The following is a 104,254-nucleotide window of genomic DNA, read 5'->3' as shown; positions in this document are numbered from 1 at the left end:
GGAAAATCGACGTAATCATCCACGAGTTCTTCAATGTTCCCCTCATGCGTATCCGACATGAACATTCGATGCTGCTTCCAGAAGGCATCATTTAGTATTTTGGATACGTTCATTTTTTTCTGAGATCAGTATTATAGGTCACACCCCGGAAAGATACGAACTGGAAAAGGTTCGACTTCGGGATGAATGGTTTCGATTTGCGCGTAAGTCGCTCATAATCAATGCCTAGCTCTCATAAACGTTATTTTTGTGCCGGGCAATGCTTTTCGGAGTGGTTGCACACCTTTTTCAGTTCGTAAGTTTTTGTGCCCCTGGCAGGATTCAGTTCGTAAGTTCTGTGCGTCAGGCCCGAGTCCAGTTCGTAAGTTTCGCGTTTCGAACATGACATGCCCACCCATAAGTATGAACAAGCGTTCACGTCTTTTTACTTGACGCCCCCGGAGCCAAGCGCCTTGGCTTGCGAACATGAAGGTAATTGAGTTTCCAGATTGGGATGCCGCATTGGGGCGTTCCGGGATCGGTGAGCGTGAGGAGGAATCCTTCCGCATTACGCTACGCTGGTATTTGAGTTATTGCGGCGAACAGGGCTGTCAGGCGACGGTGCCCAGTGCCCGTGCGTTTGTGGATCAGGCAAGACGTAATCACCCCAAGGTCCCGTCCTTTGCAGTGGAGCAGTGGAAGCAGGCGCTGAACTGGTTTTTCAAGCATGGTCGCGCTGCATCTGACATGGGTGCGGAGGCTGAGATTGAGATCACGGCATCGGTCAAGACGATGCGTTTGGGTCATGGGACACCGGAGTGGCGCTTGAAGATGCTGACGGTGCTGCGGCGCAGGCAGATGAGTTACCGGACGGAGACCACTTACATTGGCTGGGTGTTGCGCTTTGCGAGGTTCTGCGGGACCAATGACCTGGAATCGCTGGAGACTTCGTCCATCAACAAGTATCTGGACTTTCTGGCCCGGGACAAGCGGGTCTCGGCTGGCACGCAGCGGCAGGCGCTCAATGCCCTGGTGTTTCTGTATCGGGAAGTTTATCGGCGGGAGTTGGGTGATCTGGACGAATACAAGAAGGCTTATCAGAAGAAGCGGGTCCCGGTTGTGTTATCGCAAAGTGAATTGAATCAAGTCTTCGACTCCCTGCGGATGCCGTATCAACTAATGGCCCGGTTGCAGTATGCGGCGGGACTGCGCGTCTCCGAGCTCATGAGCCTTCGGGTGAAGGACCTCGACTTTGCCAACAGCCTACTGGTGGTGCGCGGCGGCAAGGGCGACAAGGACCGGGTGGCCCAGTTGCCGGGCTTACTGCATGTGGCCTTGCGTGAGCAGGTCGAGATCTCGAAGCGGCTATACGAGGAGGACCGAAAGAACAATGTGGAGGGGGTGTGGCTGCCGGAGAGCCTGGCACGCAAATACTCAAAGGCGGGACAATCGTGGCCCTGGCAGTGGCTCTGGCCCATGAACAACTTATCAATAGACCCGAGAGATCCGAAGGTAACGAGAAGGCATCATATCCTGGAGCGGGTGTATCAACGCAATCTGCATCGGGGTGTGGAGAAGGCAGGCATTACCAAACGGGTCACCTCGCATGTGCTGCGGCATTCCTACGCCACCCATCTGCTGGAACAGGGAACACATATCCGGACGGTGCAGCAGCTGTTGGGACATAATAACCTGGAAACGACTCAGATCTACCTGCATGTCTCGCCACAATGCGACGCCCGGCAGGTAAAGAGTCCGATTGAGGGCATGTCCAACGAACAAACCAAAGCGGCCTAGCCATCAGGCACGCTACCGCCATTGGTGCCTCTCGGAAAAGTCGCCAGGAAAACAGAAAGGGGATGTGTCAGAACAGCGCAAACGGTTCGAAGTTCTGTTTTAGAGCTACTATCTTACCATGTCTAGGTATTTTGAGATCATTGGCCATTAAATGCATGAGAAGCGGGTGTCAGAGCATGGTATCTGCCCCATTGCGGAGACCCGGTTTTGAACGTAGCCCCTCAAGCAGGAGGCTACGGTAACAGCGAGGACCGTACTCCCCTGCCCTGCCTGTACTGGTAAAGATGCATCCCACCAACCCTCAGCGTTCTGAGGAAGATGCGTAAGCCTTGAGCCTGCACTCAGGCTAGGAAAGCGATTAACAGGAAGAAGCCCATCATCGCAAGAAAGGCCGCGCATGGACCTGGTTCACTGCTACGCACTCAATCACACCAAGTGGGGGAATCAATAGCTATTGAAGGAGGGCGATCAGGAAACCGGCACCAAAGACCGTCAGAAAGACAATAAGCACCGCCAACAAGCCGCTCTGTAGTTGCTGCTTTAGGGTCTGTGGTCCTTCCGGGCATGCTGGCAGGCCCCGCTTGACTCGAATAGCCCGAATGAGCCGGTTGATAATGAGAATGTAGCCCGCGAGCGTGAGGAAGAAGCCAATAAATTGCAGCCAGATCTCGTCGCCACCAAAAACCATCATAAGTATCCCGCCCAACAACAGCAAGATCCCGCCGGGTAGTATGCCGATCCGCAGGAAAGTAGCCAGAGATTGCACCCCCTTAATGATGAGACCTGAGACACCCCCAAGAATGGCTACAATCAGTAAGAATAATAAGAATTCCAACATAGTCTTTAGTCTTCCCTGCCCATTCGATTATGGGTGCGTCTTAGCTTCCGCCTCCATGCGTTCATAAGTGGCCGCATCAAACTGGTCGAAAGCATACGTCTTCAACTCTTCCCAAGTTTGAAAACCGTAGAACTTGGCAAGATCCCGCTCAATCGGATCGAACTCATTCTCAACACGCCCCATCCACGCGATCACTTCGGCATACTCCTCCTGACTGGAACCTAGCATATTTGCAGGGCTGCCGATCTTGTCCCGGAAGAGCCGATTGGCCCACAACTGAACCGCCCAATACTGGCGTGTGGGAGGAAGCATGGGTTCGCCTTCCATATCTTCAAGCAACTGCACGCCGCGGCTGAAATCAGGCTGTCTGTAAATTTCAGTCTTCGCCTGCCCCGCAATAATGATCCGTCGCAAAATCAGTGCGTCCTCCCCTATCATCGGCATGGCCTTGTCATTGCGGATGGACTCCCGGAACTCAACCGGGGCGCTTTCCTTGAATGCCCCCACAAGCCTGAACTTGTTGTAGGCCGTATATACCAGAATCGGAGCCATGACACCATTGAAGGCTACCAGCACGATGAGCAAGGCTCTGAGAGCGGAGACAAAGAAGCTTTTGGCACCTTTAACGGGGGAATTCTTCCGGGCCGTCCCGATGGCTTTAATTGCGTAAAAGCAGATCACCAGTGCAGCCAATCTGAACAGCGCCTCAAACAGGGTCGAAAACCAGTCGATCGCACCACTCCCCCAATCGATTCCTACCAAATAACCGAAGACAAGGAAGACGAGCAGGCCGACTAGGAAGGCATGCGGCCAGCGTGAAATTCGACCCATGAAGCCCCGGAATCCACCTGTTGGGACTGTGGCCTGAGCAACTCCTACTGAATGGTCTGCTGCTGCATTCATCGAATCAAGTCAGTCTAGTTCCCAAAGATCCCATCGCCCCCACAATACGGGCACTGGAACTGCCCTCTCCAGCCGGTGCCGTTACACTGGACGCACTTCACCCCGGCAGCCAGGAGAGCCGAAGATAAGCCGATTGTAGCGAGTAGGAGGAGTAAGGTTTTACGTTTCATCAGGGCGACGGATTCAATGGTTATAGTGGCGTTATTGCACACCGGTTACCCCAGCGATCACAGGTAACAAAGTCAACGCTTTTCCCCTATGATCGCTGGGAATGAATTCCGTTGAACGTGTCGCCACCAGAACCCGCGAGCTGCGCCAAAAGCATGGCCTGACGCAGCAGGAACTGGCCGAGGTCGCGGACATGTCGGAGAAGTTCATCCAACAGATCGAGGCCCAGCGGAAGAAGGAGATCTGGGTCAGTACGGTGGAGCGCATCGCAACCGCCTTCGGCCTGGAACTGCATGAGTTCTTTGCCCCGGATATTCCGGAAAATTCAAAGCTGGTGAAGAAGGTGGTCAGCAGCCGGGTGCACAAATAACCCATAACCCCAAACAGATACAATCACATGAAATGCTCCTCGGAAAGCTGTAATAAAGAAAGCTTCGAGATGGTCGAAGGCATTCCCTACTGCAAAGCACATCGGGATGATATTCTATTTACTGAACTTGAGCAGCAGCTAGCAGCTTGGGAACTAAATAGCGAACCACCCGCCCGCTTTTGCTACCTGCTCGGACGCCTCTCGGACGATTTCAAAATTGAAGGCGAGTCCTATCTAAGCCCAGCGCGTATCCGTCAGCGTGGTTTCAACTGGAGAAGAGTACCGAATGGGTGCACATTTGAAATCACACGCCATCCAGGTGCCTGGACGCAGGCAGTCGCAGAAAAGGTTGTGCAGCAGTGGCGGGCTGACATCGAAACCCGAGAGCTTCACCTCATTGGTGAGCGTGAATTCAAGGACGGCGACTTGGATCGAGATTACTAAGCCAACAACGCATCCCCCGCCCCCTGACCTATGGACATTCAACTTCGCTTCAAAGTATTGCTCCCGGATCGCCCTGATGTGAGCGAACTGGAAAGAGACGCGGTCATCACCCTCGACACGGATTCCGTCGACGACAACATCCTCTATCTGATTCGCAGCCGTATTGAGCCTTACGAACGGATCGACGTGGACTTTCTTGATGTCTCCGATACCACGCAACTGACCAGGCCTCGAAGAGAATGGTCGTCCAAAGTGATGAATGTCTGCCGTCTGGTCGCCAAGATTGACCCGGAAAGCGGGGATTTCGCCATGACTGCAGGTGGCACCTTCAAAGATGTTGAGACATGGGTACCCGACCTACTGCCTTGCAGCGGAGAAGGTTTGGACGATTTCATCGATGGCCTGCTCAAGGATGATCAGCGTATCGGAGTCGAGATAGAGATCGCGCGCAGACGATTAGGGGAGCAAGAGGACTGATTGGAACCATTTACGTAGAGACAGTAAGAGCTCCGACCTTCCAGGATTACAGCCTCATATTCGAAGCCAGTTATTAACGACTTCCATCGCATCTGCAACATCCACACGGTCGACAGCGTTTACTTGGTCAAGTAGCTCTTCCGGCAACAGTGCATCGTACTTATCGAATGTCTTTACGGGCATTGCTGAAGCAAGCTCTACCGGATCAAAACGAAAAGCCTTTAAGGCTGCCAGAATTCGACGGAACTCAGCTAAATCGATGTTCATGAACGTCAGTGACAGGGAATCGAATTCATGCTTAATCTTCATATAGCTAAGCATCAAACGGAGAGTTCTAAAAGTCTTGGACCCCACCCAAGGAAACCAACTAATGAATGTCGCCCCAACAACGAGACCAGTTGTCGCAGCCCCACTATTTTGCCCAACGTAACGCGCCGCCCCCAATAAAACTCGGGCATTATGATCCAGGAAGCTGGGATACTCCTCAGAAAGAAGGAGCTCTCTCATTTTAGAAAACACCTTGCCATCAATATCACCCGCTTCGCCAACAAACAGAGGGGGCACCCTTTTATTGGTGGGCTTAACCCAGACGGTCTTTTCTCGCTCCCCGATATCCTCAACAACCCAGCGTCGACCGCCTAAGATAAAACATTGTCCAGCAGGTAACACATTGTCCGCAGGAATCTCTCCTATAATTTCATCCTGCCAACGAACAGTAAATATTTCGTTCGAAATGAACGCCGCATAAAAGTCGTGTGAACTGGCGATTTCCTCCCCCACTAATGCTAAGATCAATTCTCCTGTGGGTATTTGTTCTATAATGTCATTCTCCCCCAATCCATGTAAGATATCACGAAACAAAGGTTGATCAATCGCCCTAAATGGCCCGTCGACACATAGTATTTGGTATAGATGAGCGGCATGAATACCTCCCGTCTGCCGCAATATGCTCATCACTTGATGAACCATGGTACTTACATGGAGTCGGCATGAGGTAGGTGCCTCGATCCATTTCGACAACATGAGTTGCACAACTGCTATGGATCGAAGCAGCTCCGGGAACATTAAATTAGCCAGTGATGAATCTGTGTGAGGTGTTTCATCACGAGTATAGAGCCTCATACGAGCTGGCTCGCCATTTCGACGTCCGGATCGACCAAGACGCTGTATTAAAGCTGAAACGCTCCATGGCGGATCAATTTGACCTACAGTTCGTACACTGCCGATATCTATCCCGAGTTCTAAGGTGCTTGTGCATAGCGCAGTAGCAGGGACAGGACCTTTCAGTCTCATCTCAACATCCTCACGTACGCATTTCGCAAGCGAACCGTGGTGCAAGCAAAACGGATCATGACGCCATTTATGCTTTCGAGCCTGCTCGTGCAGAATATCAGCCAGTTCCTCCAAAGTCCTCCGGCTATTTCCAAACACGAGATTCGTCCCGACTTGAAAATGGGCAGATAAATCATCCGCAATGCAATCTAAAGCATCCCTTGAGAGTTGGGGTGAATCACCAGGAGGCTGACTCAGCGATTTCCCAAGCTTTGCCAGTGGAGCCAGAGACTGCCAAGACTCATACGGAACGGCACAGATGATACTTGCGGTCGTATCAGGATCAAAAAGCCGGCCCTCACCCCTTCTCTCACTCCACCTTGGTCGCTCGGTTTGAGCACGCAACCCGATACGAATATCTCGACCGCCTCCCTCCGAAATTAGAACGACCCTTTCCGAATCATCCGGCCTCATGAAATCCCGGGCAAGTGTGGCATCCCCCAATGTCGCAGACAAACCGACCATTCGTGGATTGCATTCTGCAACAGCGCATAATCTTGAAATCAAACTGCGCAGATGCATCCCCCGAACATCGTCAACAAAGACATGAAGTTCATCAATGACTACAAATGCAGTGTGCTTGTAAATTCTCGATAGATCCCGTCCATAATTGATAAAATTCGACTCTAGCGATTCAGGCGTGATTAACAGTATACCGCCCGGCTCCTTTCGAAATGCCTTCTTCTCAGTAGCAGTGACGTCGCCATGCCATCGACGAACAGGTATATCCAAGTCGGCACATAGAGTCTCCAAACGAGCCCATTGGTCGTTAATCAACGCCTTGAGTGGGCTTACGTATATCACGAGCTTCTCAGGTGCTTCAGAGAGATCAGATAGTATTGGAAGGAATGCAGCCTCGGTCTTCCCTCCAGCAGTGGGAGCAGCAATTATCAGATCTGAATCGGTCCTTCGAAGAACATTTATCGATCTTACCTGGATCGAGTGCAATTGCGTCCAGCCTTGCCGAAAGATAGCGCGCTGCACACCATCACTAAGCAAGCTAAAGGCACTTTCCGGCATATCATTTAAAGCTTAAAGCTAGCCAGGTCAGAATCCTGATCGTCATCCGACATCCCTCCCTGAGCAACCTCCTCTTCAACCGACATCGGAACGGTCGGCTTTCGAATAAAGTCCGCTCCAACTAGCTCTTCCCATCGCTGCTCGGGATTTTGCTCCAAAACATTCAGTAGCCCAACGAACGACCTGATAATATCCCGCGGTGTCTTGAAGTATTCAGCCCCTAAGGTCTCATTGGCCTTACGCAATACTGCTTCGATGGCGTCCCCTTGAAGCAAGGCCTTAGAGCTATCTCCAAATCCATGTACCCGATTTATGTTGACCAATAACACATATAAATCCTCAGCGGTAAGATTGGGCAGACGAATGACAGGCCCTGCTAAATCCTGAACACCAGCAGAAGTAAACGGATTATCTGCAAGGCGAGAGCGCAAAGCTTCATAGCTAAACAGCCCCCGCCTCTTGTCTTCCAAAAATTCATCGGTGCCTGCCAACAGAAAACCAATCCCGCTAGCACCACCTTGCAAGCAGTCGTTTAGTATGGTTAACAATGCTTCATAATTGGCGTGGCGTGAGCGTGAACTGGGTAAACGGTGAGACAAGACAACCATCTCATCCAAGCTCACCAGAATACCTCCGTATCCTGCCTTTCTGGTAAAAGCAGCAATGAGCTTCAGCATCCCGTAGATATTCTCGTCCTCTATAATCTCACGGACTCCGAGATCCTGTCTTGCCTCCGTTTTTGTCGAATATTCACCGCGCAACCAGCGTAGGGCAGCGTTTTGCAGAGCATCGTCTCCAGCAATATGCCCTTCATAGTATTTAGCCAAAACATGAGAGAAGGCGTAACCGCCAACATAATCGGAAAGGTCATTCAGGTCATTACGAATACGCTCGACTACCTCATCTTCGCTCCCCCCCGCAGACATAACCTCATGATGGATATTGCTGATCCAGCCTTCGCAGATAGACCGAAGTGCACCACCTTCTGGGCGAGCACGTGTCGAGAGATTCCTCATAAGCTCGGAGTACAATCCTCTCGCCTGCCCACCGCTCGCTTGCAAACGCCTCTCCATCGAAATATCCGCAGAAAGAACCACTAGACGTTTTTGCAGCGCGAGATTCCTGCTCAGGGTCAGGAAAAAGCTTTTACCACTGCCGAACCTCCCGATCACAAAACGAAATGCAGCGCCGCCCCCGTTGATCCTATCAATATCCTGGAGCAGTGCAGAGACCTCCAGCTTTCGTCCGACCTGGATCAAGTGTAATCCAAGCTTAGGCACAAGCCCGGCTTGAAGAGATTGTAGGACAGCATCACGCTCACGCGGCTTGATCTTCGGTGCTTGTGATTTTTCCATGGGAAATTGGCTATGATGGGATCAATTCTAGATTAACAGATACGGGGTCTTCATCTTCCAGCAGAAAGTCACCCAAGTATTCGTCGGACCATTCGTTAATTGCATCGTACACCGCATTAGGCATCAGGTGCAATTCACTGGCAGCGCTTTCAAACTCAGACTTAGACCAACGCTCTTTGCTGACCAATTTCAGAACAAAAGGAATAAATTTTTCATCCAAACCTTCGATCCACCCGGCTTCCTCCTGGATAGTCTCACCTGACGCATCAGAGCCTTCAACTTCCGGTGTTTCAACCTCCTCCTCTGCCTCAGCCATAGCAACCGATAAGATCCCAATAACCTCGGCAGTCTCAGCAGACAGCCGCTCGATTCGGTCTCGATCTAATTTGAATTTAGTTTCGGCAATAGAGACGGGGCGAGGGATAGATTCACCGGGATCGGCTTGAACAGACTTTGAAACGGCGACCTCATCAAACCCGTCGAGCTCCTTCTTTAGTAAACTTGTAATTTCTGGGGATAGATTAAGGGCACGGAAAATACGCTCAAGCATGCGCTCCTCGTCTTTTGTCACAATGCCATCCGCAGTTGCAACGTGACAGAGGACTTGGGCCACTGCCTGTGAGTTCACAGCTGGAACAGCTTTTGCAACTTTAATGATCGTAGCAGGGGCATTGTTTAAATCACGTTCCAGCAAAGCACTCCAAGCACGTAATCGCATGCGATCTGCCTCGGGCATATCTTCTGATTCAATCATGCAGGCAATGGTTTCACTCTCTCGCAGATCAAATCCCCCATCGCTCGCAGCTACCGATGCCGCCATTTGAACTAAGGCACAACGACCGAGGAAACCTGCAGAAGGGACTCCACCGATTGAGAGATCTAGCATAGCCAGCTCCTTATTCGCATTCCAGCCAGAACCATGTGTTCGGGGGTCAGGCTCGACAGCAAAACCCAAGCACTCAAGACCTTCAGCCAATTGCTTTGACTGTGTTGGCGTATACTTTTCACGTCGCTCAGTTCCGAAAAATGCTGCGATTGAACCAGCTGCGACAAAATGGAATTCGTCAACAGGAGTACCCTCTGCCAACAACTCATCGAACTTGGGCTTTATCTTATCCACAGTCTCCTGTCGTAACTCAGGAGGAGTCGCAATCAATGTAAGAAGATCCAGCTCCTTATTGGCAGATTTCGATTTGGCACGAACGTAACCGGACAGATCCGTGCAACATTCATTCCAAATAGCAACGAGCTTCTTCCGATGCGAAGACAAAATCGATGCATAGGTTGCCCGAGCTTCAAGTCTAGAACAGTCGACTCCCCCATCCAGTAGCGATGCGCTGGCCGGTCGATAACGATCAATCACGACACGACTTCCCAATTTCAGGGGCACCCCGTCTGGAAATACTGTAGAGAACCGGCTATGAAACAAAGTCTTAAACTCATAGGAAGAACGCTTCAGTACATTTGAGCGAGATGCATTCTGATCGAATCGCGCAATCTCCATCGCGACATCGGCTTGAACATTTAGATTCCGCGAGGCCAAACTACCGAGAATCAATGCGAGTTCGTCTTCACTTAAAACACTATGTTCCAGCCCAAGGATCCAGGGCCAGATTTGCGCATACCTCTCTTCCCCCTGATGATAGCCCCAGAAGTGCAGTAATTGCGAAAAATAGGACGGGAGCGACTTGGATCTTCCATGTGGCGAATATGTCACCATCAAGCGAGCGATTTCATGCGCAATGTCATCCGAAAAGTCTCCATCGATCAAAACTCTTCTCTCCAACCCGTAAAAGAATAGAAAAATGTAACCGAATTCTCTGACACCGGGATCCACATCGATGCGATCATTGGCCAGCCAATCAAGGTAGGTCCCTCTTTGCTGAGGTGTTAAATACTCATAGCAGGGGTAATATGATAATTCCGCAGCAACTCCCTCAGCAGCCTTACCAACCGGTAGTTTTCGATTGAGCGCTGACGGTTCAAAAACTTTAGCATCTCCATCTACGTAATAGACAAGGCCTGCGCTAATATTTCGACCTGCCACCTCAACGCTGTCACCATGCGCAACCCAATTTAGATCTTCCCCTCCTCTTGTATGACCATACCTAGCGCCACCGAGTTCAACACGTATCGTAAAATCTCCATCACCTGAGCCTTTGCTGCGCGTACGCGAACTCACGCTACGAGAAGCTTCCTCTGTCTTACCGGACGACTTAAAAACCAGAAAGATAAAGCCAACTAAAATTCCGGCACCAATACCACCCCACATGCCGCCAAGAATAATACCGAAGATAATGGCTAAAGCTAATACGACTTTCATAACAATATATTTATCGGGTTCCCGTTCCAGATTAGATTCGCTGCATCGGACTCAAATGTCTGCCCCAGCCACTGCCCTGGTTTTCTTCTCTGTGGTTAAGTTTAAATTGGATTGGGTCATAGTAAATCATCTCCTGAATCAGTAACTTCAATAAGGAGGACTTGTTCGTTGTTTTCGCGAATCCAGAAGCACTCCAGGAGATTCACATCGATGCCTAATACCTGAGCCGCTGCTTGACGCACGCCTCTCGGCACATTGGCTGGAAATTTCTCTGGATGTCGCCGAGCTCCAGTGACCTCCCAACTTGCTTCATAGCCTCCAGCCAACTTGGCATGAACATGATAGACGTCACCGTTAAAATGTGGCGGGTCCTTACGAAGGGTGTGCCCGTTAACATGCTTCCAAGACTCTACCAGCAGTTCTTGGTTGGCATATTCAACACAAACAACACCTAAATGTTGAACAAATAGTATTTCTGCTGCGATCTCTTCTAAACTTAGTTTTTTGTTTTCCATTTAAATTATTTATCAAATCTGAGAGAATTTCTTTTTTTACATCAAATCGTCGGGATCGATATCAATGTTATCCTCGGGTCTTTCTTCAGATTCTTGGCCGGTGGCGGGTTCGGGCAGTTCGGAAGTATTCGAGATTGGCCGCCTCTGCCATTCATTCGCGATAGCATTCCAATCAACCTCCCTATCCTCTTTATGTGTCCAAACCTCCCAGAAGTCTGGGTCATCGGACTGTGGCTGATGTTCTTTGGGCAGATCTCTGATTCGAACAAGCACAGGTAGTTCAGACGCCCACCCCAGAAGTATAGCGTTTTGCGATGGTAATGACGGGAGGTCGCGCAAGAGCCCACGTAAGTTATCGGGGACAAGCTTGTGAACCAGTTCTTGGTCGCGGTCATTACTAATTCGGTGGAGCAGGAAGGTATTACATTGCGAAAGAACTGTTGGAGATAGCTCTGAAGGCCTCTGCGATGATAATACCAGCCCTAGACCGAACTTGCGGCCTTCGCGCGCTATTTTTTCAAACAGCTGGCAGCACGTTGTTGCAGCGTCGTGATTTTCTCCGTCTTCCTTGTATCGCTTAACGAAAGTATGTGCTTCTTCCATTACCAACACTGTAGGAAGCACTTTGTGCTTCGGATGAATTCGGCGATACCTCTGGAGAGACTCGAACGTCATCCGAGCTATCACCGTAGTTAGGAGGTGAACTACTTCAGATGGAACCAGCGATAGATCAATAATAGTTACAGTGCCGTTCTCTGCTTTATTTCCGCCGATATAGTCTGACAGCCAAGCTTCGAGAGTCATCCCATCTGCTTGACCAATAATTGACTTCATTCGAGCATCAGAGAGCAAACTCTTCAGCCTCATTAGTAATGTCTCTACATATTCGGAAACATTTAGCAGGTCTGCGGTAGCTTCTACGTTCTGTAAAAAATCATCGCCTGTAAATTGGATCGGGATGTCTGGGTCAACCAGTTCAAATTCATCCTCCGTGCCACCGAAAGTAGTATAAGCTGTTATTATTTGGTCCCTGAACTCTTGGATCTCCTGCCTGTTGAATTCATAGGTTGGATATTGACCCTGTCGATTCTGCTCAAACGCAGTGACCATGTTCAAAACTGCATCTAAAGCGTCTTTCTGAGTTTGGCTAAACTCGTCTTCAGCGACTAGACCATCTCTCCACACTTTAATTTTCTCGAAGAAGTTTTTTGGGTGAGGAAAGTTGCCCCATGGCCTTCCGGCATTTATTTCTATTTTCAAAGCAGTCGCAATTGTCCTCAAATAACGACGCATCTCATTCGGCTTTAAGTTACCTGATTGATCGGTGCCTTCTCTGACACTACGCAATGCCTGTACTAGGGTTGGTCGCTGTGTCTTGCCACTGGCTTGCGTAAAAGCTGCCCATTCTGCACTGTTCCAGAACCACAAGGGAATCTTAAGCGCTTTCACCTCAGTTTGGTCTCCTTCGAACCCGACTTTGAATTGTCTCGCATCTTTGTAGTCAGCGAATGCACGGCTATATTCTCCGTTTGGGTCGAGGATGATAAAACGGGCATTCGGTCTATCTTTACCGGTTGTAGCGAGCGACCAGCGAATCAGTCCTGCCACTGAACATGATTTTCCACTACCTGTATTCCCAAGGACCGCGAGGTGACGTCCAAAGAGACGATTAGGGTCAATCCTGACTTCAGCACCATCTGCTAAGGGGCTCGAACCAATTTTGACATGCCGATTAGTGCCGGATTCTATTATTGATCGTAACTGTTGGGCTGTGGGGAGAAGGACATGATCTCCAACTGATGGAAAAGATTCAACCCCTCGGCGGAAGCGAAAAACCGGATTTCCGTCTTCGTCCTTCGCTGAAGTAGCGAGAGTTCCAATGGGATTTAGACAGAGCTTTCTGAGTGGGTAAGGTAGATCAACCAATCCAAAATCCTGCATTCCCTTTCTCTTCGGATATTGGGAACGCTCAATAGTAATCCATTCGACTTGTCCGACAAGATAACCATTGTCTGAAGGAATTAAGACATACCCGTTTATTCGGGGAAACGGTCTAGGACTTCCAGTATTCAGTGCGAGAGATTCCGGGGCCTCGATATCAAGTAGCACCTTGACCTCATCAGGTGAGACAAAGTCGATGCTGCCGATTCGAAGCGAATCCGCAAAAGCTAATGGTGACTGGCTCATTGAGCGTCACCTTTCTCAGTATCTCTTTCCGACTCCTTGGTCCCAAAACGCATCTTCAAAAGATCACTCATTCGGGATGTTGTTCGGTCAATTGAGGACTTTGGAAGGAAGTTTTCGGTAAGGATGGAAATGTCTGCAAGAGCCGGCCCGATTAACAAACTGATCTGAGAAGGACGTCCCACTCGTTCGTAGTTTTCCATTATGCGCCCCATAGTATCGCCATAGGAAATCACCACTAAATGTGTCGATGGTATAGTAAGCATGTCGCGTATAATGCGATTTATATGCTCATCACCAAAACTATAACCGTAAGTTACTAGTGTGCTGTTAGGCCGACACAGTGCAGCTGCAAAATCCCTGAATAGCTCTACATACGGATATTGGGCGGTCTCTGAGTCCTTTGCTGCATTCGGATAAATCATCAGGCTGTCAGCGTTGACGCCGGAAAAACCAGGCATGGCTAAATATGGCTTTACGTCCGACGTTCCGAATGGAAGACCTAGACGCCGAATCTCGCCACCAACCTGAGCCCAATCAATCGAGCCGTGAAGCTTGGTAAAACGGGCAACTCCTTCTAAATAGCGAGGCTCCCCCCGTATGCCGGGAGGGTTATAGTGCATATCAAGATCAAGCCTTGATGTCCTGAAGATGGGATTCAAATTGCCAACGAACCGGTCGAGTAGGTGTATACCTGCCAGTTCGCAACCAGCCTCAATTAGGCGGTCGTAGTTGGTCGTAAATACATTCAAGCGGTCACGTGTTCCCGTCCTACTAGCGAAGCTCATCAAAAAGTTAATCAACGTGTTGAATGCATTTTCACGAACTTTTTCGTCGGCATCGGCAATCCCAACTTCGCTTTGTAAAATGCTATCAGCGAAACTCTTCATTATCGTTTCGATTTCAGTAGATAATGACGAGGATCGTTCATCCTGCAGAATCGCGAGAGCCCTGAGTAATTCGTTTGCTACCCTAAGGTCATCCTCGATATTCGGATTTTTACGGACAACAGCTTCAGCGGACTTGTTTGCAGCTTCTTTGATCTTTGCACCTTCTATCACGAACTCGGCACGATTCATCCCAGCTGCTGCTTTATTTGCTGCCAGATAATGGATAGCGTGGGTGAGGCCAGAGCCTGCTAATAAGGATAGATGTTCAGATTGAAAAAGGGCTGTTAGCCAAGGTTCAATTCGCTGACGCAAGTCATTTACAGAAAACGTGTTCTCCGCCCAAGATGGCTTCTCGGCACTGTCGATCTGATACTTATCGTCCTCTGATTGGGTAAAGTAGACAGGCTTTCGATCATCACGTGTTTTAAGAATATTTACGTGTGGTTCTTTTTTCTCGGGAGTCGATATCATGGTGTCGCTCATTTCAGTTCAAAAAATTTAGCTTCCTCAAGCGCCCGGTAGCGCTCTGGGTGGCAGGTGAGGATGATAATTTGGAGTCGGTCGGAAACTTCTTCCATAAGGGTTAAGAGACGCGCGAGCCGTCCGGCATCAGTTGCGTTCAGCACGTCATCCAGAACGACCAACTGGCGCTGCTCTTTGGCGAGCACGTCGGCCAGGGCCAGACGGGCTACCAGATAGAGCTGCTCCTGTTCCCCTCCGGAAAGGTTGTGCAGTGCTACGGGATCCGTTGCGATTTCCGGGCTCACGGCATCGGGCACGAAGTCACCAGTCAATTGCAACTGACCGAGGCGAGGCCCGACGATGCGGGATAGCATGCGGGAGGCACTGCGAGCGACGGGAGCCGAGACACTGGCCACCATGCGACTTTTGCAGTTGGAGACGGTATCGTGGAGCAACTGGATGGCATCCATGCGGATGGATTCCTGCTCGATCTCGGTCTTCACCGCAGCCAATTCTTCCTCGGCGGCAACCAGCTTTGAGTAGGTGCCCTCGGCCGCGAGCGACTGTAACTGCCCTTCAGAGGTCTTTTCCTCGTCGCGGGCCTTGGACTCGGTATCCTCCAGTGCCGTGAGCTGCTTTTCCAACTTATCGAGCTCTTTGCTGGGGTCATCGGGAAATTGTTTCAGGGCTTCCTCTGCCTTTTCGGCGGTCACCTTGGCTGCCTGCCAGGACATCAACGCTTCAGAAATCGCCTTGGTCCGCTCTTCGTCTGAGAGGTTGTCGCTACTGAGCTCTGTCAATTGGCGCTGGGCGGTTTCCAACTGCCCCTGAACCACTTTCAGGTCTGCTTGAGCTTCACTGACCGCCTTATCGGCTGCGGTGTGTCCGGCCTGCGCTTTTTCGTAAGCATCCTCTGCGGCTGCAATCGCATCTTCGATGCCCTTGCTTAAGGTCTCGAACTGAGACTGCAGGGCACTCAGACTCGGTGGCTGCTCGGACCATCCATCGAACTGCTTTTCTGTCTCCGCAGTTCGTGCCTGGAGCTCGGCCTGATTCTGTTTCAGCACATCGAGAGCATCTCCAGACAGAATATCCTCAATGCGCTCTTCGAGTGTCTGAACGTCCTGCTCCAGCTTGTCTGCCTGATTGCGGAGCTCTTGCAACTTCTCCGGATCGTCGGTGCCGTAAGGTTGTGTGAGGTTTTCGATCTTCTGCTTCGCTTCGTCGAGCTCAGTGCGGTGTCCATCGGCGTTGCCTTTGGGACCCGAGGCTCGAATCGAGCCAAAGTCCGTAACCGACACATCCACCCAGTCATCGCCTGACAGTTCGAAGGTTTTCCCGGCTTCGACCTTGCTGTCTCCGGAGCCGGTGGCGCTTTTGACCACGATGTCTTTCTCCGGTGTGATCGTGAGGTGTATTTGAGATGCTTTGAGGGCAATAGTCGCTTGATCTCGCTGACCGATCCATTTGCGCAGGTCACGAATCGCCTTTGTAGATGGCGCGAGGATGCCCTCCAATGACTGCGAGGCTTTGGTCTTTTTCTGGGTCAACTCTTCGACTTGGCCCAGTCGCTTTCCAAGTGCTTCTAGGCTTTCACGCTGCTTGAGGTAGTCGCGAGCGCTGTCGATGGTCTTCTGGCGCTCGGAGAGTTGGCTGCGCTTGGCACGGGCGTTTTCCTGCGCTGTGCGCTGCGTCGCCAGTGCATCCTTCGCCTGTTGTTCTTCTTTCTGGAGTCCGGTGAGCTGAGATACTTGCTCTTCGGCAGTCTTAGATAGCGTAGCAATCTGTTCCCGGGTTTGGCCAATCTTCTGTTGGCGGCTGTTGAGACCATCGTATTTCTCCTTGGCCAGCGCTTCCGCATCGCGCTTATTGCTTTGCTCCGATTTCAGCTTTGCATAGGCCTCCGCGTTGGCGCGGGTTTTGGTGACGGTGTCGCGCAGCGCATCGGCCTCACGGCGAGCCTGGAAACGACGCTGCCGGGCATCTTCGACATCGTGTCCTGCCTGCTCGAAGGCGAGGTGCTTCTCGCGAATTGTAGTCAACTGCTGCGCTAACTCGGTCTCTCTTTCTTGGAACAGGACAAGTGGCGCTGCATTCTTGCCGCCTTTGAAACTGCCCTTCTTGGTGAAAAATTGGAGATATTTTTCTTCGATACGGTCCTCGATTTGACCACCGCTCTCGCCAGACATTTGAATGCCCAGAGCCCCCTTCAGGCGTTCCGCCGCGTTGCCTGAAATTTTATCAAGATGCAGTTCACCCTGCGGCGCCCATAGAATTTGGGCCAAGCCCCAGTGTTCTTGCTTGGACAGTCCCCTCCCCGGTGCTTCAGCCGACAGGATTTCGCGGATGCGCTCATCCGCATTACGGCCATCTGCGACGGGTTTGAAGGTTCCGCCCTCCAAGCGGAGCAGCTTTGCGGATTTTCCCGAAAGGAAAGCTTTTTCGACACGCCAGGTAGCATCGCCTTCGATAAACTCAATGGCAACCGAAGGAGTCAAATCACGTCCCCAAGGTTGAACCGCTGCAATCTCACCTCCGCTGACATGATGAGCATCGAACAGGCCACGACGCATAGCCTCGAACAGGGAAGACTTACCCGTGCCGTTGGGCGCGTGGATCACATTCAGGCCTTCAGAAAACGGTCCAACTTCGACCTCGTCGAGGAGGCTGCGCCAATTGGAGACGATGATACGCTTCAGGATCATGAGGCTGCCTTCTCCTTGCTATCAAACAGTTCGATTAAGGCTCGGGTGGCGACTGCACGGTCGCGGTCGTTGGCTCCATGCATGGCTTGCTGTCGAATAGTCTCGGCAGCTTCGCGAAGCGCACCGGCAGGCAGTTCCTCAATCCATGTATCATCTTCCGGTGCTGGTGTCAGTGTATCAGCGCGAAGTTCCCCGAAGAGGAAGCGTGTTTGCAGTATTTCACGAATCGACTCCAAGTCCTCTCGGTCCGATGCAAAAAGAAGTCCGTTGAGACGCAAACGCACCAGCGTTTGCTCGGAGTCGTCCAATGCACTTAACTCGCTAATGATGGGTTTCAACGAGCCGGGAGTATCCAAGCTACGCTCCATAGAATACCAAGAAAGGCACCCAGTTGGAAGCACTTCAATATTGGGAGTGGCGCCGCGTTCCGAGATTTCGATCAAGAGTGCGTTACCACTGTCCCGCTCGCCGAATTTGGTAGTCTCATGCGTGCCGGAGTAAGCCATGCGAATCGCTCCGTTACCATCTTTGTAAGGTGCGTAGGAGTGCCAGTGGCCGATGCCCAAATAATCCAGGCCAGCTGTTTCAGCCGCATTTTGAGGGATAGGAAAATCGGGCTCCACATCTGGTAAACCTTCAACGTTTCCATGCCCCATCCCAATGGCGATCTTCGCGGAGTCCTGCGCCTGTATCCACGAAACAGGGTTTCGGGTGGAGTATTTCTCTTTAAGAGGCGAAGGGTAAATCGTGCAGTTTTCCAGCTCTATCGGTTCGTTCTGACGAATGACCATGACGTTCCTACTCTCCTCCCATACCGGATGCTCCCAAACACAGCCGGGAGCCAAGGGATCATGGTTGCCGGGCGCGATGAACACCTTTCCCTTGAACGCGGCCAGTAGTTGGCCGACCTTTCGAACGAGTAATCGATCCACTGCGTTGTCTTCGAATATGTCGCCAGTGACCAATATCAGCTCAGCTTCCTTTTCATTTCCCAGTTCGACTAGGCGTTTGATCGAATCCAAGCGGGCCTCACGCACAGCCTGCGAAGCCGCCCCAAGCCCACTAGCTTTCATGCCCATCTGCCAATCGGCGGTATGTATGAAACGGATCACAGGCTTAACTTCCTTTCTAGACGAAACTCTGGAAATACACCACTCACATCGGGCAACATGATACGAGGAATCAGCCGACCAATCACAATAGAGTGATACAGTTTTACGGGCATCGGACTAGTTAAAGCATACATTCGTTATGCCAAAACCTGCGAAGAACTACGTCAGACGACAAGTAATTAAAATGTAAATAATAAAGCTATACAGCGTCACCTTATTATTTAGGAGAAGGCTCGGCTCAATGTATCGCGTCTATCGATCCGTCACACTGTTAGAATCGCTTGCCTTTCACTGCAGATGGATCTGTTCAGACACTACAACAGAATAAGCTCATGGCAGACAAATGCAGCCTGATGAAAAGAGGTGAAACAAGATGCATCAAAACGCTACAACATGAACAATAAAACATTGATAATAAGCTTGTTACGAACGTATAGCCTATCAGAATACATACTACGTTCTTTGACAGTCCACCCTGCATACTTAATATGCAAATAACCAAAATTCAATGGTGCGATGGCACCATCAACCCCGTCATGGGCTGCGACGGATGTCCGTTGCGTCTTTCTGACCGGGCTGTTTGTTCTGAGATTGAAAATCGTCTCAGATGTGAAGTTGAAAATATAACCAAAGAATCGATTCAAGGCATCCTCACGTCGTATATAGTCGATGAGGACCCGAACCGGCGGCGACGGATTGAAAATTCCATAGCCAATGCCGGGATCAGCGGCCTGAAAAAGAATCAGCTACGCCTGATGACCCAGAGGATCTACTCCCAAACATCCGCCTGCTATGCGGGCAAGGTCATCGATGCGGTTGGAATCCACCGCCAAGGTCATCCGGACCGGTTTGAGGATGTGACACTGTATCCCGGTCGTATGGAAACCGCGGCACGAACCCGCCCCCTACTCGGGTTGGATCGAACGAACAAGCCATGGCTCAACGGATTCCCACGCTTGTGGTTTGTTTCCGATATGGGCGATGCCTTGAGCAACGGGGTTTCCTTCGAATACCTCGAAAATGAAATCGTTGATGTGGCAACTTCACCCAATGGCTCCAGACATGTCTGGTTGTGGCTCACGAAGCGTCCGCGCAGGATGCTCGAATTCGCCGAATACCTTCGATCACGAGGTAAAGAATGGCCGATAAATGTGGTCCCGATGTCTTCTGTGATCGACCAGCGTATGGCTCGTCAGGTCGATTATCTGCGGCAAGTACCTGCCGTCTGTAGAGGTCTTTCAGTTGAACCTCTCCGTGAACCAGTAAATCTGGATCTCACAGGAATCGACTGGGTAATCGTAGGAGGTGAAAGCGGTCCGCAAGCTGCGGACTTTGACCTCCAGTGGGCTCTCGATCTTAAAGACGAATGCGAACGCAAAGGTGTCGCATTTTTTGTCAAGCAGCTCGGAGCCAACCCGATCTTCAATGGCGAGCGTCTCACGCTCAAAGACAGCCACGGCGGAGATTGGGATGAATGGCCGGACCGATTGAGGGTCCGGTCCTTACCAGAGAAATTTAAAGATCTGGTTCTCTAGTCTAATGTAAACAAGTCGGGGTGGACTGTCGGAGGCGCACTACTCCATCGAAATGGATGGCTGCCCCTCTACTTGGCATCCTTGTCATCCTTTTTCTGGACGACCGGGACGTACCTCCCGTCCTTCTTCTCCATGGGAGGTAGCTCCATGCCCGTTGGCACGATCCCCCAGAACTTGTCCGCCTCCTCGACGCTCTTGAGGTCCAGATAGTGCTTGCGGATCACAGCCTCCGAGTTCCCGGCCTGCAAAGAGGCATCCCCCACAGAGCGGAAGGCTCCGACCGTCATGGAGATAAAAGTATGACGCAAAACGTCATGAGGCAGGTGGTATTCTTTTCTGATATCTACCCACATATCCCGCATCCGGGTTGGTATAATGGGATACTCGTCCAAAGGATACCGATCCAACCACATTCGTAGATTCGGCTGAACTTTGACAGTTCGCTTTTCATTTACCTTAGAGACTTCAGGTTCGACAAGCATGACACCTGTATCCGAGCGAATGTCATCCTGACTCAATTTTCCGATCTCACCGTCTTTAAAGTCCGGTCGAATACCTGCGAATAGAGTTATCGCAAAGTAAGGCACCATACATCCAGGCTTCCCCCACCAACTTCCATCCTTGTTCTGCTGTCCCCGGTAACTTTCGAGGGCATGCATAAAATCACGGGCTTGGTCCGCAGAAAATGTGGCCGCAGTCCCTCTGCTCTTTTTCTCCTTGAACTTTTCAATCTCCAGAACCGGATTCTCGGCTACATACTTCTTCCCCAGACAAAACTTGAAGAACGTGCTTAAGTAGCCCCTTCGATTGTTCCATGTCTTGATGGTCGGAACCTCCTTGGATCGACCCAACGGGGCGTTTAGGTACTCTACGATCTGGGCAGGTTGGACTTCGCCAACAATATGCGCGCCGAAATACTCCTTCAGCTTGTCCATCTCGATCCTAATTGCACGCTCTTGGCGCCTGGATAGCAGGCCACGGTCAAATTCCAGCGCTTTGACTGCCTTATACTCCTCAACCGCAGCTCCAACCTCCATTGTTTCCGCTGCTTCGCGGTAGTGATTCAACAGATATTGGACTGCGAATGACAGCGTCTTATTTGACCCGCCTTGCTTAAGCATATTGATCGCAGAAATCGCATCGCGATTTTGGTCATGAGTCAGAGTGGTCCAGACAGTCTGACCATCCGATTTCTCATTCAGGAATTTTACAGTCAACTCGTCCCGGCAGGTAACGGCTTCATTCCTCGTGGAAAAATTTTTACGGATGGTCTTACCATCCAAGGTGCCCGAAACGCGAAAAACCTTTACGCCACTAGGATTCGTAAAAGGGGTAATTTTAAAACGTTGTTTGGCCATCTTGAGTTCAGATTTGCAGATTCAAATCTGCAAATCAAGACCATACCCGCATAAATACTGGGCGAAATTGGTGGAGGTGGCGGGAGTCGAACCCGCGTCCCTCGTGTTTTCACACGTGGCATCTACATGTTTAGCTTTTGGTTTATTGTCGTCCCCGGAGCGTTCAAAAGCAGACTATCCGGATTCCAAACCTTTAAAAATACGGCAGGGAACCAAAGGCCAAATTCCGAGCTATGCCTGCTAGTCGACGCGGCAGCTCCCCTAGCAGGTGTCAGGGGTGCCACGGGCTGCAACTAATTAGGCAGCCATAGCGAATTGTTCTTCGCCAATTAGTTTTTATGATGGATTGATACGGAGCCTCCATCATCTCCGACATGCAGCCTCGCACTACGACACAAGGTCGAATCCGGAACACCCCCTAAAGCACATCGAACGTCGAACGTTGAATGTTAAAAGTCATTTCGGAAAGAACCTGCTCGAGTGAACAGACTTCTTTCAAGGAACAAGAGGGCAAATATGCATCGGTATGGTCCGAAAATCAAGCGAATCCGACAGACTGCTCAGGACCCGTCGGACGACCGCTTTTCAGCGAAAAATAAGCACGGGACCTGCTCGGCCGAATTCGAGGGCTGCTTCGCGCTCTGACGCCGCATAGGGGCAGATTGATCGTTTCATCGACGCTCCTCCCGAAGGCGAGCATCACCCCGACCTATAACAGTCCGCAAACACCACGAAGATGACGACGAGTAACAGCATTCACGACTGGGGCGATCTCGACCCGGAATTCCTGAAGCATTCGGATTTCCCCTACGACGGGCCAAGGATTGAGCGTGCCTCCATGACGGAAAGCCCGTTTTGGGCGCTGACGGACGCCGCCTTCCAGGCAGAGGCGGTTCGCCTCGGCTGGTCCTGCGAAAGCCTCGAACGCATCCCCACCCCATACGGACTCGGCCCGAAAATGGACCTGCTCACCGGCCCCGATGGCCAGCGCGTGCTCTACCTGCGCGACTACGGTCGCACCCCGGGCGGGGAATACCGCCTACGTCAACTTTACGAACGCGCGTTCTGGATTCTCTGGAAAGCCGGCGTCAAGCAACTGATCGTCGGCTCCCACCACGGATCCGGCGACTGGCGAAGCGGTGAGGAGCGGGTCAAACCCGGCGACCTGCTCCTGCCCTGGAGTTTTGAAAGCAAAAGCTGGTTCGGCGGCTTGCCGGGCACGGAATACGAAACCGTATGGAATAATCCCCGAGTCACCCGCACCCGCGAAATGCCCTGGCCCTATTTGGACACGCCTTTTTCCGAATCGCTCTGGCTGGACTTCAGCCAAGCCGTCCAAGCCCAAGCGGAACGCCCGGCCATTGTCGGCCGGATCTGGCAGAGCGGAGAGGTTCGTGGCGTAGTCGTTAACGAAGACGGCATCGCCTTCGAGTCGCATTACGACGTGTTTTCCCGTGTCGTCACCTGCAAAGCCATCAGCGAACTACAGCCGGATCAGGCCCCGGTCATCCCAGTTTATGGATCTCTGGTGAATCCCATCCTGCCGAAGTTCCTCGGGATCGAATACCTGCCCTACACCATTATTTCCAATCCGGGCCCCGGTATGGAAAAAGACATTTCCGGCACTCACGACGCCAATGTTTTCAGTGAAGCTGCCGCCAAGTTCTGGCTTGCCTGCGAACTCGCGCTCTTCAGCTAGTGCCCTTCCCAGCTGACTGGGTCGTCCGATTGATGAAGGTAGTCGATCGTATCGGGAAACACCCTCGTATTTGGGGCAACAAGAGCAAGATGCCCTTGCTCCGTTCGAAGACAGGCACGAAAAAGCCGGGCAGCAAAGGACTGCGCCCGGCTTTGTCACTCATCCAATTCGGAGCGGCTGCGGCGGCCTGCTACTTGACAATCGGCATGGTTTCGCCGGTGACTAGATTGATTAGGCCGCTGGGCACTTCTTCGGTCGGGATGATCAGGCGCCAAGTGAACGGACTGCAGGTGATTAGGCAGTAGCGCACACCTTTGGCGAAGCCGGTGTTATTGATCCACTCGACTTGGTCGGCCGCTTCGTAGAGGGTTTCCAGTTCCTTCGCGACGACCTTGGCCGGGCGATCCGCCATAAGACCTCCGATCTCCATCTGGACATAGCCGAGGACTTTGTTGTCTTTGACCAGCACCATGCCGCCCTGCAGCTCGGCGAGCATGTTGACCGCGACCGCCATGGCTTCGTCGCTGGTTCCAATGACGGTGATGTTGTGCAAGTCGTGTGACTGCGAAGTCGCGATCGCGCTGTCCGGATCGAGCGGCCCGAGACCGGTCCAGAACATTTTACCGAGGCGGCCCTGTTCGGAGTAGCGGTCGACGGTGGCGACCTTGATGATGGCCCGAGACGGATCCCGTTGAACAATGCCGTCGACCACCGGAAGCATGGCCACATCCTGTTCGGCCTTGGTGTAGAAGGGCCCTTGGATCGCTGCGGTGACCTCGGTGGCATCGGGGTCCGGAGATCGGATGATAAAGTCCTCCGCGACAATGTCCCGGCCGATGTTGATGGTCTTCGTCGCCCACTCCGGCCATGCAATTTCCGGCGCCTCGAGTAGGTATTCTCCATCTTTGGCCACCAGTGCACCGTTGGCATAAACTTCGTCGATGGCGCATTGCTTCAAGTCGCTGACCAGGAGCACGTCGGCAAAACGTCCCGGTGCGATCGAACCGACGAGGTGGTCGATTCGGTGGTGGCGGGCCGGATAGAAACTGACCGCCGCGTAGGCTGCCTCGACGGGCATGCCCGCCTCGATCGCAGTGACCACGTCGTTGTTGAGCGTGCCCATCTGAGCCGTCACATAGGGGTCGCGGTCATCGGTCACAAAGGAGACGTTGGACCAATCCTTGATCCCCTGCTCGATAAAGTACGCAATCGAGTTGGTGATATTAGGGTTCCGGATCTGGAGGAAAATGCCGCGTTGCATCTTCTTCCATGCCTCATGGGCGAGCCTCGTTTCGTGGTCGCTGGAAAGACCCGCCGCAGCAAAGGCGCTGATGGCATCGATGGTCGTCATGCCGCCCCCGTGTCCCTCGATCACACCGCGTGCGTCGAAGGTGGCCTGGATATTTTCCCAGATGCGCTGGTAGCCCGGATTTTCCGGATCCCAAACGGCCGGCCAGTCCATAACCTCACCCAAGCCGACAACCCAGGGATTGTCGTGGATCATGCTGTAAATCTCGTCGTAACCGTAATAGCCGCCACCGCGCTCGTATTCGGTGGTCGGTGTGGCGGAACCGAGTGCGGGAAAGAGCTTCAAGGGACTGCCCTCCTGGTGCGGCTTAAGCCAGAATTCGACATTGTGCCCACCGTCCACATTGGAGAATTCGTGGGTCGCCTCGGCGGTCCAGGTATTGCCGAGCGGTAGGACCATTTCGGCCTCATACTCGGGCGAGATCAAGGAACTCTCGATGTGCTTGTGCGACTCGCCGAAGCCCGGCACCGCGTAGCGACCACGCCCGTCGACGGTTTTCAGCGCGGTGCCCGGATAGGTGCCGGTCGGCCCGACCCAGGCCACAAGCTGACCGGAAATCACAATATCCGAATGTTCCATCCAAGTCAGGGAGAAGACATCGAGTACATTGACATCCTTGATCAGCAAGTCGGCCTCCGCTTTGCCTAGGGCGACCAATACGGTGTGCTGACGCGCCTGCATGTCCTCGCTGAATTCAAAAGGCGGACGCTCCGGCATGTCGACATAGACCGCCAACGCGGAAACGGGCAACAAGCAGGCCTGCAAAAGCGCGCGCAGGGCCCAGGTTAGTAGGTTTCGTTTAGTGATGGTTTTCATAAAGGGTGTAAAATTTAGAAACCGGCGTAGTGGACGACTCGCTCGACCAGCCAATAGAGCCCGATCGCGGCAATGATGCCCCCGGCCGGCCAAACCACGGCCTTGCGGTACCAGGGCTTTTTCCAGAACCAGCCCACGCAGAGGAAGGCCACGCCGAGCACGAAGAGCTGCCCGAAATCGACCCCGAAATTGAACCCCAGCAGCGCGACCAGGAATTCCTCCCTTGGCAAGCCGACCTCGCCAAGGACACCGGCAAACCCGAGGCCGTGAATCAGGCCGAAACCAAAGACCACAGCATAGCGCCGCCAGCCCAGCTTCGGAAAGAAGACATCCTCCAGCGCGACAAAGGCGATGGTGGCGGCGATGGCCGGCTCCACAAACCAGGCCGGCAAGGAAATGACACCGTAGGCGGACAGGCCCAGCGTGGTGGTGTGTGCCACGGTGAAGACAGAGGTTTGAGCCACCAGTGGTTTCCAACGGCGCTCCATCAAAAAGACTCCGAGAATAAAGAGTATGTGGTCCATCCCCTTGGGGAAGATGTGATGAAAACCCAGCACGATATAGCGCCAGAAAGTCAGGGCCGCTTCCACCACCGCAGCCTCCCCTTCCGTCATGTCAACCGAAGGCACCTCTGCCGTGGTGCCGACTCCACCGCCATCGGCCGGAGCGGCCGGCTGCGCCATGGCCAGGTATTTGGCGAGATTGAAACGCTGACTGGGCTGGTTGGCCAGTTCCACCCAACGTGTCATGCTGCGATTGGCGGCCGGTACCTGGAAAGTGGTGGCAATCGGATACTCGATCGCCAGCGAAGGATCCAGCTGCAGCCAAAAGGGCCCGCTTGTGTTTTCAAAAGTCCCGCGGATGAGCATGCGCGTCATTTGCGGCACGTTGACCCGGCCAAATTCGTCCTCCGGCGCCTCCGGCAAGGTAAAGCTAAGCAGCTCACCCTGCACCGCTTCGTCACCGCTACGCGGCTGCATGCCTGCCCAAAAGGCCTTGAAGATACGGGCCATGGCCTCCGACTGCGTCTTGGACGACTCCTGCGTCAATGCGTAGTAGGCGGGTCCACCGTCGAGGTAGCGGGTCAGATCGGTATCCATCTCGATTTCAACCACGCCCGGTTCCTCGAAAACCATTTGAATAATGGTCGGATTCCAAGTGTGGGCCGAAAGGGACGAAACGACGGTCGCACCGTATATCAGACAAGCAAGGCGTATAAACTTTAGCATGGATGAAAGCACTGGGGAGCTCTTAGCAAATACGGTGCCTCAAGCATGTCGAGAGCGTCCAAAACAATCACAAAGTAAGTATTTACTTACTTTATAGCCTATTTGAACTGCGATTCAAGCGCTCTAAAAATGGGTTCATGGTTATTTACCGGGGAACGGCTGCATAAACAGTGATCCTTGATGATTCAAAGGATTTACGTGAAGTCTCATACACTCCATTTTATTTTTCACAACCGCTCCGCTAGAGAGCCCTGTCGGGCGAGGTTGGGGAGAGGAGCTATCCGGTGGCATGACTTTGTTCTCCTCCCCTGCCTCCCTACCTCTTGCGAAGCGGTTGTAAAATTAAGATTCTCTTCATTCCAGTATTCGACGATGCTTTCCCCGGTAAATGGCGAAGAACCTAAAAATGGCGCAAACATCGCCGAAACCGCCACAATCGGGTCCGCCGACGTTTTCAAGACGGCCTGGATCGGGAGCACACGACAATCCGCGCGTTGGGCGCTTTCCTCACGCCGACATTGGCGCGCTAGCGCCTAGCCTGCCCGCTCCTGCGGTCTTTAATTGACTGCGCTCGCACACGGATGCGCGTTCGGCTCGAATTTCTCGTTGCGCTTTGTGGTCAGGGCTCCACATTTCCGATTCCGGCGCCGGTTGAAAGTCGCGGCGCATGACGACACGAGACATCATGAGCCTAAGCTGGAACCGTAAAGACCTGATCGGCATCGAGCCCCTCTCCCGGGGCGAGATTGAAACGATATTCACCGCCGCACGCGCCTTCAAACAGGCAATGGAAGCGGACGACAAGAAGCAGCCCTACCTGAACGGCCGCACCGTGGTGAACCTGTTCCTCGAGCCCAGCACCCGCACCCGTCTGGCCTTCGAGGTGGCCGCCAGCCGGCTGAGTGCCGACACCATCACGGTGACCGGCGATGCCAGCAGCCTGACCAAAGGCGAAACCTTGCGGGATACGGCCCGGAATATGGAGGCCTTGAAGGCCGACATCATCATCATGCGTCATTCGGCCTCCGGAGCCCCGAACTATCTCAGCAAGGTGGTCGACATCCCGGTGGTCAATGCCGGCGACGGCTCCCACTCTCACCCGACCCAGGCATTGCTGGACTCTTTCACCCTGCTTGAAAAGCTCGGCACGCTGGACGGGAAAAAGATCACAATCCTGGGGGACATTCTCTTCAGCCGGGTGGCACGGTCGAACATCATCTGCCTGCAGAAGCTAGGCGCCGAAGTGACCATCGCCGGCCCCAGCACACTGGTCCCCACTGGCTTCAGCGCGATGGGTGCCAAGGTCTGCCACAATCTCCAGGAGGCCCTGGAAGACGCCGATGCGGTCATGCTCCTGCGCATCCAGCACGAGCGACAGACCTCCACCCATTTCCCATCGATCGGCGAATATACCGCCAGCTTCGGCCTGAATAAGGAACGTGTGCAATGGCTGAAACCGGAAGCCATTATCATGCACCCCGGCCCGATCAACCGCGGCGTGGAAATCGACTCGGAAGTGGCCGACTCGGACCGCTCTGTCATCCTGCAGCAAGTCACCAACGGGATCGTGGTGCGCATGGCGGCCCTTCACCTCTGCAATTGCGCCTTCCGCAAGCTGCCGATCGAACTCCCGGAAACCAACTAACTTTCAAAATGAGTGACATACTTTGGATCAGTGGCGGGCGTGTAATCGACCCGGCAAACGGGCGGGATGGCATCGGCGACGTATTTGCCGTGAATGGCAAGATCGTGGACAAGCTGAGCGACACGCAAAAAGCGGAAGCGCGCAAGGTGGATGCCTCCGGACTCGTGGTAGCCCCCGGACTCGTTGACATTCACGTCCACTTCCGCGATCCCGGCCAAACGCACAAGGAAGACATCAAGACCGGTTCCCGGGCCGCCGCAGCCGGCGGGTTCACCACCGTGGTCTGCATGCCGAACACCAGCCCGGTCTGTGACAATGCAGGAACGATCCTCCGCATCGTCGACAAGGCGAAGCAGCAGTCCGTCATCCGCATCTACCCGACCGGCTGCCTGACCCTCGGCATGGAGGGCGAGAAACTGGCCCCGACCGGACAACTCAAGAGTGCCGGTGTTGTCGCCGTGACCGACGACGGCAAGTGCGTGCAGCGCAATGAAATCATGCGCCGTGCGGTGGAATACGCCAAGATGTTCGACCTGCCGGTCATGGATCACTGCCAGGATGCCAGCCTGACCGCCGGTGCGGTCATGAACGAGGGCGACTGGTCGCTCAAGCTCGGCCTGCGCGGCTGGCCCCGTGAAGCGGAAGACATCATCGTCGCCCGCAACGTCATCCTGGCGGAGCTCACCGGTGCCCATATCCATATGCAGCACGTGAGCTCGGCCCGCTCCGTCGGCATTCTGCGCCGAGCGATCCGCCACGGGATCCCGGTCAGCGGCGAAGCCAGCCCGCACCATATCGAATTCACCGATGCCTGCCTGGAAGACTACGACACGGGCTTTAAGATGAACCCGCCGCTGCGTACCGATGAGGACCGCGAAGCCCTGATCCAAGGACTCTGCGACGGCACGCTGTGCTGCATTGCCACCGACCACGCGCCCCACTCGCCCACCGAAAAGGACTGCGAGTTCGACTATGCGCCCTTCGGGATCATCGGCTTGGAAAACTCGCTCGCCAGCAGTCTGGGCACACTCTACCACAGCGGCCGGCTCTCCCTCAGCGAGGTGATCGCCCTGATGACCCACAAGGGTGCCGAAATCTGCAAACTCGAGGCCGGCACCCTCAGCACCGGCGCCAACGCCGACATCTGCATCTTTGACCCGGACGAAGCGTGGACCGTCAATCCGGACGCTTTCTTCAGCAAATCCCGCAATTGCCCATGGAACGGCCGTCAACTCAAAGGCAAGGTCAAGTCAACCATCGTCGGCGGCAAAGAAGTCTATGACGGTGCCAGCATAGTGGCGTAGCCGAAATGGAAGCCACACAGATGCCAGACTTGCCGCTGATCCTAGCGACCGTCCTGATTCTTGCCACCCTGGGTGGCAGTGCGGTGCTCTGGATGATGCGGATAATGAAGCCGAAGCATCAGATCATTCCGGATCCGGGGATCCACGCATGGTCCATTGGCTGGGTGAATTTCCTGATCTTCATCTGTGCGCTCATCTTCGGCATTACATTCACGCAAGTCGCCGGCAGTATCGTGTTCAGGGAACAGATCAAGGCTGCGGACGGCGAACTGACCCCCTGGCTGGGCGTTCTCGCCGTGCTCTTGCTCCAAGCACCGATGTTCGCCGTCTACATCCTGCTGCGGCGCTTTGCCCCCGGCCAGTTTGCCGACCGGTTGAACAAGAATGAGATTAGCCTCTGGCAGGCAGCCTGCATCGCGGTACCGGCCTTCATCCGGGGCTTACCCATTATCTGGTTGTGCTCGATGCCATGGAGCTACCTGCTGGAAATCTTCCAGCAAGCGGGCTGGATCAAGGAACCGGAACCCCAGGCATTGGTCACCCTGCTGGCGTCCGGCGGCAACCCCTTCGCCATCCTTCTACTCGTGTTCTGCGCCGTCATCGTGGCCCCGGTTGTCGAGGAAACCGTCTTCCGCGGGTGCATTTACCGTTTTTTCAAAAGCCAGACGACCCTCATTCCGGCCCAGGTCATCAGCGCGGTCATCTTCTCCTGCCTACACCTCAACCTGCTCTCGTTTTTCCCCCTCGTCATCGTGGGATTCCTTTTATCTAGGGCCTATGAGGCCGGTGGCAACCTGAAGACATCGATCATCTTCCATGCATGCTTCAATAGTTTCACGCTCGTTATCCTGTACCTGACCAGCATATCGGAGGTCATTCCGAAGCTCTAGATCGGCTGTAGCTTTTCGCTTGCTGGAATCGCTCTAAACTGGCAGCAATAAAGGACTTTCCACTAACCTCATAAGCGAGACGAAATATGTCCGACTATTATATTCGCACACCGGAAGATAACGAATCACGAGGCCCCTTTGATGTGACCAAGCTTCGCACGCTTGCTGAAGCCGGACAGCTTTCGGAAAACACACTTTACTACGACGAGGACAAAGAGGAGTGGATTCCCATCGCCCTGAACGAAGCGCTACGCCTTGAAATCTTCCCCGTTCGTGAAAAACTGAAGCTTTCCCTGAAGGAACGGGAAGCCTCGCAAAACACCTCCGAGCGTGACGGTGAAAACACGGTCGAAGTGGAAGACCTGCTGGAAGCCGCCGACGGCAACACCGAGCAAAAGCGGCATCTCAAGAAGAAGGAGAAGAGCTACCAGCGTGCCGCGGCCCTCTCCAGCTCGGGCCTGGGCCTGATGGTCCTCTTTTCCGCGGTGTCCCTAATCATGCCGCATTTCGCGATGGTGAGCCAGGCCATCGAGGAGGAAGCCTACGCCACGGTGGTCAATTATCCCTTCCTGATGTTGGGCTTCTTCGACTTCCTGATGGCCATCTTCCTGTTCCTGGCGGTCACCGAGGTCTATCCCCTCCTGCGGGGGCGTGCCATGCTCACCCTCGGATTCGGTGTCTATGTCGGCTGGGCACTGGGCGACCCCCTGCTCATGATCGCCTCCGGCGGTGCCGGTGCCGGTATTTTCCTCGCAACCATCTCCCGTGGGCTACCCAGCATGCTCATCGCGCTGATTCTCGGACTGGGAGGCAATGGCTTCCTCGCCTATCTGGCCTTGCAGGACCGATTCAAAGACTTCTTCGAAGTGGTCGCCTTCGAGCTGATCACCAAATAGTCCGGACTTGCGGGAGGCCCGGACCGGCGACAGGATCCAGGCTTCCAAGAACATGAATTCAAAAGTCAGCCACTACGTACAGCAGACCGAACGACTGCTATCCCGCGACATTTGGGAACTGGAACACCTGGGGCGCAAGACTGCCCGGGCCCGGCTCTACATGTTGCTGCGGGTACTCACCCTGACCTGGCAAGGATTACGACGTAACAACATTCCTGTACAAGCAGCGGCACTCACTTTCTATTCCCTGATCGGGATCGGGCCGCTCATTGCCTTGGGCATCATGATCTCGGGCTTCATCATCGACCAAAGCCCGAAGGATGCAAGCGGCATGGCACGGGAAAACCTGGCGATCGAAGCCTTGACCAATGCCATCGCCTTTGCCGCCCCCCAACTGGAGCTGGCCACGGAAAGCAGCGACAGCCCCACCGCGGGCTCCGAACTGGGAGAGGAGATGAAGCAACTGATCAACGGCTTCATCGCCAAGGCGCAATCCGGAACCGTCGGGGTGCTCGGCACCCTCATGCTCTGCGTGATCGGGATCCAAGTACTCACTTCAATCGAGAAATCCTTTAACACCCTCTGGGGCGCGGAGCGAGGACGCAAGCTGGGCGAGCGAGTGGTGACCTACTGGACCTTCATGAGTCTGGGCGCGGTCCTCGGTGCCGCCGCATTGACCCTGAACGTCCTGCCCAAAGTCGAAGCCTTCATGGGCAAACTGCCCCTCGGCACACTCTTCACTTCGCTCATCCAGATCTGTTCGCCCATCATCGCCTTTATCATACTGACCACCCTGCTGGCAGTCTTCTTCCGCTTCATCCCCAATACCCCGGTCCAGTGGAAACCGGCCTTCATCGGAGCGACTCTGGTGGTGGTCCTGCTCCACCTCTACAACTTGCTCTCCTTTCTTTACGTGCAACGTGTGGTCGACACCCGAAGCCTCTACGGTTCGGTCGGGATCATCATCGTGCTCATGCTCGGACTGTTTACCTTCTGGTTGCTCATCCTGCTCGGAGGCCAAGTCACCTATGCCGTACAAAATGCGGATTTCCTGACAAACGAAAATGCCTGGCAGCGCATCAGCGAGCGCAGCAAGGAAGTGGTATCACTGGGCGTCCTACTCTGCGTGGCCCAACGCTTCCAACACGGCCTGCCGCCCATACGCTCCAGCGAACTGCATCAGAAGCTCCGGGTCCCCAGCCATATCCTGAATACCTGTGTCACACGTCTTTGTAGCTTGGGCTACCTCTATCCGGTCGAGGGGAACACCGCGGAAGAGGAACGGGACCGCGCCTACCAAGCCGGCAAGCCGGTCGATTCGATCACACTCGGCCGCTTCAAAAACGACTTCGAGTCCTACGGCAATAACGAGGGGGTCGACCTGGTGGCCGAAACCTCCCCGGCCATCCGGAGTTATCTGGAGGACATCGTCAGCCTGAAAGACTGCGGTGCCGCCGAAACCAAGATCAGCGACTTGGTGAAATAGTGGCACAAGCCGCCGGTGCTGGCACAACCAATAGGTTGACAGGTGCAGCACCGGGCCTAGCCTCACGCGCTTTGCTTTTATAATTACACATGATCTCCTGGATTCAAAAACACCTCATACGCCACGGTCGCTGGATATTTCTCTGCCTCCTCGGTATCGTCATTGTCGCCTTTGTTTTCACGATCGGCAACACCCCCGGCTGCACCACCAACCGCAGCGCCTACCGCGAGCAGAAGTTCTATGAGTACGACTTGAACTCCCAACGTGACATGCAGCTGCTCAGCCAAAAGGCCTCCATGAGCCAATTGCTGCGCACCGGGCGTCCCGTACAAAACGAACAGCAGTTCCAGAACGAGCTCATGAGCCGCATTGCCCTGCTGCATCTGGCAGATGAAATCGGGATACCGGCACCGAGCCAGGCGGAACTGACCGAATTCATCAAGACACGCCGCGCCTTTGCCGGCCCGGACGGCACCTTCAGCGCCGATGCCTACACCAGCTTCGTGGATAGCATGGAGTCGAACCCGCGGGTGCAAAGCAACCTGATCGTCGCCGTGCTCGAAGAAGACTATCGTCTCGAAATGCTCGGAGAGACCCTGGCGGGCCCCGGCTACATGTTGCCTTCGGAAACCATGGCACAGGCACAACGCGAAAACACCAGCTACACCCTCGCATCCGCCTCGCTCAGCTATGCCGAGTTCAAGCCCGAAATCGAGCCGGCCGAGGAAGACCTGAAAAGCTTCTACGAGGAAAACAAGCTTCGCTATCAAATTCCGGAACGCATCCAGGCCAGCTATGTCGTCTTCCCCACCAGCGATTACATGGACGAGGTCGAGGCACCAACCGAAAGCCAGCTGCGCGAACACTTCATGGAAAACAGAGCTCGCTTGGTGGATGCGTACAAGGCCGCCCAAAAGGCCGCTCCGACCGAACAACTGGCCGCCGAGGCCAAGGATGCGGAAGCAGACGAAGCAGAGGTCGGTTTCGAAGACGTGAAGGCCTCCGTCTTGTCCGACTGGATCCTGGAACGTGCGGGCCGGCAAGCGAACCACGCAGCCGACAGCTTCGCCTACACCCTCTTCGATCAAGGCATCCAGCGCAACTCAGCCGCATTCAACAAGCTCTTGAACGACAGCGGGCTCAGCCTGAAACCGATCCAGCCTTACACGGAAAGCGGCATCCGGCAGCGTCGCATCTCGAGCGCTATGCTGGAATCCGCCTTTGACCTGAATAACGACCGCTACTACTCGGACGCCTACGCGCTCGACGACGGCGGATACGGGGTTCTCATCTATGAAGGACGCATCGATCCGGAAATTCCCGCCTACGAAGCCGTGGCCACGGAGGTACAACGTGACTATCTGGTCGAGATGAAGCGTGAACTCTTCAACGAGAAAGGCGTAAGCCTGAAAGCCGAACTCGAGGCCAAGCTGACCGAGGGCGCGGACTTTGTGGAAACCGCCAAGTCTCTCGGACTGGAAGCACAAAGCTACGAAACCTTCAAGGGCAGCGATGCCCCCCGCGAACTGAGCCCCTCCTTGATCCAGGCCTCACGCGGCATGGCCGGCGGGGAGTTGTCTGCCATGATCACCAGCGGCGGCCAGGGCAGCTTCGTCTATGTCATCGCCAAGGAAGTTCCGGAAATGGGCGCCGTCGAGGAAGATGACACCACCCAAAACTTCCTCAAGCGCTACAACGCGATGATCAGTTCCAGCTCCTTGATGAACGAATTGATCACCAACGGTCTGCCGGAGCCCGAAACAAGCGCGGATTCCGAGTAGGATCGCTGCACCATTCCCTTTCAGAAGCCGGCCGTCCATGGCCGGCTTTTTTGTGCGCATCCCCCAATAACCGCGCAAGAGCGTGTGAGGATACAACATGTCGCGCCCCACTAATACCTCTTCTCATAATTCTTGCGCATATGGCAGAGGGGGACTGCAAAGCGACGAAAGGCACAACCTTAAGGGAGGGCGATTGTCCCCAATCGCCGCGATTCGACAGACCGAGCCCAGATTAACACGACCTGTTTCCGCGGCGCGACGATCTTGTCGAGACTTCGCATCACGAAGTAGCACGGCGACTGGGGAGCCCTCCCGACCTCAAGTCATGCAAGCGACTGCAAACGACCTATCTCCTCTCAAATCCCCCTTAAGGTAGTGCCATTCCTGCAAAGCGGCCTGTCCTGAGCGTTGTCGAAGAGTGGAGGGGCCAAAGCATGTTTTCCTCGCTAAGCATTGGGTAGGCAGACCCTCTTCATCCTAACGATTCCGATCAACCTTGACCGTCAGGCCAGCAGTTCTCGGGCGTGTGCCAAAGCCGAGGCGGAATTCCGGTCGCCCAGCATACGGGCCAGTTCTTCAAGCCGGGCCTCGCGGCTACCGTGGATGGGTGCAATGCTGACCGAAGTGCTGTCCTCGTCTTGGGATTTCGTGACCACAAAATGGTTGCGGGCCAGCGACGCCACTTGCGGCAAGTGGGTCACACACAAAACCTGATGTTCGTCCGCCAGCCGGGACAATTCGGCGCCGACAGCCCGGCCGACTTCGCCCCCCACGTTCGCGTCCACCTCATCAAAGACCAACAAAGGCGTCGCATCGGCTTCAGCCAAGACGGTCTTCAGGGCAAGCATGACGCGCGCGGTCTCTCCGCTGGAAGCGATCTTGTTCAGGGGTAAGAGTTCCTGCCCGGCATTGGCGGCAAAGAGGAAACAGCAACGACTGTCGCCGCTCTCGGAGAGCTCTTTCTCTTCGGTCAACGCGATCTGCAGCCGTGCCTTCTTGAAACCAAGCGCCTGGAGCAAAGCGCCCGCCTTGTCCCCCAGCTGGCCGGAAGCCTTCTCGCGCGCCTTCCGGAGCACCGACGCCTGCTTGCGCAAGGCCTTTTCCAGCTTGGCGGCCTGCACATGGCGCTTTTCCAGCTCGCCTTCCAAATCGCCCTGTATCTCGATTTTACGGGCCAATTCCTCGCGGCGGGCGAGAACCGAACTCACACTGCCACCGTATTTGCGGCGCAGTTCCTGCCAGAGGTTCATCCGTTCGGTCGCAGCTTCGATCGCTTCGGCATCAAAATCATAGTCGCCGGCCAAGCGGCCCAATTCATCCCCCAGGTCCTGCAGTTCGATCTGCAAACTGCGGGCACGCTCCAGCAGGGGCTCCGAGGCGGCATCCAGCTCAGCCAGGGTTTCCATCCGGGCGACCAGATGGCTGATCTGCAAATCCAAGCCCTCATCCCCACCGATGCCTTCGGCACAGGCGGAAGCGATCCCCACCAGTTCCTGCGCACTCGCCATTCGGCTGTAGTCCCGCTCCAGTTCCTCGATCGATTCCTCGCTGACCTCCACCGCATCGATCTTGGCGATCTGCTTGCGAATGAAATCGACCTCGTCCGCATCCAGACGCTCGCCCTGCTCGATCCCGGTAATTTCATCAAGCAGCGCCCGCCAGACATGATATTGCTGACGGTAAGCCTCCAGTTCCGCGGCATTGCCCGCGTAAATGTCGAGCATCTCCAACTGACGCCGCTCCTGAAACAGTTTCTGCGGCTCCCCCGGACCATGAAAATCGATCCAGGACTCCCCCAGCCCCTGAAGTTGGGCCAGTGTCGCCATGCTCCCGTTAATCTGGATGCGGGGCATCTTGCTGCGTGCGACCGAGCGTTGCAGCAAAAGCACGCCGTCCTCACAGGCCGGCAGCCCCAGCGCCTCAAGCTCACGGTCGATCACGTCACTGTCCGGAAACCACAGGGCCGCCTCGACTTCCAACAGTTCCTGCCCCTGCCGGATCATGGTCTTATCGGTGCGTGCCCCGGAAAGCAGGCTCAGCGCACCGAGCAGGACACTCTTGCCCGCCCCCGTCTCACCGGTGACCGCGGTAAATCCGGGTGCCAGTTCGAGCGTGACTTCATCCAGAAGAGCGAGGTTCTTGATCTTGATGTATTGCAGCATCGCGGGAGGATCAGGTAGCGGGACCGAAAATCAGTTGGGCCACCAGCGTGAGCGGAAAAATACTGACCAGCGTGGCGACCACGAGGCAAAAGAATGTTTTCAGGACCGTCAGGCGCAAGGCCGAGGACAAACCGAGTAACAGGATCACGTAGCCGTAGACCAGACCCACCATAAACAGGGGATAATAGGTTTGCGCCGCCGCGGCATCCCCCACGCGGACAAGAAGCAGAGGCAGCAAACCGAAAAGCAGGGTCCAGGGTAACAAGCCGAGCCCCAGAGCAAGACGTACTTCCCACTGCTCGGCATGGCCGCCGAACCAGCGGGCAAAATTGCGCAGCAGCCAGGCGAAAAAATACAGCCCGGCCAAACCGACAACCGCGCCCGCCACCAGCAAGAGTACCGGATTACCACCTCCTGAAAACAGCACCGCACGCAGGCTTTGCACCACGCCAAAGAGCACCGCGATGGAAACCGCCAAGCCATGCCCTGCTTTCCGCTCCAGCAGTCCCTGCACCGTACGGCGGGGTTGGTAGAGGATGGCAAGCGGATGGTTCCGGGCAACAGAGCGGGTCATGCCCAGCAAGCGAACACACTGAGCCCCGACAATCAAGACTTGCCTGCAGCAAAGCCGCTCTCCCTTGAATTTTTCTTTGCCAGACGCCCCGCACCCAGACATCGCTTCATCCCTTGTATGCTCACCGTCTCGAAACTCAGCAAAGCCTTCGGCCCGAAAGTGCTGTTCTCCGACCTCTCCTTCCGACTCAACAAGGGTGAGCGGGTCGGGCTGGTCGGCCCCAATGGCGCAGGCAAGACCACCTTGTTCTCCATCCTGCTGGGGCAAGCCGAATCCGACAGCGGACTGGTCGAATTTGAACGCGGGGTGCGCATCGGCTACCTGCCCCAGGAAAGCGCTCCCGCCGGAGAGGAAACCGTGCTGGAACTGGCGGCTGCAGTGACTCCGGAACTGGAACAGGTGTACGCAACTTTTCGCCAGCACCCCGCCGCCGAGGCTCCCGAACGCCTCTCCGCTCAAGAACGCTTTGTCGAACTTGAAGGCTATGTGCTCGAAGCCAAAGCCAAGCGTATCCTCGCCGGACTGGCTTTCCGGCACGAGGACTTCGAGATGCCGGCACGCACGCTCAGCGGCGGTTGGATCATGCGGGCCCACCTCGCACGCCTGCTCGTGATGGAACCGGAACTCCTCATGCTCGACGAGCCCACCAACCATTTGGACCTCGAGACACTGGGCTGGTTTCAAAGCCAGCTGAAGGCCTACTCCGGCGCCATCCTCACCATTTCCCACGACCGCGAGTTCCTCAACGCCGTCTGCAACGATATCTCGGAAATCCGGCATCAGCGCCTGCACCGCTACACCGGAAACTTTGACGACTACCTCCGTCAAAAGGCTGAACGCGAGATCCAGCACAAAGCAGCCTACGAGAACCAACAGCGCGAGATTGCACAACTGGAGGATTTTATCCGCCGTTTCCGGGCCAAGGCCTCCAAAGCCGCCCAAGCACAGGCCAGAATGAAGCAACTTGAGAAAATGGAACGGATTGCACCACCGGAATCCGAGGCGCCGGTCATCCATTTCAAGTTTCCCCAACCGGAACGTAGCGGCCAGCGCGTGGCCACCCTCGAGCAAGTCAAACAATCCTACGGGGACCATCTCGTCTATGAAGGCCTCAACCTGCAGGTTGAAAAGGGAGAACGCGTCGTCCTCGTCGGTCCCAATGGCGCGGGCAAATCCACCCTACTGAAGATCCTCGCCAACCAGGTCCCGATCAACGCAGGCACACGCGAACTCGGCCATAACGTAAGCGTCGGGTATTTCTCACAGCAGCGGGTCGAGGTGCTGGATCTGGAACGCACCGTCCTCGACGAAGCGCTCCAGCAAACCGCACCGGGCTGCAGCGACCAGGATGTCCGTAATATCCTCGGCGCCTTCCTCTTCCGCGGAGATGATGTCTTCAAGAAGGTCAAGGTCCTCAGTGGAGGCGAAAAAAGCCGGCTGGCACTGGTCAAGCTGCTCCTTGCCCCGCCCAACCTGCTCCTGCTCGACGAGCCGACAACCCACTTGGACATGTCGAGTATCGACGCCCTTGTCGCCGCACTCAGGGACTACAGCGGCACCCTGGTCTTTGTCAGCCACGATGTACACTTCATCCGGGCGCTGTCCGAGCAGACGATTCAAATCCAAGCCGGCTGCGTGACCGCCTATGCGGGCAATTACGATTATTATCTGCGAAAATCAGGCGCCGAATCCGAGCAAAGCGGGTTGGTCGCCGGTTTGAAAAACGCACGGCCGGACGGCAGCCCTGCCGCCGAAGGCACCGCCCATCAGGCACTCAGCGCCAAGGAACGGCGGCGGAGGGATGCCGAGGCGCGGAAGGAAAGCGCCAAGGAACGGCGTATTCTGGAAAAACGGGTCAATGAACTGGAAACCGAAATTCTGGCCCTGGAGGAAGAGCAAACCCGGATTTCGGGCCAACTTGAAGACCCCGAAAGCTATTCGGATGCGGAAAAAGCAAAGACCCTCAACCTGCAGGCCGCACGCGTCGCCAAACGTCTGGAAGAGAAGAATTACGAGTGGGAACTGGCCGCCGAGGCACTCAGCGAATTCAATACAGAGTCCTAATAACCCTCTGTAATTGCCCTGAAAACCTGTTAAAACCTTTAATTTGGGGCTCTCCGGCCTCGATTTACGCTTTACAAGGGGGGACGGAACCGGAACCTTTGGCCCCTTGCAAACATAACATACCTTTACAGTAATGTTCCCCCCGAAGTCCCCTAAAAAAGCATTTTTGATTGCCTTGGCTGCCGGAGCCAGCCTCGTCGGTGCACATGCCCAGGATGCAAGTCAACTGGCCTTTAGCACCTTGCAGGCACAAGCCAACGAACTGGTGGAATCCGGCCAGCTGGAACAAGCCATGCCGCTCCTGAAGGAACTGGTCTCCCGTGTGGAAGCCGCTCCAGATACGGAAATCAAGCTCGACGGCCCAATCTTCTTCATCGGCACCGGCTACATTCAGCGCTATATCAGCTCCGGACAACAGGCAGAGCTGAAGGAAGCCCTGGTCTGGTACGACAAACTGGAAAGCGACTACCCGGAATCGCGCTTCATGAAAGAAGCCGTACTCAAGCGGGTCGATATCTACCGCGCTCTGCAACAGAATGAGGACGCGGTCGAGTTGATGAAAAAAATCCTGGGAGGCAGCTACAACTTCATCCTCAGCTATGCAGAGGAAAACAAGCTGCTCAAAGACCTCACCCAAATTCACTACTACACCAACAAGCTGGAAGAAGGCCTCCCCATTTTCCAAAAGCTCCTGCAGATTTCCAAGGAACCCGATGATGTCGCCCTGGCCGCCGCAGCTTGCTTCGAAGCCTATGTCAAATCGAAGGATTTGGACAAGGCCATCGAACTGCTGCCCATCCTCGCACGGGAGTCCGAAGTCCGTTACCAACCTCGCCTGAACGTCGCCCTGCTGCTGGCCAGCGACACCATGGTCAACAACATGCGCTACAATGATGCGGCGCTGCTCCTCAACCTGATCAACACCACCGATGTGATGATTGAGTATAATGAGAAGAAGCTGGCCACAAAGACGACGCAGTTGGAACGCCTTCAAGCCCTCGGCGGCAACCAGGACAGCATCGACCGCCTGACCCAAGAGATCAAGATCACCACCAACATGCTGGAGCAGCTCAAGACACTGCCCAGCCTGCGCAACGAACTCCTCGTCCGCCGGGCCCGGAACTACACCAGCACCGAGCGTCCCTATGAAGCATTTTGGATGTTCTACGATCTCATGGCGGAGAACCCGGATCATGAACAAATCCAGTTCTACATGTATGCGACCTTCTCCAATGCGATGAAGATCCACAAGGATGCGACCATGATCCAGATCGCCGAGGCCTACCGCGCGCGCTTCCCCAAGGGCGACTACTATTCCGACATTTCCGCCGCCTACATCGGTAAGCTACTGGAAGTGGGCCGGGGTGAGGACTTCCTCGATACGATCGTCGATTTCCTCACGACACGCCCGATGGACCCCTACTCGAACAGCCTGCTCGCGCAATGGGGCAACCACCTGCTCTCGAAGGGGGAAATCGATACCCTGCTGGCACAGACCGAAATCTGGAAAAACATCCACGACCGCCCCGTCTTCGAAGACGGCCTCTTCTACTGGAGCGGCTTGGCCCAGCTGATGAAGAACCAGTACCCGGAAGCGCTTTCCAACTTCGAATCCGTCCTGAGCAAGTATCCCACCAGCTTGTACGCGGAAGACAGCCAGTTGCGCAAAGGCGCCTGCCTCTACTACTCGCAGGATTTCGCCGGCTCCCGCAATGCCCTCAACACTTACATCAAAAAATACCCGCAGGGCAACTCACTGGACCAGGCCTACTATTTCCTGGGTGAAATCGACTTCCTTGAAGGCCTACTCATCGATGCCATCAGCCACTTCCAAACGGCCGACCGCATTACCGAGCTGCAGGATATCCACAATGCCGTCGCCTTCCGCATCGGAACCATCTACGAGGGGATGGGTGAGTACGAGAAGATGGCCAACCACTTCATCGACTACATCAACACCTACGGCGACAATGGCAGGCTGACCGATGCCGTCTTTGAACTCGGCCGGGCCTATGAGTCCCTGCTCATGCCGGTCAGGATGCTGGCACTCTACCAGGACAACATCGAAAAGTATGCCACCGCAATCGACAACCAGGGGGTCGATGCATTGATCGAAGGCTACGCCGAAAAATACGTAAAGAACAAGGCGATGCTGGAAGAAACGGTCGCCTTCCTCAAGCAACTCGAGAGCGACCTGGAATTCCGCGAAAAGATCGTAACCGACCGCGGTTTCCTCTTCGAGTTCTTCTACCTGAATACGAAGGTGGACCAGTCCCTCTACAATCGCCTGCGTGAACATCCGAACTTCGGGCCCAACCTGATGGACGGCTTGGCCCCCATCGCCGACATTACCTCCGAGTACGGTGAACAGCTTGCCCAATACCCGGTCGAAAGCCCGGAGGACTTTTTCCGACGCCTCCTCGCCAAGTACAAGGCAGAGAAGAGCCGCATCGCGGAAGCGCGCATGCTGATGGGCCTGTACCGGATCGGCATCGAAGACTTCCCCTCCATGCCCTATGATGCGGATTTCCTTACGGTATCCACGCCGCGGGTACTCTTGTATGTCGCCGACTATGAGCGCGACAAGCGTCTGGACTTCGCGGTTGAAGCCTGGAACCAGGTACTGACCAATTACCCGCAGGATGACGCCGCGATCGTCGCCTATATGCGCCTCGCCGATGTCAGCGAGCAACGCGGCGACCTCTCAACCGCGATCAACTATCTGGACCAGATCCGCTCGCTCTTCCCCGGTTCGCCGAAGATCCCCGCAGTCATCCTGCGCGAAGGCGAGCTCTACAGCAAGCAAGGCAACGGAGACAAGGCGCGGGAGCAGTACCAATACATCCTGCGTGTCCCGGATTGGCGCGGCATTCTCCACGCCCGGGCCCTTTTCCAGACCGGCGAATCCTTCATGACCGAAGGCGAGCATGCCAAGGCGCACGGGTTCTTCGAACGTACCTTCCTCGGCTACTCCCACTTCGGCGAATGGGCTGCCAAGGCCTACCTGGCCGATGCGGAGGCCCTGCTCGCGATGGGTTCGCGCGAGGATGCCATTTCCACCCTGAAGGAAGCCGAGGAAAAACTGAAGGATTCCGCCCCGCTGGAACTCTACGAACGTATTCGCGCCCAACTGAAGGAGCTACAACCATGAGCCGCGCCCCATATCTCAGCCCTAAAACCGCCCGACGACTGAAGCGGGCCCTCATCACTGCACTGTTCCCGATCATTGCCAGCTTTGCACTGGCAGAAAACAGCTACTGGACGGAGTTCGGCAGGCAACCCGTCTACATCCAGCAGAACAATTTCGGCAACGTCCAGACCCTGAAATTCACCAAGTTCAAGGACGGCATGCTGATCGCCGAACTCGACGGCGGCGTCGGTGAAATCTCCCTGCCGGTTTCCGAGTCCATGGCTCAGAGCCTGACCCTGCAGCTCGAGAATATCCAGCAGGCCCGAGAGATGATGGCCAACCAGAACTATGTCGGCGCGCTCGCCATCCTGCGCCCACAGGCCTATCCGCTGATTAAGTTCCACCAGGTACCGGACACCTTTACCCAGCTGCACGTCCCAGTCCAGATGTTGATCGAATCGCTCATTCTCTCCGGAGAATTGGACGAAGCACTGGATATACTGCAACGTATCCAACTCGATACCGTCAGCCCCCGCTACAGCCAATATGGAATCCGGCTGTTGAACCTCTACATGGACCAGGGAGACATCGACCATGCGGTCGAGATCTGCCGCATGCTGCCGGTCAAGGGACAATATGCGGTCAATATTTCGCCGATCATCGACGCGGCGGACAAGCTGCGAGCCGCAGGGCGCTACGCAGCGGTGATCCCCATCTACCGCGAAGTCGAAACCTTCGTCGAAGGGGAAGCGCTCGACAACATCCGCATGTGGCTGGCCTACTCGCTGGTGCTCAACAACCAACTCGAAGAGGGCAATACAATCTTTGACAAGCTTGAGGAACCGGACCCGAAGGAGCGCCTCTTCTCGCTCTACAAGCTCCTGCAGGGCTCGCGTGAGTATCGCAAGGCCGAATACGGCAAGGCCCTGGACAACCTCACACGTGGCTTCGTCCGCGCCCGTACCTCCTACGTCTGGGTGCCGGAGATGCTCTACCTGATCGGCGACTGTTATGCACGGGACCTGAAACCGGTCTCCGCCCGCAACGTCTGGACTGAGATCACCATCCTTTACCCGGACTCTCCCTGGGCCGCACGCGCCTCGTCCTCATTGGAGAAACTGTCCACGCCCGAGACTTCAACCAACTAACTTCCACCCATTGAACACATACTTTATAAAGCTATGAATACAACAACCTCCCGTATCCTTCGCACATTCTTTGTGATTGCCCTGATCGCCGGTGCATCGCAGTGGATGTTGACCCAAAGCCTGCAGGCTCAAACTGAAGACGAAGCCGCCCAAACCGAAGTCGCAACTGACGAAGCTGCAGCAGCACCAAAGGGCGGAGACAAGTCACTCATCGACATGTTCAAGGCAGGTGGCTGGGCCATGTATCCGCTCGGTTTACTCTCGATCTCCGGCTTCGGTCTGATCGTCTACAACTTCATGGCCGTCAAGCCCGGTCCGATCCTCAAGACCAATGCCACCGTCGAAATCGACAAGGCCCTGGAACAAGCCGACATCGACAGCGCAAAGAATATCTGCGAGCAGAACCCCGGACCGGCCACCAACATCATCCATGCCGGCCTGGTACGTGTCGACATTCGCGATTACGACCCGGAACAAGTGAAGGAAGCCATTGAAGAAGCATCTGCAGAAGAACTGTCCGGTCCCTTCGTGCTGATCAATTACCTGTCCGTCGTCGCATCCCTCTCTCCTATGGTCGGGCTGCTCGGAACCGTTTCCGGTATGGTCAAGGCCTTCAACGTCATCGAAGCGGAAGGTGCGGGTAGCGCCCAAGCCCTGGCCGGTAACATTTCCGAGGCCCTGATCACCACCGCATCGGGGATGATCATCGGTATTCCCGCCATGTTCTTCTTTTTCTTCTTCAAGAACAAGTACGGTAAGATCACCTCACGCGTCGGCCGCGTCGTCGGCGACCTGCAGTTCACTCTGAACAAAGCCATCAAGAACCGTTAATCGCCACAAGGAATCATCCAATGAAAGCGTGGCAACCAGATGACGTCGACCCGGAGTTCGAACTGACTCCGATGATTGACGTCGTGTTCCTGCTCATTGCGTTCTTCATGACCTTGATCAGTTTCATCAGTGCCGAGCTCATCAAGCTCGAACTGCCGGAAGCCGAACAAGCCACCATCCCAGAAGAACCCGGTGAGCGCCAATACATCTCGGTTGATATCAACGGTGAGGTTTATTTCGGCGCCAAGCCGACCACCTACGAGACACTGCCTGCAGCGCTGGTACAGATGCGCACGGAACAACCCGGCCTCAAGGTTTATCTCCGGGCCGATTCCGCAGTGCCCCACCGCTACGTCAACCGCGTCATGGAGGCCTGCGCCAAAGCAGGCATCTTCGACCTCATTTTCGCCTCAAATAAGGATTAACTATGGGCGCAGCAGTCAATAAAGTCCTGGAAACCGAGGAAAAAGTCGACATCACGCCGATGATCGACGTCGTCTTCCTGCTCCTGATTTACTTCATGTTCCTCCCTCTCCAACAGGAGGCGGACATCGGGATCAAGCTGCCGAGTTCCACACCTCCGACCGAGAATCTGGAACTCCCCAGCGAGCACATTGTCGAAGTCTTTCCCAATGGCTTAATTCTTCTCAACGGTGCACCCATGGATGGCTCCGACAGCCGGGTCATGCCCAAGCTGACCGAGACGCTCACCCGTCTCAAGCTGTCCTCAGACCGCGCGGGAATCGATACCGTCGTCAAGATCCAAGCCGATCCCGACTCCCCGCACCAACGCTCCGTCGACATACTCAACGCCTGTGCCAAGGCCAAGGTGAAGAAAGTCTCATTCGCCGCATACGGCTCTTAAATCATGATTACCGAGCAGAAAAAGCGTAAGATCAACCCCATGCTGATGAATGTCTTGCTCATCAGCGGCGGCCTTCACGTGCTGGTCGGCCTCCTGCTGGGAGGTCTCGTGGTCGTGAAGTACGTGATACCCGACGATGCGGAGTTCGAAGAACCACCTGCCGTGGAAGAAGTCGAACCGCCCAAGGAGGTGAAGGTCGAGATCAAACCCCAGCCGACACCGGATAACCAGCCGCTGAACAACCTGCGCATGAAGCAGGTCGGTAATATTGCGGTCAGCGCGGTGAATGTCGACCTGCCGAGTATGGATCAATCCTTTACCGTCAGTGCCGGCATCGGCAATTTCGGCGGTGCCGGACTCCTTTCCCGCTCCAGCGGCAGCATCGGCTTTGGTTCATCAATGGTGAACGTGATGGGCTTGAAGACCAAGTCCGAGCGTGTGTTGCTCGTGGTGGATGCAGGCAAGAACATGCTGATCGACCAGAAAGGCGGCCTCTACAGTTACCGTGTCATCAAGGATGAAGTGACTCACGTGGTGAGCAGCCTGAATGCCGGCACACTCTTCAACGTCTGCTTCTTCGACGATGGGCGCGTCAAGATGTTCAAACCACAACCCATCCCGACTGGAACGGAGGTCGTCAATGAACTCAGACAATGGATCGGCCCGATCAATGCCGATGCAAAAAAACTGGGGATATCCGGAGCGAAACGGCCCAAGCTTGAGACCTTGCCGGAGGATCCGGTCAACAAGCAACTGAGCAATCACCATTGGAATGGGACCAACGAAAAGCTGTTCCTTACGCAAGCCTTCCTGGAGCAAAATATCGACGCCGTTTTCATCATCACAAGTTCCTATTCCGGCTTTGGCAGAATCGTCCGCTCCTTCACCCCGGAGGAAAATGCCAAATGGAAGGAAAAGACTTCAGATCCGAAGTATCAGGAACAGTTGAAAGCCTATAAAGCGGAGTCCTCGGAAGTAAGTAAGAAAGTGAAAGCGGCACTCAGCGCGTACCAAGCCGAGCGTAAGAAAAATGGGCTGCCACCGCGAATCTTCGACCGGGAAAACTTGGAACACTTCTTCAAGATCAAACGCACAGTAGGCCACCCGGGCTACAAACCCGTAAAGTATATGGAGCAGCGGGATGTTGAAAAATACTTCAAGGAATTGATCAAGACGCTGTACGAGGAACGGAGCGGAAAGAACCCTTCGATCAATATCATCCTCTTCCTGGCCGGGGATGAAAACTTCTCCGAAGCACGCGAGGACAACCTCAAGGACTTTGTTCGCTTCTTTGACGGCAAATACCGAATCATCCGCGGCGAAAACGAAATCAAGAGTGCCGCAACGGCACCGCAAAGCGGCAAAAACAAAAAGTAGCCATTCCAGCGTAAAGTATTTCCCCAAAAGCGTGGTCATGACTGGCCACGCTTTTTTTTGCTCCCAGCCAAGGCAGCTCGAAATCACAATCGGCCGATCATCTGAAAAAGGAGGCAGGGCGTCCCGCCCTGCCATATCCGGGGCAGCCCCCCAAAAGAGACACAAAAAAGCCCCAAGCACTTCACCTCAAGCGACTTAGGGGCTGGTGCTCCCGCTGAGATTCGAACTCAGATTTGCGGCTTCGGAGACCACTGCTCTATCCATTGAACTACGGGAGCGTTCGCAAAGCGGCTTAGCATCCAAAGCCACTCTCGTTCGTCAACGCGAAAAGCAGGAATGTCATCTTCCCTCAGACGCTCCATTAAGCGCTAATGAGATCCAGTATCATAATTAAGTTGACATCGACCTCAGTTAATATTGAGACCCATTCTCTCTTCTCACACTCAACTGACAACCACATGAAAACACACCTGACCCTAATCTGCATGGCCGGCGCCAGCTTGCTCAGCTGGACGGGCGCCCAAGCCGCTGACACCGCCCTTCCCTCCCCGGAGGAGATGTGGCGTATCATCCAAGCACAACAAGAGCAAATCAACGAACTCAAGTCCTTGGTAGAGGCCAATCAGACCAGCCTGAGCACGGCGCAGGCTGAACTCGCAACCGCCAAGGCGGAAGCGGGCGAAGCCAAAGCCGAAGCAGCCAGCACCCGCAGCGAGTTGCAGCAGGCGAAGGCCCAACTGGACGCCACGACGCTGGCCGTCGAAGAAGCGGGCCAGGCCGGATTTGGCAGTTGGTCGGAAGACACCTCGCTTGGTGGCTATGGTGAGCTGCACGCGAACTTCCCGCAGGGAGGCGAGAACGAAATCGACTTCCACCGCTTCGTGCTCTTCTTCAACCACGACTTCAACGACTGGATCTCGCTCTTCAGCGAGTTTGAGCTGGAGCATTCCATTGCCGGCGAGGGCCAGAACGGCGAAGTCGAATTGGAGCAAGCCTTCATCCGGATGGACTGGACGGACAAGTTCTCCACCGATGCCGGTCTCTTCCTTATGCCGGTCGGCTTGCTCAATGAAATACACGAGCCCAACACCTTCTATGGCGTCGAGCGTAACCGCATCGAGTCGAACATTATTCCCAGCACATGGTGGGAAGGCGGAGTCAAAGGCAGCTACCGTTTCGCCAACGGCATCTCAGTCGACGGAGCCATCACTTCGGGGCTGGATGTCGCGGCCAGCGGCAGCAGCGCGTACCGGATCCGCAGTGGCCGCCAAAAGGTCTCCGGAGCCGTCAATGAAGAAGCCGCCTTTGCCGGCCGGATCAAGTACACCGGTATCGCCGGCTTGGAGATCGGAGGCTCGGTCTTCTATCAGGATGATCTGGCACAAACCGATCCGGCCGAATTCTCGGGGCTCTTGACGAGTCTGCATGCGGACTACCGCAAGGGCGGTTTCGGTTTCCGCGCACTCTACGCCCGCTGGGACCTGAGCGGCGATGTACCGAATGACGCGGAAGACCAGTACGGCTACTATATCGAGCCATCCTACCGCTGGGAACTCAGCGAGAAATACGGCGATCTGGGTGTCTATGCCCGCTACAGTGATTACGAATACTACCGGGGTAGCGGCCAGCGTGAGAACGAGATTATCGAGATCGGACTCAACTACTGGCCGACCGAAAACGTAGTCTTCAAATTGGACTACCAGGACTACGACAATGGCTCCAATGACGATGGAGATGATATAAGCGGTGCCTTTAATATGGGTATCGGCTACCAATTCTAAGCTGTTTTGAACAGCCGGTGCTTGCGAACTGAGCGGGCACCGGCTTTCTCTTGAGCCGTCTTCATGCGCCGACCAAGCTTCCAGATCCTGACAGCAATCTGCCTGCTGCTTCTGACGAACCGCAGTCAGGGTGAAGACGTCTATCTGGCACCGGAAGTCTTCATCGAACAATGCTTCGAACAAGCACCGGAGGTTCAAGTGCTCTGGCTGACCAAGGAATACAAGGAGCAGATCAAGGCCATTCTCGGCCACGACTATCCCGGCCTGCGCATCCGCTACTGGCGTTCCGGTCCGAAAACCGCATGGATTCTGGAGGAAATCGGCAAAGTCAAACCGATCACCACCGGCTTCCTGATTGAGAACGAGAGCATGCTCCAAATGCGTGTACTCATCTACCGGGAAAGTCACGGCTGGGAGGTGCGTTACCCGTTCTTTACCGACCAGTTTGAAGGGCTCGGCCTGGACGAGGAAAACCGCTTGGACAAGCAGATCGACGGCATCAGCGGTGCCACTCTCTCGGTCAATGCCCTCACCCGCCTGTCGCGCCTTGCGCTGTTCCTACACAAGGAGGTCACCCGATGAAACTCGCCCTCCCCAGAAAACGCACGATCCTGGCCTGGCATCGCTGGATGGGCATCGGCGCCTCGCTCTTTCTCGCAGTGGTCGCCCTCACAGGCCTGGCCTTGAATCACACCGAGCGACTGGGGCTGGACCGGATACAGATCCACTCGGGGCTGATCCTGCAACGCTACGGGATGGCCACAACGGAATCAATCCGTAGCTACACAATCCAAGGCGAGCACACACTCTCCGCCCTCGCGGGCCAACTCTTTTACAACACGCAAGCGATCTGCAGCGCTTCCGCGCCGATCGGCATACAAGAGGGCGATCCGATCACCACCGTCATTACGACCGATGAACTGGTCTATCTCAGCCCGGAGGGTGAACTGATCGAACGGGTCTCTTTCTTGCAGCTACCGTTCGAAAGCTTGCAAGCGGTCGGCCAAAGCCCGGATGGCAGAGCCGTCCTCATCTCGGAGGAAGGAAACTTCACACCGGACCCAAATTGGATCGAGTTTGAAACCTACACCGGTCGCTACGAAGTGGCACCCCTCCAAACGAAGATGCTGGCTCCAAAAGAACAGGAAGCCTTGCTGGAAAGTTTCCAAGGCAGCGGGGTCACTCTCTATCGTGTCCTGCTGGACCTGCACTCCGGACGACTGTTCGGATGGGGCGGGCGCACACTGATGGACCTCAGTGCCGTCGCGATCCTTCTCCTCATCAGTTCAGGTATTTTCGGATGGCTGCGCAAGTCACGCCGGCACTCGACCACCCCATCCGCCTGATGCAGCGCCGTCGTTTCATCCGTATTCTCGCCACAAGTGCTGCCGGCATGAGCCTGCAGCAACTGGCCGCATCCACCACCGGACTGCAGAAGGTCCAATGGCAAGGCTTCGCGCTCGGCACTACCGGCCAACTCACCCTTTTTACGGAAGACCGTCGGAAAGCCGAAACTTGCCTCCAGGCATGCTCTGCAGAAATTCGCCGGCTTGAGTCCATATTCAGCCTCTACGACCATCACTCCGAACTCTGCCAGTTGAACCGGGACGGTTACCTGAAAAACCCCACCAAAGACTGGCGACGGCTTCTGGCCGCGATCGAAGCAGCCCGCAAAACTACCGAAGGTGCCTTCGACCCCAGTATACAGAGACTGTGGAAGCTGTATCAGGAGCATTTTTCCCTGTATCCGGATTCGGATACAGGCCCCAGCCAGGAAGCACTGGACCTTGCCCTACAACAAACCGGATGGGACAAAGTACGCCACACCCCGGAATTGATACGGCTTGAGCACGCGGGCATGCAACTCAGCCTCAACGGCATCGCCCAAGGCTACATCACAGACCGTGTCAGCGAACAATTAAAAGAAGCAGGCTACACAAACGTCCTGGTCGAACTGGGCGAAGCGCGAGCCATCGGATCACACCCGAAGGGCCGTCCCTGGCGGATGGGAATCAAAGACGCAAAACGACCGGACCGGATCATCCAAGTCACCGAACTGAACAATCGCGCACTGGCGACCAGCGGAAGTTACGAAAGCCGGTTTTCGAAAAACGGCCAATTTCACCACTTGATCCATCCTCGAACTGGACTGCCGAGTGCACAGTGGAGCAGCGTGAGTGTACTCGCCCCCACCGCAACCGAAGCCGATGCGCTGTCCACCGGGCTCAGTTTCCTCGACGCCGCCGCGATCGAGAGAGTCCGGACCGGACATCCGGAGCTCGACATCATTTGCCAAGCGTAGAGCAACGCGTAAGCCTGTCCCCCGATCCTTAACCGGGACGAAAACTTATCGGACCGCTCGACTTTCCGCTTCACTTCAAAATCAAGCAGCGTCCTAATGCCTGCCTATGAATGAACACGTTGTGCCTCACTTCATCCTCCCATCCGAACCATCCGATTTTCCCGGGCTGGTCGCCTTTTGGAACTTCACGGAGAGTGGTGACAGCTTTCGAGCCTGCCAGGGCGAGCCCTATATCCTGAATTCCCAATCCGGCACGCTCGCCGCGATTGATTCGGACACTGCGCCCTTCGGGGGGAAAGCCTTGCACCTGGAGGAAGGCCAGTGGTTGAACTGCGCGCGCAGCGAGTGCCCGAAATTGGACATTCATGGCCCATCCGGCCACCTTACGGTGCTGGCCTGGATCCGCCGCGCACGCAAGTCGAACACTGAGTGCGAATTTATCGCCGGCCAGTGGAACGAGAGCAACAAAGGCCGCCAATACGGCTTGTTCTTAAATATCGGCGTGTGGCAACAGGCGGATCAAGTATGCGGGCACCTCTCGAATGTCGGAGGCCCCACTCCCGGCTTCAAGTATTGCATCGACGGTCCGGTCGGCAGCAAGCCCGTGCCCCGTGACGAATGGTCCGTCGTCGGCATGAGCTATGACGGCCAATGCGGCTATGCATGGCTCAACGGTCAACTGGATACCCGTGAAGGCCTCAACCCCTACTCAATGGCCGGCGGCCTGCACAATGGCGGCCCCAATGGCTCCGACTTCACCGTCGGCGCAGTCGACCGCCACAGTAACATCGGCAACTTCTTCACCGGAGACATCGCGGCACTGGCGGTCTATGACCGTGCACTCTCGCCTGCGGAGATCTACGCGCTCTCGAGCAAGTAATCACTCCTCAAGCTCGTTCACCAGACGGTAGAATCGCTTGGTCTTCGTACTGCCATCAGGATCGACGAATTCAACCAGTTCCCCCAAGCCTGACACCGGACCGGCAATCGTCGTCCATTCCCCAATGGTCAATTCGTCACGGGCCTGCAGCTCATATACTCGGCCTGCATAAGCCATGAACTGGACCGAGAAGCCCGATTCAGTCTGCCCCAGAGCGGTCACACAGGGCGGACTGATAGTGCGTACCATTTCGATGGGCGGCGCCCCTTCATTGTGCAACCAAAGCTCCCAGACTGCATTGCCCCAATCAGCCAGCGTACTGAAAAAGACATCGCTTTGGGCAATATAGGCATCGGCCTCCCCGGAGGGGGTCGGACTACTTAAGCTTTCAGCCACACCGTTGATCTCATCGCGGAGGAATTCCATATATTCCTTCGAGGTGCTCTGGTAATAGAGCACCGCCTCCCAAGTCACACAGGCTTCCGGCAAATTGAAAAAGACATCCTTGTAGCCACCGGCGTACTCCGAGGCCGAGAAGAGGTCCAGCGCATCCACCCCGTCGGCTCGAGGTTGCGCCAGACGGAACGTCGAAGCCGCCACATTAAATCCGACCGGTGGGATACGGTTATCCTTGTAGCGGTCGGTGGCGAGGGCCATGTGAAAGGTCTTGTCCTCTCCCGTAAGCGAACTCTGCATCGCCACTTCGAAAACAAGATCATCCCTCGTATGCTCCAGCTCCGCACCGGAAACATAGGTCGGACGCCCATCTGAATCACGGCTAACGACCAAGGGCGTGTAGGGGTTAATCTCGAAAATCAAGCTGCCGCTCGCATCGTAAAACCGGAGGTTCAGCCACATGCGACGCCCTTCAGGAAAACCCGAGATCAACTTATGCCCGGTATTGTTGTACACCCGTAGCGAATTCGGTCCCAAAGGCAGAAGATTGGCCGCATGCGTCAACATGGAGAGGGCACGGTCCGCCCCGTCCGACAAGGCCGCCCCCTGCGCCTGAAGGCCGGCGACGTCGATCACAGCACCGGGATAGAGAGTGCCGTCCAGAAGCTGCAGATTCAGGTCATCTTTCAAGGGATTGTCCGCAGACGCATCCACCGAAGCCAGCACCCGGCTGATCCAGTAGCCGCCCCCGCTCAGGTCATGCACCCGAAGGTCTGAGCGGACCGGTACATTCTTGTTGCAGGCCTTGCCCGTAGAGACAGGCATGTGGCAATCCTGACAGCTGCTCGCAGATACGACATTCTCCGCAAGCGCTCCCCGAGTGGACGCGCCGCCGGGCTGCCCGTAAGCACTCAACAGGAATTCCGAAAGCGTGCGCTCCACATGGAAATAGCTCGCCGCCGACTGGGCACTGCTCGTCTCCAAACCGAGCACCGCATTGGCCATGGCCGCATTTGACACGTCATGACAAACCGCGCATTGGCCGTGCATTTTATGGAAACGTGAATAATTCACCGAGTGGCTTTTCGGCTCCGCGTCATGCCGGTTGCCCCGCTTCACTGCCGTATCGGGGTCCATAAAATACTGTCCGGAACTGGCCTCGATGTAGTCGGGCAAAGCCCCCGTACCATAGGCCAGCGGCAAATCCGTATCCACATCATAGAAACCGCTATTATCAAAGAGAACGAAGGATCCTAGTAAGCTTGTATCCAACGCATACGTTGCATCCGCTGCCGTCTGGATGACCGGATCGGTTTCTGCTGCCAGCCAAGGCTCCTGACGCTCCGCCGCGATCGGGTCGATCATTTGATGGCAGGAGGAGCAATTCACCCCGTCATAATCCCCCAAGCCGGCGTCGAGCGCCGTTCCATTGGAGGGATCGCTTCGACCTCCCAACCAGCCAACCGGGCTGTGGCATCGCAAACAGAGATCGCCTGCGTTGGCATTCCCCAAAAGCCAGACCGAATCCTGTAAAGCGACCGTAACCGAGGCCAGCCAGAGCGGATCGCGGGCCGCTTGCGCCATCATGGAACCGGCCCAGGTGTGTCCGGGCTCAACCGGCGCGTCATAGCCGCTGTGGCAATTCATACACTGGTCAATGGACTCCAAAACCGTCGATCCCGGTTGCGATCCGGGCATGAATAAAACAGGGTCCTCGTCCACTGCTACGGGCGTCCATCCTCCCACCAGAGCTGCCCCCACGACCAAGGCAGTAGCGCCTCCGAACAAATAAGCCTTCTGAAACATAACAGCCTCCGTTGGAGTTAATTATGAAACTTAATACCGATCACGGCGAGATAAAATCCGGAGCTAAATAACAGGACCGCCCACTAGTAGCCGAACTAATCAAGAGCATAACAAAGGCACTACAAAAAGCTCATCGTCACTTACCGGGAAAGGGCTTATTGATGGCAACTTGTTTAGCAGGGGGGCCTCACGATCCATTCCAGGTAGAGGCTGCAACATAAAAGCTCCTCCTCTTGTCAAGGGGAGGTGGCTGCGCTTGTCGCAGACGGAGGGGTCGGGATATACGAGCACTCATGTCCAATGCCGTACTTTCCCGAAAATCGACCATGAGCCAAAAAAAAGCGACCACACCCGAAAGATGTGGCCGCCATAAAAAACGCGTAGTCCGGACTAGATGTGGATCGCTTCGCCGAATACGGTGGCCGCAGCTTCCATCGTCGCCTCGCTCAGGGTCGGGTGCGCATGGATGGTGTGGTGAATTTCCTCCACCGTGGTTTCCAGCTGCATGCCCAGGCAGTACTCACCGATCAACTCGGTGGCATCGGCACCTACAATGTGCGCACCGAGGATTTCGCCGTACTTCTCGTCCACGAGGATCTTGACGAAACCTTCCGGTTGGTTCGAAGCCACCGCCTTGCCGGAAGCCTGGAAGGGGAATTTGCCAACCTTGTACGCCACGCCCTCTTCCTTGAGCTTCTTCTCGGTCTTGCCGATACTGGCCACCTGCGGCAGACAGTAGGTACATCCGGGGAACAGTTTCACCCGCTTCGGCTTGCTGTGTCCGAACATGCCCTGGACCGCCTGAACTGCCTCATAGGTCGCTACGTGAGCCAACCAAGGCGGGCCAATAATGTCACCAGCGGCATAGATCCCCTTGACGGAAGATTCGTAATTGTCGTCCACCTTCACGTAACCACGGTGTAAATCGAGCTTCATGCGGGGCGAGAAGAGCCCTTCGGTATTCGCATTCACGCCAATGGCTAGAAGGATACTGTCGGCCGTGATGCTCTCCTTCTGATCGCCCTTGACCAGGTCCATCTTCACGTTCTTGGCGGCGACCTTGATATTCTCGACCGCGGTGGACACACGGCAATCGATGCCCTGCTTCTTGAATTCCTTTGCAACCACGGCAGCCGTCTCATGGTCCTCAATCGGCAACACCTGGTCGAGCATTTCAACCAGCGTCACCTTGGTCCCGAAAGCGTTGAGGAAGTAGGCAAACTCGGCCCCGATCGCACCGGCCCCCACGATCACGATGGATTTCGGCTGCTTCTTCATTTCCAGGGCCTGACGGGAGGTCATGACCCGCTCGCCGTCGACTTCAAGATCCGGCAGGCGACGGGGCTTGCAGCCGGTCGCGATAAGGATCTTCTCGGTCGGCAGAATCTTGCCCTTGTCCGGCCCGTCGGTGATTTCCACCATGCCGGGCACGTTGATGGTTCCGACGCCGGTAAAGTGGTCGACCTTGTTCTTTTTGAAAAGAAAGGCGATACCCTTGGCCATGGTATCGGCCACCCCACGGGAGCGGCCAATGATCTTGGAAAAGTCATAATCGACCCCCTTGACACTGATCCCGAAATCATCGCAGTGCTGGATCTTGCTGTAGAGCTCGGCGCTCTTCAGCAAGGCTTTCGACGGAATGCAGCCCCAGTTCAGGCAGGTGCCGCCCGGACGCTCCTGCTCAACGCAGGCCACTTTCTTGCCGAGCTGGCCGGCACGAATAGCTGCCGCGTAGCCCGCAGGGCCACCGCCGATGACAACGAGGTCGTATTTTGTGGTGTTTGCCATAATTCGATTGGTTATAAGAGAGTCTCTGAGAGAAGGCGTGTAAGCCGAGGAATAAACCCTCAATGCCCGATGCGTCAATGCTGGGGAGAACAACGCTCAGATATCAATCACGTCGTCGTCATCCAATTCACTGCGCCTTTTGGGCGCAGACGGGCTGGGCCGGTTGCCGGGCGTAGGCCCCCCACGGTGGATTTGGACATTCACCCCGCCCCGGCCCTTCGAGGCGAAGGCAACATTCGCGATAAAACTCGTAATACTCACAACCAGAGCACCCCAAAGCGCACTGCCAAAGCTGTTGACCACGAATCCGCCATCGGATCCGCCGACAACCCAGCCGACAAAGAGGAAAAGCAGTGCATTAATCAGCCAGATACCGATCCCGAAGGTCAGGATGATAAAGGGCAGGGAAAACAACATGAGCACGGGCTTGAGAAAGACATTGAGGAAGCTGAGCAAGACCACCGCGATGATCAGAGCCCCGACACTGTCGTACTGGATCCCTCCCATGGAGGTATACGAGGCAAGGAGCACGCCGAGCGCGATCAGCACCCAGCTCTTCAGTAACTGTTTCCAATCCATGCCCCTTAGTCTCGGCAGGAGCTATTCGGTTCCAAGCGGAAATTCCGGCTCCTTCGCCTCATCCATAGAAATGTTGTAGCGGAATGAGTAGGTATCAAACTCCCCGGTTTCCGGGTTCTTGACGTTGAGGATGATATTGTAGATGTGAGGGGGTACCATGATTGCGGGAGCGCCGAGACCGGCACCGCCCCCCAGAGTGGTCAGCGAATGGTAGGGCCGCCCGCGCACCGAACCCATGAAACGAACATTCGCCTCGGTGGCCTCAGGCTCGGCAATGGTGCCGTATTCATCGATCCAGTAGAGACGGATCTGGTTTTCCTCGAAGCGGAAATTCAGAGATGTCGCATCGTCCCGCTCGATATAGTAGCCGGCAATCCAGGGGGCCTGGCCGACCTCATAGGGAGGATCCGACACCTCGGTGGGCAGCACCCGCTCCGCGGCGGCTTCCTCAGCAGAAAGGGGAATGAGACAGGCAACGAGCAGACTAATCAGGCAGATCGGTAGTTTCATGCAGCTAACGTAGCGTTTTCAGCCCACAGATCAATCTTCGGCTGCATTCCGGCGTTTTTGTATTTCTTTTTTAAGATTGCGGATCTGCTCCAAGCGCTGGGCGGTGGCCGCTTCCGCCCCCGCCAGACCGGGCTCAAAGAAGCGCTGGGGCTCCAACATGTACTCCTGCCCGGAGATGCCCTGGGGAAAATCGTGACTGTAGAGATAGTCCTTACCATGCCCCAGCGACTTATTGGTCTTGGTGTGGGCATCCCGCAACCAGAGCGGGACCGCTTGTACCGGTTTGTCGCGGAGCGACTGCTTCACCGCCGCCATCGCCCGGGTGACCGAGTTACTCTTCGGAGAGGTCGAAAGGTAGAGAACCGCATGAGCCAAATTGTACTCGCACTCCGGCAAGCCCACCCGTTCACAAGCATCGAAGGCGGCCACCGCGACGGTCAGGGCATGTGAATTCGCCAAACCGATATCCTCGGAGGCGAGAATGACCAGACGGCGCGCGATGAACCGGGGGTCTTCCCCCCCTTGCAGCATCTTGAAGGCCCAATAAAGGGCCGCATCAGGATCCGAGCCGCGGATACTCTTGATCATGGCCGAGGCGTGATCGTAGTGCTCATCCTCGTCCCGGTCATAGCGGATCTGGCGCTCCTTGGCAAAAGCCTCGACCGCATCCACATCGATATGGGAACCGAGCGGCTGGCTCAGTACCAGTGTTTCCAAGGCATTCAGGGCCCGGCGCAGGTCCCCGCCGGAAAACTCGGCCAAGGCCTGGTATACGGCCGGTTCCGCGGTGCAGCGGTGACTCCCCAAGCCCCGCTCCGAATCGCCGATGGCCCGGGCCAGAACAGTCGACACGGCGTCCAGTTCGACCGGTTCCAAACGAAAGAGGTGGCTTCGGCTCAATAGTGGGGCATTGACATAAAAACCGGGATTATGGGTGGTGGCACCGATCAAACGGATGTTGCCCGCTTCCACATCCGGCAGCAACAGGTCCTGCTGCGATTTGTTGAAACGATGTATCTCGTCGATGAAAAGAATCGTCCGCTTGGCACTCTCGTAGCGGGCCAAGCGCAGGATGTCCCTCAACTCGGCAACATTGGAAAGTACCGCATTGATGCGGACAAACTTACTCCGTGTTTCACTCGCAATGACCTCCGCCATCGAGGTTTTCCCACAGCCCGGTGGCCCATAGAAGATGAGGCTCCCGAAGTTGTCCGCCTCGATCAGGCGCGGCAACAGGCAGCCCTCCCCCACAATATGGTCCTGGCCGATGATCTCCGACAAACAACGCGGCCTCATACGGACAGCCAAGGGGCGCGGCGCACTGTCCTGCCCGCTTTCTTCGCCAAATAAGCCGACTTGATCGTCCGCATCCAACATGCCGTCAAATTCCCGTGCGAGTTGCCAAGTTGCAAGCGCGAAGAGGAAATTAGTGTTTGGAAAGCGTAAGCAAACGCTTCATTAAATAGACAAATGGAATCTAACCAGAGTCCGGTGCGTGCTCCGCTGCTTTACCTGCTGCCCGGAGCGGTTACCGGTCTGGAGCTGGCGCGGTGTTGGCCACAGGCCGCCGGTCTGCTCATGCTCGCGGCCGCCGTGGGATTGGCGCTACTGGCATGGCGCTTCGCGTCACATCCCGGATTCATCTGGCACCTGCTCTTTGGCGCTGCGGTCCTCATGGCCTTCTGGTCCTACGCAGCGGTACGCGGTCCTCGCATTCCCACAGACAAGGAACTCAGCTACCCGGAACGCGAGTTGGAACTGCTGCTTCAGATCGATCGTATCCTGACACCCGCCGGTGACGGCACCGGACTGCGGGCCACAACATCGGTTCTCGAGACACCGGCGATCGGCCTGATCCGCAAAAGCGACCGCATTTACCTGGAGCTGCCGCCAGCCCTGGCCGACAAGCAATTTCAAAGAAGCGCGGTTCTCGCGGTCAAAGGAGTAGTCTCTTCCCTACCCCGCAATGACGAAAGCCGGGACTTTGACCATTACCTGCAAAGCATGGGCATTTACTACCGCCTGCAGCGGACGAACCAAGCCCGCCTAAAGGAACCACCCAAGGCGTTTTTCCGCTTTTGCCACCGGATCAACCAAGATCTGCAAGCGATCCTGCGTCTCGAAAGTCCTGAGGAAACCGGGCTCCAACGTATCTACATGGCCATGTTGCTCGGTTTGAAATCGGAATTGGACCCGTCCCAGAAGCAACGCTACCGAATGAGCGGCACCATGCATTTTTTTGCCATCAGCGGCCTGCATATCGGCGTCATTGCACTCGTCATCGGTAATGGCCTCATGCTCTGCCGGATCCCCGGGCTGATTCGGCCATTTCTCGGCCTGCCACTCCTTTTTCTCTATGTCGAGGTTACCGGGGCCGCCCCCTCTGCCATGCGGGCCTTTCTCATGACCGCCTTTTTCTGGACAAGCTTCGCCCTGCGGCGGCAACGATCTCCCTTCGCCGCTCTGATCGGCTCGGCACTCGCAGTTCTTGTTTATGATCCCCTGCAATTGCACAGCCTGGGCTTCCAACTGTCTTATGCGGTCGTCGCCAGCATCCTGCTCTTCGGGCTCCCGCTTCAGGCAGCGGTTCAGGCGCAACTGCAACCTTACCGCTGGCTGCCAGAGATAAACTGGAAGCGTCACCACCGCGCCATCCAGTGGTGCCTCCACCAACTCAGTCTCCTGTTCTGCATCAGCCTCTCCGCCTGGCTCGCCAGCGCCCCGCTAACCGCCAGCCACTACGGCATGCTCTCCCCTGGATCACTCCTGCTCAACATGCTGCTGGTGCACCTCGCGGCACTGGTGATTATTACCGGAGTCCTGAGTATGGGCATCGGCCTGGCCGGTATCCCCCTCGTGTCAGCTTACCTGAACTATGCGGCCTGGCTTGTCTTAGCCGCCATGGACGGACTGGTCGCACACAGTACCTCTTTCGAATTTATGAGTTTCAATTGCCCGAACTTTCCCCCGCTTCTCGCTTACGGGACACTCGCAAGTTATCTGGCCATGCTGCTCTGGATCCATCAGGATCGAAAGCGGGTACAGGGCCTTTACCTCGCGATACCGGCGGTCACCGTGCCCTTGGCCATCAGTTTGGGGTTGATCCTTAATGCCTAGACTGCTTCCTCAACGCTATGAAGTCTGCATACGAACTCGCCATGGAACGCCTCGAACGTGAAGACCCCTCGGCCGGAAAGCCCCTTTCCGATGCACAAAAGGCCGAACTCGCCACCATCGACGAACGCTACAAGGCCAAGAAGGCCGAACGTGAAATCTTCCTCAAGCAGCAACTGGCAAAAGAACAGAGCAGCGGAAATCACGAAGCGATCAGCCAGATCGAGAAGCAACTGGTCAACGAACTCGCCCGCCTCGAAGATGAGAAAGAGGCTGCCAAGGAAGCGGTCCGGAACAGCTAAGCTGCCAGACCGCCAGAGATTCCTTCCGTTTAAACCATAAAAAAGCCCCGCTCACAGGAGCGGGGCTTTTTGAAAAATTCGTATCGATCCGAATTAACGGCGGCGGCGGAACTTGCTTTGGAACTTTTCCACGCGGCCGGCGGTGTCGACGAAACGCTTCTCACCGGTGAAGGCGGGGTGCGAGTCGGCAGTGATGTCGCAGATCACGACTTGGTAATCAACACCGTCGATGTTTTCGGTCTTGCTGCCACGCATGGTGGAGCGGGTCAGATACTTCGTGCCGGTCGAAACGTCGACGAAGGCAACCGGGTTGAGCTTGGGATGGATATTTGACTTCACGCTGGGATCCTTTCGTGCGTTTGCCTTAGCCCTGACGCGCCTTGAAGCGAGGGTTGGTCTTGTTAATTACGTAAACGCGCCCTTTACGACGAACCACTTGGCAGTCGGGATGACGGTCTTTGAGCGACTTGAGAGAAGATACTACTTTCATGGCAAAAATTGAGAGAATGGGAGAAAAAAGGCCTCGGCCTCCCCTCTGTCAACGGCAAATACTGAAATAAATCAGCCCTTCTCGGCGCTAATTGACCGAAGGATCCTCCGGGGCCTCCGACATCAGACGCAGCGCAGGCCCCTTGGTCGAGAGGATCCGGCGCCAAAGCGCATCCCCTTCGAACTGATCCATTTCCGGTGTAAGCGGTGAGCTCACCCAAGCTCCTTCGTCCACTTCGGCCTCCAATTGGCCACCAGTCCACCCGGAATGTCCGAGAAAGCCCCGCAGGTTGAAACCGGGCTCTTCCTTCAACAATTTGCAGGCTTTAACATCGTCGATACCGAAGAATAGTTTGAACGTACCGTCTTCCGGCGTCCAGCGCCAGGCCACGAGAATCAACTGGTCGGCCGCAACCGGTCCGCCATAAAAAAGGGGCAGGTCGGCCATTTCCGACTGCTGCAGAGCGGGATCATACTCGCCCAGAGTTTGCCCCAGGGGCCGGTTCACCACCACACCGAGCGCACCGTCCTCCTCCGAGTGGGCGGTCAGCAGGACGACGGAGCGGCGAAAATTCGGGTCCAATAAGGAAGGATGCGCCACCAAAAGGGACCCGGCATAGTGCGGCGGGGCCTCGTCGAAATCACTGTCTTGGTTCAGTCGCATAGCCACATCCTACAGTTGCTTCAGGTGCACCCCGCTCTCGGTCAATATTTCCTTCACCAAGTCGTCGTTGCGGTAGTCCCGGTGGTAGTAGATCGCGTCGATTCCGGCAGCCGCAAGAATCTTGGCACAATTGATACAGGGAAAATGCGTGATGTAGACCGTCGCCCCGTCCAGCGACACCCCGCGCCGCGCGGCATCACAAATCGCGTTTTGCTCGGCATGGACCGTCGCCTGCTCGTGGCCGTCCCGGACTCTGGAGACATGTGGCGCACCGGGAAGGAAGCCATTGTAGCCGGCCGCGATGATCCGGTTCTTCTGCTCCCCTCCGGAGACCATCACACAGCCGACGTGCAACCGTTCGCAACTGGAACGGGAGGCCATCAAGAGTGCCGTGGCCATGAAATAGGCATCCCAGGACGGTCGTTGCGGATGCGAGGTCGTGATCGCTTCCAGCTTGGTCAGGAAGACGGAATCCTCGGATTCGATTGCAGATAGGTCCATTGGCATCGTGCCTTTATTAGAGTGGATGCAGAAAGCGCCGCAATCGTCAATTTTGCACTCCGCCCCACTCAGGGGAAGATACGTACCGAAAGATAGCCGGCAGGCAAGCGGGCCAGAACTTCGGCCGATTCCAACCAGGATCGCGCCGCCGCATCATAAGCCGCATTCCCCGACGATGCGGCCAATACCACCGCCCCCAGCATGCGACCACTCCCCCCGACCCTCAGGTAGAACGCCGCCGGCGCCTCGGGAAAGATGCCTGCGGCATCCCCCAAGTCGACAGGTAAACGCAATTCCTCAGCGGCCAGCAATCCGCGACCGCTATCTACGGTACGCACCAAAGCCAGCGGTGAGGATTCCGGAATTTCCGGCACCGGTTCCCAGATCCGGCCCAGCGGTTCGAAGACCTGCAGAAAGGGTAAGGTCAACAAATCCTGGGGTTGTTCCACCTGGTCTCCCTGCAAACTGGCCAGGTAGGAGGGCTCCAATTCATTCTCCAGTTCGATTTGGGGTTCGAAATCCGCGAACAGGGGCTTTTCCTGACGCACCGGAGGAATCGCCAGGTTACGAACCGCATTCCACTGGGTCGGCAGGAATAAGGGAGCCGAATCCAGAAGCACCGCCGTTTCTTCCAACTCTCGATCCTCCGCCAGGTCGTTCGGCGACACAAATACCACATACGGGTCGGTCGCCTCGTACTTGGGCAGAGGCTTGGTCGTCACCTTGAAAATCAAGAAGCCGGCCAGATGCACAACCAATCCGAGAAGCAAGGCGATACGCAGTACCGGAGAGAGTGCCCGCTGCGAACGCGCTCCCCGGGGACGGTGAATAGTCTGCGTATGCTCGTTCGGCATGGGTGGCCTCAGATCGTAGGTACTCCCGTGGTAAACTGCTCCTCTTCTGCGCTGCGGCCGGGCGTTTCCACTTCCCCGCCCACAATCTGAACTTGGGAAAAGCCCGCATCCTGGGCCATCTTGCAGATATCGAGAAAGCCCTGCAGGTCCAGAGAAGCCTCGGCCTTGACCAGAAGCGCCAGATCGGAACCGTCCGAAGCCTCAAAACGGTCGCGAAAAGCCTGGCGAACTGTATTCATATTATGGATACTTCCGTCAAAATACAGGGCTCCGCCGTTACCGACCGTCAGGATGGCGATATTCGACGCATTATGCTGCATACGCAGGTCGGTCTGCGGAAGATCGAGACGCACACCCGGCATCGTGACAAAACGGGTGAACAGCAGCCCGAAGAGCATGGCGATAAAGGCAAGGTCCAGCAAGGGCAGGAGTTCCAGTTTTGGCTCCGGCATCTTCAAGCGCGAGGCCAAGCCGAAGTCAGTCGTAAAGGTCCCCCGCTCCAAGCGCTCACTCAGTTCACCCTGGCGCCGTTTACTCATGATCCTCCTCTTCCGTGTCCGCTGCCGCCGGATCTCCGGTGGTTAAGAACTCATGGATACTATGCCCGACCCACTCGAAATCGTGCACCAGCGCCCGCACCCGACCGTAGAGAAAATGATGCGCCAGCATCGCCATCACCGAAATCGCGAGGCCGGTTGCCGAAGTGATCAGAGCCTGGGCCAGCAACTGGCTGAAGGCGCCACTATCCCCCTTGAAGGCCTCCAACTGGTACATAGCCTGAAGAGCCGCGACCAGGGTACCGAGAAAGCCGAGGAGAGGCGCAATGCGGGCAATGGCAGCAATGGTGCCAATCCGCCGCTCCAGGATGGGGATCTCCACAATCGCAGCCGACTGGATAGCAGAGCGGACCTCCTCACTGGAATGCCCGTAGCGCAAGAGAGCCGATTTCACAATCCGCGCCATCGGCCCGGGCGTATCCTCACACAGAGTCAAGGCTTCAACCAGACGCTTCTTGCCCACCAGATTCTTGATGCCGCTGAGGAAATCCTGGGTCCCGATCTGGCCTTTGTGCAGGTACAGAGCGCGTTCGATGAAGATGACGAATCCGATGAGGCTCACCACAAGGAGCGGGTACATGAGCGGGCCGCCCTGTAGAATAAAATTATATTGGCTGGAATCCATGTGCGGGACAGGTCGTAAATCGGTAAATTCTAGGGTTAGAGCGCGTCGATCCGTGCTTGGGCAATACTCCGCCCGGGAAGGTCGTAGGCAATCATTTTAAGGTAGATGCTTTTCGCTTCCGCGGCATCCCCGTCCGCCTCCCAGCTGGCAGCCAAGGCCAGCATCGTGCGGGACATCCAATAACGCCCCGGACGGTCCAACTGAACCGCTTGGGCTTCTTCGCGCAGGAAGCGCTGCATCATCAAGGCACAGACTTCCCGGGACTCAGTCAGGGCACCCTTCTTCTGCAAAGCCATCGCCCACTTGTAACCGGCCTCCACCTGGAAATCCACTGGTAGGTTGGGCAAATCGAGCACACGCTCCAAATTAACCACCACCTCGTCCAAGGCCGCCGGATTTTCCCCCGCAAGGGCCATCATGCAATCCGCCCGGGACAATTCGGCCAGATAACGCAATGGATTTTCCGGATAGCGGTTGATCAGGTTCTCGTAAACAGTCAAGGCACCGGCGAAATTATTCATCTGGCGGAGCAGGTCCCCCTGTCGCATGCGGCCAAAGAACAGCAAGGAGGTATCGGGATAACGCTGCGCCATGGAATCCAGCAGGCGGATCGCATCGGTATAACCTTCCGGGCCCCGCCGCTCGGCATTCAAGGCCGCTTCGAAGAGCGCTTCCGGAGCGTAAGTGCTTTGCGGGTATGTATTGGCGAGTTCCGATAACTTGGCCTGCGCCATTTCGAAAGATCCGGTCGATGCGAGGTAATCCGCCTCCACCATGTAGGAACGCTGTGCCGCCGAACTCGCGGCATAGTCCGAACGGAGCAGTTTCAAACTGTTCAAACCCGCTTCATCCATCCCCTGACGCAGCTCGACCTTGGCCTTCAACAAGAGCACCTCGGTTTTCAACAAAGACAATTCCTCACGGTTCTGGTCGGTGACGGGGATCACCTCAATCCGGGAGTAGAGTTTATTCGCCGCCTCAGCCGTGCCGTCGTCGATTCGCCCGGAAAGCACGGTCAGATGCAACTGCAACCAGCGTAAACGAATGTCCAGATACGCCGAAACATTGGTGCCTTGGCCCTCATCCAGCAGCAGGCTGACCCGTTCGAGGGCCTTTTCCAGTTCACCTCCGGCCTGCAGGGCTTGAATCAAATTCCATTCCACCCGCCAGCGCTCCTCCACCGAAATGCTGCCGGCAAAATCGATCTGGTCCACATGAATCAAGGCGTCCTCGATCTGCCCCGCCCGGACCTCCGCAGTAATCAGGCGCAAGAAGAGAGCGCCGGACATCTCCCCCCCGAGCTGCGCCGAGCGGACCGCTTCGTAAAAATCAGCCGCATTCGAATAGTCGCCGTTCAGGAAATAGCAGTCACCGATCATGCGGTTGAGCTCCTGCCGGCGCTGCGCGTCCTCGGTCTGGTCCCGCAATTGCGTCAGGTAGTCGGCAGCCACACGGTACTGCGGACTGGCCCGATGCAGGGTCGCATACGCCAATAAACGGTAGACACCCGCGATCTGCTGCATACCTGGAAAATGATCCAGCAGGTAGCCCGCATCCTTTTCTGCCAGAGCAGCGGCCTCCTTGGCCGCGTCAACCTGGCCGGCCGAACGCAATCGATCCGCCTGCGAAAGTGACATCTGGCTACGCAGGAAATAGAGCTGCCCCAGCAAGGGATGCGACGGCTGATTCGTCGCGGATTGCTGGCTCGCAATAATTTCATTGAGAAACTCCGCGAATTCCTGGCTGCCCGCATGCCGTGCCAGCAAATTCAATGCAATCGCCATGATGTCGCGGCTCTCACCGTTCCGCACCAGGTTCTTGAGAGCATCATGTCCATCGGCCGAATCCGGACCGGCCATCATCGCGTCCAAGAGAAGCAACTGATCCCGATCCCGTGCTCCATAAACTGCATTCTTGTTGCGCCGCTCTGACGCAATCACTTCCCGGGCCTCTTCCACCTGCCCCAGATTGTATAAGACAATCGCGTATTCCCGCACATAAGGATAGGATGCGGTGTCCTCTTTATAGCGCTCCCAGCGCCCCTTCAGATCTGCAACGATCGCCTCCGTCGAAGGGACACTACGGATTTGGTGGCGAAACGACAATGCTTCGAAATAAGAACGCTGAAACCCGGAGCCGGCAGCCTGCTCTGCCTGCGCATACAGGCGATCCGCCTCCTCCCCCTTGCCGGACATTTCAGCAAGTACACCCAACATCACATAATACCAGGGGCGGTCTTGTACATTGAGTCCCGGCAAAGCCACGCGATCCAGGGCCGACTGAACCGCCGTCATATCCGACCCACGACCGTCACCGTAGCGCGCCATGGCCTGATACAGGTAGAACCGGTCATTCCGCTGCGCCGCCTTGATCTGATTGATCGACTGGTGGGCTTCCGAGTAACGCCCCTGGGCGATCTGTGCCAAGGCCAATTCGAGACGGATCTCCGCCTCTTCTTCAGGAGTCCAAGCTCCATCCTTCAAAAGCCGGCTGTAAATATCACGCGCGGTGGCCGACAAACCCGACTCCAGTGCCGATTTCGCCGCCGTCTTCCGCCAGGACCGGACCAACTGCCCTTCCGGGCTCAACAGATCCGGGCTGTCCGTCTCCACCGGCGTTTGCCCATACAGCAGAGTCTCCGACAAGAACGGCACGGCGAGGGAAAGCAGCCCGAAAAGGCCGAATACACGGATATGATACAAAATAAGGGTCATTCAACTGGCTGTATAACAGGTGTTCCGACAAAGACTTGCAAAATGATTTTCCTGAGGAATGCCAAGCCACCGCCAAAGCTCAACCTTAATGACAGGCACCCGCACACACACCGCAGCCCACGCCGCTGGTGCCCCCACCGGGACTCGAACCCGGATTAACAGTTTAGGAAACTGCGGTTCTATCCATTGAACTATGGGGACCGTTGTTAATCAGTAGCTTACAAAACTTTTTGCCTCAAAATCTCGATAGTTCCAAAAAAAATTCCAAAATGGTCACTTTCGTTCATAGGTGCTCGAAGTCCAATAAACAAGCCCGTGAGGCTGTGCATGTGATCGCGCTCGGCAACCTTAAATACGAGCCAACAACCAGTAAGATTCGAGCCATGTCGAGTCATAGCAAACTAGGTTGAATCCCCTTTGGCCTCAAGGCTACACGACTTCACAGTCTACGGCGTAATTCTATTTTGATCTCACTAAGCCGCGCCTTGAGTGCGGTTTCCCGTCGCATGGGGTGTTCTATCGAAAGCGCATCCCGAAAGGCCAGTAAAGCCCCGTAGCGTTGGCAGGGGCCTTTTAAGTATTCCAAGGCCGCAAATACGTCATCGGTTCGCATGTCTTCGTCCACAGTGCGCTCTACGGCCTCTTTCAGAACTTCAAGCGCGTGGTCACGGTCTTGGAGGTCCACGTAGTAGTGCAGGTCCGTGCCGAATTGATATTGCATCCGCATTGCTTGATAGTCCCGATATTTGTAACTCATAGGTGAACATTATTTCACCCCTTAAATTCGTTGCGAGATCATTCGACTGCGGCGAGTGAGCCGGATCGGGGACCCGCTGCGGTATCGGGGGCGAGGACCCCCACCACACCCGTGTGCAAGCGTCCGAGGGACGAGGGCGCGGCCTAGAATTAGTTAAACTCCCTTCGCCTTCTGAAAAGCCCCCCTGCACTTAGGGACTCCTAAAGCGGAATAAAATTGGGGAATTTTTTTCGGGGGGCGTTTTCGGCTAGGCTGCGGGGTCCGACTCGCGGAGCTTTTCCCACAGGCCGGAGTATTCCAAGAGAATGCGTAACATGCCTTTCTTGATGTCGCCGGAATTGAGTGCCTTGGTGCTCATGGCCGTGTGGGCATCCAGCGCCTCGATAATGGCGTTGTCGAGTTCCTTGACCAAGTCGGGCGAACCGGAAAATTGCTCCTTTGAATTGTTGGCCGCCTGCTTCCGCAAGGTTTCCGACTCAAGCAGCTTTCCAAGGATAACCCCGTTCACGTAAACGAGTTGGTCTTGGTCGGTGGTCTCCTTCCCGAAGAGGTCGTTCAGCTTTTCGATAATCGCGCTTATGTATGCCTTCTGGTCTTCGTGGATAGCCCCTCCCCCAGCTTCCGTAATGGGGTCGAGCTTCTTCGCGCTTCCGGCCTTCAAGTCGAGCTTTTGCGATCCTTTGTAATTCAACTTGTGGCGGACCAGCTTCACCTTGGATAGGTCCACCCCTTCGCGCTCTCGACCGAAATCAAGCAAGCGAACCAAGTGCTTGAAGAAGATAGCCCGCTTTTCGATGTCGGTATTCCCGTAATTGAAGATTTGCGATAGGAAGGTGTAAAGGCGAAGGAAGGTGCCTACGTCGCGCTTGAATAGGATCAACTCGTCCATTTCCTCCTTGGCCGCCGTTGCCGCTTCGTCGTTCCCGCTCTGCTTGGCCGAACGGTAGGCGTCGAGAGCGGCTTTGTATTTCTTCAACAAGCGATCCGCCACAGGCTCAACCGCAGCCACCAAGTCGCTTTGCTTGGCCTTCGGATCAACCTCGACCGCCACGACCCGATCTACTTCGTAGTTGTCGTAATAGCCCTTGGCATCGAGTTTGGCCCGAAGGTCGTAAACCAAGTTCGGGTCGGTCGTGCCTTCGAGTTCGGCGGTGTCGTAGTAAACCTTAAAGGATGATAGTATCTCCTCTGGCTCGTTTACGAAGTCCACCACGTATGTTTTATCCTTTCCGGGATAAAAACGATTCAGACGCGAAAGGGTTTGGACTGCTTGGATGCCTGAGAGGCGCTTGTCGATATACATGCCGCACAGCAAGGGCTGGTCGAATCCGGTCTGGAATTTATTGGCCACGATGAGCACTTGAAATTCATCGCCCTTGAACGCTTCGCGAATATCACGCCCCTTGAGGGTTGGATTCATTGCCGCACCCGTTTCGGTAAATTCGTCCGGTCCGGATTCGGGGTCCGCAACCTTTCCGGAAAATGCCACAAGCGTCCCAAGCGGGTAAGCCTGCTCCTTGATGTATTTATCAATGGCCAGCTTCCAGCGGACCGCTTCTTTGCGACTGCCCACCACGACCATGGCCTTGCCTTTGCCATCGAGAAGCGGGCCAACGTTATCGCGGAAGTGCTCCACGATGATCTGGACTTTTTGCGAAATGTTATAGGGGTGCAGGCGAACCCAGCGCATAATCCCCTTGAGAGCGGCGGATCGCTCGACCTCCGCTTCGTCGTATCCCTTACCTTCGTGCGCCAACTTGAACGCCAACTTGTAATTGGTGTAGTTCTGCAAGACATCGAGGATGAAGCCTTCCTCAATCGCCTGCCGCATCGAATACACATGGAAGGGGTGCGGAACGTTGTCCTTGGCGGGTTTTCGCGTCGGATCGGGCAGCGTGCCGAAGATTTCCAAGGTCTTCGCCTTCGGGGTCGCGGTAAAGGCGACAAAGGTAATGCCCTTGTCGTCGGCCCGACTTGCCATTTGTGCCGCGAGTATATCTTCCGCGCTCACTTCGCCGCCGTCCTTGAGTTCTTCCAATTCCTCCGGGTTCAAGACCGCCTTGAGCTTACTGGCGGCTTCGCCTGTTTGCGAACTGTGCGCCTCGTCGGCGATGACGGCAAAACGCTTCCCATCCGTGGCGGCCAACTCCCGCACCTTCTCAAGCGCAAAGGGGAAGGTCTGGATGGTGCAAACAACGATCTTCTTGTCCCCCGAAAGGGCTTCGGCCAGTTCGGCACTCTTGCTTCCTCCCTCGCCCTTGATCGTGGCCACAACACCTGTCTTCCGCTGGAAGTCGAAAAGAGCGTCTTGCAGTTGGGAGTCGATCACATTGCGGTCCGACACGACGATCACGCTGTCGAAAACCTTCTTACTGTCCGCGTCGTGCAGTTCCGCGAAGAAGTGTGCGGTCCATGCTATGGAGTTCGTTTTACCCGAACCTGCCGAGTGCTGAATCAAATACTTCGTGCCCGCCCCTTCGGCCAGCACGGCTTCTTGTAGTTTGCGGGTAGCGTCGAGTTGATGGTAACGGGGGAAAATCAACTTTTCGATTTCCTTTTTCTTGTTCCGCTGCGCGATCAAGTAGCGCCCTAGTATTTCGAGCCAACCTTCACGCTCCCAAACCCTTTCCCACAGATAGGCCGTGCGGTGCCCTTTCGGGTTTTCGGGATTCCCCGCAGCCCCGCCGTCGCCAAGATTGAATGGAAGAAATGTCGTGGCCTTACCTTCGAGCTTCGTCGTCATCCGCACTTCGCGGTTACTGACGGCAAAATGCACCAACGCCCCACAGGGAAAGGAAAGCAAGGGTTCTACCGCGTGCCCTTTGGACTTCGGATTCCGGTCGTAGCGGTATTGGTCCACCGCATCCTCAATGCTCTGGGTAAAGTCCGTCTTTAATTCGACCGTGGCGACGGGCAGGCCGTTAAGGAACAGCACCAAATCAATACTGTTTTCGCAATGCAGTGAATACCGAACCTGCCGCACCACGCGCAAGCGGTTCGCCTTGTAGCGGGCTAGGATGTCGGGATTCAAGCCGAAGGCGGGCTTGAACTCGGCCAGCTTGAGCGCCTTCTTTAGGCCCATCAATTCGATACCATTACGTAGCACATCAAGCGTGCCCCGTTGATCGAGTTGCGCACGTAGCCGATTCAACAGCACTTCGTCCGCGCCCCCGCCATGGTTCTTCGTCAGCGTATCCCAAGCTTCGGGTTGGGCTTCTTGCACCCATGCCACAATGTCCGAAGGGAAGAGTGCCCGCGTCCGGTCGTATTGCTGGTGGTCGCCTTCGGCATACCGCCAACCATGATCGGCGAGATAGGCGCAGATTTCGTCCTCGAACTTGATTTCTTTATGTATGTCGTTCATGCCCCACTCGATCATTCCAATGTTTACGCCTCTTCGTATGCCCGTTGTAGCAACGATAGAGCCTTGATTAAGTCATCCTGTGTCCGAAGGACGATTTCCAACCCTCCGGTCCCCCAGTGGCCAATATTGCGGACGTCACGCGTAAAGCCTTCCTTTAACACGACCGTATCCGGATCAAGTTTAACGTAGAGAAAGAGCTTTTCGGCAGTCGCACGCACTTCCACTGTAACAAAATTCTTGATCCTCTTAAAAGCCGCATAGTGCTTGAGCATCTTGAACTGCACATCATCGCCGAAGCCAAGGCAGGTGGCCTTTACCGACTCGAATAGGTCGATCAATTTAGTATTCGCCATAGCCAGTTGCTCTTCAACGGTCTTATCGACTTGCTTGGCTTTGGGTTTGCTTCCGCCTTGGATTTCTACCGTCGAAGCGGACACGGTAGCCTGCGCCGCATTAACGAGTTCGAGGAGAAGTAGCTCGTCACCGAAACGCAAGTAGCGGATCAATTCGATATTGCGGTTCATTTGTTGCACCGCATGTCCATCGTATTTGTTGAAGTCGCCAGCTAGACAGAGTAAACGCGGACTCGACCACTCAATGGAATCAGCAACCGCCTTTCCGTAATTTTCGAGAACCAGCAATTGAAACTCACCTCGGTGATCCAATAGCCAATCGAGGTAGAACAAGCCTTGATTGATTACGTTTTCGTTACTGGCACGCTTGTATTCGATAATACAGGGGCAGCCATTCTCGTCGATACCAAGCGTGTCGATCCTTCCGCCATGGGTCTTGCCTGTCGAATACTCGGTAGCCAGAAAACGAATCCCTAAAAAGACCTCCAAGTGCTTTTCGATTAGGGTTTGAAGTGACTTCTCAAGCGTGACGGATTTACCTTCGAGCAAGGAAACAGAGTCACCGTCGGTTCGGAATAGTTTAATGTCGCTCATACTTGCTGGATTAACGGGGATTAAGTTGGAACCACCTCACGCACGTCGATCTGACCGGTCACTGCGGAAGAGATTATTGCGGTGCGGCGCTCTTGAAGTAGGTCGATGGCGCGTTGAGCTTCGGCGGTGAGCGTGTCGAGTTTCTCAACCTCCTGCTTCACTACTTCTACGATTTCGCGCTGTTCGTCGCATGGAGGACAACATACAATTAGGCTTCCAAATTGATCCTGCGACAGATTCTTCATGCTAGAGCTTGTCCCTGTGCAAACGGACTGAATTTGTCCCCGATACAAATTAGAAAGCGTCCAGAGATAAACAAACTCCGAAACTGATTCGCGAGTCGTGACCTGCCAAAGCCGATCAGGAAGAAAGATGTTGTCAGGAGCCTCAACTACAAGACCAGCAGCGCCAACGAGTTCAGGTGTGTTCATTCGACTTACGATTAACGAGTTGATGCGTAGAGGGCAGGAAACTCGGTCGAGTTCACTTTCGACTACAACCTTGTTCTCATTCGGATCGAACTTCCCAGTGTAAACACTGCTAGTTTTCAAAACTCCAATTTGACCGTCGCTCGCAGGTTCGTCGGCAGCGTTTACGCTAGTTCCAGACTCGACCCCCGCAATCCACCTCTTCAATTTCCCTACCTCCCAATGCTCCGGCACGTCGCCTAGCCATTCGATGCCGGAGGGCTTCATGGGGGCGTCGGGGTTGAGTCCTTTGGTGACGGCGTGGGAAATGACGGCTTGGCGTTTTTCTTTGAGCAGTTCCATCAACCGCCGCTGCTCCGCCACCAGTGCATCAATCTTCGCCGTCTCGCGGTCAAGGAAGGCGGCTATGGTGTCCTGTTCTTCACGGGACGGGATGGTGAGTAGCATCCGGGTATGAAGCTCCGGTTGAAGATCCCACTGGTTCACGCGGATGCCCTTTGAGTTGGACAGATAACCTGTAATGTAGCGCGGAGAGCGCATTAGGTAGTGAAGATAGCGGCTATTTTCTTCGTGTAGCGCATTAAGAACAAAGTAGGCTGGGCTGACAATGCCGCGATACTCTGATATGGCTACGGAGCCCTGCCACGCCTTCATCTTATTGATTGCAAGATCACCTGCCTCAACCAACTGGTATCCGCCAAGGTCGTCAGATGGCTTGTTAAAGTTGTCGTCGCGGCTCGCCTTTGGGATCACACCGAGATCGCGGTAGACCGATAGTAATTCTTCCTCTGGGTAGCCGGTGCGCTTAACTCGGCGGAACGCCGTCCACAACGGTTTCAATTCCCAATGCTCCGGCACCTCGCCGAGCCACTCGACTCCGCTATCCTTGTATTTCGTGTAGCGCGGAAAGCTCATTGCGACAGCCCTTCGATCATGGTAAGGATGCGGTCGGTGCAGTCTTTTAATTCCGCGTCGATTTCGGCCAATGGGCGAGGCGGCGTGAAGACGTAGAAGTGGCGGTTAAAGGGGATTTCGTAGCCCACTTTGGTTTTGGTCTCGTCAATCCACGCATCGGGTGCGTGCGGCAGGACTTCGCGCTCGAAGTAGGTCTGCATGTCTTCGGCGAGGGGCACGTTCTCGGTGTCGCGCAAGCTACTGTCCGCGAGTGGTTGCCCCTTGGCCTTGCCCTTCGTGCCTTTCACAACCTTGCCCGCTTCGTTACGCTGGGGGCGCTCGACGGTAATGGTGCGGTAGCCGAAATCCTCGTTGGCGAAGATACGGCTAATGGGCACGCCGTCGCGGGTGACTTCCTCGAAACCACCGAAAAGGCGTGTAATGTCCTCGATATGTTCGGAACTCAACTCCTTGCGCTTACTGCCAAGGCTCTTGCGCATCTTTTGCCAGAAGCCGCTAGCGTCGATCAGTTGCACCTTGCCTTTACGCGAAGCGGGCTTGCGGTTACTGACGATCCAGATGTAGGTGCTAATCCCCGTATTGTAGAACATATCGGTCGGCAGGCCGATAATTGCCTCAACAAGGTCGTTTTCCAACATGTAGCGGCGTATCTCGCTCTCCCCCGATCCCGCGCCTCCTGTAAAGAGCGGGGAACCGTTAAGGACGATACCGAAGCGGCTACCACCATCCTTGGCGGGGCGCATCTTTGAAACAAGGTGCAAAAGGAAAAGAAGCGAGCCATCACTGACACGCGGCAGTCCGGGACCGAAGCGACCGTTGTAGCCCTGTTCCTTGGCTTCCTTGGTGATCTCTTTTTGAATCTTCTTCCATTCCACGCCGAAGGGCGGATTTGAAAGCATGTAGTCGAAGTGCTTCCAGTGCAGGCCGTCGGCGGAAAGGGTGTTACCGTGCTTGATGTTGGCAATGTCCTGCCCCTTGATTAGCATGTCGGCCTTGCAGATCGCGTAGGACTCCCCGTTAAGCTCTTGCCCGAACATAACTAGGCGGGCATCGGGGTTGATTTCGCCAAGGTGCTCACCAGCCACACTAAGCATCCCGCCCGTGCCCGCTGTGGGGTCGTAAAGCGAGCGAACCACTCCGGGCTTGGACAGTGCCTCGTCGTCTTCGATAAAGAGGAGGTTGACCATTAGGCGGATGACTTCACGGGGCGTAAAGTGCTCCCCTGCGGTTTCGTTGGAAAGCTCCGCGAACTTGCGGATCAATTCCTCGAATACCGCCCCCATTTGGGCGTTGCTGACGACTTCGGGGTGCAGGTCAATATTGGCGAATTTCTCCGTGATAAGGTAGAGCAAGCCAGCCTTGTCGAGTCGGTCGATCTGGGTGTGGAAGTCGAAGCTCTCGAAGATGTCGCGCACCGTGGGGGCGAAAGCCTGCATGTAAGAGCGGAGGTTCTCGCCGATGTTGTCTTGGTCGCCCATGAGCTTCTTCAAGTCGAGCGGCGACGTGTTGTAGAATAGCTGGCCGGATGCCTTGAGAAGGAACGGCTCGGCGTTCAATCCGGCTGCCTCTCGCTTGGCCTTCTCCGCGAGCACGGCTTCCTTCGTCGGCTCAAGCACACAGTCAAGGCGGCGTAAGACGGTGAATGGGAGGATGACTTTTCCGTAGTCGGACTGCTTGTAATCGCCACGTAGTAGGTCGGCGACGGACCAGATAAAGGAGGAAAGATTGGGGTCTGCCATTGCTTAGGTTCGTAATTGTTCAGTCATGCCTAAAGCCCCGAAGCGGCGGTTACAAGTATCTCCTTGCGAATATCGCCGCTTATCGAAAGCATGTTGCAATAAGGAGCCTAAACGGTGTTTTCGGCATGTCCGCTTCTTTCTGCCCGACTTCCGGGCGCTAGGGGTTTGGGGGCTTTTTGGGGAATTGTCACCAAGTGCGACACTTTATCTATACAAGGCGGCTCCGGCTTGCGGGTGCGACACTTTCCGGCGGTTGCGACACTTTATCTATAATACGTAGTAGGGAAACAGTTTTACGGAGAATAGGTAGTATTGATAGCACTCACTCACGACCGCCCCGACTCGACCCGTAATCGCGAGCGGTAAACCTTCTTGCGGTTGCTACTGTTCGGCTCCAAGCCCAAGACACGACAAATCGCGGTATCGGACGCTTGTTTGGCGGGCGGCAACGATGCAATCGCCTGTCGCACTGCCTTGTCACGCTCCGTATTCTTGGGCGAACCCCGCTGCTTCGGCGGTAGCTTGTGTTCTTCGGCTTTCGGGTAATCCGAGGGAGATAGTTCGGCGATCCGGTCCCCGTGAAAGCGCTCGAAGTCATCGGATAGGAGCAAGGCCGTTGCGTCCGCTCGCGTCCGCCCTTCCATCAAATCGGCCACGTCCGCGCCGACTCGCTTCGGAACGATCACATCCACCCGCTGCACGTCCTGCGCCCATGTTGCCCAGCGAATGGCCCCCTCGACTCCTGCCCCGTCCGCTTGGGCATAGATGCGCACCAACTCAAGGGTTTCGGGCAAAGCTGCGTTTTTCAACGGTGTCGTGACCGAAGGCATACAGATCGGCAGGACTTCTTCCCGCTTAGGGTAGCCATGTAGGAGCGCAACCAAGTCCTTCTCGCCCTCTGCGACAACTGCACGCGTGAAGGTCGCCTTATCCGTGTAGCCAAGGCCAATCGGCCCTTTATGCCAACCGGATGGGCACATCGACTTGTAAGAGCCAATGGGTTTGCCATCGAGCCGTCGTGCTGTGGCCGACTTTGTTGCGCGATCCAAGAGAAACCAACAATCCGCCTGCGGGTAAGCTCCGCCAGTAGCGCCGATCCAGCAATCACCGACATGGAGCATACCAAGTTTGTGAAGGTGCCATATCGAATCGGTGCCATCAATCCCTACACATGCCGCAATTTTCAAGGCATCGGATTCCGTCAGGGTTCGAGGTTTGATATTAGGCAAATAGGAAGCATTCGCCTTGGCCGAACGTCCACGACGTGGCTCCTGCCAAAAACCAAGGCCCAATTTCCGGTCGATCAGCCGTGCAGCCTCGTCTACACCGCAGTGAAGCCCGCAAGCAACAAGGTCGATCATGTCGCCGCGATCACCAGTCGCCATGTCTTTCCAGAACCAGCGACCATCCCTTCCCTGTTTGACCAGAAAAGAGGGCTTGCCTTGATCAGCGCGAAGTGGGCTAGAGTATTGCCCCTTGCGTATCTTCGATACGATTGCCCCACCTGCTTTCTTGCGCAACGACAAGGCCGCCAAAGATAGCGCAACCTCGATAGGACATGCTTGCGCTATACGTTTAAAAATCTCGCGGTTGTTCATGTTTCAAAGGGGATGCGGCACCCTTGGATTCCCCAAGGAGACAGCGCAGCCGATTGATTGCGTTCAGTCGTGTAGTGATAGCTTCGTCGATCCGATGCCGCTTACTTTTCGCGAGCACGATTTCGCGCTCTAAGTTTGCGATACGGGCGAGTATATCCGGACGGGGCTTCATGCGCCTGACTCTTCCAAGATTTGACGGAAGCGACGCTCTGCCGCCTCCAAGCTTGTGCAAGTCAAAGCACCACTCCCCCATTTCTCGGACCACGGATAAATCTCGTCGCCCTTTTCCCGCAGAACCCTTTTGCCCAGGACGTGCTTTTGAAGTGCGCGAGTGATCTTGATCACCTCATAGCTAAGGGGCCCTGATTTCACCGGGCGTCGTCGGCATCTGGCATAGATCGCAACATCGCCTTTCCGCTTGATCTGGGTGAAGGTGAAGTTGCCCTTCTCGATGTATGTCGGCAGGGGCTTCATAGCTTTTCTTCCCCCTCGGTTGCTTCGTCGCCTTGCCGATACAAATAATCGAGCAAGCTATCGACGACAATAAGCCGCGCCCCGCGAGCATTGCCACGCTTACGGAGGACAATGCTTTTTACGGGCGGCTTGTGGTTATTCGACTCGCAGGGGAGAACCAACGAGTTGAGTGAAGAACGACCCAAGCCCGTCAATGGGCACTTCGAGCCGTTCCGTGGAAGCCGGATGAACTCCGGACGATTAGGATTATGCGTTTGGCCGCCGCCACTGATAGACATCAGTAGCCTATAAATATAAGCGACTTGCAGCGAACAATTTTACGACTACCGCATTTCCGTCAGATTTTTCGGTTTTCTACCTTAACTCCTTGATAATACGTTCCCTACGATCTTGAAAATTTTTTGTTTTCCAGCCTTTTTTTTTGTATTTCGGGAAGTGGCGTTGCAGTATCGCAAGCAATTCATCGTCACTGATTTTCAATGAATCCCGAAAACCAAGCGCAATTAGTTCGGGTTCTTGGCGTATTGAAATCTTCCGCCACGTAGCTTCCACGCAAGTCATATAACGGGAAGTCCAGCGCAGCCATATCCGAGAACAAATGATATACGTATCCTGAAACTCTGGTATCTCCAAATCATCCGGAAAAGCCGCGCAGCGCATTAACGACAATATCCGGTCCTTGGGAAAAGTGCTGGGAGCGTCGTGTTCGAGTTCATCCAATAGCCGGGCAAACTTCTCCCCGCCATACCGCAAGATCAATGCAACAAATCCACCTAGTTTCTTCGGTTTCTTCTTTCGAGGGCCTTGTGGATTCATATCCAAAGCCGGACTACCTTGCCCCGAGGGGGAAAAATGCCATGGCAACTCCTCGTCACCTACGGGCAAAGACCACAAAAATGGACCAAGATCAGCCTCCAACTCACCTAGCTTCTTCACGTCAATCATGATTCACCTAAATTGGAGGTTATTGACGGCATAGAGTTCACTGCGGTCATTTGCGCCGAAATATCCAAGTGCACATACCGATCATGGATTTCGTCAGAGGAGTGTCCGGCGATTACTTTACGAACGTCGGCCGACACCGCAGCATTCGCCAACCTCGAACAAAATGTGTGGCGACAACTGTGAAACGACAATTCGCGAAAGCGTCGCCCTTTCCCTTCCTTCTCCTCACCCAACTCCGAAACAATTCCGGCACGCTTCATAAGGTTCGTAAATGCCGTTGAAAGGCCCCCCGCCGATCCGGGCTTCCTACCATGAAGTGTCGGAAACACCGGAGCCTCCCCAATTCCCCGAATCTGGCTTTTCAACCATGCCACGAAGTCCCCGTGCAGATAAACGACCGATTCGGGCCGTTTCGTCTTACGACGGGAGGCCGTCTTGGAGGCAATAAATGTCACAGTGCGCTCTTCGAGGTCAAAGCAACCCCAAGTCAAGTTAGCCGCGTCGCTCAGTCGGATACCCGTGTGGCAGGCAAGCAATACCATCCCTTGCCAATCCCCATCCGCATGATCTAACAACTTCCGCACTTGCTGGTCCGTAAACGGCTTCTTCTCTTCGGGGGCTTGGTTCAAGCGCTCGACCGACTCCGCCGGATTCGTCAGTGACATGCCCTCTTTTCTTGCCGCTTCCAAAGCAGCGGAAAGCACCTTGATACTGAAATCTGCGGTCGTAGGACTCTTCCCCTCCTTTAACTGCTCGTCGCGGTAACGAGCGATTTCCAATGGGGTCACACTGCCCACGATAGCCGCAGAACGCTTTGGGCCGATGAAATCGAGATAGCCCATCAATATCGGGCGATAACGCTTTTCCGTTGAAAATTGCTTACGCGTCTTCTTTCCATCCAGCCAGCGCTTAAAGAAGTCCGACAACGACTCCCGTTTCACCTGTTCCCCCGTCGAGTCGAAGACCATGTCATCGAGTATCTTCATCGACTGGGCTTGTGTCAGTTCCCCTGCAAGCGCTTTTCGAGACGCTTTCTCCCATTCAGCCACAAGCGCGTCGGCATCTTTCCGGTTAGTGCATTTCGTTGACCGCTCCACGAAACGGCCATCCGAGTTCTTGAACGTGGCCAGCCAATACGGGGAGTTCGATTTCTTTCGTAGGTGCGCCATTTCGTAAGTCCTTGGTAAAGTTCCAAAGAATATTCCAAAATGCGCTTTGGGTTGTCAACGTTCATTGTTGCACAAGTTGCTGATTTTTAACGACTATGAACAACAAAAAATAGCCGAGATGGAAACTGCGGTTCTATCCATTGAACTATGGGGACAGAAGCGAGGCTCACGCTAGCCGGCGCTTTCCTGCATTCAAGAAAAGACTCAATCCAGACGGAAAAAGTGCCCCCAGTGAGTGGGAAATTTGAGCGATTATTTTACTTGCACCAGAAGGCGAAAAGCCTACTTTTGCGCGCTTCATGAGCACAGAGAACAACAAACCCAATCGCTCCCTCAACCCGATGGACTACAGTTTCTCGGATGTTGAGCAGCTGTCCCGCTTTGTTACTGAAACGGGCAAGATTCTCCCGCGCAAAGTTACCGGTCTTTCTGCCAAGCATCAGCGTCGCATCACGAACCGCATCAAGCAGGCTCGTAACATGCTGACGATGAAGTAGTTTGATCAGCGTAGAGATTTCGACAATCCTTCCTCGCCAGGGGAAGGATTTTTTATTGTATGCAGCCGAGTATGTCGTCCACGTCCAGAATCCTATCCCCGGAGGAAGCCAACCTGGAGCGCTGCGCCCGTCATTTGGAAGCCGGCGAGCTGGTGGGCGTCCCGACGGAGACAGTGTACGGACTGGCGGGTGACGCCAGCCGCGAGGATGCAGTCCGTAAAATCTTCACGGTCAAGGGACGCCCCTTGATCGACCCGCTGATCGTGCATGTGCCCAGCCTGGAAGCCGCCCGGAAGTATGCAGCGCTGAATCCGGCTGCAGAAGCCCTGGCCGCCCGCTTCTGGCCGGGCCCGCTCACCCTGGTATTGCCCAAGAAGGCAATCATCCCTGACATCGTAACCGCAGGTTTGCCCAGCGTGGCAATCCGCTGCCCCGCGCATCCAGTCTTCCGCGCGCTCTTGGAACGCCTCGATTTTCCAGTCGCAGCCCCCTCCGCCAACCCTTTCAGCTATATCAGTCCGACTACCGCGGCACATGTCGACCTTCACCTGGGACACAAGATAGCCGCCACTCTCGACGGTGGCGAATGCCAGCATGGGGTGGAATCGACCATCGTCGACCTGCGCACCCCGGAAACTCCCGCCATCCTGCGCTATGGTCCGATCTCTCCCGAAAGTATTTCCGAAACGCTGGGCAGTCCGGTGCGCTTGCCAGCGAAAACAAATCAGCGAAGCGCTCAAGCCGCCCCCGGTACTCTCGAAAAACATTACAGTCCCCGCACCCGGGTGACACTCCTCGAGCACGGCTCAGCGCATGACCGCATCTTCGAACTGCTGAGTGGGAACCAGACCGCTCTCATCCTGAACCGCCGACCGGATAGGGATCATCCAACCGGTGCCGTCTACTGGCTGTCCGAGGACGGCAATCTGGCGGAACAGGCAAAACACTTGTACAGCCTACTCCACCGACTCGATGCGATGGACTTTAAAGAGATCTTCATCGAAGCCGCCGTCGACGAAGGACTCGGACGCAGCATCAATGACCGCCTGAAACGGGCAGCAGCCAAGTAGTCGCCGGGCAACAAAAAGGCCCGGAAGTTCCGGGCCTTTGTTTCTGAAAGAGTCTAGCGATTCAACCGTTCAGGCTCAGTCTCATCTTCGGCGTAGGTCTCCTCGAAGTCATCCCCCGCACTGATATAGTAGTCCTTGTACTTGTTATCGGAGTAGTGCGAGTAGTAGTAGCTGGAGAGCGAGCTTGTGATATTGTTCAGGATCGCGCCAAACACGGGCGTATTCGACTCCCAGAGGCGGCGCACATTGACCATGGCGGTCTTCCGCTTCACCGTATTGAACTTGATCACGTAGATCACGCCATCGACCATCGGAAGCAGGTTGAGCGCGTCACTGACAGCAGCCAGGGGCGGCGAGTCGACAATGATACGGTCGTAGCGATCACGCAGTTCGGCAAACATCGCCTCCAACTTCGGATTATTCAGGACCTGGGTCGGATTCTTTGACTTACCGCCGGTCGGCATGACGTCGAGGTTCGGATAGACCTCACTGATGATCAGCTCATCGAGGTCGACCCCCTTTTCGACGTAATCCAGAACCCCCCGGTCATTCTCCAACTGGAGCGAACGGGCCACATTCGGGAGGCGCAAGTCACCGTCCAGCAGCAGCGTTTTCTCACCGTGGTTGGCAAAAGTCAGCGCGGTATTCGAGCTGACAAAGGACTTACCTTCACCGGGCACCGTACTGGTCACGACGATGATCTTCGCATTCTTACTTTCATCATGAAGCTTCATGGATGAATGGATGGAACGGAAAGTCTCGGTGACGTGACGGTCCACATTGGAAGCCACCGCCTGCGCCTTGGACGTCGAATCCATTTTCTTGATACGCGGAACCACGCCCAACAGCGGAAGTCCGATCGCACCTTCGATATCGAAAGCACTTTTCACGCGGTCATCAAGGAAGGCCACGACGAAGACCAGGCCGACACCGACAGCCAAGCCGCCGAAGACACCGGCCGCAAGGTTCATCAGCACGTTCGGGGAGGACGGACGGTCTTCCGGCGGAGGAAAGGCTTCGTCAACAATACGGGCGTTCGGATTCTTCAGGTTGACCTGGGCTTTTTCCTGAGTCATCCGGGAAACCAGTGCCTGCAGGAAGCCCTGCTGGACATCCAACTCACGAAGCAGGGAGTTGAATTCGACGCGCGTCTTACTCAGCTCGATCATCTCCTGCTCCTTCTCAGCCAGACGCTGGCTGGCGACCTCGAAATTGCTCTTTGCCTCCAGGTAGCTGGCGTAAATCTTATCAACCGCGTTCTGGACCGCAGCACCCAACTCATTCTCCGACTCCTGCAGCGACTGTATCAGCTGCACCATAGCCGGGTGCTTTTCACGATAACGCTTGCCCAATGTCGAAATCTCGATGCGGGATTGGGTGATACGCTCAAGGAGGGTTGCCACGCGCGGTTGCTCAGAGATAAAGGTCAGCTCCCACAGGTCCTTGCCCTCCCGGCGATAGGTCTCGATCAGGTTCCATTTGGTCTCAAGCTGGTCGTAGGCGTTCTTCGCCGTCGTCTTGATCGAATTCAGGCTGGCAAGCTGCTCACGCGCGATATCTTCACGACTGTCGAGCGAGACGGCCTTCTTCTGTTCCCGGTACTCAGCCAGCTTGAACTCAAGCTCCTCGACACGTGCCCGCTGCTGATCCGCACGGATCCGGAGGTCTTCCACATTCTTCATCGCACCGTCGATATTCATCGTCAGGTTCTGGTTGATGAATTCCTCGGCAAAGAGGTTCGCGACCTTGGCGGCGATGATCGGGTCCGGGTGCGTGTAAGCCACATTGACCATCAGGCTCATGCGGCGCGGGAGAATCTTACGGTTTTTACCCAGCACTTCCGTGGGAGTCATCGGACCACGAAGACTCAATGCGTCCGTATAGGGAGCCATGAAGCGCTCACGATCCTCGTCCTGCAGGCGCTGCTCCACCCCGACAATGATCTTGGAACTCTCGAAAACACTGATCTGCGTGTTCAAATCCTCTGCCGAGCGGATCTGGAACATCTGGTCGGCATCCGACAAGTTGCCCAGCGCGGAAGGGTCGTCACGAAGCAACTGGACGGTCGCGTAGGCGGTATAAACCTTGGTCTTGTTAAAGGTATAGAGGATCGATCCGGAAAAGATAATGAAAAAGGCCACCACCAAGTACCAGATACGCTCACGGAACATCAGAAAGTAGTCCTTAACAGACCGCTGGGGTCCGCCTCCGCCGCCACCACCTTCATAGCCGCCATAAGAACCATAACCGTAGCCACCATAGCCGTAGCCGCCATAGCCGCCACCATAGCCATATCCGCCAGCATTCGGGTCGGGGCCACCCCTCACATACTCGTTCTTCATACTATAATTGCTTAAGATTAGATAACACGTTCGGGGACCCAAACGGTGTCACCCTCTTGTAGAATAATGTCTTTTACCTTCGGATCCGTCACGATTCGGCTGAAATTCACTTCCCACTGCTGGGCGCGGCCGTCGTCACTGACACGCTTGATCGTGATGGACTTGGGGTTGCCCAAACGGCTGATCCCATTGACTTGAGCGATCGCCTCGGTCAGGGTCAGGTCACGGTCCGGCGGCATGTAAACCACCCCGGGGCGGTTTACGCTGCCAAGAATCGTCACGACCTTGGGCGAGAAAGAAACCACCAATACGGAAATCTGCGGATTGACCAGATAGTCCCGGTTGTAGAGGTCCGTAATCAGGGTCTGGGCCTCAGCCACCGTCATCCCGGAAATCTTAACCTTTTCGATCAGAGCCAAGGTCACGGTACCGTCCGCTTCGATCCGGACTTGCTTTTCAAGGTCCGGCTCCTGGTACACATTGACCTGAATCACATCGGATGGTTTCAGGATATAATTTTCGCCCACGACCATGCCCAGACCGGACCCCGTACCCCCGCCTCCGGATGACGGTGCGGAGAAATCAGAAACGGAATCCTGAGCCAACAGGGCGGTGGCAAGAAACTGGAGGGCGAGAACGCAAGTGGTCAATAAGGTCTTCATAAAGTAAAAATGCCTCTGAGTAGAGGCACTTTGACCGTAAATACGGGGTTCTGTTCAAAAATTAGTAGCGGAGCGATGCAGTCAGGTCGATGATGTGGTTCTGATAGTCCGCACCGGACAGATTCGAATCATTCTCCACATAGGAGTAACCGGTACTGAAGTTCCAGAATTGATTCGGACGGTAACTCAGACGGGCCCCCAGACGGTATTGATCGTCTTCGCGGTCGGTTTCATAGTCACGCAGGGTGTAACCGGCATTCGCGCTGGCGGAGAAATTCGAATTGATCGCATAGGAGCCATTCAAGCTGAAGCTCGTAACCTCCGTGTTTTGACCTTCGCCACCGACACCGAAGTCGCGGGAAGCACGGCCGACCACGGTCACCTTCGGAGTGGCATTCCAGGTCAGGTCGAGATCCAGACCAAGCATGCCGTTGTCGCCACGGTTGGTTTTGTCATACGGAAAGACCTGCTTGCTGGCGTTGTACAAGCCAATGACGGAATCATCCGAATCCTGCAAACGGTAACCGACTTTAAAGAAACCATTCAGCTTGGGCAGCAGCATGCCACGGGCACCGACATTGAAGAAATGAGATGCGGTGTCATAGTCACCGATATAGATGCCGTTGTCATAATAGATCTCTTCAACCGAAGTGTGGCTGTAGCTGTAACCGGCACTCAGGTCGACCTTCGGGGTCAACTCGTAGTAGACATCCACCGGAACGGTGAAGGTTTCACGGTCTGCAAAGCGGTCTTCGTAGGTGGTGTACTGCTTGTCCGAGTAATGAACGCCGGAACCGATGCTGAACTTCGGGGAGAGGCGGTACTCGCCCTGAAGGCTGGCACGGTAATTGTCCGACTCAATCAGGTCATCCAGATCCTTCGTGGACTCGCTTTCACCGGGAGAAGACTGCTCTTCGTCGAAGCTGGCCGAACCGGAGAGATCCAAACGGCTGGAACGGTAAGAACCGACCGCCTTGATGTGGAACTCCTCACCGTTGAGGTCGTCGCGATCATCATACCGGATGATATCGTAACGGGTGATGATGGCAAAATTCGTGTTGGACATGCCACGGCCGATATTCAACTCAAAGCCGGGCGACAAAGTGTAGATAAAGTCCTCATGCTCATTCTCGTCATCACGGAAGACGTTGGACATCCAGCGGATGCTGGAGGAACCGTTGAAGAAAAGGTCTGCGTTGTCTCCGATAGACACCAGAGGTGCCGCCTGCTGGCTCAAAGGCATCGCAAGGGTTGCGGCGGCAAGAGGTAAGAGAATCTGGTAACTTGATTGCATAAGAACTGGATAATTCTGTTAAGAGATAAGTGAATAAAGTGCTTTTGGCGGGGCTCGCAACGAAAAACTATGTTACGACTTAAAGACGATTCACAAGGAACTGCAACACTGAAAGCGCAGTCACTATTTTAGCTTGGCTCAGAGCCCAAATTAAGACAGCACAGGATAACTGTTCCAATAGAAAAACTACTTTGACCACCCTGCAATGAAGAAGCCGAACCCGAGAAGCAAAAACCCAATCATACGTGAAAAAACGGCCCTCCTGGGCTATGTGGTGCAGCGTCGGGGTGCGGACGGACGGGTGGAAATCCAAATCCGCTGGGGGCGTCTGTTTGCCACCTTCCTCCTGCTTTTCGTTGGCGCCTGGGTGAGTGTTTCCACCGCCCTCTACTTCAATTTTAAACTCCGTAAGGATTTCGACACGGTCTCCTACAAAAACATGCTGCTACTGCCCTTCCGCATGGATGAGCACCGCCAGGAAATGGGGAACTACCACGTCGAAAAGGGCCTGCAGCGCCTGAAGGAAGAGGACTTCCGCGATGCCCTGCGCCTCCTCCGCCTTGGCGTTGCACGCGCGCCCGGCAACCTGGAAGGCCGCACGGTGCTGGCCGGTATCTACGAGGTCGCTTTCAAGCGGCCGGATCTGGCCGCCGACATGATGCTCGAAGGCCTGAAAAAGGGCGGGATCGAAGACCTCGACTACCTGAAAGTGACCCTGCGCATCCTGCTGCGCCACCAGATGGATGCCAAGATCCAGGAACTGGCCGACGAATACCTGCCGAAGGAGCCGGAAATGACGGACCTGAACCGCACCATCGCCTTCGGGGCTGCCAACGCCAACTTCCTGCGGGGCAACTACGACCGGGCGGACGACTATCTAATCAACTACAAGCTCAATGAAGCGCTTGAAGGCATCATTCTCTCCGCCCAGATCAGCTGGGAGCGCGGCAACCAGCTGGCCGCCATCAGCAAGTTGGAGGAATCGGTGCGCAAATTCCCCAACTCCGAAGCCCTGCTCATGCAATTGAGCCGTTATTACCGTGAAATGGGCGACATCGACTCGGCCCGCCGCTACGCCATCCTGCGCAACGTGAAAGACCCGCTCAGTCCGGCCCCGCGCCTGGAACTGCTCTACATCTACAACAAGTCAGGGGATACGGAACGCGAGGAGCGTGAAACCAAGCGTATGCTCAAGCAATTCCGCGAGGATGAGCCGGCCCTGCAGTCGCTGGCCAACTTTGCCGCCGACACCGGCAATATCGAGCTTGCCCGCCGCACCTACGAGGAAGCCCTCGAAAACGAATTTTCCATCGACGCCTTCGCCCTGCTGCTCATTGAGGCGCACCTGGTCAGCAAGGACTACCCCGGCGCCCTTGCCTTTGCGGAAGAACTCCTGAAGGAAAAGCCGGACTGGTTAAGCGATCGCTGGGCCATCTTCAGCAGCTTGCGGGCGGTCGCCTCCTACGGCATCAACCGTCCGGACCTAGGTGAAATCTACTTGCAAAACTTCATCGAGGAAAAGCGCAACCAGCCCTCCACCTACCTAGCCGTGTCACGCCGTTTTGTGAATATCGACCGTTACCAGCAGGCCCACAAGGTTCTCTCGGTGGCTTATCAAAACTCCCCAAGCAACCAGAAGATTCTCACTGAGCTGGTCCGCATCAACTTGGAACTGGGCAACACGGAAAACCTCAACAAGCTGATCAGCCGGCTGCTCCAGATGCGCCGCCCCGAACTCAACCTACTGGCCGACGCCTACCAGAAACTGGGCAGCGACCTCTTCATCTTCACACCGGACCGCGAAAGCCTGCTGCTGGAACTGGGCGCACTGCTGCGCGAGCAGACCCAATCGCTTCCCGCCAACCGGAACCTGACAGCCGCCGCCAAGGAAACAATCTAAGCACGATTACAGGGCTTAGCTCTCTTCCGCTTCCGGCTTGAGTTCCACCGTGGTCGAAATCACCCGGCGGTCATTCACCTCATCCACACGGATCTTCATTCCGTAGGCTTCAATGACCTCTCCCCGCTCGGGGATTCGGCCGATCTCGGCAGTAATCAGGCCACCGAAGGTCGAGACTTCATCGTTTTCGATTTCGATTTCGAGCCGCTCCTCAATGTCATGAATCGGGGTGAGTCCGGAAATCTTATAGGCGTTCTCCTGCTTGAGCGAAATGATTTGCTCCTCCTCGCTGTCGAACTCGTCTTGAATTTCCCCGACCAGTTCCTCCAGAATGCTCTCGAGTGTGACAACCCCGACCACACCGCCGAACTCGTCTACCACCAGCGCCATGTGGAACTTGGCCCGCAGCATTCGTTCCAGAGCCTCCTCCACCGGGGTTTCCAGCTGAAAGACCGCAACCGTACGCTTCAGTTTCAGCGGGTCAATCTCGGCGGTCGGCACCTGGGATCGGAAGATGTCCTTGATATGAATGATACCGACACACTCATCCAGGTCCCCGCGACACAAGGGGAAGCGGGTGTGTCCGGCGCGTTTCATCCGCTCCAGATTCACCTCGAGGCCTTCATCCAGATCATAGATCACCACCTGGCTGCGGGGTAAGAGGATATCCTGCACCACGAGTTCGTGCATCTGGATCGTGCGGGACATAATGCCTCGCACCACCGCCCCGAGGTCCTGACTCTCCTCTCCCATGGCCCGGATCTGTACGTCCACATCCAGCGGATTCAGCTCATCTTCGACATCCACCCCGAGACGCTTGAACAACAGTTGCTTGAAGCGCCGAAAAAAGAGCATGGCCGGAAAAACAAATACCTGAAAGACCAGCAGCACCCGGTAGGAGCTCAGCAGCCCCTTGGCCGGATCACGCATGGCCAGGCCTCGGGGAAAAATCTCGGCAAAGAAAAAGTGCACCGTCACGGCGAGGACAAAGGAGAGCAGGACCACGAGCCAGCGTCCGGGCACGCCCCCCGGATCCAGCAGGCTAAGAAGGTCACTCACCAGCGGCAGCAAGAGCAAGCCGACCGCCACCGTGCAGATGGTCTTGCTGAACCGCACCAATCGCCCGGTCCGGTCCCCGTTGTCCATCAATCTGGCCAACGCCGGACGGCTTTTCAGCTGGGCGACCACCTCGTCCCCCACCTCGCCGTAGCGGATCTTGACCATGCTGATTTCGAAGAGTACGAGAAACGCGTGCAGGATCAGCATGAGCGAAACAGCGCCCAGCGAGATGCTCAGGTTCAACCAAAGGTCATTCATCCGACGCCTTCTTCAATCGGAGCTCGGGCATACCGGCCCACGGCTTCGAGCAAACGTTCATTTTCAGCCGGAGTTCCGATTGTGATGCGGACAAATTCAGGCATGCCGTAGGGTGCCAGGGGTCGTACGATGATCCCCTCCGCTTGCAAGGCCTGGAATGCCTGGAGTCCATTACCGATCTGACAGAGCACAAAGTTTGCCTGACCGCCCCATACACGATACCCCAGTGCCTCCAAACCGGCAACGAGTTGCTCCCGACCGACCTCGTTGGAACGACGGCAAGAACTGACAAATGCGTCGTCACCCAGCGCAGCCAGCGCTGCGGCTTGAGCCAGAGAGTTGACGTTGAACGGCTGGCGCACGCGTTGCAGCAAGGCGATCAATTCCGGATCACCATAACCGTACCCGACACGCAGGCCTCCCAAACCGTATATTTTCGAGAAGGTCCGCATGCCGATCACCTTGTGTCCCGCCTCGATGGCCGCACGCAAATCCGGCGCGGTCTCCAGATATTCCGCATAGGCCTCGTCAAAGCAAAAAATGACATGTTCAGGCAGCGAGGCCGCCAAATCGAGCAACTCGCCTTCCTGGTTCGCGATCCCGGTCGGATTGTTCGGGCTGGCGACAAAAAGCAAACGTGTCCGCTCCGTCACGGCAGCCCGCATGGCCTTCAGGTCATGCGCAAAGTCCTTCATCGGGACCTCCACCGGGGTCGCGCCAAAGAGCTTGGCGACCAGCTTATACACAATAAAGGCTTGGGTCCCCATCACGACCTCAACTCCGGGACGAAGAAAGGCATGCCCCAGAAGCTCGATAATCTCATTCGACCCGTTTCCGATCACAATCGACTCGGGCGTCAGGCCACGTGCCCGAGCAATCGCCTGACGCAGGTCAAGGCAACCACCGTCCGGATATAGATGGCTGTGCGCCGCCGCGGCATGGATGGCCTCGACCGCCTTGGGAGAAGGCCCGAAGGGGTTCTCGTTGGAGGCCAGCTTGGCAATCGCCTCCGGCTTTAACCCGTATTCACGGGCAACATATTCGATCGGCTTACCCGGTTCGTAGACCGGTTGATCCAGCACACCAGCATTCGCAAGTTCAGCGTAGTTCATTGAAAATCGCTTTGAACTTGCTTCCTCCCTGAGCGATTGCAACAAAAACCGCCCCCGCCGCTTATGAAGATTCTACTCACCGGAGCCTCCGGATTGCTCGGAAATGCCTATGCTGAAGCCGCCCTGCGTCGCGGCCATTCAGTCATCGCACTCTACAATCAACATGTCCCCGAATTGTCGGGCGATGTGCGTGCACGCCAACTCGACGGCCTTGAGCTGGACCGGCTGACCTCGCTCTGCCTCGAGGAATGGCCCGAAGCGATCGTCAATTGTGCTGCCATCTCCTCGCCCGACCAAGTGCTGGAGCAGCCCGACCTGGCCGAAAAGATCAATGTCGCCCTGCCCCGCAAGCTGGCTCAAATCGCCACCCACCTCGGCGCACGGCTGATCCATATTTCCACGGACATGGTCTTCGACGGCCAAAGCTCCGAACCTTACCGCTCCACCGACATGCCCATGCCGACCGACCTCTACGGTCAGACCAAGCTGATGGCCGAACGGGAAGTCCTTGAGCACAACCCGGAAGACCCGGTGGTCCTGCGCATCCCCATCCTCATGGGTAACAGCCCCCGGGGCCGGCGCAGCGTACATGAAAAATTACTGGATGCGATCCGGCGCGGCGAGCGGCCCAAACTGTTTACCGACGAGATCCGGCAACCGGCCGCAGCCTCCAATGTCGCCGAGGTCATGCTCGAGCTCACAGAACGGCGCGACCTCCACGGCATCTTTCACTGGGCCGGATCGGAAACGCTGAGCCGCTACGAGATGGGCCAGCGCATCCTCCGGCATTTCGGCCTCCCGGAAGACGCCATAGAAGCGGTTTGCAAACAGGACGATCCGGCATTTGCCGGCCGGCCCTCCAACCTGACCTTCAATCTGCACCCGATCGTAAGCAAGTTGAAGACCCAGCCGGTCGGATTTGAGGAGCAACTGGAGGAACTCACCCGCATCGAACCCTTACGCTCCTAAACGACACCGGCTATGTTGATCACTTTGCCGAATGCCTACGGCGATGCCGCCACCAACATGGCGGTCGATGCCTCCCTGCTCGAAAGCCTGCCCCGCAAGACCGCCGTCTTCCGGCATTACGGATGGGTCGAACCGGCCATGACGTTCGGCTATGCGCAAGCCCTGGCGACCGCACAAGGACTCGCCCCCCCAGACATGGTACTCTGCCGGCGAATCACCGGAGGCGGAATCGTCGACCATCGCAACGACTGGACCTACGCATTAATTATAGAGTCCTCCCTGAGGGCTGCCCGCATCGCGGCAACCGAATTGTATGAGAGAGTGCACAGAGCCTTGGCCCAGGCCGCCCAGGATCAGGATGTCGACACGCAACTGGCCCCCTGCCCACGCCAATGCGACTCGCCCCTTCCCCCTAAGATAACAGGGGTCTGCTTTACCGAACCGGCGGCCAACGACGTCCTCCTCGCCGATGGCCGCAAACTGGCCGGAGCGGCCATGAAACGCAACCGCAAGGGCCTCCTGCTACAGGGCTCAGTGGACCGTTCGGCCTTGCCGGAGGATTTTGACTACACCGCATTCCAGCTTGAATTCGTCGCGAACCTGGCTGCGTCCCTCGGCTTGGAACAGGCTCAACCCGAAGACCTGCGACACCTTTTTGACGGAGCCGCCATTCAAAAGGAACGTAGCCGCTTCAAGGATCCAGACTGGACCGGTAAGCGCTAGCCCAACTGTCCTTTAATAGCTTCAATCCGCCCGGCTTCGATCCAACTGGCCGAGTCGTCAGCCTGTTTCTTTTACCAATCAGCCGAAAGATCGTCATGAAGAAGCACCCCCATCCCATCCTCGTCGCAGAACAAGTACCATTCAATGCGGACAAGCCGAAGTCCTGCGTCTTCAACGCCGGTGTCGCCAAAGTCAACGGGGAATACCTGATGGTCTTCCGCAATGACTATCAACATGTCCAGCGGGCGCAGTTCAGCGGCACCAACCTGGGTCTCGCCCGAAGCCCGGACGGGATCCATTGGACAGTCGACCCGGAACCGATCCTGACCACCGAGATAATCCGCGAACAATGGGCCGACCTGTTTCCCGCTCGGCTCATGCCGGCGGAAATACGCCGCGTCTATGATCCGAGAATTTCCATTTTCGACGACGAGATCGTGTTCTGCCTCGCCATGGACACGAACCACGGGGTGGTCGGCGCCATCGCCCGGACCAGCGATTGGAAGCACTACGAGTGCCTGTCCATCACTACGCCGGACAACCGCAACATGGTGCTCTTCCCGGAAAAGGTGAACGGCCAATACATCCGTCTGGAGCGCCCCTTCCCGATCTATGGACGCGGCAAGCCCGAAGCCTTCGAAATCTGGTCCTCCCGTTCCAAGGACCTGCGCTACTGGGGCGACACGCGCCTCGTCCTGGGCAGCGAGGAAGTCCCTTACAGCAACTGCAAGATTGGCCCCGCCGCACCGCCGATCAAGACCGACAAGGGCTGGCTCTGCACCATCCATGCAGTCGAGAAGGTCGAAGCGGACCTCTACGCCTGGCATGACAACTGGAAGAAAATCTACCACGGCGGCCTGATTCTCCTCGACCTGGAGGACCCCAGCAAAGTGATTGGAATCGCGAAGGAACCGCTCATCCGTCCGGAATTGCCACATGAGGTCGAAGGCTTTCGCGGTAGCGTGATCTTCCCCTGTGGCATGATCCTGGAAGACGACGGTGAGGTGAAGATCTACTACGGTTCGGCTGACACCTGCGTCGGACTGGCGACCGCTTCGCTGGATGAATTGCTGGACATGATCGAACCGATCTAAACCTCCGCTTTACGGAACGCTCGGGGAGAAAGGCCGCTCTTTTTCTTGAACCAGTGGGAGAAGGCGGTCGCATCCTGGAATCCTAGCTCATAGGCGATCCGTTTGACCGGATCCAGCCCCTCGCGTAGGCGGTGCTCCGCCGCCAGGAGGCGACGACGGTCAAAGTAGGCCCGCATGGTCATGCCAAAGGCTCCTGCGAACAAGTGATCGGCATGCCCAAAGCTAAGCCCGACGGAGGCCGCCAAGCCCTGCAGATCAATCGGAACATCCAGCGCGTGCCGGTCGAGCGTCCCCTGCAGCCGGAGGATGCGTTCGTCGGAATGACGGGACAACACAGGGCCGTGCCCGAGCGCCTCCATCAGGTCAACATACTGACAAAGCCAGTGCTGAAACAGCCGTCCAAGCTGCATGTAGGCGGAAAGTCCGAGCATTTGGTAGCGCATCATGTCCCGGGCATGCAATTTCTGCTCCTGCACAAAGCGCAATAACCTGCGCGCAGCCTTCCCCAACTCCGGAGCACACGCTTCCCGCACCACGATCGCTTCAGGAAATTTAAACAACATCCGCCCGTCCGGCCAGCGGAGAGCGAAGTTCAGCGAGATGATCTTCGCATCTTCGGAAAACTCCCGGGGCTCCCGGGAGCGGGGCGCAAAGATCCAGTTGCCGGCTTCAATCCGTCGACCGCCTGCGCCACCAATCCGCAAGCTTCCCTCACAGATGCACCAGGCAGAAAGGAACTGGTTCCGAAAGCGGCCCCGACTGAGCACGGGAGCCCCCTCATAGATCCAAAGCAGCTTCGAATCCAAGTCACACCAGTTCGAATAATGCAGGCATTCCATTGGGTATTTGCTTCTCGAGTAGAAAAAGATATTCATTTTACAGATCATATATCTTTAAATTTTACAAGTTTTTCGAGCTGGAACACATGCATGTATGCTCGGCAAATGTAGCCCGGGCACGAAGAATGGGTACACTTAGGAAAACCGGTTTATCCCATGTCCAAACCTCACAATCTGATCTACATCGTTGCCGACCAATGGCGTGGCGACTGCCTCGGTCTCTACCGGAACCAGCATCCGGTCATGACCCCGCACTTGAATCAACTCGCGGGGGAAGGCGTCCATTTCCCCCATGCCTATGCGGACTGCCCCATTTGTATGCCCCAGCGCATGACGATGTTGACCGGCCAAAGCGGCTCGCAGCTCCGCTGTGTCAAGAACTTCAACGAACGCACGGCCCCCCAGATCGTCTCATCTCAAACCCTGCCGGCCCGACTCGCCCGTGAAGCGGGCTACCAGACCAAGGCCATCGGGAAAATGCACTTCGCGGCGCACCGCGCCCGTTACGGCTTCGAACACGTCAGCCTGCACCCCGACGATTACCTCTGGTGGCTGGAGGATGTAGGCCAGGGCGGCACCTTCCGCGGTCATGGCTTGGGAGGCAATGAAGTCTATCCGACGGCAGCCACCACCGAGGAACGCTACTACCATACCACCTGGATCGTCGATCAGGCCATCCGTTACCTGGAACAGCGCGATCCGGAGCAGCCCTTTTTCCTCTTCATCATTTTCGAAGCCCCGCACAGCCCCTTCGATCCCCCGCCCCCCTACGACCGGATGTATGACAATTTCACGATCCCCGATCCGGCCATCGGCGACTGGCGTGAGGACGGCTATCCCGCAACTTTCACCGCCAGGCGATACATGTCGAAATGCGACTACCTGCAGCCCGAAGCGATCCGTGAAGCAAGACGGCGCTACTACGGACAAATGTCGCAGATCGACTACCAGCTCGGCCGTTTCTTCGGGGCCCTCAAATCACAGGGACTCGACCGCGACACTGCGATCGCCTTTACCTCCGACCACGGGGAATGCCTGGGCGATCATGGCATTTTCGCCAAGCATTGCTTCCTCGAATCGGCAGCGAGGGTCCCTTTCATCCTGCGCCTCCCCGCCGAGGCGAGGGATCGCCTCGAAGCCAACGCCTCCGGCACCCCGGTCCTGACCGCCGACCTCTGCCCCACTTTTCTGGACCTGGCCGGAGTCGAAACCGACCCGCAATCGGACGGCCGTTCCCTGCTGCGCCCGCTGGAGCGCAAGTATATCTTCGGGGAAACCCCGGAAAGCGCCATGGCGGTCGGAAACGGCTTCAAGTATGTCTATTATGCGACCGGCGGCATCGAGCAACTATTCAACACCAAGCAGGACCCGGACGACATTCGCAATCTCGCGGGCAAAGACACGTATGCGGCCATGCAATCCGAACTCAAGGCCGCTCTGGCCACTTACCTCGAAAAGAACGGCAGTCCGTTAATCGAAGACGGGGCTTTCGTTTCCCGACCGGTCGAGATTGATCCGGTGCAATTGCGCCGCAACAATCCGGCCGCCTGCCGGGGACCGATGTACGGAGGCGACGGCTACTAGGCATCGCCAGTAATAGATTCGCACTAGCCCTTCTCCGCCGAGACCGGGCGCCCACGAGGGTGATATTCGTAGTGATTTTTTCGATACGCACGAGGAGACCGACCGGTTTGCTTCCGGAACCAGGTCGAGAAGTGGGAAAGCGACTTAAAGCCGAGCGAGTACGCGATCTCCTTGATGTTCCTTTCATGCGCCTCCAAGGCGCTTCGGGCGGATTTCAGTTTGCGACCGTTAAAATACCGGCTCGGAGTCATCCCGAATTCCTGCTGGAATAGACGGGAAAGTTGCCGATCTCCGAGATTCGCCTGTGCTGCCAGCTGAACTTCATCCAGAGGGACCGACAACGGCCAGTTATCGAGATCCCGTGCCACACGTAGCATGCGAGGGTCAACCGGACTCAAGCGCGTCGGCTGAAGCCCCACGGACATGAGCGTTTCCGCATAGACCTGCAACCACGTCATCAAGCGCTGCTGCAAATGCAGGTACTGGTCCGTCGTCGCCGAAGTCGCCCGCAGATAGCCGTCCGTCCGTGGCAACGTCCGTTTGAAAAAACGGTTCAGGGCCACCGCCACGGTTTCCAGACGGTGATGCGCTTCCGCTTTCAAACTGAAACCGTCGCCATGCCGGAATAGAGGCACCCCGGTAATCCAGTTGGCCTTGAAACGGATCGAGAGCAAACGGGCCTGAGGGGAAAAATCCTGCCAGTAGTCGTGATCCGGAAGAAAGAACCAATCCCCCGCCCTCAAATTCCATTCCTTCCCCGCACTACGCACTTGAGCTGCCCCATCGCGGATCAACCAGACCACGCTTTCCTGATTCGCGACAACCTCCCGATGATAGCCGAAAGCTGGCACTTCGTCGTCGTAAATCCAGATCAACGAACAAGTCAGACTGGCCCAGTCGGACAACGGAATCGCAAGTTTGGAATGTTCGACATCAACGGGCACGATGTCGTAAAACATAAACTTTAGCTACAACCCGGCAAGACTGAATACAAAGCGCCCCACCTCTGACTGACTAGAAGCGTCTCCGGCGGAAAAGTCCGTACAAGAAGACGCAACTCCCGAATACGAGCGCCACACTGGCAGGTTCTGGGATTGCACTGCTGCGCACGGACTCCAGCTGACCTAGATCCAGCAAACCATCATAGACACGCACATCGCTAAAGTAAGCAGGCGGCGTACGATCTGAACCGGAGGCCGCAGTCGAACCAATACGCAGAATGGAACTCAGGTCCAAGCCGCCACCGCCCTCAGTACTACTGTTAAGGTAACCTACGTTGGCACTCTCGCTGCCGGAGTAGAAGGACACCTGATTCGAACCAAGCGTACCATCGTAAACAACTGCAATAAACGACCAAGTATTGTTTGCGTTGTAACTGCTGGTCGAAGCTGCCGGACCGGTTGCGGCATCTACGTTGAAATTCGCCTGAAACGACGACGGGTTGTTACTATTACTGATTCTCAGATCAAACCCGTCGTAGGTCGAACCACCATCCGAAGTGGTCAAATTAGATACCAGGCGGTCATTCGACGAGGGTGTCCCCTGCAGGTTGACCCACACGGTCACTGTCATTTGAGTCAGGCCTTCGTAGGCATTCCCGACATTTGCCTCCAAATAGCTATTTGCCGCACCGGTAACATCCAGCGACTGGCTGTAAATTCCAGGCGCATTATTGATATAAGACGCAGCGCCAAAGAGGGCGCCATCCGCCCCCACGCTACCGCTATCCGTTGCGATTCCGTCCAGCGTATATTGGGACAGTAAAGTTTGAGCTGATAAGTTGAAAGCGAACGACAATGCAGCAAACAGAGCCGAGGAGACGATGAGCTTCTTCATGATGATTTTGAATGAATCGGGTAGGCTACATATTAATGGAATTCGAGAGAGATGCAACTGAACACGCAAGTCGTGGTTGAGCCCGAAATAAAGACGGATTCGCGCTCTGATCGCACGCAAAAGACCCAAGAGTCGCGCCCAGGCAATGTCCCAAATAATAAACTTTATATGCAAATTCGAGAAGCGTTCCGCATTGCCGATGCCGCACAGACGGAAGAAGCTGATATCCTCAAAACCTCTCCCCCAAAAAATATGAAAAACTATCAAAAAATCATTCTCTGCGCACTCGCCCTCACCGCTTCGGCCGTCGCCACACATGCGGACACGATCGCCTTCTACGGGTTTGAAAATGTATTCACCTCGTCCGACTCGGAAGCCAACACGATCGCCTCTGCAGTAACATGGGGCGGCGGGCTAAATCCAGCCACCCCGGTCTTTTCGGGCACCAGCTTTGGCGGTAGCCGATCCTTGGCACCGCAAGATTTGACGGAAAGCTCAGCCGCCGACGCGGTTACGGCTGGCGACTACCTCGAATTCACAATCGAACTCGGCACCGACGTTGAACTGAGCCTGACCGAGTTGACTGTCGCCCTGCAACGCAGCAATGACCCGGGCAGCGCCAGCGACTGGTTTGTACGCACCAGCTTGGACGGCTTCATCGCCGACGTCGGATCTGTAAATCCGACAACAACCTTCGCCGAGTACAGCATCGACCTGAGCGACGCGGCTTTCCAAAACATTTCCTCCGATCTCACATTCCGACTCTACGCCTACGGTGGCGCCTCGTCGAGTTCCTCCCTCCGCCATGACAACCTGACCTTGCTCGGAACCGTCTCCGCGATCCCAGAACCCGCTATGACCGGGCTCTTGATGATGGGCGCGTCCGCGCTTTGCGTGCTGGCCATCCGCCGCCGGCGTCCAGGCAACTAGTTTCGAAAATCATCTCTCGCGACCTCCACTTTACTTGCTAGGGTGGAGGTCTTTTTTGCGTCATACAGATTTCAGTCTACGCACGAAGCCCCTCACTTATTGCTCAACATGTCCAGCCAGCATCACCCCCACTATTTCAAACCGGAATGGATCGAAAACGACCCGCGCGAACTGTGGGCGGACGTCGTCATCTACGGCGGCACCGCGGCCGGGGTGGTGGCCGCCAAGGCGCTCGCCGAGCGTGGACGCTCGGTCTTGATCCTAAACCCCGCCCAAGTGCTGGGCGGTATGACCACCGGAGGCCTGGGCTGGACGGATTTCGGCAAGAAAGGCGTGATCGGGGGAATGTCCCGCCGGTTCTACGAGGATCTCGGGGCACACTACGGACTTGAGGGGCCGGCATGGACCTTTGAGCCCAAAGCCGCCCAGGCTGTGATTGACTGCTATGCCAGCAATGCCCGGATCACGGTCCTGCACAGGCAATTCCTGAAGCGGGTCGAACTCGACGCCGGTAAGATCGTCGCCGTTGAAATGCTCGGCGGCCTGCTTGCGCGCGGACGCTACTTCATGGACTGCACCTACGAAGGTGACTTGCTGGGCAAAGCCGGCGTCAGCTATACCGTTGGACGCGAAGCCAACCGCGTCTACGGGGAGACAATCAACGGGGTACAGATCCGCCCCAAGCACCAATTCAGTCACCCGGTCGATCCCTACGTCATTCCGGGCGATCCCAAGAGCGGCACCCTGCCCTGGGTATACGAGGGCGAAACCGCACCGGAAGGTTCCGGCGACCACAAGATCCAGGCCTACAATTTCCGCGTCTGCATGACCGACGATCCGGAGCTCAAGGTCGACTGGGTCCAGCCCGAAGGCTTCCGCGAACTGGACCATGAACTGGCCCGTCGCTGGTTCAATACGGAGACCGACGACTACAACGCCCACCTCCCCAACGGAAAGAACGACGACTTGCCGGAACCCGAATCGATCCTGCGTAAGTTCGACGTCATGGAGGTACGGACCAAGAACGGCTACCTCAAGACCGACACGAACAACCACGGGCCGGTCTCGACCGATTTCATCGGAGCCAACTACGCCTGGCCGGAAGCCAGTTACGCCCAGCGTGAAGTCATGTTCCAGGAGCACTACACCTACATCATGGGGCACTTCTGGTTCATGGCCAATGATCCCTCCATCCCCGAAGTCTACCGGAAAGGCTATGCCCGCTTCGGCCTGCCCAAGGATGAATTTCCCCTCACAGGTCACTGGCCTCATCAACTCTACGTCCGCGAAGCCCGTCGCATGGTCGGCGACTATGTGCTGAACGAAAAGGACACCCAGCACCACCGCCAGCCGGAAGATCCCATCGCCATGGGTTCCTACGCGATGGACAGCCATAACTGCCAGCGCTTCGTCCGGAACGGATGCGTCACCAACGAAGGCGATGTGCAGCTCAAGCCCGCCGCACCCTATGGCGTCAGCTACCGCTCGATCGTTCCCGCTCGCGGCCAATGCCCGAATCTTTTCGTTCCCGTCTGCCTTTCCGCTTCTCATATCGCCTACGGCTCCGTGCGCATGGAACCGGTCTTCATGGCCATCGGAGAAAGCGCCGCGGTCGCGGCGGACCTGGCACTGGAAACGGACTCGGACGTGCAGGATCTGGATTACAGCGCTCTTAAGGCACGCTTGGAATCCGTCGGCCAAGTGCTGACCTACCAAGTCGCCGTGGGCGAAGCGACGACCGACTGAGCGCCTGTGAACAAGTTCTCCCGTTTTTAGCTTTTCCCCGCGCGGTCCGCCTTTCACAGTAGCGGTTCATGCCCGAAAAAGACCGCGAATTCGTCCACCTCCACGTCCATACCGACCACAGTCTCCTCGACGGCTGCGCACGTACGGACAAGCTCTGCCAACGGGCTTCGGAGATGGGCATGAAGGCGCTCTCGATCACGGACCACGGGGTGCTCTACGGCCTGACCAGCTTCTTCAAGCAGGCGAAGAAGTACGACATCAAGCCGCTTCTCGGCTGTGAAATCTACCTTGTCTACGAGGACCAACTGGCCACCGAGAACGAAGGTAAGGCCAAGCAGAAATCCCGTCACATGGGCCTACTGGCAAAGAATTTCACGGGCTACCAGAACCTCTGCAAACTGGTCTCCAAAGCCCACACCCAGGGCTTCTACCGGAATCCACGGACCGACCTGAAGACCCTGGCCGAGCACAGCGAAGGGCTGATCGCCTTTTCCGGCTGTCTGGCCGCCGTCATCCCCCAGTACCTGATGGAGGACAAGTTTGACGAGGCCCGGGCCGCGGCCGCCAAGTTCATCGATATTTTCGGCAAGGAGAATTTCATCATCGAGTTGATGGACCACGGCTTGAAAGAGCAGCGTCAGATTATTCCCGACCTGCTCAAGATCGCCACCGAGTTCGACCTCAAGGTCGTGGCGACCAACGACGTGCACTATGTCGACCACGACGACTGGATGCCACACGACTCACTCCTCTGCATCCAGACCGGCTCCAAGCTGGCCGACGAGAAACGCATGCGCTACGACGCGCAGCAGTTCTACCTCAAGTCGCGCGAGGAGATGGAACTCGCCTTCAAGGAGGTCCCGGAGTCGATCACCAACACCTCGGCCGTGGCCGAAATGTGCGAGGTCAAGCTGCCCTTCGGCGACGACCACTATCCGGTCTACGAGCGCCCGATCGAGATCCAGGTCAAGGAAGACCACACCAACTTCGACCGCATCCTCGACGTCTATGTCGAGAAGAAGAACGCCGTGCTCACCCGCGACGGGAAAGAGCCGATCACCCTGAGTGATGAGGAGCGGACCAAGCACAAGTCGAACGGCCTCTACCTTTTCGAGCTCTGTAAAAAGGGGCTCAAGGAGCGCTACGGCACCGACTACGACGCCATCCGAGCTGCCGGCGAGGAGGCCGACCCGAAGCATGTGCGTTACTGCGACCAGCTCGACTACGAGCTCGCGATCATCACCGGCACCGGCTTCGTCGACTATTTCCTCATCGTCTGGGACTTCATTAACTGGGCCCGCTCCCAGAGCATTCCCGTCGGCCCCGGCCGGGGTTCCGGTGCGGGCTGCGTGGTTGCCTATGTGTTGAAGATCACAGATATCGACCCGCTCAGCTTTGGCCTCCTCTTCGAGCGGATGCTCAACCTGGAGCGTGTCTCTCCGCCGGACTTCGACGTCGACTTCTGCATGCGCCGCCGCGACAAGGTGGTGAACTATGTGCGCGACAAGTATGGCCGTGACCGTGTGGCCAACATCATCACATTCGGCACCTTCGGGGCCAAGATGATCGTCCGCGACCTGGCACGGGTGAATGACATCGAATTCGCCGAGGCCAACAAGCTGGCCAAGATGATTCCGGACGAGCTCAACATCACACTGGAGGATTCCGTCCGGAAGTCCCCCGAGCTCTCCGCCGAGATCGGCCGCAACGAGACCGCGCGCAAGATCATCGAGCAAGGCAAGGTCATTGAGGGCATGATCCGGAATACCGGAAAGCACGCCTGCGGCGTCATCATCGCCGACCAGCCGATCACGAACCTGATTCCCGTCACCCTGCAGGAAGGCGACCTCACGACGCAGTATCCCAAGGGGCCGTCCGAGGACCTTGGCCTGCTGAAGATGGACTTCCTGGGCCTGAAGACCCTGACCGTCATATCCGACGCGCAGGACAATGTCCGGAGCACGCGCGAACTCCCCGATTTCGACATCGAAAAGATCTCGCTCGACGACAAGGAGACCTACGACCTACTCAATTCCGGGCGCACCACGGGCGTGTTCCAGTTGGAATCCGGCGGCATGCAACAACTCTGCCGCCAGATCGGCCTGAGCTCGTTCGAGGAAATCATCGCCTTGATTGCGCTCTACCGCCCGGGCCCGATGCAGTTTATCCCGCAGTTCATCGAGGGTAAGAAAGACCCCTCGACGGTGGTGGTGCCCCACCCCCTGCTCAAGGAACTGGTCGAGGAAACCTACGGGGTGCTGGTCTATCAGGAACAGGTCATGCAGGCCGCACAGATCATCGCCGGCTATACGCTCGGCGGCGCGGATATTCTCCGCCGCGCCATGGGTAAGAAGATCAAAGAGGTGATGGACGCCCAGAAGGACGTCTTCATCAAAGGGGCGGCCGAGACCAACAAGATCGACCGCAAGACCGCGGAGTCCATCTTCGCCTTGCTGGAGAAGTTCGCGCAGTACGGCTTCAACAAATCGCACTCGGCGGCCTACGCCATGCTCTCCTACCGGACCGCTTTCCTGAAAGCGAACTACCCGGTCGAATTCATGGCCGCCGTGCTGACCTCGGAACAAGGCAACGCCGACAAGATCTCCCACTTCCTCGAAGAGTGCTCCTCCATGGGCGTCCCCGTGCTCAGCCCGGACGTCAACATCTCCGGGGCGAACTTCACCCCCGTCCTCGACGAACCGGACGCGGAAAACAAGTCACCCGCCGGCGGTTCCATCCGCTTCGGTCTGGCCGCCATCAAGGGGGTCGGCGAAGGGGCCGCCATCGTCATTATCGAGGAATGCGAAAAGGAAGGACCTTACGAGAGCTTTTCCGATTTCATCGAGCGCCACACCGACAAGAACGTCAACAAGCGGGTCATCGAAGCCCTCATCAAGACCGGCGCCTTCGACAACCTCGGGCACGACCGCGGGCAACTCCTGCACGATCTCGATTCCGAACTGGCCGAGGCGGACAGCCGCCGGCGTGACCGCGAGGCCGGTCAGGAGACGCTCTTCGACATGCTCGGCGGCGGGGACGCCGGAGTGGTCGACGAAGACAAGCCCGACCGTTCGAAGACCTCCTCCATCAGGATGCCCATGGCGGAAAAGCTGCAGTACGAGAAGGAACTGCTGGGCTTCTACATCTCGGGGCACCCGATGGACGCTTACGCCGGCCTGGACTTGGCGGTCGACAGCTTCCACCACCCGGACGAGCTCAACAATTTCGACGACCGCCAGACCTACCGCCTAGGCGGCATCGTCAGCAATCTCGCCATCAAATACACCCGCAAGGACAGCCGGCAGATGGCCGTCTTCAATCTGGCGACCCGGAACCAGAGCTACGAGCTCATCATGTTCCCCGATCCCTACGAAAAGAACGGCGCCCGCCTGGAGGAAGGCAAGCTCGCACTCATCCATGGACTCATTGGGCGGCGTAACGGCGAAATCGGCCTGCAGGCACACGAGGTCTTCGACCTGGAAGCGTCGATCCCCCGGATCATCCAACGCATCAATTTCATTCTTCAGCCCGGCAAAATAGCGGTACAATTTCTCGAACTGCTACGTGAGACGATCGACGAGGAGTACAACAACAGCAAGGACGGCAACCATGAGAACCGCCACACCTCCGAAGTCACCGTCAGCTTCCTCGTCGACAACCAGATCGTACAGGCGGACTCTTCCAAAGCCCTGAAGATGGCGATCAACGGCGCCAACTACAAAGGCCTGCGCAAGCACCCCGCCGTCATCGGCATCCGTCTCGAGGCACTTCCGGTCCAGGCAATCGACGACCGCAAGCCCTGGGAGCGCCGCAAACGCGTAAGCTGAACCGAGTCTTAGCGAATCGCGTCTAGAAGCTGCTCCAGACGTTTTCGGTCCTTCTTGCCCCGGCTGGTGTAGGGAATCGTGTCAGCCGTGTAGAAACGTTTGGGCAATTTCCAATCGGGCAGCTCACGACGTAATGCTTCACGGATACAGTCCGTGGTCTGCGAACTGACGACAAGGGCCAGCAAGCGTGGCTGCCCGCGACGGGTCGGACGCTGGCTGACATAGGCGTCTTCGACCCCCTCCAGCCGGCAAAGCGCCTGCTCGACCTCGGAAAGTGAAACACGCTTGCCGCCGATCTTCACGAAGTCGGCCTTTCGCCCCACCAGTCGCAGCGAACCGTCCGTACCCCACTCGCCGAAATCGCTCATCTGGAATCCCTCATCCCCGGCAAGGGCCTGACAGACCGCGGCGCTCTGCACGAAGATCCCACCGGCTTCATCCACCCGGACCCGGACATCCGCCATCGCTTGACCGACCCCTCCACCGTTCAGGGTAGCCTCCCCGTCCGTATCGTAACAGATGCCTCCGGTTTCGCTGGAGCCGTAGAAGTTGTGCACCATGACACCGAAACGCTCGTAGAACGCCTGCGCGACTTCGGGCGACAACAAACTCCCCGCTGAGATAACCGTTCGCAGGGAGCCAAGCGCCTGCGGATCGATCTCACTTTGCGCGAGGGATTGCACCAAGGTGGGAACCAACGGCAGCACGGTACATTGATAGCGGCTGATCTCTTCCGCCATGACTTGGGGGAACGGGGCCGAGGCCAACACGATGGGTGTTCCCGCGATCAGCAGGGGCACCACCAGGTTGCCGAGTCCGTAGGAGTGCCCAAGCGGCAGAATCGCATAGTTGCGGTCATCGGGCCGGATATCCATCGAGCGCATCACTTGATCCCCGTCGGCATACATGCCCGCTTCCGAAAAGTACAAAGGCTTGGGCGCGCCCGTCGTGCCCGAGGTCAGCTTGATCAAATGCTGCCCCGGATGCAGCCCGGCATCCGGCAGGACTTCCAACCCCGCATCACTCAGGACATAGCCGACCCCAAGCCCTTCGAACTGCTTGTGCCCGAGTTCTCCCGCCCCCGACAATTCAACGGGCAGCAAAACCGCCCCTACCTTCAATCCCGCCAGATAGGCCGCCAGCCAGTCCACGCGGGAGGTAAAATGAAAAGCCAGCACACGCCCCTCCGCATCCCGCAGGGCCGGATACCGGTCCAGCAGGCCTTCCGCAATTGTATCCAACTCCTGAATACTATACCGCTCGCCGTTTTCCGCATCGGCGAGGACAATCTTCGCGGGTTTGGAACGGAGCAGCGCCCTCCATGCATCGAGGATCTCAGCC

General features: G+C 56.0%; 83 protein-coding genes, 2 tRNA genes and 1 other RNA gene (2 of these 86 running past the window's edge). 36 read left to right on the top strand and 50 right to left on the bottom strand.

Translation table 11 applies throughout. The features are described from left to right. Positions 1-465 precede the first annotated feature (465 nt). Positions 466-1,776, top strand: coding sequence for an integron integrase (locus O2597_RS15920; protein WP_269526439.1), 1,311 nt, complete (start codon positions 466-468; stop codon positions 1,774-1,776). A gap of 451 nt (positions 1,777-2,227) precedes the next feature. On the opposite strand, the gene O2597_RS15915 is transcribed toward O2597_RS15920, so the two are convergent. After that, positions 2,228-2,614 (bottom strand): hypothetical protein, encoded by a 387-nt coding sequence (locus tag O2597_RS15915; protein WP_269526438.1) that lies wholly within the window; start codon positions 2,612-2,614, stop codon positions 2,228-2,230. 27 nt (positions 2,615-2,641) lie between these two features. Next, positions 2,642-3,445, bottom strand: coding sequence for a hypothetical protein (locus O2597_RS15910; RefSeq protein WP_269526436.1), 804 nt, complete (start codon positions 3,443-3,445; stop codon positions 2,642-2,644). Positions 3,446-3,788: 343 nt separating this feature from the next. Here O2597_RS15910 and O2597_RS15905 point away from each other — a divergent pair, with 343 nt between their 5' ends. Genes O2597_RS15905 through O2597_RS15895 form a run of 3 tightly spaced genes read left to right on the top strand, consistent with a single transcriptional unit; the run spans position 3,789 to position 4,976 of the window. Continuing rightward, the gene (locus O2597_RS15905; RefSeq protein ID WP_269526434.1) at positions 3,789-4,055 is read left to right on the top strand and encodes a helix-turn-helix domain-containing protein; all 267 of its coding nucleotides are present in this window, start codon (positions 3,789-3,791) and stop codon (positions 4,053-4,055) included. A gap of 27 nt (positions 4,056-4,082) precedes the next feature. After that, positions 4,083-4,499, top strand: coding sequence for a hypothetical protein (locus O2597_RS15900; RefSeq protein WP_269526433.1), 417 nt, complete (start codon positions 4,083-4,085; stop codon positions 4,497-4,499). 30 nt (positions 4,500-4,529) lie between these two features. Beyond that, on the top strand, positions 4,530-4,976 hold the full coding sequence (locus O2597_RS15895; RefSeq protein ID WP_269526431.1) for a hypothetical protein: 447 nt from the start codon (positions 4,530-4,532) through the stop codon (positions 4,974-4,976). Between the two features lie 54 nt (positions 4,977-5,030). Here the strand turns inward: O2597_RS15895 and O2597_RS15890 are convergent, their stop codons facing one another. The 8 genes from O2597_RS15890 to O2597_RS15855 form a co-directional block, all read right to left on the bottom strand. Then, positions 5,031-7,328 carry a DEAD/DEAH box helicase gene (locus O2597_RS15890; protein ID WP_269526429.1) on the bottom strand — a complete coding sequence of 766 codons (2,298 nt, stop codon included), beginning with the start codon at positions 7,326-7,328 and terminating at the stop codon, positions 5,031-5,033. Positions 7,329-7,333: 5 nt separating this feature from the next. Further along, the gene (locus O2597_RS15885; RefSeq protein ID WP_269526427.1) at positions 7,334-8,683 is read right to left on the bottom strand and encodes an ATP-binding protein; all 1,350 of its coding nucleotides are present in this window, start codon (positions 8,681-8,683) and stop codon (positions 7,334-7,336) included. A gap of 10 nt (positions 8,684-8,693) precedes the next feature. After that, positions 8,694-11,006, bottom strand: a complete 2,313-nt coding sequence (locus tag O2597_RS15880) for a tellurite resistance TerB family protein (RefSeq protein ID WP_269526425.1) — start codon at positions 11,004-11,006, stop codon at positions 8,694-8,696. A 116-nt stretch (positions 11,007-11,122) separates the two neighbouring features. Beyond that, complete coding sequence (locus O2597_RS15875; RefSeq protein WP_269526424.1) at positions 11,123-11,521, bottom strand: hypothetical protein; 399 nt, start codon at positions 11,519-11,521, stop codon at positions 11,123-11,125. A 36-nt stretch (positions 11,522-11,557) separates the two neighbouring features. Then, on the bottom strand, positions 11,558-13,708 hold the full coding sequence (locus O2597_RS15870; RefSeq protein ID WP_269526423.1) for an ATP-binding protein: 2,151 nt from the start codon (positions 13,706-13,708) through the stop codon (positions 11,558-11,560). Then, positions 13,705-15,078, bottom strand: coding sequence for an SIR2 family protein (locus tag O2597_RS15865; protein ID WP_269526421.1), 1,374 nt, complete (start codon positions 15,076-15,078; stop codon positions 13,705-13,707). The genes O2597_RS15870 and O2597_RS15865 overlap by 4 nt, the downstream gene beginning before the upstream one ends. Continuing rightward, entirely contained in the window at positions 15,075-17,762 is a 2,688-nt protein-coding gene (locus O2597_RS15860) for an AAA family ATPase (RefSeq protein WP_269526420.1), read from the bottom strand. The genes O2597_RS15865 and O2597_RS15860 overlap by 4 nt, the downstream gene beginning before the upstream one ends. Further along, positions 17,759-18,874 carry a metallophosphoesterase family protein gene (locus O2597_RS15855; protein ID WP_269526418.1) on the bottom strand — a complete coding sequence of 372 codons (1,116 nt, stop codon included), beginning with the start codon at positions 18,872-18,874 and terminating at the stop codon, positions 17,759-17,761. Before O2597_RS15855 ends, O2597_RS15860 begins: the two co-directional genes overlap by 4 nt. A gap of 488 nt (positions 18,875-19,362) precedes the next feature. Between O2597_RS15855 and O2597_RS15850 the strand changes: the two genes are divergently transcribed. Beyond that, positions 19,363-20,409 carry a DUF5131 family protein gene (locus tag O2597_RS15850; RefSeq protein WP_269526416.1) on the top strand — a complete coding sequence of 349 codons (1,047 nt, stop codon included), beginning with the start codon at positions 19,363-19,365 and terminating at the stop codon, positions 20,407-20,409. A gap of 68 nt (positions 20,410-20,477) precedes the next feature. Here O2597_RS15850 and O2597_RS15845 read toward each other — a convergent pair whose 3' ends face one another. Both O2597_RS15845 and ssrA read right to left on the bottom strand, forming a co-directional pair. Continuing rightward, positions 20,478-21,767: a tyrosine-type recombinase/integrase gene (locus O2597_RS15845; RefSeq protein ID WP_269526415.1), complete on the bottom strand. Its 1,290-nt coding sequence runs from the start codon at positions 21,765-21,767 to the stop codon at positions 20,478-20,480. Between the two features lie 68 nt (positions 21,768-21,835). Next, positions 21,836-22,186: a transfer-messenger RNA gene (gene ssrA, locus O2597_RS15840) on the bottom strand. A 317-nt stretch (positions 22,187-22,503) separates the two neighbouring features. Between ssrA and O2597_RS15835 the strand changes: the two genes are divergently transcribed. Next, positions 22,504-23,466 carry a hypothetical protein gene (locus O2597_RS15835; RefSeq protein WP_269526414.1) on the top strand — a complete coding sequence of 321 codons (963 nt, stop codon included), beginning with the start codon at positions 22,504-22,506 and terminating at the stop codon, positions 23,464-23,466. A gap of 190 nt (positions 23,467-23,656) precedes the next feature. Here the strand turns inward: O2597_RS15835 and O2597_RS15830 are convergent, their stop codons facing one another. Then, the gene (locus tag O2597_RS15830; protein WP_269526413.1) at positions 23,657-25,591 is read right to left on the bottom strand and encodes an adenine deaminase C-terminal domain-containing protein; all 1,935 of its coding nucleotides are present in this window, start codon (positions 25,589-25,591) and stop codon (positions 23,657-23,659) included. A gap of 14 nt (positions 25,592-25,605) precedes the next feature. Beyond that, complete coding sequence (locus tag O2597_RS15825; RefSeq protein WP_269526412.1) at positions 25,606-26,727, bottom strand: HupE/UreJ family protein; 1,122 nt, start codon at positions 26,725-26,727, stop codon at positions 25,606-25,608. 760 nt (positions 26,728-27,487) lie between these two features. Between O2597_RS15825 and O2597_RS15820 the strand changes: the two genes are divergently transcribed. The 6 genes from O2597_RS15820 to O2597_RS15795 all read left to right on the top strand — a co-directional run bounded on the left by O2597_RS15820 (position 27,488) and on the right by O2597_RS15795 (position 34,822). Continuing rightward, positions 27,488-28,465 (top strand): aspartate carbamoyltransferase catalytic subunit, encoded by a 978-nt coding sequence (locus tag O2597_RS15820; RefSeq protein ID WP_269526411.1) that lies wholly within the window; start codon positions 27,488-27,490, stop codon positions 28,463-28,465. Between the two features lie 8 nt (positions 28,466-28,473). Then, entirely contained in the window at positions 28,474-29,769 is a 1,296-nt protein-coding gene (locus O2597_RS15815; protein WP_269526410.1) for a dihydroorotase, read from the top strand. A 5-nt stretch (positions 29,770-29,774) separates the two neighbouring features. Then, positions 29,775-30,659 (top strand): CPBP family intramembrane glutamic endopeptidase, encoded by an 885-nt coding sequence (locus O2597_RS15810; RefSeq protein WP_269526409.1) that lies wholly within the window; start codon positions 29,775-29,777, stop codon positions 30,657-30,659. Between the two features lie 86 nt (positions 30,660-30,745). Next, positions 30,746-31,555 carry a DUF4339 domain-containing protein gene (locus O2597_RS15805; protein WP_269526408.1) on the top strand — a complete coding sequence of 270 codons (810 nt, stop codon included), beginning with the start codon at positions 30,746-30,748 and terminating at the stop codon, positions 31,553-31,555. Between the two features lie 52 nt (positions 31,556-31,607). Continuing rightward, the gene (locus O2597_RS15800; protein ID WP_269526405.1) at positions 31,608-33,041 is read left to right on the top strand and encodes a YihY/virulence factor BrkB family protein; all 1,434 of its coding nucleotides are present in this window, start codon (positions 31,608-31,610) and stop codon (positions 33,039-33,041) included. Between the two features lie 89 nt (positions 33,042-33,130). After that, entirely contained in the window at positions 33,131-34,822 is a 1,692-nt protein-coding gene (locus tag O2597_RS15795; RefSeq protein ID WP_269526404.1) for a SurA N-terminal domain-containing protein, read from the top strand. Positions 34,823-35,325: 503 nt separating this feature from the next. On the opposite strand, the gene O2597_RS15790 is transcribed toward O2597_RS15795, so the two are convergent. After that, the gene (locus tag O2597_RS15790; protein WP_269526403.1) at positions 35,326-36,984 is read right to left on the bottom strand and encodes a DNA repair protein RecN; all 1,659 of its coding nucleotides are present in this window, start codon (positions 36,982-36,984) and stop codon (positions 35,326-35,328) included. 10 nt (positions 36,985-36,994) lie between these two features. After that, a complete protein-coding gene (locus O2597_RS15785) occupies positions 36,995-37,558 on the bottom strand; it encodes a YIP1 family protein (RefSeq protein WP_269526402.1) in 564 nt (187 codons plus the stop codon). Between the two features lie 117 nt (positions 37,559-37,675). Here O2597_RS15785 and O2597_RS15780 point away from each other — a divergent pair, with 117 nt between their 5' ends. The 7 genes from O2597_RS15780 (at position 37,676) to O2597_RS15750 (ending at position 46,973) form a co-directional block, all read left to right on the top strand. Beyond that, positions 37,676-39,622: an ABC-F family ATP-binding cassette domain-containing protein gene (locus O2597_RS15780; protein ID WP_269526401.1), complete on the top strand. Its 1,947-nt coding sequence runs from the start codon at positions 37,676-37,678 to the stop codon at positions 39,620-39,622. A gap of 133 nt (positions 39,623-39,755) precedes the next feature. Next, positions 39,756-42,773, top strand: coding sequence for a tetratricopeptide repeat protein (locus O2597_RS15775; RefSeq protein ID WP_269526400.1), 3,018 nt, complete (start codon positions 39,756-39,758; stop codon positions 42,771-42,773). After that, a complete protein-coding gene (locus O2597_RS15770; protein WP_269526399.1) occupies positions 42,770-43,900 on the top strand; it encodes a tetratricopeptide repeat protein in 1,131 nt (376 codons plus the stop codon). The genes O2597_RS15775 and O2597_RS15770 overlap by 4 nt, the downstream gene beginning before the upstream one ends. Before the next feature lie 33 nt (positions 43,901-43,933). Next, on the top strand, positions 43,934-44,731 hold the full coding sequence (locus tag O2597_RS15765) for a MotA/TolQ/ExbB proton channel family protein (RefSeq protein ID WP_269526397.1): 798 nt from the start codon (positions 43,934-43,936) through the stop codon (positions 44,729-44,731). A 20-nt stretch (positions 44,732-44,751) separates the two neighbouring features. Then, positions 44,752-45,156, top strand: a complete 405-nt coding sequence (locus O2597_RS15760; RefSeq protein WP_269526396.1) for an ExbD/TolR family protein — start codon at positions 44,752-44,754, stop codon at positions 45,154-45,156. A gap of 2 nt (positions 45,157-45,158) precedes the next feature. Further along, positions 45,159-45,596, top strand: a complete 438-nt coding sequence (locus O2597_RS15755; RefSeq protein ID WP_269526394.1) for an ExbD/TolR family protein — start codon at positions 45,159-45,161, stop codon at positions 45,594-45,596. A 3-nt stretch (positions 45,597-45,599) separates the two neighbouring features. Next, complete coding sequence (locus O2597_RS15750) at positions 45,600-46,973, top strand: hypothetical protein (RefSeq protein WP_269526393.1); 1,374 nt, start codon at positions 45,600-45,602, stop codon at positions 46,971-46,973. 203 nt (positions 46,974-47,176) lie between these two features. On the opposite strand, the gene O2597_RS15745 is transcribed toward O2597_RS15750, so the two are convergent. Beyond that, positions 47,177-47,251 (bottom strand) — tRNA-Arg (locus O2597_RS15745). 180 nt (positions 47,252-47,431) lie between these two features. On the opposite strand from O2597_RS15745, the gene O2597_RS15740 reads away from it, so the two are divergent. The 5 genes from O2597_RS15740 to O2597_RS15720 all read left to right on the top strand — a co-directional run bounded on the left by O2597_RS15740 (position 47,432) and on the right by O2597_RS15720 (position 51,936). Further along, positions 47,432-48,754, top strand: coding sequence for a porin family protein (locus O2597_RS15740; RefSeq protein WP_269526392.1), 1,323 nt, complete (start codon positions 47,432-47,434; stop codon positions 48,752-48,754). 63 nt (positions 48,755-48,817) lie between these two features. Next, positions 48,818-49,336, top strand: coding sequence for an FMN-binding protein (locus tag O2597_RS15735; protein WP_269526390.1), 519 nt, complete (start codon positions 48,818-48,820; stop codon positions 49,334-49,336). Then, entirely contained in the window at positions 49,333-50,100 is a 768-nt protein-coding gene (locus O2597_RS15730; RefSeq protein ID WP_269526389.1) for a PepSY-associated TM helix domain-containing protein, read from the top strand. Before O2597_RS15735 ends, O2597_RS15730 begins: the two co-directional genes overlap by 4 nt. After that, positions 50,055-51,056, top strand: coding sequence for an FAD:protein FMN transferase (locus O2597_RS15725; protein WP_269526387.1), 1,002 nt, complete (start codon positions 50,055-50,057; stop codon positions 51,054-51,056). The genes O2597_RS15730 and O2597_RS15725 overlap by 46 nt, the downstream gene beginning before the upstream one ends. Before the next feature lie 106 nt (positions 51,057-51,162). Next, the gene (locus O2597_RS15720) at positions 51,163-51,936 is read left to right on the top strand and encodes a LamG-like jellyroll fold domain-containing protein (RefSeq protein WP_269526385.1); all 774 of its coding nucleotides are present in this window, start codon (positions 51,163-51,165) and stop codon (positions 51,934-51,936) included. Here the strand turns inward: O2597_RS15720 and O2597_RS15715 are convergent, their stop codons facing one another. From O2597_RS15715 to O2597_RS15695, 5 genes are all read right to left on the bottom strand, one after another. After that, on the bottom strand, positions 51,937-54,138 hold the full coding sequence (locus O2597_RS15715; RefSeq protein WP_269526383.1) for a multiheme c-type cytochrome: 2,202 nt from the start codon (positions 54,136-54,138) through the stop codon (positions 51,937-51,939). Between the two features lie 390 nt (positions 54,139-54,528). Further along, positions 54,529-55,926 carry a dihydrolipoyl dehydrogenase gene (gene lpdA, locus O2597_RS15710; RefSeq protein WP_269526382.1) on the bottom strand — a complete coding sequence of 466 codons (1,398 nt, stop codon included), beginning with the start codon at positions 55,924-55,926 and terminating at the stop codon, positions 54,529-54,531. Positions 55,927-56,022: 96 nt separating this feature from the next. Next, on the bottom strand, positions 56,023-56,505 hold the full coding sequence (locus O2597_RS15705) for a phage holin family protein (RefSeq protein WP_269526380.1): 483 nt from the start codon (positions 56,503-56,505) through the stop codon (positions 56,023-56,025). Between the two features lie 21 nt (positions 56,506-56,526). Next, positions 56,527-57,015, bottom strand: a complete 489-nt coding sequence (locus O2597_RS15700; protein WP_269526379.1) for a hypothetical protein — start codon at positions 57,013-57,015, stop codon at positions 56,527-56,529. A gap of 30 nt (positions 57,016-57,045) precedes the next feature. Continuing rightward, positions 57,046-58,392, bottom strand: a complete 1,347-nt coding sequence (locus O2597_RS15695; protein ID WP_269526377.1) for a replication-associated recombination protein A — start codon at positions 58,390-58,392, stop codon at positions 57,046-57,048. A 93-nt stretch (positions 58,393-58,485) separates the two neighbouring features. Between O2597_RS15695 and O2597_RS15690 the strand changes: the two genes are divergently transcribed. Next, complete coding sequence (locus tag O2597_RS15690) at positions 58,486-60,132, top strand: ComEC/Rec2 family competence protein (protein WP_269526375.1); 1,647 nt, start codon at positions 58,486-58,488, stop codon at positions 60,130-60,132. Between the two features lie 17 nt (positions 60,133-60,149). Then, positions 60,150-60,431 carry a hypothetical protein gene (locus tag O2597_RS15685; RefSeq protein WP_269526374.1) on the top strand — a complete coding sequence of 94 codons (282 nt, stop codon included), beginning with the start codon at positions 60,150-60,152 and terminating at the stop codon, positions 60,429-60,431. Between the two features lie 93 nt (positions 60,432-60,524). On the opposite strand, the gene O2597_RS15680 is transcribed toward O2597_RS15685, so the two are convergent. From O2597_RS15680 to O2597_RS15595, 18 genes are all read right to left on the bottom strand, one after another. Beyond that, on the bottom strand, positions 60,525-60,770 hold the full coding sequence (locus tag O2597_RS15680; RefSeq protein ID WP_269526373.1) for a type B 50S ribosomal protein L31: 246 nt from the start codon (positions 60,768-60,770) through the stop codon (positions 60,525-60,527). Between the two features lie 25 nt (positions 60,771-60,795). Then, the gene (gene ykgO, locus O2597_RS15675; RefSeq protein WP_269526371.1) at positions 60,796-60,921 is read right to left on the bottom strand and encodes a type B 50S ribosomal protein L36; all 126 of its coding nucleotides are present in this window, start codon (positions 60,919-60,921) and stop codon (positions 60,796-60,798) included. A gap of 87 nt (positions 60,922-61,008) precedes the next feature. Beyond that, complete coding sequence (locus tag O2597_RS15670) at positions 61,009-61,584, bottom strand: YqgE/AlgH family protein (RefSeq protein WP_269526369.1); 576 nt, start codon at positions 61,582-61,584, stop codon at positions 61,009-61,011. Positions 61,585-61,593: 9 nt separating this feature from the next. Further along, on the bottom strand, positions 61,594-62,085 hold the full coding sequence (locus tag O2597_RS15665) for a deoxycytidylate deaminase (RefSeq protein ID WP_269526367.1): 492 nt from the start codon (positions 62,083-62,085) through the stop codon (positions 61,594-61,596). A gap of 68 nt (positions 62,086-62,153) precedes the next feature. After that, a complete protein-coding gene (locus O2597_RS15660; protein ID WP_269526365.1) occupies positions 62,154-62,939 on the bottom strand; it encodes a hypothetical protein in 786 nt (261 codons plus the stop codon). Positions 62,940-62,947: 8 nt separating this feature from the next. Beyond that, on the bottom strand, positions 62,948-63,478 hold the full coding sequence (locus O2597_RS15655; RefSeq protein WP_269526363.1) for an ExbD/TolR family protein: 531 nt from the start codon (positions 63,476-63,478) through the stop codon (positions 62,948-62,950). Continuing rightward, positions 63,471-64,121, bottom strand: coding sequence for a MotA/TolQ/ExbB proton channel family protein (locus O2597_RS15650; RefSeq protein ID WP_269526361.1), 651 nt, complete (start codon positions 64,119-64,121; stop codon positions 63,471-63,473). Before O2597_RS15650 ends, O2597_RS15655 begins: the two co-directional genes overlap by 8 nt. Before the next feature lie 35 nt (positions 64,122-64,156). Then, complete coding sequence (locus tag O2597_RS15645; RefSeq protein WP_269526359.1) at positions 64,157-66,835, bottom strand: tetratricopeptide repeat protein; 2,679 nt, start codon at positions 66,833-66,835, stop codon at positions 64,157-64,159. Positions 66,836-66,961: 126 nt separating this feature from the next. After that, positions 66,962-67,036 (bottom strand) — tRNA-Arg (locus O2597_RS15640). A gap of 238 nt (positions 67,037-67,274) precedes the next feature. Beyond that, positions 67,275-67,592, bottom strand: a complete 318-nt coding sequence (locus O2597_RS15635; protein ID WP_269526357.1) for a hypothetical protein — start codon at positions 67,590-67,592, stop codon at positions 67,275-67,277. Positions 67,593-67,839: 247 nt separating this feature from the next. After that, a complete protein-coding gene (locus O2597_RS15630) occupies positions 67,840-70,956 on the bottom strand; it encodes a type I restriction endonuclease subunit R (RefSeq protein ID WP_269526356.1) in 3,117 nt (1,038 codons plus the stop codon). 23 nt (positions 70,957-70,979) lie between these two features. Further along, complete coding sequence (locus tag O2597_RS15625) at positions 70,980-71,903, bottom strand: DUF5655 domain-containing protein (RefSeq protein WP_269526354.1); 924 nt, start codon at positions 71,901-71,903, stop codon at positions 70,980-70,982. Positions 71,904-71,923: 20 nt separating this feature from the next. Further along, complete coding sequence (locus O2597_RS15620; RefSeq protein WP_269526353.1) at positions 71,924-73,246, bottom strand: restriction endonuclease subunit S; 1,323 nt, start codon at positions 73,244-73,246, stop codon at positions 71,924-71,926. Further along, positions 73,243-74,985 carry a type I restriction-modification system subunit M gene (locus O2597_RS15615; RefSeq protein WP_269526352.1) on the bottom strand — a complete coding sequence of 581 codons (1,743 nt, stop codon included), beginning with the start codon at positions 74,983-74,985 and terminating at the stop codon, positions 73,243-73,245. Before O2597_RS15615 ends, O2597_RS15620 begins: the two co-directional genes overlap by 4 nt. A 326-nt stretch (positions 74,986-75,311) precedes the next feature. Further along, positions 75,312-76,583, bottom strand: a complete 1,272-nt coding sequence (locus tag O2597_RS15610; protein ID WP_269526351.1) for a hypothetical protein — start codon at positions 76,581-76,583, stop codon at positions 75,312-75,314. 168 nt (positions 76,584-76,751) lie between these two features. Beyond that, positions 76,752-77,057, bottom strand: a complete 306-nt coding sequence (locus O2597_RS15605; protein ID WP_269526349.1) for a hypothetical protein — start codon at positions 77,055-77,057, stop codon at positions 76,752-76,754. A gap of 354 nt (positions 77,058-77,411) precedes the next feature. Then, positions 77,412-78,002 carry a hypothetical protein gene (locus O2597_RS15600; protein ID WP_269526348.1) on the bottom strand — a complete coding sequence of 197 codons (591 nt, stop codon included), beginning with the start codon at positions 78,000-78,002 and terminating at the stop codon, positions 77,412-77,414. Further along, positions 77,999-79,171, bottom strand: coding sequence for a tyrosine-type recombinase/integrase (locus O2597_RS15595; RefSeq protein WP_269526347.1), 1,173 nt, complete (start codon positions 79,169-79,171; stop codon positions 77,999-78,001). The genes O2597_RS15600 and O2597_RS15595 overlap by 4 nt, the downstream gene beginning before the upstream one ends. Positions 79,172-79,470: 299 nt before the next feature. On the opposite strand from O2597_RS15595, the gene rpsR reads away from it, so the two are divergent. Beyond that, entirely contained in the window at positions 79,471-79,668 is a 198-nt protein-coding gene (gene rpsR / locus O2597_RS15590) for a 30S ribosomal protein S18 (protein ID WP_269526346.1), read from the top strand. Positions 79,669-79,739: 71 nt separating this feature from the next. Continuing rightward, a complete protein-coding gene (locus O2597_RS15585) occupies positions 79,740-80,738 on the top strand; it encodes an L-threonylcarbamoyladenylate synthase (protein WP_269526344.1) in 999 nt (332 codons plus the stop codon). 53 nt (positions 80,739-80,791) lie between these two features. Here O2597_RS15585 and O2597_RS15580 read toward each other — a convergent pair whose 3' ends face one another. The 3 genes from O2597_RS15580 to O2597_RS15570 form a co-directional block, all read right to left on the bottom strand. Next, positions 80,792-83,080 carry a GumC family protein gene (locus tag O2597_RS15580; protein WP_269526343.1) on the bottom strand — a complete coding sequence of 763 codons (2,289 nt, stop codon included), beginning with the start codon at positions 83,078-83,080 and terminating at the stop codon, positions 80,792-80,794. A gap of 17 nt (positions 83,081-83,097) precedes the next feature. Next, the gene (locus tag O2597_RS15575) at positions 83,098-83,742 is read right to left on the bottom strand and encodes a polysaccharide biosynthesis/export family protein (protein ID WP_269526342.1); all 645 of its coding nucleotides are present in this window, start codon (positions 83,740-83,742) and stop codon (positions 83,098-83,100) included. Between the two features lie 61 nt (positions 83,743-83,803). Next, a complete protein-coding gene (locus O2597_RS15570; protein WP_269526341.1) occupies positions 83,804-85,036 on the bottom strand; it encodes an outer membrane beta-barrel protein in 1,233 nt (410 codons plus the stop codon). 205 nt (positions 85,037-85,241) lie between these two features. Here O2597_RS15570 and O2597_RS15565 point away from each other — a divergent pair, with 205 nt between their 5' ends. After that, positions 85,242-86,936, top strand: a complete 1,695-nt coding sequence (locus O2597_RS15565) for a tetratricopeptide repeat protein (protein ID WP_269526339.1) — start codon at positions 85,242-85,244, stop codon at positions 86,934-86,936. A 15-nt stretch (positions 86,937-86,951) separates the two neighbouring features. Here the strand turns inward: O2597_RS15565 and O2597_RS15560 are convergent, their stop codons facing one another. Beyond that, the gene (locus tag O2597_RS15560) at positions 86,952-88,253 is read right to left on the bottom strand and encodes a hemolysin family protein (RefSeq protein ID WP_269526338.1); all 1,302 of its coding nucleotides are present in this window, start codon (positions 88,251-88,253) and stop codon (positions 86,952-86,954) included. Further along, positions 88,250-89,365, bottom strand: a complete 1,116-nt coding sequence (hisC, locus tag O2597_RS15555) for a histidinol-phosphate transaminase (RefSeq protein WP_269526337.1) — start codon at positions 89,363-89,365, stop codon at positions 88,250-88,252. Before hisC ends, O2597_RS15560 begins: the two co-directional genes overlap by 4 nt. Positions 89,366-89,428: 63 nt before the next feature. Between hisC and O2597_RS15550 the strand changes: the two genes are divergently transcribed. From O2597_RS15550 to O2597_RS15540, 3 genes are all read left to right on the top strand, one after another. Continuing rightward, positions 89,429-90,334, top strand: a complete 906-nt coding sequence (locus O2597_RS15550) for an SDR family oxidoreductase (RefSeq protein ID WP_269526335.1) — start codon at positions 89,429-89,431, stop codon at positions 90,332-90,334. 12 nt (positions 90,335-90,346) lie between these two features. Next, positions 90,347-91,057 carry a lipoyl protein ligase domain-containing protein gene (locus O2597_RS15545; protein WP_269526333.1) on the top strand — a complete coding sequence of 237 codons (711 nt, stop codon included), beginning with the start codon at positions 90,347-90,349 and terminating at the stop codon, positions 91,055-91,057. Positions 91,058-91,152: 95 nt separating this feature from the next. Beyond that, a complete protein-coding gene (locus tag O2597_RS15540) occupies positions 91,153-92,151 on the top strand; it encodes a glycoside hydrolase family 130 protein (RefSeq protein ID WP_269526331.1) in 999 nt (332 codons plus the stop codon). Here O2597_RS15540 and O2597_RS15535 read toward each other — a convergent pair. Further along, a complete protein-coding gene (locus O2597_RS15535; RefSeq protein WP_269526330.1) occupies positions 92,148-92,990 on the bottom strand; it encodes a helix-turn-helix domain-containing protein in 843 nt (280 codons plus the stop codon). The genes O2597_RS15540 and O2597_RS15535 overlap by 4 nt on opposite strands. Before the next feature lie 156 nt (positions 92,991-93,146). On the opposite strand from O2597_RS15535, the gene O2597_RS15530 reads away from it, so the two are divergent. After that, positions 93,147-94,574, top strand: a complete 1,428-nt coding sequence (locus O2597_RS15530) for a sulfatase-like hydrolase/transferase (RefSeq protein WP_269526329.1) — start codon at positions 93,147-93,149, stop codon at positions 94,572-94,574. 23 nt (positions 94,575-94,597) lie between these two features. On the opposite strand, the gene O2597_RS15525 is transcribed toward O2597_RS15530, so the two are convergent. Together O2597_RS15525 and O2597_RS15520 are read right to left on the bottom strand one after the other, a co-directional pair. Continuing rightward, positions 94,598-95,533, bottom strand: coding sequence for a helix-turn-helix transcriptional regulator (locus tag O2597_RS15525; RefSeq protein ID WP_269526327.1), 936 nt, complete (start codon positions 95,531-95,533; stop codon positions 94,598-94,600). 55 nt (positions 95,534-95,588) lie between these two features. Further along, positions 95,589-96,410: a LamG-like jellyroll fold domain-containing protein gene (locus O2597_RS15520; RefSeq protein WP_269526325.1), complete on the bottom strand. Its 822-nt coding sequence runs from the start codon at positions 96,408-96,410 to the stop codon at positions 95,589-95,591. Positions 96,411-96,662: 252 nt separating this feature from the next. On the opposite strand from O2597_RS15520, the gene O2597_RS15515 reads away from it, so the two are divergent. The 3 genes from O2597_RS15515 (at position 96,663) to dnaE (ending at position 102,913) form a co-directional block, all read left to right on the top strand. Then, positions 96,663-97,340 carry a PEP-CTERM sorting domain-containing protein gene (locus tag O2597_RS15515; RefSeq protein ID WP_269526323.1) on the top strand — a complete coding sequence of 226 codons (678 nt, stop codon included), beginning with the start codon at positions 96,663-96,665 and terminating at the stop codon, positions 97,338-97,340. A 108-nt stretch (positions 97,341-97,448) separates the two neighbouring features. Next, positions 97,449-99,086: an FAD-dependent oxidoreductase gene (locus O2597_RS15510; protein WP_269526321.1), complete on the top strand. Its 1,638-nt coding sequence runs from the start codon at positions 97,449-97,451 to the stop codon at positions 99,084-99,086. 68 nt (positions 99,087-99,154) lie between these two features. Continuing rightward, positions 99,155-102,913, top strand: coding sequence for a DNA polymerase III subunit alpha (dnaE, locus tag O2597_RS15505; RefSeq protein ID WP_269526319.1), 3,759 nt, complete (start codon positions 99,155-99,157; stop codon positions 102,911-102,913). An 8-nt stretch (positions 102,914-102,921) separates the two neighbouring features. On the opposite strand, the gene O2597_RS15500 is transcribed toward dnaE, so the two are convergent. Next, positions 102,922-104,254: the 3' portion of a class I adenylate-forming enzyme family protein gene (locus O2597_RS15500; protein WP_269526317.1), read on the bottom strand. It continues 2 nt past the right edge of the window; the window shows 1,333 of its 1,335 coding nt (coding positions 3-1,335); its start codon straddles the right edge of the window (only 1 of its three bases is visible, at position 104,254); the stop codon is at positions 102,922-102,924. After that, positions 104,249-104,254: the final stretch of an MMPL family transporter gene (locus O2597_RS15495; RefSeq protein WP_269526315.1), read on the bottom strand. 2,289 nt of this gene lie beyond the right edge of the window; the window shows 6 of its 2,295 coding nt (coding positions 2,290-2,295); its start codon lies off the right edge, out of view — the gene reads right to left on this strand; the stop codon is at positions 104,249-104,251. Before O2597_RS15495 ends, O2597_RS15500 begins: the two co-directional genes overlap by 8 nt.

The organism is Coraliomargarita parva, assembly GCF_027257905.1.
GTDB lineage: Bacteria > Verrucomicrobiota > Verrucomicrobiia > Opitutales > Coraliomargaritaceae > Coraliomargarita_A > Coraliomargarita_A parva.
This window is presented reverse-complemented; position numbering and strand designations above follow the sequence as displayed.

Excerpts from the sequence above, each read along its gene's own strand:
- O2597_RS15895 (WP_269526431.1), top strand. The coding sequence starts at position 4,530 with ATGGACATTCAACTTCGCTTCAAAGTATTGCTCCCGGATCGCCCTGAT.
- O2597_RS15785 (WP_269526402.1), bottom strand. The coding sequence starts at position 37,558 with ATGACCCGCTCTGTTGCCCGGAACCATCCGCTTGCCATCCTCTACCAA.
- O2597_RS15515 (WP_269526323.1), top strand. The coding sequence starts at position 96,663 with ATGAAAAACTATCAAAAAATCATTCTCTGCGCACTCGCCCTCACCGCT.
- O2597_RS15850 (WP_269526416.1), top strand. The coding sequence starts at position 19,363 with ATGCAAATAACCAAAATTCAATGGTGCGATGGCACCATCAACCCCGTC.
- O2597_RS15520 (WP_269526325.1), bottom strand. The coding sequence starts at position 96,410 with ATGAAGAAGCTCATCGTCTCCTCGGCTCTGTTTGCTGCATTGTCGTTC.
- O2597_RS15835 (WP_269526414.1), top strand. The coding sequence starts at position 22,504 with ATGACGACGAGTAACAGCATTCACGACTGGGGCGATCTCGACCCGGAA.
- O2597_RS15545 (WP_269526333.1), top strand. The coding sequence starts at position 90,347 with ATGTTGATCACTTTGCCGAATGCCTACGGCGATGCCGCCACCAACATG.
- O2597_RS15915 (WP_269526438.1), bottom strand. The coding sequence starts at position 2,614 with ATGTTGGAATTCTTATTATTCTTACTGATTGTAGCCATTCTTGGGGGT.
- dnaE (WP_269526319.1), top strand. The coding sequence starts at position 99,155 with ATGCCCGAAAAAGACCGCGAATTCGTCCACCTCCACGTCCATACCGAC.
- O2597_RS15530 (WP_269526329.1), top strand. The coding sequence starts at position 93,147 with ATGTCCAAACCTCACAATCTGATCTACATCGTTGCCGACCAATGGCGT.
- ykgO (WP_269526371.1), bottom strand. The coding sequence starts at position 60,921 with ATGAAAGTAGTATCTTCTCTCAAGTCGCTCAAAGACCGTCATCCCGAC.
- O2597_RS15905 (WP_269526434.1), top strand. The coding sequence starts at position 3,789 with ATGAATTCCGTTGAACGTGTCGCCACCAGAACCCGCGAGCTGCGCCAA.
- O2597_RS15755 (WP_269526394.1), top strand. The coding sequence starts at position 45,159 with ATGGGCGCAGCAGTCAATAAAGTCCTGGAAACCGAGGAAAAAGTCGAC.
- O2597_RS15800 (WP_269526405.1), top strand. The coding sequence starts at position 31,608 with ATGAATTCAAAAGTCAGCCACTACGTACAGCAGACCGAACGACTGCTA.
- O2597_RS15595 (WP_269526347.1), bottom strand. The coding sequence starts at position 79,171 with ATGGCGCACCTACGAAAGAAATCGAACTCCCCGTATTGGCTGGCCACG.
- O2597_RS15760 (WP_269526396.1), top strand. The coding sequence starts at position 44,752 with ATGAAAGCGTGGCAACCAGATGACGTCGACCCGGAGTTCGAACTGACT.
- O2597_RS15655 (WP_269526363.1), bottom strand. The coding sequence starts at position 63,478 with ATGAGTAAACGGCGCCAGGGTGAACTGAGTGAGCGCTTGGAGCGGGGG.
- O2597_RS15605 (WP_269526349.1), bottom strand. The coding sequence starts at position 77,057 with ATGAAGCCCCTGCCGACATACATCGAGAAGGGCAACTTCACCTTCACC.
- O2597_RS15740 (WP_269526392.1), top strand. The coding sequence starts at position 47,432 with ATGAAAACACACCTGACCCTAATCTGCATGGCCGGCGCCAGCTTGCTC.
- O2597_RS15830 (WP_269526413.1), bottom strand. The coding sequence starts at position 25,591 with ATGAAAACCATCACTAAACGAAACCTACTAACCTGGGCCCTGCGCGCG.
- O2597_RS15685 (WP_269526374.1), top strand. The coding sequence starts at position 60,150 with ATGAAGTCTGCATACGAACTCGCCATGGAACGCCTCGAACGTGAAGAC.
- O2597_RS15585 (WP_269526344.1), top strand. The coding sequence starts at position 79,740 with ATGTCGTCCACGTCCAGAATCCTATCCCCGGAGGAAGCCAACCTGGAG.
- O2597_RS15565 (WP_269526339.1), top strand. The coding sequence starts at position 85,242 with ATGAAGAAGCCGAACCCGAGAAGCAAAAACCCAATCATACGTGAAAAA.
- O2597_RS15660 (WP_269526365.1), bottom strand. The coding sequence starts at position 62,939 with ATGCCGAACGAGCATACGCAGACTATTCACCGTCCCCGGGGAGCGCGT.
- O2597_RS15630 (WP_269526356.1), bottom strand. The coding sequence starts at position 70,956 with ATGAACGACATACATAAAGAAATCAAGTTCGAGGACGAAATCTGCGCC.
- O2597_RS15715 (WP_269526383.1), bottom strand. The coding sequence starts at position 54,138 with ATGTTTCAGAAGGCTTATTTGTTCGGAGGCGCTACTGCCTTGGTCGTG.
- O2597_RS15750 (WP_269526393.1), top strand. The coding sequence starts at position 45,600 with ATGATTACCGAGCAGAAAAAGCGTAAGATCAACCCCATGCTGATGAAT.
- O2597_RS15670 (WP_269526369.1), bottom strand. The coding sequence starts at position 61,584 with ATGCGACTGAACCAAGACAGTGATTTCGACGAGGCCCCGCCGCACTAT.
- O2597_RS15810 (WP_269526409.1), top strand. The coding sequence starts at position 29,775 with ATGGAAGCCACACAGATGCCAGACTTGCCGCTGATCCTAGCGACCGTC.
- O2597_RS15870 (WP_269526423.1), bottom strand. The coding sequence starts at position 13,708 with ATGAGCCAGTCACCATTAGCTTTTGCGGATTCGCTTCGAATCGGCAGC.
- O2597_RS15725 (WP_269526387.1), top strand. The coding sequence starts at position 50,055 with ATGGCTGCGCAAGTCACGCCGGCACTCGACCACCCCATCCGCCTGATG.
- O2597_RS15805 (WP_269526408.1), top strand. The coding sequence starts at position 30,746 with ATGTCCGACTATTATATTCGCACACCGGAAGATAACGAATCACGAGGC.
- O2597_RS15770 (WP_269526399.1), top strand. The coding sequence starts at position 42,770 with ATGAGCCGCGCCCCATATCTCAGCCCTAAAACCGCCCGACGACTGAAG.
- O2597_RS15795 (WP_269526404.1), top strand. The coding sequence starts at position 33,131 with ATGATCTCCTGGATTCAAAAACACCTCATACGCCACGGTCGCTGGATA.
- rpsR (WP_269526346.1), top strand. The coding sequence starts at position 79,471 with ATGAGCACAGAGAACAACAAACCCAATCGCTCCCTCAACCCGATGGAC.
- O2597_RS15690 (WP_269526375.1), top strand. The coding sequence starts at position 58,486 with ATGGAATCTAACCAGAGTCCGGTGCGTGCTCCGCTGCTTTACCTGCTG.
- O2597_RS15575 (WP_269526342.1), bottom strand. The coding sequence starts at position 83,742 with ATGAAGACCTTATTGACCACTTGCGTTCTCGCCCTCCAGTTTCTTGCC.
- O2597_RS15865 (WP_269526421.1), bottom strand. The coding sequence starts at position 15,078 with ATGAGCGACACCATGATATCGACTCCCGAGAAAAAAGAACCACACGTA.
- O2597_RS15695 (WP_269526377.1), bottom strand. The coding sequence starts at position 58,392 with ATGTTGGATGCGGACGATCAAGTCGGCTTATTTGGCGAAGAAAGCGGG.
- O2597_RS15820 (WP_269526411.1), top strand. The coding sequence starts at position 27,488 with ATGACGACACGAGACATCATGAGCCTAAGCTGGAACCGTAAAGACCTG.
- O2597_RS15625 (WP_269526354.1), bottom strand. The coding sequence starts at position 71,903 with ATGAGCGACATTAAACTATTCCGAACCGACGGTGACTCTGTTTCCTTG.
- O2597_RS15790 (WP_269526403.1), bottom strand. The coding sequence starts at position 36,984 with ATGCTGCAATACATCAAGATCAAGAACCTCGCTCTTCTGGATGAAGTC.
- O2597_RS15910 (WP_269526436.1), bottom strand. The coding sequence starts at position 3,445 with ATGGGTCGAATTTCACGCTGGCCGCATGCCTTCCTAGTCGGCCTGCTC.
- O2597_RS15825 (WP_269526412.1), bottom strand. The coding sequence starts at position 26,727 with ATGGTTTTCGAGGAACCGGGCGTGGTTGAAATCGAGATGGATACCGAT.
- O2597_RS15615 (WP_269526352.1), bottom strand. The coding sequence starts at position 74,985 with ATGGCAGACCCCAATCTTTCCTCCTTTATCTGGTCCGTCGCCGACCTA.
- O2597_RS15900 (WP_269526433.1), top strand. The coding sequence starts at position 4,083 with ATGAAATGCTCCTCGGAAAGCTGTAATAAAGAAAGCTTCGAGATGGTC.
- O2597_RS15735 (WP_269526390.1), top strand. The coding sequence starts at position 48,818 with ATGCGCCGACCAAGCTTCCAGATCCTGACAGCAATCTGCCTGCTGCTT.
- O2597_RS15535 (WP_269526330.1), bottom strand. The coding sequence starts at position 92,990 with ATGGAATGCCTGCATTATTCGAACTGGTGTGACTTGGATTCGAAGCTG.
- O2597_RS15650 (WP_269526361.1), bottom strand. The coding sequence starts at position 64,121 with ATGGATTCCAGCCAATATAATTTTATTCTACAGGGCGGCCCGCTCATG.
- O2597_RS15570 (WP_269526341.1), bottom strand. The coding sequence starts at position 85,036 with ATGCAATCAAGTTACCAGATTCTCTTACCTCTTGCCGCCGCAACCCTT.
- O2597_RS15600 (WP_269526348.1), bottom strand. The coding sequence starts at position 78,002 with ATGATTGACGTGAAGAAGCTAGGTGAGTTGGAGGCTGATCTTGGTCCA.
- O2597_RS15890 (WP_269526429.1), bottom strand. The coding sequence starts at position 7,328 with ATGCCGGAAAGTGCCTTTAGCTTGCTTAGTGATGGTGTGCAGCGCGCT.
- O2597_RS15845 (WP_269526415.1), bottom strand. The coding sequence starts at position 21,767 with ATGGCCAAACAACGTTTTAAAATTACCCCTTTTACGAATCCTAGTGGC.
- O2597_RS15620 (WP_269526353.1), bottom strand. The coding sequence starts at position 73,246 with ATGAGCTTTCCGCGCTACACGAAATACAAGGATAGCGGAGTCGAGTGG.
- O2597_RS15550 (WP_269526335.1), top strand. The coding sequence starts at position 89,429 with ATGAAGATTCTACTCACCGGAGCCTCCGGATTGCTCGGAAATGCCTAT.
- O2597_RS15635 (WP_269526357.1), bottom strand. The coding sequence starts at position 67,592 with ATGAGTTACAAATATCGGGACTATCAAGCAATGCGGATGCAATATCAA.
- O2597_RS15720 (WP_269526385.1), top strand. The coding sequence starts at position 51,163 with ATGAATGAACACGTTGTGCCTCACTTCATCCTCCCATCCGAACCATCC.
- O2597_RS15860 (WP_269526420.1), bottom strand. The coding sequence starts at position 17,762 with ATGATCCTGAAGCGTATCATCGTCTCCAATTGGCGCAGCCTCCTCGAC.
- O2597_RS15580 (WP_269526343.1), bottom strand. The coding sequence starts at position 83,080 with ATGAAGAACGAGTATGTGAGGGGTGGCCCCGACCCGAATGCTGGCGGA.
- O2597_RS15540 (WP_269526331.1), top strand. The coding sequence starts at position 91,153 with ATGAAGAAGCACCCCCATCCCATCCTCGTCGCAGAACAAGTACCATTC.
- O2597_RS15610 (WP_269526351.1), bottom strand. The coding sequence starts at position 76,583 with ATGAACAACCGCGAGATTTTTAAACGTATAGCGCAAGCATGTCCTATC.
- O2597_RS15665 (WP_269526367.1), bottom strand. The coding sequence starts at position 62,085 with ATGGACCTATCTGCAATCGAATCCGAGGATTCCGTCTTCCTGACCAAG.
- O2597_RS15775 (WP_269526400.1), top strand. The coding sequence starts at position 39,756 with ATGTTCCCCCCGAAGTCCCCTAAAAAAGCATTTTTGATTGCCTTGGCT.
- O2597_RS15645 (WP_269526359.1), bottom strand. The coding sequence starts at position 66,835 with ATGACCCTTATTTTGTATCATATCCGTGTATTCGGCCTTTTCGGGCTG.
- O2597_RS15705 (WP_269526380.1), bottom strand. The coding sequence starts at position 56,505 with ATGGATTGGAAACAGTTACTGAAGAGCTGGGTGCTGATCGCGCTCGGC.
- O2597_RS15525 (WP_269526327.1), bottom strand. The coding sequence starts at position 95,533 with ATGTTTTACGACATCGTGCCCGTTGATGTCGAACATTCCAAACTTGCG.
- O2597_RS15765 (WP_269526397.1), top strand. The coding sequence starts at position 43,934 with ATGAATACAACAACCTCCCGTATCCTTCGCACATTCTTTGTGATTGCC.
- O2597_RS15510 (WP_269526321.1), top strand. The coding sequence starts at position 97,449 with ATGTCCAGCCAGCATCACCCCCACTATTTCAAACCGGAATGGATCGAA.
- O2597_RS15815 (WP_269526410.1), top strand. The coding sequence starts at position 28,474 with ATGAGTGACATACTTTGGATCAGTGGCGGGCGTGTAATCGACCCGGCA.
- O2597_RS15730 (WP_269526389.1), top strand. The coding sequence starts at position 49,333 with ATGAAACTCGCCCTCCCCAGAAAACGCACGATCCTGGCCTGGCATCGC.
- O2597_RS15780 (WP_269526401.1), top strand. The coding sequence starts at position 37,676 with ATGCTCACCGTCTCGAAACTCAGCAAAGCCTTCGGCCCGAAAGTGCTG.
- O2597_RS15920 (WP_269526439.1), top strand. The coding sequence starts at position 466 with ATGAAGGTAATTGAGTTTCCAGATTGGGATGCCGCATTGGGGCGTTCC.
- lpdA (WP_269526382.1), bottom strand. The coding sequence starts at position 55,926 with ATGGCAAACACCACAAAATACGACCTCGTTGTCATCGGCGGTGGCCCT.
- O2597_RS15875 (WP_269526424.1), bottom strand. The coding sequence starts at position 11,521 with ATGGAAAACAAAAAACTAAGTTTAGAAGAGATCGCAGCAGAAATACTA.
- hisC (WP_269526337.1), bottom strand. The coding sequence starts at position 89,365 with ATGAACTACGCTGAACTTGCGAATGCTGGTGTGCTGGATCAACCGGTC.
- O2597_RS15560 (WP_269526338.1), bottom strand. The coding sequence starts at position 88,253 with ATGAATGACCTTTGGTTGAACCTGAGCATCTCGCTGGGCGCTGTTTCG.
- O2597_RS15885 (WP_269526427.1), bottom strand. The coding sequence starts at position 8,683 with ATGGAAAAATCACAAGCACCGAAGATCAAGCCGCGTGAGCGTGATGCT.
- O2597_RS15880 (WP_269526425.1), bottom strand. The coding sequence starts at position 11,006 with ATGAAAGTCGTATTAGCTTTAGCCATTATCTTCGGTATTATTCTTGGC.
- O2597_RS15700 (WP_269526379.1), bottom strand. The coding sequence starts at position 57,015 with ATGAAACTACCGATCTGCCTGATTAGTCTGCTCGTTGCCTGTCTCATT.